This is a genomic window from Acidaminobacter hydrogenoformans DSM 2784 (assembly GCF_900103005.1).
Lineage (GTDB): Bacteria > Bacillota > Clostridia > Peptostreptococcales > Acidaminobacteraceae > Acidaminobacter > Acidaminobacter hydrogenoformans.
Genome location: NZ_FMWL01000007.1, coordinates 57,672 through 161,486 on the forward strand (window position 1 = coordinate 57,672; position 103,815 = coordinate 161,486).

At 45.4% G+C, this 103,815-nt stretch carries 92 protein-coding genes (1 of these 92 cut by a window edge); 64 read left to right on the top strand and 28 right to left on the bottom strand.

The window, feature by feature from the left end; all coding sequences use genetic code 11:
• Positions 1-1,289, top strand: the 3' portion of a protein-coding gene (locus BLP63_RS08520; RefSeq protein ID WP_242870854.1) for a tripartite tricarboxylate transporter permease. The gene continues 202 nt to the left of window position 1, outside the view; only the last 1,289 of its 1,491 coding nucleotides appear in the window; its start codon lies off the left edge, out of view; the stop codon is at positions 1,287-1,289.
• A 59-nt stretch (positions 1,290-1,348) separates the two neighbouring features.
• On the opposite strand, the gene BLP63_RS08525 is transcribed toward BLP63_RS08520, so the two are convergent.
• Both BLP63_RS08525 and BLP63_RS08530 read right to left on the bottom strand, forming a co-directional pair.
• On the bottom strand, positions 1,349-2,278 hold the full coding sequence (locus BLP63_RS08525; protein WP_092590541.1) for a LysR family transcriptional regulator: 930 nt from the start codon (positions 2,276-2,278) through the stop codon (positions 1,349-1,351).
• A 97-nt stretch (positions 2,279-2,375) separates the two neighbouring features.
• The gene (locus tag BLP63_RS08530) at positions 2,376-3,254 is read right to left on the bottom strand and encodes a LysR family transcriptional regulator (RefSeq protein ID WP_092590543.1); all 879 of its coding nucleotides are present in this window, start codon (positions 3,252-3,254) and stop codon (positions 2,376-2,378) included.
• Between the two features lie 136 nt (positions 3,255-3,390).
• Between BLP63_RS08530 and citD the strand changes: the two genes are divergently transcribed.
• The 9 genes from citD (at position 3,391) to BLP63_RS08575 (ending at position 12,776) form a co-directional block, all read left to right on the top strand.
• Complete coding sequence (gene citD, locus BLP63_RS08535; RefSeq protein ID WP_092590545.1) at positions 3,391-3,678, top strand: citrate lyase acyl carrier protein; 288 nt, start codon at positions 3,391-3,393, stop codon at positions 3,676-3,678.
• Position 3,679: 1 nt separating this feature from the next.
• On the top strand, positions 3,680-4,573 hold the full coding sequence (gene citE, locus BLP63_RS08540) for a citrate (pro-3S)-lyase subunit beta (protein ID WP_092590547.1): 894 nt from the start codon (positions 3,680-3,682) through the stop codon (positions 4,571-4,573).
• A 14-nt stretch (positions 4,574-4,587) separates the two neighbouring features.
• The gene (citF, locus tag BLP63_RS08545; RefSeq protein WP_092590549.1) at positions 4,588-6,138 is read left to right on the top strand and encodes a citrate lyase subunit alpha; all 1,551 of its coding nucleotides are present in this window, start codon (positions 4,588-4,590) and stop codon (positions 6,136-6,138) included.
• Between the two features lie 284 nt (positions 6,139-6,422).
• Positions 6,423-7,469, top strand: a complete 1,047-nt coding sequence (locus BLP63_RS08550; RefSeq protein WP_092590551.1) for an AbrB family transcriptional regulator — start codon at positions 6,423-6,425, stop codon at positions 7,467-7,469.
• A 4-nt stretch (positions 7,470-7,473) separates the two neighbouring features.
• On the top strand, positions 7,474-8,544 hold the full coding sequence (gene citC, locus BLP63_RS08555) for a [citrate (pro-3S)-lyase] ligase (RefSeq protein WP_092590553.1): 1,071 nt from the start codon (positions 7,474-7,476) through the stop codon (positions 8,542-8,544).
• Between the two features lie 174 nt (positions 8,545-8,718).
• Entirely contained in the window at positions 8,719-9,927 is a 1,209-nt protein-coding gene (locus BLP63_RS08560) for an NADP-dependent isocitrate dehydrogenase (RefSeq protein ID WP_170829371.1), read from the top strand.
• Positions 9,924-11,411 carry a triphosphoribosyl-dephospho-CoA synthase CitG gene (gene citG, locus BLP63_RS08565; protein ID WP_092590555.1) on the top strand — a complete coding sequence of 496 codons (1,488 nt, stop codon included), beginning with the start codon at positions 9,924-9,926 and terminating at the stop codon, positions 11,409-11,411. The genes BLP63_RS08560 and citG overlap by 4 nt, the downstream gene beginning before the upstream one ends.
• A gap of 38 nt (positions 11,412-11,449) precedes the next feature.
• Entirely contained in the window at positions 11,450-11,962 is a 513-nt protein-coding gene (locus BLP63_RS08570) for a ferritin-like domain-containing protein (protein WP_092590557.1), read from the top strand.
• A 34-nt stretch (positions 11,963-11,996) separates the two neighbouring features.
• Positions 11,997-12,776, top strand: a complete 780-nt coding sequence (locus tag BLP63_RS08575; RefSeq protein ID WP_092590559.1) for an NAD-dependent protein deacylase — start codon at positions 11,997-11,999, stop codon at positions 12,774-12,776.
• Between the two features lie 93 nt (positions 12,777-12,869).
• On the opposite strand, the gene BLP63_RS08580 is transcribed toward BLP63_RS08575, so the two are convergent.
• The 5 genes from BLP63_RS08580 to BLP63_RS08600 form a co-directional block, all read right to left on the bottom strand.
• Positions 12,870-13,763: a DMT family transporter gene (locus tag BLP63_RS08580; protein ID WP_092590561.1), complete on the bottom strand. Its 894-nt coding sequence runs from the start codon at positions 13,761-13,763 to the stop codon at positions 12,870-12,872.
• Positions 13,764-14,045: 282 nt separating this feature from the next.
• Positions 14,046-15,272, bottom strand: a complete 1,227-nt coding sequence (locus tag BLP63_RS08585; protein WP_092590563.1) for an FAD-dependent oxidoreductase — start codon at positions 15,270-15,272, stop codon at positions 14,046-14,048.
• 12 nt (positions 15,273-15,284) lie between these two features.
• Positions 15,285-15,842: a YeeE/YedE thiosulfate transporter family protein gene (locus tag BLP63_RS08590; protein WP_242870849.1), complete on the bottom strand. Its 558-nt coding sequence runs from the start codon at positions 15,840-15,842 to the stop codon at positions 15,285-15,287.
• 77 nt (positions 15,843-15,919) lie between these two features.
• Positions 15,920-16,147, bottom strand: a complete 228-nt coding sequence (locus tag BLP63_RS08595; RefSeq protein ID WP_092590565.1) for a sulfurtransferase TusA family protein — start codon at positions 16,145-16,147, stop codon at positions 15,920-15,922.
• A gap of 119 nt (positions 16,148-16,266) precedes the next feature.
• Positions 16,267-16,956, bottom strand: a complete 690-nt coding sequence (locus BLP63_RS08600) for a YeeE/YedE thiosulfate transporter family protein (RefSeq protein WP_092590567.1) — start codon at positions 16,954-16,956, stop codon at positions 16,267-16,269.
• A gap of 197 nt (positions 16,957-17,153) precedes the next feature.
• Here BLP63_RS08600 and BLP63_RS08605 point away from each other — a divergent pair, with 197 nt between their 5' ends.
• The gene (locus BLP63_RS08605; RefSeq protein ID WP_092590569.1) at positions 17,154-18,050 is read left to right on the top strand and encodes a LysR family transcriptional regulator; all 897 of its coding nucleotides are present in this window, start codon (positions 17,154-17,156) and stop codon (positions 18,048-18,050) included.
• A gap of 115 nt (positions 18,051-18,165) precedes the next feature.
• Here the strand turns inward: BLP63_RS08605 and BLP63_RS08610 are convergent, their stop codons facing one another.
• A complete protein-coding gene (locus BLP63_RS08610) occupies positions 18,166-18,402 on the bottom strand; it encodes a sulfurtransferase TusA family protein (protein WP_092590571.1) in 237 nt (78 codons plus the stop codon).
• Between the two features lie 155 nt (positions 18,403-18,557).
• Between BLP63_RS08610 and BLP63_RS08615 the strand changes: the two genes are divergently transcribed.
• Complete coding sequence (locus BLP63_RS08615) at positions 18,558-19,715, top strand: DegT/DnrJ/EryC1/StrS family aminotransferase (protein WP_092590573.1); 1,158 nt, start codon at positions 18,558-18,560, stop codon at positions 19,713-19,715.
• On the top strand, positions 19,684-21,765 hold the full coding sequence (locus BLP63_RS08620; protein ID WP_092590575.1) for a glycosyltransferase: 2,082 nt from the start codon (positions 19,684-19,686) through the stop codon (positions 21,763-21,765). Before BLP63_RS08615 ends, BLP63_RS08620 begins: the two co-directional genes overlap by 32 nt.
• A gap of 151 nt (positions 21,766-21,916) precedes the next feature.
• Here BLP63_RS08620 and BLP63_RS08625 read toward each other — a convergent pair whose 3' ends face one another.
• On the bottom strand, positions 21,917-23,461 hold the full coding sequence (locus BLP63_RS08625; RefSeq protein WP_092590577.1) for an ArnT family glycosyltransferase: 1,545 nt from the start codon (positions 23,459-23,461) through the stop codon (positions 21,917-21,919).
• 220 nt (positions 23,462-23,681) lie between these two features.
• Here BLP63_RS08625 and BLP63_RS08630 point away from each other — a divergent pair, with 220 nt between their 5' ends.
• The 6 genes from BLP63_RS08630 to mnmA all read left to right on the top strand — a co-directional run bounded on the left by BLP63_RS08630 (position 23,682) and on the right by mnmA (position 32,342).
• Positions 23,682-24,587: a sulfurtransferase gene (locus BLP63_RS08630; RefSeq protein WP_092590579.1), complete on the top strand. Its 906-nt coding sequence runs from the start codon at positions 23,682-23,684 to the stop codon at positions 24,585-24,587.
• A gap of 41 nt (positions 24,588-24,628) precedes the next feature.
• Positions 24,629-25,603, top strand: coding sequence for a rhodanese-like domain-containing protein (locus tag BLP63_RS08635; RefSeq protein WP_092590581.1), 975 nt, complete (start codon positions 24,629-24,631; stop codon positions 25,601-25,603).
• A 619-nt stretch (positions 25,604-26,222) separates the two neighbouring features.
• Positions 26,223-28,883: a calcium-translocating P-type ATPase, PMCA-type gene (locus BLP63_RS08640; RefSeq protein ID WP_170829372.1), complete on the top strand. Its 2,661-nt coding sequence runs from the start codon at positions 26,223-26,225 to the stop codon at positions 28,881-28,883.
• Positions 28,884-28,944: 61 nt separating this feature from the next.
• Complete coding sequence (locus tag BLP63_RS08645; RefSeq protein WP_092590583.1) at positions 28,945-29,805, top strand: CvfB family protein; 861 nt, start codon at positions 28,945-28,947, stop codon at positions 29,803-29,805.
• 106 nt (positions 29,806-29,911) lie between these two features.
• Positions 29,912-31,156, top strand: coding sequence for a histidine--tRNA ligase (hisS, locus tag BLP63_RS08650; protein ID WP_092590585.1), 1,245 nt, complete (start codon positions 29,912-29,914; stop codon positions 31,154-31,156).
• Between the two features lies 1 nt (position 31,157).
• Positions 31,158-32,342: a tRNA 2-thiouridine(34) synthase MnmA gene (gene mnmA, locus BLP63_RS08655; RefSeq protein WP_170829373.1), complete on the top strand. Its 1,185-nt coding sequence runs from the start codon at positions 31,158-31,160 to the stop codon at positions 32,340-32,342.
• 197 nt (positions 32,343-32,539) lie between these two features.
• Here mnmA and zupT read toward each other — a convergent pair whose 3' ends face one another.
• From zupT to pflB, 4 genes are all read right to left on the bottom strand, one after another.
• Positions 32,540-33,370: a zinc transporter ZupT gene (gene zupT, locus BLP63_RS08660; RefSeq protein WP_092590589.1), complete on the bottom strand. Its 831-nt coding sequence runs from the start codon at positions 33,368-33,370 to the stop codon at positions 32,540-32,542.
• A gap of 75 nt (positions 33,371-33,445) precedes the next feature.
• Entirely contained in the window at positions 33,446-34,093 is a 648-nt protein-coding gene (locus BLP63_RS08665) for a Crp/Fnr family transcriptional regulator (RefSeq protein ID WP_092590591.1), read from the bottom strand.
• Positions 34,094-34,197: 104 nt separating this feature from the next.
• Positions 34,198-34,953 carry a pyruvate formate-lyase-activating protein gene (gene pflA / locus BLP63_RS08670; RefSeq protein ID WP_092590593.1) on the bottom strand — a complete coding sequence of 252 codons (756 nt, stop codon included), beginning with the start codon at positions 34,951-34,953 and terminating at the stop codon, positions 34,198-34,200.
• A gap of 32 nt (positions 34,954-34,985) precedes the next feature.
• On the bottom strand, positions 34,986-37,244 hold the full coding sequence (pflB, locus tag BLP63_RS08675) for a formate C-acetyltransferase (protein ID WP_092590595.1): 2,259 nt from the start codon (positions 37,242-37,244) through the stop codon (positions 34,986-34,988).
• 348 nt (positions 37,245-37,592) lie between these two features.
• On the opposite strand from pflB, the gene BLP63_RS08680 reads away from it, so the two are divergent.
• A complete protein-coding gene (locus tag BLP63_RS08680; RefSeq protein WP_092590597.1) occupies positions 37,593-39,089 on the top strand; it encodes a Fic family protein in 1,497 nt (498 codons plus the stop codon).
• Between the two features lie 49 nt (positions 39,090-39,138).
• Here the strand turns inward: BLP63_RS08680 and BLP63_RS08685 are convergent, their stop codons facing one another.
• Together BLP63_RS08685 and BLP63_RS08690 are read right to left on the bottom strand one after the other, a co-directional pair.
• Positions 39,139-39,633 carry a pyridoxamine 5'-phosphate oxidase family protein gene (locus BLP63_RS08685; protein WP_092590599.1) on the bottom strand — a complete coding sequence of 165 codons (495 nt, stop codon included), beginning with the start codon at positions 39,631-39,633 and terminating at the stop codon, positions 39,139-39,141.
• Positions 39,634-39,637: 4 nt separating this feature from the next.
• Complete coding sequence (locus tag BLP63_RS08690; protein ID WP_092590601.1) at positions 39,638-41,731, bottom strand: sigma-54 interaction domain-containing protein; 2,094 nt, start codon at positions 41,729-41,731, stop codon at positions 39,638-39,640.
• A gap of 256 nt (positions 41,732-41,987) precedes the next feature.
• On the opposite strand from BLP63_RS08690, the gene BLP63_RS08695 reads away from it, so the two are divergent.
• Both BLP63_RS08695 and BLP63_RS08700 read left to right on the top strand, forming a co-directional pair.
• Positions 41,988-42,980, top strand: a complete 993-nt coding sequence (locus BLP63_RS08695) for a DMT family transporter (protein WP_170829374.1) — start codon at positions 41,988-41,990, stop codon at positions 42,978-42,980.
• Between the two features lie 12 nt (positions 42,981-42,992).
• Positions 42,993-43,709, top strand: coding sequence for a B3/B4 domain-containing protein (locus tag BLP63_RS08700; protein WP_092590602.1), 717 nt, complete (start codon positions 42,993-42,995; stop codon positions 43,707-43,709).
• A 138-nt stretch (positions 43,710-43,847) separates the two neighbouring features.
• Here BLP63_RS08700 and BLP63_RS08705 read toward each other — a convergent pair whose 3' ends face one another.
• Positions 43,848-44,747, bottom strand: a complete 900-nt coding sequence (locus tag BLP63_RS08705) for a leucine-rich repeat domain-containing protein (protein WP_092590604.1) — start codon at positions 44,745-44,747, stop codon at positions 43,848-43,850.
• Between the two features lie 68 nt (positions 44,748-44,815).
• Here BLP63_RS08705 and BLP63_RS16850 point away from each other — a divergent pair, with 68 nt between their 5' ends.
• Complete coding sequence (locus tag BLP63_RS16850; RefSeq protein ID WP_170829375.1) at positions 44,816-44,962, top strand: hypothetical protein; 147 nt, start codon at positions 44,816-44,818, stop codon at positions 44,960-44,962.
• Between the two features lie 101 nt (positions 44,963-45,063).
• On the opposite strand, the gene BLP63_RS08710 is transcribed toward BLP63_RS16850, so the two are convergent.
• From BLP63_RS08710 to BLP63_RS08730, 5 genes are all read right to left on the bottom strand, one after another.
• Positions 45,064-45,696 carry an HAD family hydrolase gene (locus BLP63_RS08710; protein WP_092590606.1) on the bottom strand — a complete coding sequence of 211 codons (633 nt, stop codon included), beginning with the start codon at positions 45,694-45,696 and terminating at the stop codon, positions 45,064-45,066.
• 75 nt (positions 45,697-45,771) lie between these two features.
• Complete coding sequence (gene queF / locus BLP63_RS08715; protein ID WP_092590608.1) at positions 45,772-46,269, bottom strand: preQ(1) synthase; 498 nt, start codon at positions 46,267-46,269, stop codon at positions 45,772-45,774.
• A gap of 86 nt (positions 46,270-46,355) precedes the next feature.
• On the bottom strand, positions 46,356-47,036 hold the full coding sequence (gene queC / locus BLP63_RS08720) for a 7-cyano-7-deazaguanine synthase QueC (RefSeq protein WP_092590717.1): 681 nt from the start codon (positions 47,034-47,036) through the stop codon (positions 46,356-46,358).
• 40 nt (positions 47,037-47,076) lie between these two features.
• Positions 47,077-47,745 (bottom strand): putative 7-carboxy-7-deazaguanine synthase QueE, encoded by a 669-nt coding sequence (gene queE / locus BLP63_RS08725; protein ID WP_092590610.1) that lies wholly within the window; start codon positions 47,743-47,745, stop codon positions 47,077-47,079.
• Positions 47,732-48,169: a 6-pyruvoyl trahydropterin synthase family protein gene (locus BLP63_RS08730; RefSeq protein WP_092590612.1), complete on the bottom strand. Its 438-nt coding sequence runs from the start codon at positions 48,167-48,169 to the stop codon at positions 47,732-47,734. Before BLP63_RS08730 ends, queE begins: the two co-directional genes overlap by 14 nt.
• Before the next feature lie 440 nt (positions 48,170-48,609).
• Between BLP63_RS08730 and BLP63_RS08735 the strand changes: the two genes are divergently transcribed.
• The 4 genes from BLP63_RS08735 to BLP63_RS08750 all read left to right on the top strand — a co-directional run bounded on the left by BLP63_RS08735 (position 48,610) and on the right by BLP63_RS08750 (position 51,448).
• On the top strand, positions 48,610-49,137 hold the full coding sequence (locus tag BLP63_RS08735) for a hypothetical protein (RefSeq protein WP_092590614.1): 528 nt from the start codon (positions 48,610-48,612) through the stop codon (positions 49,135-49,137).
• Positions 49,137-50,642 (top strand): hypothetical protein, encoded by a 1,506-nt coding sequence (locus tag BLP63_RS08740; RefSeq protein ID WP_092590616.1) that lies wholly within the window; start codon positions 49,137-49,139, stop codon positions 50,640-50,642. The genes BLP63_RS08735 and BLP63_RS08740 overlap by 1 nt, the downstream gene beginning before the upstream one ends.
• 178 nt (positions 50,643-50,820) lie before the next feature.
• On the top strand, positions 50,821-51,123 hold the full coding sequence (locus BLP63_RS08745) for a nucleotidyltransferase family protein (RefSeq protein WP_092590618.1): 303 nt from the start codon (positions 50,821-50,823) through the stop codon (positions 51,121-51,123).
• A complete protein-coding gene (locus tag BLP63_RS08750) occupies positions 51,107-51,448 on the top strand; it encodes a HepT-like ribonuclease domain-containing protein (protein WP_092590620.1) in 342 nt (113 codons plus the stop codon). The genes BLP63_RS08745 and BLP63_RS08750 overlap by 17 nt, the downstream gene beginning before the upstream one ends.
• Before the next feature lie 215 nt (positions 51,449-51,663).
• Here BLP63_RS08750 and BLP63_RS17190 read toward each other — a convergent pair whose 3' ends face one another.
• Complete coding sequence (locus BLP63_RS17190) at positions 51,664-53,142, bottom strand: peptidoglycan DD-metalloendopeptidase family protein (RefSeq protein ID WP_170829376.1); 1,479 nt, start codon at positions 53,140-53,142, stop codon at positions 51,664-51,666.
• A gap of 126 nt (positions 53,143-53,268) precedes the next feature.
• Complete coding sequence (locus BLP63_RS08760; protein ID WP_092590624.1) at positions 53,269-54,018, bottom strand: Crp/Fnr family transcriptional regulator; 750 nt, start codon at positions 54,016-54,018, stop codon at positions 53,269-53,271.
• Between the two features lie 134 nt (positions 54,019-54,152).
• On the opposite strand from BLP63_RS08760, the gene BLP63_RS08765 reads away from it, so the two are divergent.
• The 4 genes from BLP63_RS08765 to BLP63_RS08780 all read left to right on the top strand — a co-directional run bounded on the left by BLP63_RS08765 (position 54,153) and on the right by BLP63_RS08780 (position 57,557).
• Positions 54,153-55,217: an ABC transporter substrate-binding protein gene (locus tag BLP63_RS08765; RefSeq protein WP_092590626.1), complete on the top strand. Its 1,065-nt coding sequence runs from the start codon at positions 54,153-54,155 to the stop codon at positions 55,215-55,217.
• A gap of 22 nt (positions 55,218-55,239) precedes the next feature.
• On the top strand, positions 55,240-55,992 hold the full coding sequence (locus BLP63_RS08770) for an ABC transporter permease (protein ID WP_092590719.1): 753 nt from the start codon (positions 55,240-55,242) through the stop codon (positions 55,990-55,992).
• A 2-nt stretch (positions 55,993-55,994) separates the two neighbouring features.
• Positions 55,995-56,699: an ABC transporter ATP-binding protein gene (locus BLP63_RS08775; RefSeq protein WP_092590628.1), complete on the top strand. Its 705-nt coding sequence runs from the start codon at positions 55,995-55,997 to the stop codon at positions 56,697-56,699.
• 93 nt (positions 56,700-56,792) lie between these two features.
• The gene (locus tag BLP63_RS08780; protein ID WP_092590630.1) at positions 56,793-57,557 is read left to right on the top strand and encodes a Rossmann-like domain-containing protein; all 765 of its coding nucleotides are present in this window, start codon (positions 56,793-56,795) and stop codon (positions 57,555-57,557) included.
• Between the two features lie 287 nt (positions 57,558-57,844).
• Here BLP63_RS08780 and pdxT read toward each other — a convergent pair whose 3' ends face one another.
• Both pdxT and pdxS read right to left on the bottom strand, forming a co-directional pair.
• On the bottom strand, positions 57,845-58,426 hold the full coding sequence (pdxT, locus tag BLP63_RS08785; protein ID WP_092590632.1) for a pyridoxal 5'-phosphate synthase glutaminase subunit PdxT: 582 nt from the start codon (positions 58,424-58,426) through the stop codon (positions 57,845-57,847).
• Entirely contained in the window at positions 58,426-59,298 is an 873-nt protein-coding gene (pdxS, locus tag BLP63_RS08790) for a pyridoxal 5'-phosphate synthase lyase subunit PdxS (RefSeq protein ID WP_092590634.1), read from the bottom strand. The genes pdxT and pdxS overlap by 1 nt, the downstream gene beginning before the upstream one ends.
• Before the next feature lie 126 nt (positions 59,299-59,424).
• Between pdxS and pdxR the strand changes: the two genes are divergently transcribed.
• On the top strand, positions 59,425-60,825 hold the full coding sequence (gene pdxR, locus BLP63_RS08795; protein ID WP_242870851.1) for a MocR-like pyridoxine biosynthesis transcription factor PdxR: 1,401 nt from the start codon (positions 59,425-59,427) through the stop codon (positions 60,823-60,825).
• A gap of 113 nt (positions 60,826-60,938) precedes the next feature.
• On the opposite strand, the gene BLP63_RS08800 is transcribed toward pdxR, so the two are convergent.
• Positions 60,939-61,508 (bottom strand): PadR family transcriptional regulator, encoded by a 570-nt coding sequence (locus tag BLP63_RS08800; protein ID WP_092590636.1) that lies wholly within the window; start codon positions 61,506-61,508, stop codon positions 60,939-60,941.
• A 238-nt stretch (positions 61,509-61,746) separates the two neighbouring features.
• On the opposite strand from BLP63_RS08800, the gene BLP63_RS08805 reads away from it, so the two are divergent.
• The 12 genes from BLP63_RS08805 to BLP63_RS08860 all read left to right on the top strand — a co-directional run bounded on the left by BLP63_RS08805 (position 61,747) and on the right by BLP63_RS08860 (position 76,446).
• Positions 61,747-63,006: an L-lactate MFS transporter gene (locus BLP63_RS08805; protein ID WP_092590638.1), complete on the top strand. Its 1,260-nt coding sequence runs from the start codon at positions 61,747-61,749 to the stop codon at positions 63,004-63,006.
• Between the two features lie 25 nt (positions 63,007-63,031).
• Positions 63,032-64,981 (top strand): NAD(P)/FAD-dependent oxidoreductase, encoded by a 1,950-nt coding sequence (locus BLP63_RS08810; protein ID WP_092590640.1) that lies wholly within the window; start codon positions 63,032-63,034, stop codon positions 64,979-64,981.
• A gap of 247 nt (positions 64,982-65,228) precedes the next feature.
• Positions 65,229-67,160, top strand: a complete 1,932-nt coding sequence (locus BLP63_RS08815; protein ID WP_092590642.1) for a sigma-54-dependent Fis family transcriptional regulator — start codon at positions 65,229-65,231, stop codon at positions 67,158-67,160.
• 387 nt (positions 67,161-67,547) lie between these two features.
• On the top strand, positions 67,548-67,934 hold the full coding sequence (locus BLP63_RS08820; protein WP_092590644.1) for a Lin0512 family protein: 387 nt from the start codon (positions 67,548-67,550) through the stop codon (positions 67,932-67,934).
• The gene (locus BLP63_RS08825; RefSeq protein WP_330387123.1) at positions 67,931-68,917 is read left to right on the top strand and encodes a thiamine pyrophosphate-dependent dehydrogenase E1 component subunit alpha; all 987 of its coding nucleotides are present in this window, start codon (positions 67,931-67,933) and stop codon (positions 68,915-68,917) included. Before BLP63_RS08820 ends, BLP63_RS08825 begins: the two co-directional genes overlap by 4 nt.
• Positions 68,914-69,885 (top strand): alpha-ketoacid dehydrogenase subunit beta, encoded by a 972-nt coding sequence (locus BLP63_RS08830; protein ID WP_092590646.1) that lies wholly within the window; start codon positions 68,914-68,916, stop codon positions 69,883-69,885. Before BLP63_RS08825 ends, BLP63_RS08830 begins: the two co-directional genes overlap by 4 nt.
• 57 nt (positions 69,886-69,942) lie before the next feature.
• Positions 69,943-70,941 (top strand): ATP-NAD kinase family protein, encoded by a 999-nt coding sequence (locus BLP63_RS08835; protein WP_092590648.1) that lies wholly within the window; start codon positions 69,943-69,945, stop codon positions 70,939-70,941.
• A gap of 15 nt (positions 70,942-70,956) precedes the next feature.
• Entirely contained in the window at positions 70,957-72,252 is a 1,296-nt protein-coding gene (locus BLP63_RS08840; protein WP_092590650.1) for a dihydrolipoamide acetyltransferase family protein, read from the top strand.
• Positions 72,253-72,262: 10 nt separating this feature from the next.
• On the top strand, positions 72,263-73,648 hold the full coding sequence (gene lpdA, locus BLP63_RS08845; RefSeq protein WP_092590652.1) for a dihydrolipoyl dehydrogenase: 1,386 nt from the start codon (positions 72,263-72,265) through the stop codon (positions 73,646-73,648).
• A 156-nt stretch (positions 73,649-73,804) separates the two neighbouring features.
• Positions 73,805-74,485 (top strand): lipoyl(octanoyl) transferase LipB, encoded by a 681-nt coding sequence (gene lipB, locus BLP63_RS08850; protein ID WP_092590654.1) that lies wholly within the window; start codon positions 73,805-73,807, stop codon positions 74,483-74,485.
• Positions 74,482-75,342 carry a lipoyl synthase gene (gene lipA / locus BLP63_RS08855; protein WP_092590656.1) on the top strand — a complete coding sequence of 287 codons (861 nt, stop codon included), beginning with the start codon at positions 74,482-74,484 and terminating at the stop codon, positions 75,340-75,342. The genes lipB and lipA overlap by 4 nt, the downstream gene beginning before the upstream one ends.
• Positions 75,343-75,678: 336 nt before the next feature.
• Positions 75,679-76,446 carry an epoxyqueuosine reductase gene (locus BLP63_RS08860; RefSeq protein WP_092590658.1) on the top strand — a complete coding sequence of 256 codons (768 nt, stop codon included), beginning with the start codon at positions 75,679-75,681 and terminating at the stop codon, positions 76,444-76,446.
• A gap of 312 nt (positions 76,447-76,758) precedes the next feature.
• On the opposite strand, the gene BLP63_RS08865 is transcribed toward BLP63_RS08860, so the two are convergent.
• Complete coding sequence (locus tag BLP63_RS08865; protein ID WP_092590660.1) at positions 76,759-77,799, bottom strand: substrate-binding domain-containing protein; 1,041 nt, start codon at positions 77,797-77,799, stop codon at positions 76,759-76,761.
• A gap of 424 nt (positions 77,800-78,223) precedes the next feature.
• Here BLP63_RS08865 and BLP63_RS08870 point away from each other — a divergent pair, with 424 nt between their 5' ends.
• From BLP63_RS08870 to BLP63_RS08925, 12 genes are all read left to right on the top strand, one after another.
• On the top strand, positions 78,224-79,402 hold the full coding sequence (locus BLP63_RS08870) for a Gfo/Idh/MocA family protein (protein WP_242870852.1): 1,179 nt from the start codon (positions 78,224-78,226) through the stop codon (positions 79,400-79,402).
• A 21-nt stretch (positions 79,403-79,423) separates the two neighbouring features.
• Positions 79,424-79,591 carry a type II 3-dehydroquinate dehydratase gene (locus BLP63_RS08875; protein ID WP_242870853.1) on the top strand — a complete coding sequence of 56 codons (168 nt, stop codon included), beginning with the start codon at positions 79,424-79,426 and terminating at the stop codon, positions 79,589-79,591.
• Between the two features lie 101 nt (positions 79,592-79,692).
• Positions 79,693-80,172, top strand: a complete 480-nt coding sequence (locus tag BLP63_RS08880; protein ID WP_092590664.1) for a TRAP transporter small permease — start codon at positions 79,693-79,695, stop codon at positions 80,170-80,172.
• 38 nt (positions 80,173-80,210) lie between these two features.
• The gene (locus BLP63_RS08885) at positions 80,211-81,500 is read left to right on the top strand and encodes a TRAP transporter large permease (protein ID WP_092590666.1); all 1,290 of its coding nucleotides are present in this window, start codon (positions 80,211-80,213) and stop codon (positions 81,498-81,500) included.
• A gap of 851 nt (positions 81,501-82,351) precedes the next feature.
• Positions 82,352-84,343: a transporter substrate-binding domain-containing protein gene (locus tag BLP63_RS08890; RefSeq protein ID WP_092590668.1), complete on the top strand. Its 1,992-nt coding sequence runs from the start codon at positions 82,352-82,354 to the stop codon at positions 84,341-84,343.
• 24 nt (positions 84,344-84,367) lie between these two features.
• Positions 84,368-85,726, top strand: a complete 1,359-nt coding sequence (locus BLP63_RS08895; RefSeq protein ID WP_092590670.1) for a sigma-54-dependent transcriptional regulator — start codon at positions 84,368-84,370, stop codon at positions 85,724-85,726.
• Positions 85,727-85,741: 15 nt separating this feature from the next.
• Positions 85,742-86,746 carry a TAXI family TRAP transporter solute-binding subunit gene (locus BLP63_RS08900; RefSeq protein ID WP_092590672.1) on the top strand — a complete coding sequence of 335 codons (1,005 nt, stop codon included), beginning with the start codon at positions 85,742-85,744 and terminating at the stop codon, positions 86,744-86,746.
• Between the two features lie 86 nt (positions 86,747-86,832).
• Positions 86,833-87,252 (top strand): DUF1850 domain-containing protein, encoded by a 420-nt coding sequence (locus tag BLP63_RS08905; RefSeq protein ID WP_170829377.1) that lies wholly within the window; start codon positions 86,833-86,835, stop codon positions 87,250-87,252.
• 325 nt (positions 87,253-87,577) lie between these two features.
• On the top strand, positions 87,578-88,648 hold the full coding sequence (locus tag BLP63_RS08910) for an NAD/NADP-dependent octopine/nopaline dehydrogenase family protein (RefSeq protein WP_242870856.1): 1,071 nt from the start codon (positions 87,578-87,580) through the stop codon (positions 88,646-88,648).
• A gap of 58 nt (positions 88,649-88,706) precedes the next feature.
• Positions 88,707-89,693: a TAXI family TRAP transporter solute-binding subunit gene (locus BLP63_RS08915; RefSeq protein WP_092590678.1), complete on the top strand. Its 987-nt coding sequence runs from the start codon at positions 88,707-88,709 to the stop codon at positions 89,691-89,693.
• 199 nt (positions 89,694-89,892) lie between these two features.
• Entirely contained in the window at positions 89,893-91,830 is a 1,938-nt protein-coding gene (locus BLP63_RS08920) for a TRAP transporter permease (RefSeq protein ID WP_092590680.1), read from the top strand.
• A 4-nt stretch (positions 91,831-91,834) separates the two neighbouring features.
• On the top strand, positions 91,835-92,983 hold the full coding sequence (locus tag BLP63_RS08925; protein ID WP_170829378.1) for a mandelate racemase/muconate lactonizing enzyme family protein: 1,149 nt from the start codon (positions 91,835-91,837) through the stop codon (positions 92,981-92,983).
• Between the two features lie 116 nt (positions 92,984-93,099).
• Here BLP63_RS08925 and BLP63_RS08930 read toward each other — a convergent pair whose 3' ends face one another.
• Positions 93,100-93,780: a zinc ribbon domain-containing protein gene (locus tag BLP63_RS08930; protein WP_170829379.1), complete on the bottom strand. Its 681-nt coding sequence runs from the start codon at positions 93,778-93,780 to the stop codon at positions 93,100-93,102.
• Positions 93,781-94,359: 579 nt separating this feature from the next.
• On the opposite strand from BLP63_RS08930, the gene BLP63_RS08935 reads away from it, so the two are divergent.
• The 8 genes from BLP63_RS08935 to BLP63_RS08970 all read left to right on the top strand — a co-directional run bounded on the left by BLP63_RS08935 (position 94,360) and on the right by BLP63_RS08970 (position 103,550).
• A complete protein-coding gene (locus BLP63_RS08935) occupies positions 94,360-95,553 on the top strand; it encodes a recombinase family protein (RefSeq protein WP_092590686.1) in 1,194 nt (397 codons plus the stop codon).
• Positions 95,483-96,934: a recombinase family protein gene (locus BLP63_RS08940; RefSeq protein WP_092590688.1), complete on the top strand. Its 1,452-nt coding sequence runs from the start codon at positions 95,483-95,485 to the stop codon at positions 96,932-96,934. Before BLP63_RS08935 ends, BLP63_RS08940 begins: the two co-directional genes overlap by 71 nt.
• 422 nt (positions 96,935-97,356) lie before the next feature.
• Positions 97,357-99,384, top strand: coding sequence for a sigma 54-interacting transcriptional regulator (locus BLP63_RS08945; protein ID WP_092590690.1), 2,028 nt, complete (start codon positions 97,357-97,359; stop codon positions 99,382-99,384).
• A 242-nt stretch (positions 99,385-99,626) separates the two neighbouring features.
• Positions 99,627-100,604, top strand: a complete 978-nt coding sequence (locus tag BLP63_RS08950) for a 2-hydroxyacid dehydrogenase (RefSeq protein ID WP_092590691.1) — start codon at positions 99,627-99,629, stop codon at positions 100,602-100,604.
• Positions 100,605-101,306, top strand: coding sequence for an RraA family protein (locus tag BLP63_RS08955; protein ID WP_092590693.1), 702 nt, complete (start codon positions 100,605-100,607; stop codon positions 101,304-101,306).
• 145 nt (positions 101,307-101,451) lie between these two features.
• Positions 101,452-102,012: an HD domain-containing protein gene (locus BLP63_RS08960; RefSeq protein ID WP_092590695.1), complete on the top strand. Its 561-nt coding sequence runs from the start codon at positions 101,452-101,454 to the stop codon at positions 102,010-102,012.
• A gap of 30 nt (positions 102,013-102,042) precedes the next feature.
• The gene (locus BLP63_RS08965) at positions 102,043-103,065 is read left to right on the top strand and encodes a tripartite tricarboxylate transporter substrate binding protein (protein ID WP_092590697.1); all 1,023 of its coding nucleotides are present in this window, start codon (positions 102,043-102,045) and stop codon (positions 103,063-103,065) included.
• A 59-nt stretch (positions 103,066-103,124) separates the two neighbouring features.
• Positions 103,125-103,550 carry a tripartite tricarboxylate transporter TctB family protein gene (locus BLP63_RS08970; RefSeq protein WP_092590699.1) on the top strand — a complete coding sequence of 142 codons (426 nt, stop codon included), beginning with the start codon at positions 103,125-103,127 and terminating at the stop codon, positions 103,548-103,550.
• Positions 103,551-103,815: the final 265 nt, after the last annotated feature.

Below are 103,815 nucleotides of genomic sequence, written 5' to 3' on the forward strand. Positions count from 1 at the left end.
GAGGGTCAATCTCAGCCATTCTGCTCAAAACGCCGGGAACGCCTGAAGCCGTAGCGACAACTTTTGATGGATACCCTATGGCAATGAAAGGTGACGCAGGTCTGGCACTTGGACTAGCCGTTTCAGCATCATCGTTTGGAACCATTTTTTCTGCCTTTGTAATGTTGTTTACCGCCCCTTTGCTTGCGGTGCTTGCACTCAAATTCCAAAGTGCCGAATATTTTGCCCTGGGTCTTGTGGGTTTAAGCTGTATCACAAGCCTTGGAGCGAAAAATCAATTAAAAGCTATTGTTTCTGTTATCTTGGGACTTATGTTTGCCACCATTGGTATTGACCCAATCAATGGTGCTGAGCGGTTCACTTTTGGAGAACCGTTTTTAATGAATGGGATCAATTATATTGCTGTAATGATTGGTGCTTTTGCAGTTGCTGAAGTCTATAAGAATGTGGAAGAATTGTCGCATAGGGATACTTCAACAATAACAAACGCAAAAGTTTCGTTGGTTCTAATGAAATTTAAAGACATGTTAAAAATGTGGTCAACCTTTTTGAAGTCTTCAATCATAGGTACCATCATTGGAATAATTCCAGCTGCCGGCGGTTCCATAGCATCTCTTATTGCCTATGGTGAAGCTGTCCGGTCCAGCAAAGAACCTGAAGAATTCGGCAAAGGGAAGCCTGAAGGGATCATAGCACCTGAAGCTTCAAATAACGCTGCTGTCGGTGGGAGTATGGTACCTACCATGGTTCTGGGCATACCAGGCAGTCCAACCGCCGCTGTCATTATGGCTGCATTTATGATTTTGGGACTTCGACCAGGCCCGCTTTTAATTAGAGATCAGCCGCTTTTGTTAAATTCAATCTTCATTGGTCTAATAATCGCCTCAATTCTACTTTTTGTTGGTGGGCGTTTTGTAACGAGGGAGTTTGCAAGAATTTTAAAGCTGCCTTACCCTATGCTTGGCACTTTAATAGTAGCGCTTGGCGTTGTGGGCGCTTACTCACTGCAGAATAGCTTCTATGACGTCGTGATCATGTTTGCATTTGGTTTTGTAGGCTACTTCTTTCACAAGTTTCAATACTCAAGCTCCGCATTTATTTTGGGCTTGATCTTGGGTGGGATTATTGAAAATTCCTTGAGAAAGCAGATTGTCATTGGCAATGGCACATGGACCGGTTTCCTGAACAGACCTTTGGCTTTGCTGATTCTTGCCATTGCGTTAATTACATTTATGTCACCTCTGATTACCAATTTGAGAAGAAAAGCAAAATCAGCATTCCAAAATTGATTAAACAAAAGGGCGACCCGCATTAACACATTGAGGGTCGCCCTTAGCTTTATTGAGTTTTAAAATTGAAACAATTTTGGTAAGGTTGATTGCGCAATTTTGATGAATTCCTCAACGGATCTTGAGATGGGGATCGCTTCGGAATGGGCCACAATGAGTTGCCAGGTTGGCTTATGCTGCTCATCAATGAAGTAATAGTTGGGTGCGAATTCAGACCTGAAGAATTCACAATAGCTTTGAGGAATGAGCGAGACGCCCAAATTGTTTTTAACAAATCTTGAGGCTGTTTGAATACTCTTTGTTATAAACGCAACGTTAGGTGAAAAACCTGCCGATTTCAAAATCCTGTCTGATACTTGTCGTGTTCTTTGGCTGCTGTGCGTTAAAATAAACGGGTATTCACGAAGTGAATTCAAGTCAAGGTAATATTGTTCATCTTTTTGGCTTTTTACAGCGAAGCTGTTAATAGGATCATTAGGTGGCACTGCTAACATGAAATTTTCTTCAACTATAATAATTTGCGAAAGGCCTTGGTTGAGAACGGGGGTATGTAAGATCGCGACATCAATTTTGCCTTTAAGTAAATCTTCTTCAATATCAGTGGAAACACCTTCAACAATAGAGATCTCTATGTTGGGGAATTGTTTCTTAAATGTCGAGAGTGCAGTGGGTAATACGTAAGATCCTAAGTGGGTTGCTGTACCAATGACTAAGTGACCTGCTTTCATGTCATTAATCATGGAAAATTCAGTCTCAATACTTTTATATATTTTAAGAATTTCGTCAGCTTTTTCTATAAAACGCTCTCCTGCATAGGTGAGCTTTAACCCATCAGAGGTGCGTTTAAAAAGTGGCGCGCCCAAATCATTTTCAATTCTGTGAATGCAGCGACTCAAACTGGGTTGAGCAACAAAAAGATGTTCAGCGGCTTTGGATATGTTTCCGTATTCAGCAACTGTGATAATGTAGTGCAATTCTTTAAAATTCAAATTTATCCCTCTTTTTGATCAAATTTGGTTTAGTCATGAAAAGAGCTTCAAATAGAGGCACTTGAGTTTCTAATGAATATATCATAAAGCAATTTAATCAGCCATCATTTCTTCTGTGAGCATAGTAATCCATCACAAAATCCTTAAAGACCCGGACAACAGGAAGCATATTCGATTTTGTGCTGATATAAATATTGGTCTGACGCTTGAACTGTTCACCGTTTTGCCATTTTATTGGCTCAATAAAGCCTTTGAAATCCTGCAGACCTAAGCTTGGAATGATTGCGTAACCAACGCCGGCTTTCAGCAGCTCAATACACGTGCCGGTATTGCTGGTCTCTATTATGTTTCTGGACTCAACACTGTATCGCTCATTCCACCACTGATTGATCTGATGGTAGAGGATGGGATCCGTCACAAATTTAATTCTTGGCAGATCCGGCAGATCATTGATGAGAAAATTGTGGACCGAAGCAATGCAAATGGGCTCTGTGAACAGCTCATTTTTTTCTTCATACCATTTAAAATCTCCGCGAATGATCCCCACGTGAATTTCTTCATTATTAAGCTTGGTAAAAATATTGGAGCTGTGGCTTGAGGTAATATTGAACTTCACTTTAGGATAAAGGTCATTAAATTGTTTGATAATTTGTGGCAGCTCATACTGAGTGAAGACCAGTGAAGTCCCAAGATGTACGGTGCCCACAAGGGCTTCTGAATCTATGGCTTGAATCTCTTCTTTCATTCTCAAAATCTGCTCATACTGCTTAGAGGCAAACTCAACCAGATATTCCCCCTGAGGCGTCAAGTCTATGCCTGATTTGGACCTGAGAAACAGCGGCACCCCAAGCTCCTTTTCCAGAGCGCGGATTCTGTAGGAAAGTGCCGGCTGGGAAATGAAGAGCTTTTCTGCTGCTTTTGTAAGATTTCTTTCATGACTTAAGGTCGTCAGAAAATGAAGGTCATTTTCATTCAAGTGCTACGCACCTCCTGCTTGGATTATAAAACTTATTTATGAATTACAATAAAATATTACTATTAGTCGGGCTGAGAGTAAAGGTTTATAATAAATCTATAAAATGTCAATAATAATGTTTGAAAGGGTGGATCGAGTGGAAATCAAGAAAGCATCCACAGCGGGCACGCTTGAGTCGAGTGATATCATGATTGTGCTGGACAAGAGCAGTCAAGGTATCGAAATTGAACTCAAGAGCTCCGTACTGTATCAATTCGGTGATCAGATCAGAGCTGTGATCGAGCAGACACTGCTTGAAGCAGGCGTACATAACGCTAAAGTCGTGGCGACAGACAGAGGCGCTCTGGACTGCACTATCAGGGCAAGAGTGCTTGCGGCACTTCACCGGTCGGCTGAGTCGACAGATTATAAGTGGGGTGTATAAAATGGCAGTCATCAGAGATCGATTAAGAAGAACCATGATGTTCGTGCCAGGCAATAACCCTGGTTTGATCGCAGAGGCACATATTTACGGCGCGGATGCACTGATGTTTGACCTCGAGGACTCCGTCAAGCTGTCAGAGAAGGATTCTGCGAGATTCCTTGTTTACCAGGCGCTTAAGACAATAAATTACGGTGACATTGAGAAGGTCGTCAGGGTCAACCCCCTGAATACGCCTTATGGCAAGGCGGACATTGAAGCCATGATCTTCGCAGGTGCTGATATTATCAGGCTTCCCAAGTCGGAGACCGCTCAAGACGTCATAGACGTGGATGAGTGGATCACGGAATGTGAGAAGCGGGCAGGGCTTGAGCAGGGCACCATAGGCATGATGGCTGCCATTGAAAGCGGCCTTGGCATCCTCAACGCGCTGTCCATTGCGACGGCAAGTCCAAGACTGATTGGCATAGCCATTGGCGCAGAGGACTTTGTCACAGACCTGAAGACCACCCGTTCCACTGAAGGTTCAGAGCTCTTCACGGCGAGAAGCCTCCTGGTCTTTGCCGCCCGGGCAGCCGGTATAGCGGTGCTGGATACAGTATTCGCGGATGTCAACGACGACGAAGGCTTCAGACGGGAAGTCCAGACCATCAAACAGCTGGGCTTTGACGGCAAATCCGTCATCAATCCAAGACAGATTGGTCCTGTCGTTGAAATATTCACACCGACAGCCAAGGAAATCGATCACGCCGAGCGGGTCATTGAGGCGCTTAAAGAGGCCGAAGCAAAAGGCCTGGGGGTCATCAGCCTCGACGGTAAGATGATTGACAAACCCGTTGTCGACAGAGCTGAACGCGTCCTGAAAATGGCAGAAGCCGCGGGCGTCATCAAACGCTAGGAGGAGGGTCCACGTTGAACAAAAATATCCTGGGCGTTGAAGTGCCCGAATCCATAAACGGCCTTGGGAGCCTGAGGCCTTTCGACGGAAAGCGCTTCAGCGGCACCGAGCACGAGCAGGCCAAAATCAAAAATCCAGAGCTGCCAGAAAGCAAAATCGTCAAAGACCTCATCACCGCCATCCAGCTGTCCGGCCTTAAAGACGGCATGACAATCTCCTTCCACCATCACTTCAGGAATGGTGATTACATTGTCAACCTGGTCCTCGAGGCGGCAGCGGCGCTGGGCATCAAGAATCTGACCGTCGCAGCCAGTTCCCTCACAGACATTCACACGCCGATGGTCGATCACATAAAAAACGGCGTCGTCTACCGCATTGAAACCAGCGGACTCCGGGGCGAGCTGGCCAACCAGATTTCTCATGGTCTCATGGAGGTACCTATTGTCTTCAGATCCCATGGTGGCCGTGCTTATTCCATTGCTTCCGGTGAACTTAAAATAGATGTGGCTTTCCTGGGCGTCCCTTCAACGGACCTCTACGGAAACGCCAATGGCTTCAGCCGCGACGGCGACAACAGCTCAGCCTGCGGTGCCCTTGGTTATGCCATGGTGGATGCGAAATACGCTGAAAAAGTAATTTTGCTGTCCAACAACATTGTACCATTTCCAAACACCCCTTGCATGATCCCTCAGACAGAGGTGGATTATATTGTCGAGCTGGAGGCCATTGGTGATCCAAAGGGCATCATGTCCGGCGCGACGCGTTACAGTACAAATCCCAAGGAGCTCATGATTGCCAAGGCAGCCGCTGAGGTCATGGAAGCTTCCGGTTATTTTAAAGACGGCTTTTCTTTCCAAACGGGGACAGGCGGCTCTTCTCTGGCGGTTACGCGCTTCCTCAAGGAAAAGATGATCGCGAAAGGGATTAAAGCAAGCTTTGCCCTTGGCGGCATTACCAGCCAGATCGTCAAGCTTCACGAAGAAGGCTTTGTTAAAAAGATCCTCGACGTCCAGTGCTTTGACCTTGACGCCGTTGAAAGTACCCTGAGAAATGAATTCCACCATGTCGTCGACGCCCACTTCTACGCCGGACCAGGGATTGAAGGCGCGGCGGTGGATCAGCTGGATATGGTCGTCCTCAGTGCCTTGGAAATTGACGTCAACTTCAATGTCAATGTCCTCACCGGCTCTGACGGTGTCATCCGGGGCGCGGTTGGCGGTCACCCGGATACTTCAGCTGGCGCCAAGCTTGCCATTATTGTCGCGCCGCTGGTGAGAGGCAGAATACCAACTATTCTGGACCGGGTCAATACCATCTGTACACCGGGCATGACCGTAGACGTTCTGGTCACAGAGCAGGGGATCGCTGTCAATCCTGCCCGTCAGGACCTCATTGAGCGGTTGGCGGCTGCGGGCATTAAGATGGAAACCATCGAAGGTCTTAAGGCAAAAGCGGAAAAGATCGTGGGTCATCCTAATCCTATTGAGTATGGCGAAAAGGTGGTAGGCGTCGTCACTTACAGAGACGGCACCGTCATCGATTTGATCCATGAAGTGTCAAGATAATCTCCTGCAGCGGTCAAAGCGCATTAGAAGCTCTCGACCGTCAGCGCCAGACATATAATAAAAACTTTTGTGGGGCAACATTTTGTTGCCCCACTTCTGTAAATTTTTTGGAGCCAAGAAAAGGATCGCGGTTGAAAGAGATTATTCTTTTCATTCGGGATGTGTTAAAATATAAATGTTTATAATGCGTTTTTTATTTTTATGAAGTTTCGACAGCACAAAACCCCGCTTTTCACGGCTTACGCACCTGCGCCAGCCTGAAAGACGCTGACCGAGGTGCGCGAATGATTAATCTGATTATAACTTTGCTGGTTGGCGGAGCAGCAGGCTTCGCTTTGTATAAATTAAAATTTCCAGGTGGCATGATTGTAGGCAGTATTGTTGGGGTTTCTTTGCTTAACATCCTGACAGGCAACGCCTATATGCCTGCGAATGCAAGACTTGCTGCGCAGGTTGTGGCAGGGGCCTTTATAGGTGTTTCTGTCAGCAAGGAGGATCTGAAGCGGTTAAAGCACATTGCCGGGCCTGCAGCGGCCATGCTCATTGGGATGCTGGCACTCAACCTGACCTCCGGTTATCTCATATATCTGCTGAGTCCCTTGGATCTCCTGACGTCGTTAATGAGCGCAGTGCCCGGGGGAATGAGCGACACCCCAATCATCAGCGCAGAGATGGGCGCGGATGCCTCAAAGGTAGCTGTGCTGCAATTTGTCAGGCTTCTGGCGGGTATTGGTCTTTTTCCATTAATGATTGGCATCATTGCAAGAAAGCACCACGAAGATACGTCCCCCGTGCCCTATATCAAACCACAGCGGGCGGCGGGTCGGCGTTTAAACGGGGAAATTCTCCTGACAATGAGCGTGGCTTTGATTTTTGGCATTATTGGCAGAGAAACGGGCATTCCCGCCGGTGCATTGCTGTTTTCGCTTCTCAGTGTGCTGACGTTAAAACTCTCAACCTCCATAGGCTGGCTGCCCAGATGGATTAAACGGCTGGCGCAGATTTTATCCGGTGCCTATATAGGCAGCAGTGTCGAATATGCGGATGTCCTTGAAATCAGATACCTGGCAGTCCCGGCCATTATCCTGGTGGTGGGCTACGTCGTTCTCTGCATTTTTCTTGGGTATTTTATACATAAGAAATTCAACATGTCCTTCAGGGAGTCCATGCTGAGTGTGACGCCAGCGGGTGCTACTGACATGGCCCTGATCGCCTCAGATTTGGGTATACAGAGCTCTGATGTGATTGTGCTTCAGATTGTCAGACTGGTTGTAGTCATTTCTGTATTTCCCCAGCTGATCAACCTGATCGTGATATTTGCCGGGAGGTGACGTTTTGTTTGAAGAGCGCAGACTGAGAAGAATCGAACAAGCAGAAGTTCTGTTGAAAAAGTGCGGCTTGAAGGAACCTGTAGGCGTTGACTATACCATGGGCGTTTTTATGGCCCCAGAGGGACGTATGGTGGCGACAGGGTCTCTGAAAGGGGACATGATTCAGGGGCTTGCGGTGGACCCGGAGGTTCAGGGCGAAGACTTGTCTGCCAAGGTGCTGACTCATCTCATCAATTATGCTATCGATCAAGGGCGGCATACCTTATACCTGTTCACAAAGCCGGAGAGCGCGCAAAAACTATCGGCAGTAGGGTTTCGGATTATTGCTGAAGCGAAACCCTTCGCATCCCTCCTTGAATGGGGCACCACAGGGATTGATCAATACGTGGCGGGACTCCAAAAGCTGGCGTCAGAAGACCCTGGCGAAGCGGCCGCGGTCGTGGTCAACTGCAATCCCTTTACCCTGGGACATCAATATTTGATTGAGACCGCAGCTTCAAGGAGTCGAAAGGTATACGTCATAGTCGTGGAAGAGGACCAGTCGGTATTTCCGTTCGAAGACCGCATTGAACTGGTGCGAAAGGGGACAGCGCACCTTGAGAATGTAGCTGTGATTCCGGGGGGTCGCTACGTCGTGTCCTCCCTGACCTTTCCGTCCTACTTTACCCGTGACAGCGAGCTGGCAACTGCCCACAGCGCTATGGATGTGACGTTGTTTGTGAAGTACATAGCGCCGGCCCTTGGCATTACAAAGCGATTTGTAGGAACGGAGCCTTATTCGGAGGTGACGGAAGCCTACAATCTGGCTATGAAAGCCATTCTGATTCCTGCTGGTGTCGAGCTGGAGGTCATAGAGCGCAAGCAGCTTATGAAAGGCGAGGAGACTCATGCCATCAGCGCCTCCAGAGTACGGCGTTATATTGCTGAGGGACGTATGGAAGAGCTCGAAGATCACGTGCCGCCAAGCACCTTTGAGTATCTCATGTCAATACGGGCATTTGATGTGATCAAGAAGCTGAGAAGCAGCGATCATACTGGGAAGGGTTATTTGGAGGATGGCAGCGACAAGCAATAAGAAGCAATAAGAAACAACAAGAAACAATAAGAAACAATAAGAAACACGAATTCTCAATATTTACGTTAACGATATGTTGCGCAGCTTCTGAATATGACTTGCGTACAATGTATTTCACTTTCGCCTGCAACCAGCGTGACAACATATTGAAATATTTAAGAAGAGGTGAATATTATGTCAAAGATTCAAATGAAGACCCCTTTGGTAGAGATTGATGGGGACGAAATGACCAGAATCATCTGGGAAGAAGTTAAGAAGGAACTGATTGAACCGTTTGTGGACTTAAAAACGGAATACTTTGATCTGGGACTTGAAAACCGTGAGAAGACCAAGGATCAGGTAACCGTAGACGCAGCGAATGCTATCAAGCGCTTGGGCGTTGGTGTCAAGTGCGCAACGATTACGCCAAACGCAGACCGGGTTAAAGAATATAACCTCACGGAAATGTGGAAAAGCCCAAATGGTACCCTGAGAGCTATTCTGGATGGAACGGTCTTCAGAAAGCCTATCCTGATTGACGGCTTCACCTCTTTCGTTCCAAACTGGAAACAGCCTATCATCATTGCCCGCCACGCTTATGGGGATCTTTACAAAGGTGTGGAGTTCAAGGTGGAAGGTCCATGTACGGCGGAGCTGGTCATCAAAAAGCCGGACGGAACCCTGGAGACCCAAATCGTTCATGAGTTCAAAGGCGCAGGTGTCGTCCAAGGCATTCACAACACCAACGACTCCATCACCAGCTTTGCGCACGCTTGCTTCAAGTTTGCCCTGGATGAGAAAAAGGACCTCATGTTCTCTGCAAAGGACACCATCTCCAAGAAATATGACCATACGTTTAAAGATCTGTTCGCTGAGATCTACGAAGCAGAGTATAAAGCTGAGTTTGAAAAAGCTGGCATTCAATACACCTACACATTGATTGATGACGCCGTAGCGAGAATCATGCGCTCCGAGGGCGGTATGATCTGGGCATGCAAAAACTATGACGGCGACGTCATGTCGGACATGATCGCGTCTGCATTTGGCAGCCTGGCCATGATGACTTCCGTACTGGTTTCACCAACGGGTGAATTTGAATACGAAGCTGCCCATGGTACGGTCACGAGACACTATTATCAATATCTCAAAGGTGTTCAAACCTCAACGAATCCTGTCGCGACACTGTTCGCGTGGACTGGTGCCCTGCACAAGCGCGGCGAGCTGGACGAGATTCCGGAGCTGGCGCGTTTTGGTCAGCTGCTCGAGGAAGCGACCATTGAAACCCTGACCCATGGCGTCATGACAAAGGACTTGATTTCACTTTCCCAGCATCCAGACAAGCAGGAAGTGACAACCGTAGGTCTGATCGCGGCTATCAGAAAGGCGCTGGAAGCCAAGCTATGATTGAAAATACCCAGCCGGCAGTGACGCTGGAAATGGTGCTTGCCGCAAAGGACCGCAGGGCCGCTGTTCAGACAGAGATGAGGAATGACTATGGCGCAGTTGTCATCAGCATGACCCTCAACATGCCAGGGCCGGTTAAATACAAGCCGGCCTGGCTTGGCATGCTGTATGACGCGGCTGAGGCGCTGCGAAAGCGTTGCTCCGGTTACGGGATCCGGATTTTCGAAGAGCGGATGCTCCATGACACTGCAGGGGCAACGCTGTTTGTGGCGGCTTCACCTTCGCCCGAAGTCTCAGTCCCAACCTCAGCACCGGCCTCGGAAGCCGCAACACGCCTCAAGAAAGTCGCGGTCGAGCTTGAGGACAATAAGCCTTGGGGTCGTCTCCTGGACCTGGATGTCTTCAGCGAAACCGGAGAGCAAATCAACCGGACGTCTCTGGGCCTCCCGCCCAGAAAATGCCTGGTCTGTGAGGACGTCGCCGCCCTTTGCGTCAGAGCCATGCGCCACGACAGGAACGAGGTGATCGCAGCGGCTATGAGGCTTGCGGATACCTATGCAAAGAAGCGCCCATTGACACCTTCTGAAGCATCCATTGCCAGGCGGATCGGTCAGACCGCTCTTGAAGCCATGCTTATGGAGGTCGCGGCAACGCCGTCGCCCGGCCTGGTAGACCGTTTCAATTCCGGCGCCCACGACGACATGGACATCTCCACGTTCATACGCAGCAGCAGCGCGCTGGCTGGCCCTATGACCATGCTCGTGGAGGAAGGCCTCCGCCATGAAGGTACCCTGCCTGAGCTCCTCCCCAAGATCAGACGGATTGGCATTGACGCGGAGCACGAGATGTTTCAGGCGACTTATGGGATCAACACCCAAAAGGGTCTGCTGTTTTTACTTGGCATTCTGGCAGCGGCGGCAGGATACGCTTTAAAACCCCTGGCTGAGTGCTCTGCCGATGGTCTCGGGTTCAAAACCGAAGCCATTGCCAAATGTGCCGCAGGCATATGCGAGGGTTTGGTGTCCCGGGAACTGGAAAGCCTGCGTCACCACAAGCCAGACCGTCAGCTGACGGCGGGTGAACACTACTATATTGCCCACGGTTTTACCGGCGTTCGGGGTGAAATCGAGCATGGGCTGCCTACCGTTATGCGCGTTGGCCTTCCCGCCCTGGAAGCTGCCCTTGCAGAAGGTGCAACTGACAATGATGCCCTGGTGCACGCTTTGATCGCCTTAATGACCAGGACAGAGGATACCACGATTTTGCACCGCCATGACCTTGAAGTTCTGAAGGCGGTTCAGGCGGAGGCTGCGGCACTTTTTGAAGCGGGCGGCTACTTGACGGCAGAAGGCAAGCAGCAGGTCGCTGAAATGGATCAACGCTTCATTCAAAATCACATCAGCCCAGGGGGCTCCGCGGATCTTTTGGCGGTGACATGGTTTCTTTACAGGCTCAAAGATTTTTTTGGTTTCGAAGGGGTATAAACCCTGTGTAAATTCAAAATTATCTGGAGGTGCGTCACATGGGAAATAAAGCTATTGAAATCAGCAATCTGGATGTATCAGAACTTCTGACTATGCTCAATTCCGCCCTTGCGGAGGAGTGGCTCGCTTACTATCAATACTGGATTGGCGCCAGAATGCTGGAAGGGCCTATGAGAAGTGAAATAGAGCCGGAGCTGCTGCTGCATGCGACAGAAGAACTTGGCCATGCGGTGCTGGTCGTCGACAGAATCATTCAACTTGGCGGTACGCCTATTCTCGATCCTAAGAAATGGTATGACCATGCGGAGTGCGACTATGAAGCGCCTGAGGATCCTTATGTCGAAGTCATTCTCGAGCAGAATCTCAGGGGCGAGCGCTGCGCGATTCAGCGTTACAACGAAATTGCGAAGTTTACTTATGGCAAAGACCACGCGACTTATCAGATGGCGACCCAAATCCTCAACGACGAGCTCGAGCATGAGCATGACATTCAGGACTTCCTGAGGGATATTGAAAGACTGAAGGATGACATTAAGAAGCTCAGACTGTAAGGATTTCATACAAAAGGCAAGCAGGAGGCACGTCATGAAAATTGTACGTGACAGCAGTCACTTGGCCGGGGATGCGGCGCGTCTTGCTGAGTGGGTGATGGGCGCCAGGCATGTCGTATTCTTTGGGGGCGCTGGCGTCTCCACGGAAAGCGGCGTTCCGGACTTTAGAAGCGAAAAGGGCCTTTATCAAGCCGTGGAAGCTTATGGGTATCCCCCTGAAACCATTTTAAGCCGTTCCTTTTTTCTTCAGCAGCAAGAGGTCTTCTTTAAGTACTACTTTGAGCAGATTCTTTATCCGGACGCTTTGCCAAACCGCGCCCATACAGCTTTAGCTGAGCTGGAGGAGAGCGGTGTCGAGATCAAAGTCATCACTCAGAACATTGACGGACTGCATCAGGCGGGCGGGAGCAAAGCGGTGATCGAGCTTCACGGCTCCGTGCATGAGAATTACTGCGTGCGCTGCGGTGAGCTGTATGATCTCGGATTTATCTTAGCGACCCAGGGACGGATTCCAAAATGCCTGAAATGTGGTGGCACAGTGCGGCCAGATGTGGTGCTTTATGAGGAACCGCTTAAAGGCGAAGTGATTCAGGCGGCTTCTGAAGCCGTAGACCGGGCGGATCTGATGATTGTTGGCGGAACCTCGCTGGTAGTGTATCCTGCGGCGGGGCTGGTACGGGGCTATATGGGCGGCCGGCTGGCCCTGGTCAATAAGAGTACGACACCGCTGGATGGAAAAGCGGATCTGGTGATCCAAGATAATGTGGCTGAAGTTCTGGACGTTGTGGCTGCCCTTTGCTGTAAAGGTGAGTGATGGGTGGGGGTCTGGGGACCATCGGCATACAAAAAAGAAAGAAAGCGAAGCTTAAATTCAGGCTTCGCTTTTGCTTGTTTTTGGGTTATTGGATTAAGCTTCAGACAGACTTGCTGAAGACGGGCGCTGAACTATCAGCACACCAGCGGCGACGAGGAGAATGCCGGTGATTTTGAGGGCGCCCATGGGCTCATTAAAAACCAAATAGCCAAGAAGGGCTGCAACGACGGGTTCGAGGGTGGTGATCAGCGCTGCACGGCCGGCTTCTATGGACTGGACGGCCCGGGTGTAGAGCAGAAAAGGAACGACAGTGCTGATGAGGGACAGGGACATACCGGAAATCAAGAGGGATGGGGTCTGGAAAAGCTTAACAAAAAAGGTTGGTGGGACGAGGAACAGGATGCCCACGGAGGCCACAATAAAGGTGTAGGTGGTGACAGTGGCAGAGCTGGATCTGGCGAGGGCCATTTTGCTGAAGATGCTGTAAAGGGCAAAGGTCAGGCCGGATAAAAGGCCGGTGAGGATGCCTTTAAGCGGGACGCTGTCGAGGGGCTGGCCTATGAGACCAGTGACCAGGGCGCAGCCGAGCAGTGTCAGGAGCAGTGCCAGTCCTTTGGACCTTGTAAGGGGCTCTTTGAAAAACAGTCTCGAAAGCAGCACCACAAAGATGGGGCAGGTATAAAGCAGGGTAACGCTGACGGCAATACTGGTGAGCTGCATGGTGGTAAAGAAAAAATAATTGAAGACCAAGAAGCTCAGCAGGCCGGTGCCGGCGAAGTATTTCAGGTCGTTAGGCCTGATCTTCAGGACGCTGCGGTCTCTGACCATCCAGTAGAGGGTCAGGAACACCCCGGAAAAGACGGCGCGGATGGCGACGATTTCAAGTGAAGTTATGCCGGCGCGGCCGAGCAGTGTGCCAAACAGGCCAATCAGGCCCCACAGGAACGCGGCGGTGGCGACGAAGATGACAGGTTTATTCAAGGTCATGGAGGGTCCTCCCGTGTGGTGTGATGTGCTGACTGCGTTAGGGTTGAGAGTAGTTCAAGGAGCACTGGTTTAAGTATGTCAAATGCGGGGGGATTTGGCAAGGGGAAGGGGTGGAAGACGTTGAAATGATGGGGGGATCCATTGTGATGCCCTTTGTTGGATAGGGGTGGTGCTTTGGGTGACCATCGGCAAAAAAAAAACAAAACCGTGGAAGTTGGCGCTCATGACGCCAGTTTCCACGGTTTTGCAATTTAAAACAAGAGGGGACTTGTTTCCTGATAATTAGTATAAAGCTCTGATAGCGTCGTAGTTCAAATCGCCATGCAGAACTTGGGCGATCTTGCCATCCTTGGTGCTGACGATGGTTGGGAAGCTCTCAACGCCAAGTCGCTTCGCGATGCCATGGGACTTATAGCAGTCGACTTTAACAAGCTGGATCGAGCCGCCGAGCTCTTGCTCAACGCGTTCCACAACCGGGAGAAGCTCTCTGGATTCGTGGTCAATGGCGTTGTAAACGTAGATCAAGCTTGGCTTTTCCTTTTGCATGATATAGTTTTCGAAGGTTTCAGATTCCGCGATGTACTTCTCAGCTGCGACAGCTGCCACGGCACCATCTCCAACTGAAGTCGCGACCTGACGGAGCCATTTTTCCCTGACGTCACCGCAGGCGAAGACGCCTTCAATGTTGGTTTCCATCATTTCGTTGGTCGGGATGTAACCACGATGGGTTAATGTAATCTGACCCTTTAAAAATTCCGTGTTCGGGATGTAGCCAATAAACTCGAAGCAGTTGTCACACTCAATTGGAATGAGTTCATTCGTTTTGACATTTTTCAGAACGACGCGCTCGAGGTGGTCTTCGCCTTCAAAGGCATCCACAACTGTGTTCCAGACGAAATTCATCTTAGGATTTTTCAAAGCGGCTTCTTTGGCGATTTCGTTGCAGTCCATGATGTCTTCGTCGTGGAGGACGGAAACGGTGACTTTCTTCGCGAACTTGGTCAGGAACATGCCTTCCTCGATAGCCGCGTCGCCTGAGCCTATGACGACGACGTGCTTGCCTTCGTTGGCTGCGGCGTCACAAGTCGCGCAGAAGGAAATGCCTTTGTCATACAGATAATTTTCTTCATCTCTGGCACCAGTCGTGCGCGGTCGGCCGCCTGTGGCGAGGATGACAGATTTTGCAATAAATTTGTTTCTGAAAGTCTCTACGATTTTTTCTTCGCCTTCAAGATCAACGCTTTGAACCAGAACACCCTTGAACTTGACGCCAAGGTTTTGCGCCTGCTTCTTCATGAGATTTGTGATCTCTTCGCCTTTAGGCTTATCAGGGAAACCAGGGTAGTTTTCAATTTCATTGGTATAAGTTGCAAGACCACCAACGAGGCTTTTCTCGATCAACAGTGTATTGAGTCTTGCGCGGCCGGCGTAAATTGCGGCTGTCAGACCTGCAGGACCTGCACCGATAATAACGACGTCATAATGCTCTACTGCTTTTTCTCTAGCCAACGTGTTTCACCCCTACATAAAGAATTTGACAAGAAGCTTGCTGCCAATCACTGCGCCAAGGAACATAAAGACAGCAAAGACCCATCCTGACAGCGACAAGGATGCAATGCCGCCGTACAGGGCGCCAATGTTGCACCCAAAGGAAAGTCTTGCGCCGTAGCCCATAAGAAGACCGCCAAGGGTCGCTGCGACAATTTGCTTCTTGTTTTTAATTTTTTTAATTTTAAACTGAGATGCGAACAAGGTCGCGACCAGCGCGCCTACGATAATACCAATGTTCCTATAGGATCCCGGATCGTTGAGGATTCCGTTTGCCAGGGTATTTTGAGCGCCTTGGCTGCCAAAGTAATACCACTTGTCGACGCTGCCGCCAAAGGCTTCATAAATCCAGGCGCCCCAGTTTGCCATGACGCCGGAAACACCCCAAGGCTCCCCGGTGGTTGCCAAAGTCACGATCTGGAGAACCGAGAGCAGGACTGCGCCAGTGACATAGGAATAGGCGTTTTTGAACCACATTTGGTAAAATTCAGTTTTCGTAATGCTATCGAAAAACTTTTTGGAACCTTCCAATTAGATGACACCTCCTGGAGGAATGCAGGGGGTGGGACCCTTTTTGAAGCGTCACCACCCTGCTTTCACTGCTTCGATTACTTGTTTTTCTCGATGATAACTTCCCACTCGCCGTCATCTACTTCTTCGAGTTCGCAGTTGTAGCCTTCTTTGTTGGCCCACTCTGGAAGGTTTTTCATAGCGCAGGAGTGGTCGATCTGGACGATCAGGATGTCGCCAAGGTCCATCTCATTGATAGCGTTTTGAGCTTTTACGAGAGGGATCGGACAAGCTTCACCAAGGCAATCGAGCATAACTTCTTTCATAATAAAGACCTCCTAATATAATATGATTTTTATTGGTTTTTGGTTTACGGGTGTACAGGTGTTGAAATGGAGCAGTGCGTCATTTTCACGAGTGTGGCTCTTGGGGCCGTAAGTGGCTTTTAGTGGCCGCCACCGCCGCCGCGTCTTTTTTCGTAAACTGCGGCAACTATGTAGAGGACCGCGATCAGGGTCAGCTGAGCTGCGACTGCGCCGAACCATCCCAAATAATCCGGGAGGAACACCTTGACGCCGTTGCTGATAAAGTTCAGCTTCCACCAGCCAAAATGATTGGCACCAATCAAGGAGCCGACAATGAAAAAGAGCAGTGAGATCATATTCATGTGGAACATTTCGCCAACGCGCATCAGTGTGCCGGATGCGCAGCCGCCTGCGATGACCATGCCAGTACCGAACATGACCGCGCCAACCGCTGTTGTGAGGCTGATTGGAACGACGTAGCTCATTCCCGGAATAGCGAGTCCTTTGACCATATAGCCATATTTAATGGCTGTAAAGCCTACGGTGGTGATTGCGAATGCAATAAGTACAGCGCGCGTTAGTGAAGTGCCGCCTGTCAGATATGGATCCCGCATGGAAGCGGTGAAACAAAATCGCGCTTTCTGGAGAACGAATCCAAAAGCGATGCCGGTGATCCAGAAGATCGCGGCGTTGGCAGAGCGTGTTGAAGCGAAGATTCCGACCGCAATGATCAGAACGACGACTGCGAGCGCAATCGGCAACTGATTCTTTTTGGGCTTCCTTGAGGCAGCCCTGGATGAACTGCGGCGGATGCTGGTCCCTTCAGACATGAGCATTCCTCCTGTGTTGTTTGTGACGTGTTTAACAATCTCCCTTGACAAAATTGTATCACAGTATGCAAGGGTTTCGTGCATACCGAAAAATGATGCTACATTGAAAAAACTTATAGCGTTATCAGTATCACTGATGTTACTATGAGGATGATGATAGTATATTAATTGTCAAACTCATAAGGAGTCGATGAATCTTGCATATCGAAATGCTGCAGCATTTTCAACAAGTCGTGGATGCAAAAAGTATCTCAAAGGTCGCGAATGAGACGCATATTTCCCAATCTGCTCTCAGCCAGATGATTCAAAAGATGGAGGATTCGCTGGGCTATAAGCTTTTGGAGCGCAGCAACAGGGGGGTTGAGCCCACTGAGATGGGTAAAATTGTTTTAAAATATTCAAGTACGATCATTAAATCTTATGAAAAGATGCAGCGTGAGATGCGGGATTTGGAGCTTCGAACGCATACCATACGGATCAACGCTGATAAATCTCTGGTAAACTATTCTTTGCCCTGCGCGCTTTACAAGATCAAGCGGCGGTTTCCAAACAACAAGTACGAGCTTCACTCGAGCTCGACAGAGGATATTGTAAAAGAGGTTCGCAATGATTTGTGCGATATGGGGGTCACCAACGAGAGGCCGGTAGCGGAAGACCTTGAGATTCGAAAGATTGGCCGGGAAAAGGTGGTTCTGGTGGCCTCAAAGAGTTTTGCCATCCCGGATGCGATTGAAATAGAGCAGCTTTTGCAGTTTGATTTGATTGCGCTCGCGAATTCCCGTTATATCACAGGGCCTCTTAAATCAGAGCTGAAAAAGGGCGGGTTTTCTGAGAATGACCTGAATATTTTGTTTGAAGTCGACGCGGTCAGCGCGGTTAAATCCTCAATCCACAATCATTATGGCATTGCGTTTTTGCCTTACAGTGCCGTCAAAAAGGAGCTTTATACCGGGGATTATAAGATGGTGACCATTCAGAATGTTGAGCTTTATCATGACATCTATATCATCAACAAGCCTCAGGCGTTCATGTCCAGCGCCAGCTGCGAGACGGTGGACTGCTTCATGGAGATGGGTGAGGATTCGTTCTGTTAGGTGGTTTTTGGTGCGGGACTGGGCCGCGCCACAACTGCTCTGGCGCGGCCCAGTCCCGCACCAAAACTTCTTCATAAAAAAAGCACCCTGTTTAAGTCAGGATGCAGGTTAGCAGTTATTCTTGATGGCATTTGGTGACAGTGATTTCCCAAATGCCGTTCATGACTTCATCTGAATCGATCTGAAGACGCTGTTTTCCGAACTTGTCCATAACGGATTCGGGCACACAGGAATGGTCAGTGACTAAAGTGACTGAGTCGCCGGGGCCAATATTTTTCAGCGCGCGCTCAAGCTTGATGAGCGGCACGGGGCAGATGTCACCAAAGCAGTCGATTTTTCCATCTATCGGCATAGAATCACCTCTCAAGTTATTATATCAGAACACTGTTGGCTTGTCTCATCCATGTAAATCCATTTACAATAAATTTTCCGTTCCGTCAGAAAGCCCCGCAGAACTGCCTCGTAAGAACACCCCGGCGGAACACCCCAATAGAAAGGAAACTGCCCATGAACGTCCCATTTAATCGTGTGGAAGCAACGCCTCATATGGTCGAAGCCGTGACACGCAGTCTGTCCAGCGGGCACTGGTCCGGGGATGGTACGTTCACAGCCCAGGTTCTGGAGAAACTTCATCAGCTCATGCCTGAGCCGCTGCTGCTTTTGACCACCAGTGCCAGCCAGGCGCTGGAGATGGCTGTAGTATTGGCAGGCATCAAAGCCGGCGACGAGGTGATTCTGCCTTCTTACACGTACGCCTCCTGTGCCAACGCGGTGCTGAGTGCCGGTGGCCTGCCGGTTTTCGCGGCGGTGTCACAAGAGACCCTTTGTCTGGCTCCGGAAAGTGTTGAGAGGCTGATGTCGCCCAGTGTTAAGGCTATTATGCCAGTCCACTACGGCGGGGTGCCTGCGGAGATGGATCTCCTGATGACGCTCTGCCGCGAGCGGGGTCTGACCCTCATTGAGGATGCTGCCCAGGCTATTGGAAGCTCATGGAAGGGTCGAGCCCTGGGGACCCTTGGCGATTTTGGCGCCATATCTTTTCATGATACCAAAAACGTCACCTCTGGGGAGGGCGGGCTGCTGCTGGTGGGCGCTGACCGAAAAGACCTCTGGGAGCAGGCGCAGATCCTGCATCAGAAAGGTACGGACCGACTCCAGTTTTTGCAGGGTCACCGGGACCGCTACGAATGGGTTGGGCAAGGGGTGAGCGCAAGTCCTTCAGAGCTGCTGATGGCGCTGCTGTTGCCACAGCTGGAGGCGGTTGAAGCCATTAACCAAAGGCGGCTTGAAATCGTGGGGCGCTACGAGTCCGTCATGAAGCCCCTCGAGATTTCCAGGAATCTGATTCTGAGCCACAGCAAAGTCAGCAAAGGGGGCAACGGGCATTTGTTCTTCCTGCGGTTCAAGGATGCCGGAAATGCTGCAGCGTTCATGGCTTTTATGGCGGCGCGGGGCATTGACGTCCGGACCCACTATCAGCCGCTGCATGCTTCGCCCCAAGGCCGTGGATTCAGGCATGATCCTGTGCTTCACTCGGTGGGGGACAGGGACTTAATGAAATGCGTGGTTCGTCTGCCCATGTCGCACCATTTGAAAGACGAAGAAATTGATTATGTCTGTGAGGTTTTGAAGGATGCGCTTATCCATTGTCATACCCGTCTATAATTCAGCGGCTGTTTTGGAGCGACTCACGGACCAGATCTCAAAGACGTTTGAGCCGATGGTCACACGCCCAAGCACCGAGAAATTAATGCCAAGTGATAATTTTGATACCATCGGCATCACCTGTATCAACGCTGAAATATCAGATTTTGAAATTCTGCTGGTGGACGACGGCAGCACAGACAACAGCTATGAAGTCATCCGCGGTTTAAGTGACCGGGATCCCAGACTTCGCGGTTTTAGGCTGACGAAAAACTTCGGTCAGCAGAACGCCACCTTATGTGGGCTGCGCCATGCCACCGGCGACCTGATCGCCACCATGGATGACGACATGCAGCACCCTGCTTCGGCGCTGAAAGTCATGATTGAGCAGCTTTTCGCTGAGGACAGGGACATTGTTTACGGCATATATCCTTACCAGGGAGAACGGATCCGCACCATGGGTTCCTCCCTTAGGGACTGGCTGTTCAACACTCAGATTGGAAAGCCTTCAGATATTGAAATCAGTTCTTTTAGGGTAATGCGACGCTCGGTTCGGGACAGGGTCGCCCAGACAAGTTATCGCTTTGCTTATATTTCCGCCTTGGTGCTTCGTGAGACCTTGAATATTGGGAATTGTCAGGTAGAGCGTCAGCCCCGGGCGGCGGGGCGCTCAGGCTATACTTTTGCATCCCTTTGCAAGCTGTATCTCAGGACTTGGCTATATTACGGCCGTCGATCCATTGTGCCGGAGCGGCTAAAATCAGGGCCCGCCTACAAGCTGGCAGCCCAGACGCGGTTTCCTGAAATTCTGCGGACGGAATCCCGGCTTAGCCAGCCAAAGCTGTTGATGCTCCTTGGAGCGGGCAAGCTTCAGGTCAACGCGGTAAAGCGCGCCCAGGAACTTGGGTTTGAAGTGCTGGCAGTAGACTGGGAACCTGGCGCACCTGCTAAGAAGATTTCTGAAAAAGCGGGACTGGCGGATGTTTTCGACGCAGACGCCTGCCTGAAGCTTGCAGAGGCCCATTCGGCGGACGGCGTCATGACCACTGGAACGGACCAGCCAGTGCTGACTGCCGCAATGGTAGCACAGGGACTGGGATTACCTTCTTTGATCAGTGTCGATACGGCTTTGGGAGCAACCCATAAGGGCGTGATGAAACGAACCCTTGAAGCCCATGGAATCCCAACGGCGCCCTATAAGCTTTGGCAGCCGGAGGATGGACTTGAGGACCTCAAGGCGCTCATGCCGGGGGTTGTAAAACCCGTGGATTCACAGGGACAGCGGGGCATTTTCAGAGTGGAAACACCCCTGGAGGCAGCCGCGCGTTTTCCGGAGGTGCTCAAGTATTCCAGGGACGAGCGCATCCTTGTGGAGAAGTTTATTGATGGGGATGAGGTCACGTTTTCCGGGTGGGTTCGCAGCGGCAGGCTATACCCTCTGGCATTGACAGACCGGGTGACTTTTTCGGAGAAGGAGCGGATTGGGATTTGCACGGCTCACGAGTTTCCGACGAAGCATTTTGATACCCACGGGGATGAGGTGCTGGCGCTTTCCGAGAGGATTGTATCTGCCTTTGGCATTCAAGAGGGGCCGGTGTATATTCAATTTCTTCTGGGCAAAGCTCAGACTGTGGTCAATGAGCTGGCCTGCAGGATTGGCGGCGCATATGAAGAGATCTGGATACCGGTGGTGACCGGCTGCGACTGGCTAAGATGGATGATTGAGGGCGCTATGGGTGTCGAATCCGACTTCAGCGCCCTGGAGACCTATGACTGGAAAAAAGTCGACAAGCGACTGTCTGCGCAGCTGTTTTTCTCTGAGCCAGGGATTGTTGCGGGACTCAGCGCTTCGCCTTCAGAGAATTGTCTTGACTATGGCTTCCACTTTGAAGTGGGCGACAGGATTGGCGGCATAACCAACGCCACACAGCGTGCGGGCTATTTCCTCGTGACAGCGAAAGATGAGGCGGGACTGGGCCGGGCCGTTCAGGAAATGTACAGTCGGATAAGAATTCAGATGGAAGGCATGGACCGCAACGCTGTGATGGTACGGCCGCGGCGGGAAGCGTGACAGAAAGTGAAACCAGAGGACCAAGAATAATCTGACAAAAAATTGAAGAAGCTCAGCAGGTGCCAGTAAATACAACAGGCGCATGCTGAGCTTTTCTTTTGCTGGAGAAAACAATTGATTCGTGATTTGTGAAATCTTGAAGTAATCCGTTTTACCTCAATTCGTAAACAGTAGTATACCACTCCGGCGTGTGAATATAGCGGGCGATTCTTATGCTGTAAGTGTCGTCCCGGAACCGGAGCAGCTTTGATCCCCGCACTGCGAGGATCGCCTCGAGCTCAGGATACCATTTCGAAACATCTCCATAGAGGATGTTCCATTTTGGGTTGCGGGCAATGTAAGCCAGCTCGTCAGTCAGTATAATGTAATGGATGTCGTTGGCGTTTAGATAGTCTTCCAGAGACAGGCCATTTTCCGTTAAGAATTCAAGGTTTCTAAAGTCCAGCAGGGCTCCGGGCGGGAAGGCATATTCTGTGTTCAGATTGCCGAGCACCTTTGAATCTGCTGGGATGACGGATCTGATCTGTGATAAATAACCTTCGTAATCATCCCTGGAGGTTTCCAAAGCCTCCAAAGAAGTGCCGTATGCAGCGAGGGCTATGAGGAGGATTAGAAAGCTGTGGTGCCAGGAACATCCAAAAGGCTTTGAATTATTAAGTGCAGTAAGCTTACCTGCCCATTTTCCCCGTTCGGAGGCCTGCTTAAGTGCTTCGAGACCTCCCGCCAAAATCATGATGAGCCATGGAAAGGCGAAAAGGATCGAGGTGGGGTTGAAGCGACCTATTATGAATAAAGCTGCGTTCAGGACAACCAGAGCGGTCAGGCCTATGGCAGAAGCCCGCTGCCTGGGCGTCAGTGCGGCTATGAGGGCTGCAGCGGGCAGCGCGGTGAGCCATGCACGAACATCGGCATTATAATAAGTGGCACTGATTCGGTGGAAGAGCTTCAGGTAGAAATCCCTGAAGTTTTCGAGGCGGCCCGCGGCGTCCGCGGTCACTTCGAGGGTGTCGCCATAGCTGAGGTAGTTTGTAAAAAAATGAGGGTCCAGAGCGAGACTGGTGCCCACAAGAGCCAATAGCGAGATGATGTGGATTCCGGCGAAAATCAGCGTATCTTTTCTTTGGATCACAAGGAGGATGAAGAATAGGATAGCCGCCGCTATGAAACCGTTTGGATGGAGCCACAGACCGGCAGCGCTGAGGACTGCGCCAGTTATGAGCCGCCCGGCCAGGAGCCGCTCCAAGGCAGCAAGCATAAAAAACAGAACGACAATTTCCTGCCTGGCGGTATGGCTGGCATAGACAAATTGGGCGGAGGTACCAAGGAGTAAGGCGGTCAGGGAGGACGTGGTCCCGGAGAGTCCAATTCGGATCAGGAGCTTTCTGAAAGTGACCAGAGTGAGGACGCCAAAGAAAAGAGACATCAGCCGCACGGCGAATATGTTGTAGCCCAGTGTCAGCAACCAAGGCATCTGAAGGCTGTGAAACAGCAGTTTGATCGCGTGGGGATTGCGGGGGTAGAGGTCAAAGAAGGGTTCTGTGACTTGAAAGGACCCTTGAGTCATTATTTGCCGGGTAAGCCCACTAAGCCAGCTTTCGTCCGAATGGACAAAAGGGAAGCGCGTCAACCAAAAGAGGCTTAGGAGTGCGTAAGCTGCGAGCATAACGAAAAACCAATGTTTGCGGAGAAATTGCATTGTTTTGGCGTCCTCCCTTCAAAAAGATTGGTTATATTATAGCATAGTGACAAGATCTTAACGATCTATGACAATAAGAAATACTGTATTAGCAAATCTAATATCTAAATAGGCTGGCCTTAAGGTATAATGATATCAGATTCGTTTGTAAATTATTTAACAATCATTTGGCGTGTTTGACTTGTCTCCCTTAAAGGCACGACTCACGCAGGAGGGTATTATGCAGAAACAAACGAAAAAATGGCTCCTCAGTTTACTGTTGGTATTATTGATAGGCACTTTGGCCGCTTGCGCGGGCAGCACGGCCTATACAGATGCCCAAAACATTGTTGAAGCATCTGCGCTCGCCGACCTGATGGCTCAGGAGGGCGTTGTGGTCATTGACGCGCGTTCAAGTGAGGATTATGCCAAAGGGCACCTCAAAGGCGCAGTCAATCTTTCGCCGGATGAGCTCAATGGTCAGGGTACAATTCCAAGTATGCTTGGAACCCCGCAGCAATTCAACCGCGTTATGAGCAAAGGCGGCATTTTGCCGGACTCTACGGTCATCATTTATGATGCAAACGGCGGCGTTTCCTCTGGCAGATTATGGTGGGCCATGAAAGCTTTTGGTCATGAGAACGTCAAGGTTGTCAACGGCGGCGCATCAGCTATTGTCAATGCCGGACTTGAGATCAGCGGCGACGCGACACAAGTCACAAGTTCAGCTTACAGCTCTAAAGGGATGGACGCTTCTATTGTAGCGACTATTGATGACGTCAAAGACGCAGTAGCGAATGGCACTGCCACTATCATTGATGTCAGGACCCCGGCAGAGTTTGATGAGGGCGCGATCCCTACGTCGATCCTGTACCCTCATACCTCAAATCTTTACAGTGACGGTACATTTAAATCCGCAAGAGATATCTATTTGAACTACAAGGATCTCGGTTTAGAAAAAGAGACGCCAGTCATCCTTTACTGCAAGTCCTCTTACCGCGCGACACAGACCATGCTTCTTTTACAGGAAGCCGGCTTCAGCAACGTCAAGGTTTATGACGGCGCTTGGCTCGAGTGGAGTGTATCCGGTGAAGAGACGACCTCACCAGCAGGGCCTGTCGAAGCAACTGTACAAGATGCTTCTTAAGGATAGTTTAGAAACAATCATAATCAATTAGGGGGATTAAAATGAAAAATCGTTTTAAATGGCTGTCGCTGCTTATGATTTTAGTACTTGCGCTCAGCGCGGGCGCTTGCGCAAAACCAGCAGAAGCACAAGCACCAATGGAAGCCGCTCCAACTGAAACACCTGCTGAAACGCCTGCAGAAGCACCTGCTGAAGCAGATGTCGTTGGCGACTTAGTCAACAGCTACTTTGCCAATATGCCGGCTGATGTTTACAAGATTTCCGACAAGGACTTTGTAGCAGCAGTTGCTGCTGGTACAGACGCGTTTATCCTTGACATCCGTTCTGCTGCGGATTATGAAGCTGGTCACGTAAAAGGTGCCGTCAATGCGCCTTGGGGCCCTGCGATCGCAGAAAACCTTAAATTTATCCCAGCGGATAAAACGGTCTACGTTTACTGCTACACTGGCCAAACGGCTGGTCAAGCGGTCAATACGCTGAATGTCGCTGGCTTTGACGCGAAGAGCGTTCACCTTGGCTGGAACATGGGTATTTCTAAAGTTGAAGGCGTTGCGGATGTTACTGAAACAACGGCTAACGCGTTCCCGACTGCTGAAACGGCTATTGATCCTGCTGTTCAAGCGGCTATGGATGCTTACTACACTGGCCTTGCTGCTGTTAAAGAAACCAAGTATGCAAACTACAAGGTTTCTGAAGATGACCTCAAAGCTATGGTTGACGCTAACGACGACAGCATTTACATCCTGGATGTCCGTAAAGCTGAAGATTACGCGAAGGGCCACATTGCCGGCGCGGAGAATCTTCCTTTCGGCAAAGGCATGGAAGCTGGCTTCTCAGCGCTTCCTATGGATAAGACAGTAGTTGTCTACTGCTACACTGGCCAAACGGCAGGCCAAGCAGTTGCAGGCATGAGACTCGCAGGTATTGACGCAGTATCCCTCAACGGTGGTGCAGGCATGGAAGCCAACCAGCCAATGGGTTGGGTCAACAAAGGCTACGAGTTAGTTGTAGAATAGTACGAAACCAAACGTCCGCGAAAGCTAACATTCGTGAAAGCTAACAGACGTGCATAAACAAAAGCGACACCTCGCAGAAGAGAGCTTGCTCTCGGAAGCGAGGTGTCGCTTTTGTTTATATAGGGCGCAGCCCGCGACCGAAGCGCAGCACAGCGGAGCGAGGTGCACGTCTGGTGCTGTGAGGTGAAAGATATTCAAAAGGGCAGAAGAGAGCTTGCTCTCGGAAGCGAGGTTCTGTTTTTATATTTATATAAGGCGCAAGCTACAACCGAGCGAAGCAAGGGCGCGACCGCAACGGAATACACACTTGGTACCGTGACAGTCTGGTCGGGCCCAGTCCCGCACCATATGCCCCTGTCCCGCACCATATGCCCCTGTCCCGCACCACAAGCCCCTGTCCCTCCCCAAAATCTGGTGGGTTTGACTTTTAACAGGCGTGATGGTATATTAATTTTACAGTAGAAAAACCACAGAGGGAGTAACAACCTGCCCCAGTGCAGGTTCAAAGTCGTCATGACGGCGCAGGCCCGGCTTTGAATGTTGAATTGTGAGACTCTGCACCCGTGAACGGACGTGGTGGGGAGTTTTTTTGCGTTCAAAATTGACAGGAGGAATCGCAGTGCTTACAAAGGAAGAACTCAAGAATGGAAAGTTTCATACCCAGGACATTGGGGCGGTCATGGAGACGCTGGGAACAGCCCCAAGCGGCTTGACCCAGGCGGAGGCACAGGCCCGGCAGGCACAGTTCGGGAAAAATGTCCTTGATGAAGGCAAAAAGAAGAGCCTGCTCGTTAAATTTCTGGAGCAGTTCAAAGATCTGATGATCATAGTCCTGATTGCCGCATCCGTGGTGTCGGGGCTGGTGGGTGAGTGGACGGACACGGCTATCATAATGGCGGTGGTCCTCCTCAACGCCATTATGGGCGTGGTCCAGGAGAGCAAGGCGGAGCAGGCCCTTGAGGCCCTCAAGAAAATGTCCGCCCAGAGCATCCGCGTCAAGCGGGACGGGCAGATTAGCGAGGTGGCCACCTCAGAAGCGGTTCCCGGTGATCTCCTTTACCTGGAGGCAGGGGACCTGGTGCCTGCCGATGGTCGCTTGATCGAATCCGCCAGCCTAAAGTCCGAGGAATCCGCCCTAACCGGCGAATCCGTGCCTGTCGAAAAGCACATTGAGGCCCTGGAGGACACAGAGGCGGTCATAGGCGACCGAAAGAACATGATCTACTCCGGCTCCAGCATCACCTATGGCCGGGGGATCGCCATAGTCACGGCAACTGGCATGCAGACGGAGGTCGGAAAAATTGCCCAGCAGCTCACGGGGGACATGGACACGACTACACCCCTCCAGAAGAAAATGGCTGAGCTCAGTAAAATTTTGTCCGTTCTGGTCGTCTTTATAGCAGCTTTGATGTTCGTAGTCGGCATCTTGCGGGGACAGGACCGATTTGACATGTTTATGACGGCCATCAGCCTCGCGGTGGCAGCGATTCCGGAAGGTCTGCCGGCGGTCATCACCATTGTCCTCTCCATTGGCGTCCAGAAAATGTCCAAGAAAAACGCCATTATCCGCAAGCTGTCCGCGGTCGAAACCCTGGGTTCGACCCAAGTCATCTGCTCGGACAAGACGGGTACCCTGACGCAAAACAAAATGACCGTCAAAGAAATCTTCGCCGGCATGGCTTCGAGTACAGCAGAGGAAGCTGACCCGCAAAACGTTGACGTGAAGACCTTTATTGAAGCCATAGCCCTCTGCAACGATTCAAAGAAATCTGCCGATGGCAGCAACGAGCCCTACATGGGCGACCCAACCGAAACCGCACTTGTCATCTACGGTGACGAAAAGGGCTTTCAGAAGAAGGCACTGGACAAATCCTACCCACGTGTTGGAGAGCTGCCGTTTGACTCCGAGAGGAAGCTCATGTCTACCGTTCACAAGACTGAGGAAGGCCTCAGGATGACCACCAAGGGCGCGCCGGATGTACTCCTGGCCCGCTGTACCTATTACAGGGAAAATGGCGAAACTAAGCCTATGACTGAAGAAACTCGAAAAGCAATCGTTTCAGCCAACACCGCCATGGCCTCCAAGGCCCTGCGCGTTCTGGCCGCGGCGGAAAAATTCATTGAGAAGGATCCTTCCAAGCTGAAGGCTGATCAGGATGAGCAAGACATGATTTTCCTCGGGCTGGTGGGTATGATCGATCCACCGCGGGAAGAAGCGAAAGCGGCAGTGGCGACCTGTGTCAGAGCCGGTATTCAGCCTATTATGATCACTGGTGACCACAAGGAGACCGCCGCAGCGATCGCCAAAGAGCTCAACATTTTAAAAGAAGGTGACTTGATCATCACAGGTGCCGAACTGGCGGCCATTCCTGAGCCGGATTTCGAAAAAACCGTTCAGAAATATTCTGTCTATGCCAGGGTTTCTCCGGAGCACAAGGTGAGAATTGTCGACGCCTGGCAGAAGCAAGGCAAAATTGTGGCTATGACCGGTGACGGCGTCAACGACGCGCCGGCGATCCGCAGCGCGGATATAGGCATAGGCATGGGCATTACGGGCACAGATGTGTCCAAAGGCGTGGCCAACATGGTCCTGGCGGATGACAACTTCGCGACCATTGTCACGGCGGTGGAAGAGGGCCGCAAGATTTACGCGAATATCCGTAAAAGTGTACAGTTTCTCCTGACCTGTAACCTGGGTGAAATTGTAACCATATTTGTAGGCACCATGATGGGCTGGACAGTGCTGCTGCCTATTCACATCCTCTGGGTCAACCTGGTGACGGATTCTTTGCCAGCACTGGCACTTGGCGTTGAAAAGGCTGAGGATGACGTCATGGATCAGCCGCCAAGGGATCCTAAGGCAAGTTTCTTCAGTGATGGCGTTGGTATCAGCATTGCATTCAGAGGGGTGATTCAGGGCCTTATTACACTGTCCGCGTACTGGTATGGGGAGACCCATTACAACCACGAAATTGCCATGACCATGGCCTTTGCGACTCTGGGACTGATTCAGCTGGCCCACGCCATGAATACGAGAAGCAACGAGAAGTCAATCTTCAAAATAGGCTTCTTCAGCAACCGCTTCATGAATGGTGCGATCCTACTCACTTCCGTATTGCAGGTCGGCATCATTCTGATCCCTGGACTCAACAGCCTTTTCCGGGTGACGCACCTGAGCCTGAGCCAGTGGGGCGTTGTCCTGGCAGCGTCCTTGTCCATCATTCCAATCGTCGAGGTCATCAAGCTGATTACCAGAGCCATGGGCAAAAAACAAGGCTAAAATGTCAGTCAGACGTGGTATAATCAAACGAGATGAACCGTGAGCCTTTAGGAGGTTGCAAATGATCAGATTGGGAGAAATTCAGTCACTGAAAGTCATCAACAAAACGCCGCAGGGCGTTTACCTCAACGAGCCTGAACCGGGGCCGGAGGAAGCGGCAGACGTTCTGCTGCCAAAGAAATTTGTGCCTGAAGATCTTGAGGAAGGTCAGCTGATTGAGGTCTTCATTTACAGGGATTCCGAGGATCGAATGGTCGCTACGACTAAAACGCCACTCATTAAAATGGGCGAAATTGCCTGGCTGAGGGTTGTGGATCTTACGACGCGAGGCGCCTTTTTGGATTGGGGTCTGGAGCGGGATCTTTTCCTCCCCACCAAAGAATCTACCATGACCGTAAAAAAAGGGCAAAAATGCCTGGTGGGCCTATATGTAGACCGGACCGGCCGGCTTTGCGCCACCATGAACCTGTACAGGCTGCTGGACCACAACGCGCCTTATCAGCTTGAGGAATGGGTCGAGGGGACTATCTATGATATTAAGGATGGGTTTGGCGCCTTTGTTGCCGTGGATGACCGGTTCAGCGGTTTGATCCGCGAGCGGGAAATCATAGCGCCGCTCAAAGCCGGAGAGACAGTGAGGGCAAGGGTCATTGAGGTTCGTGAGGATGGGAAGCTTACCTTGAGCCTTAGGGACAAGGCTCACAAAATGATTGACGGCGACGCCGCGAAGCTCCACGAGGCGCTGATTAAGGCAGGCGGTACGCTGATGCTGGATGACCACTCGGATCCGGATGAGATAAAGCTGATCCTTGGGATGAGCAAGAAGGCCTTTAAACGGGCTGTGGGGAGACTGCTGCGGGACGGCGTTATAGAAAAGACAGAGCGGCATACGCAGCTTAAGAAAGAGGATGGGGAGAACTGAGACCATCGGCAAAACAATTAATGGTAAGTGTTTTCCCGAGAGCTCAAGTCGGCGCTAATCGCCGGAGCTCCCGGAGATTTGACATAATTTGAGGAGGCTTGCTACTATGAGCAGAAACCTGCTGCCATCCAAGGGGATGCGCGATTTTATGCCGGAGGAAAAACGCCTGAGAGAGCATGTGATGGGCATCATCCGGGACGAATATGCGAAAAATGGATTTTTGGAAATTGAAACGCCGGTCGTGGAGGACATTGAAAGGCTGATTGACAGTGACGGCGGCGAGAATACAAAGATGATCTTTAAAATTCTCAAGCGCGGCGAAAAGCTGGATTTGGATGCGGACACGCTTAAAGAGGACGATCTGATCGACCTGGGCCTGCGTTTCGACCTGACGCTGCCGCTGAGCCGGTTTTATTGTAACAACCACAATGACCTGCCCAAGGTCTTCAAGGCCATGCAGACGGGCTTCGTCTTCCGGGCTGAGCGACCTCAGCGCGGGCGTTTCAGGAGCTTCATGCAGTGCGACGTCGACATCATGGGCGACGAGACGAACTTCTCCGAGATGGAGCTCATTGATGTCGTGGGCAAAACATTGAATCGCCTGGATGTTGAAGGATTCAAGGTCAAGATCAACGACCGCCGGCTGCTGACAGACGCAATCGTGAAAAGCGGTTTTGAGGCAGAGGACGTCACGCGGGTCTGCATCAGCCTTGACAAAGCGGATAAGATTGGCATTGACGGGGTCCGAAAAGATTTGGTAAAGCAGGGCTTCTCTAATGAGGCCATTGAGAACCTCATTACAGTCATGGAGAACATTCAGTCCGGCGGCCTTGATGGCGCGGAGAAATCCGGCCTGAATCCTGATGCGGTGAACAGCCTCAGAGAGATCATGGCGGCGGTACTGTCCATTAACGGTGGGCGTTACGGCATAGAATTCGACTTTACGCTGGTCCGGGGCATGGGCTACTACACTGGCACTATTTTTGAAGTGGCTTATGGCGATCTGGGGTATTCCATTGCCGGCGGCGGACGCTATGACAACATGATTGGAAACTTCATGGGCAAGCAAGTCCCGGCGGTGGGCTTCTCCATTGGCTTCGAGCGCCTGGTCGAGATCCTGAAGGAGCGCGGTGACGGCGAGCGGGATGAAGACCATTTGGCGCTGATTTTCGAAGCTGAAACGCCAGCGGAGATCATTCGTGTGGGGGATGAGCTTAGAGCCACTTATACCAGCGTGTCCGCGTTCAGGCGTGAGAAGAAATTTGGAAGGCAGCTGGAGCGCCTCAAGAAATCTGGCTACAAGCACTTTGCCGTCATTGAGGATGGCAGCGCTGTCGTCAAGGAGATTTAATATGTGGCAGGCTTATAAAGCGCCCGCGGGAGCCAAGGTTGCCGTCGCCCTGAGCGGCGGCATCGACAGCGCCGCTGTGGCGCTTTTGCTGCGTCAGGCGGGCTATGAGGTCTTTGGCATTACCATGCGGCTGTTTGATGAAGGTGAGGGCGGCGGCGAATCAGGGTCACTGCAGGAAGCCTGGGCGGTGGCGCGGAGGCTTGATATGCCCCTGGTCGAGCTGGACCTGCGCCGGGACTTCAGCGACATTGTCATTTCACATTTCGAAACGTTTTATATAGCAGGTTTGACACCGAACCCATGTGTCATCTGCAACCGTGAAATCAAGTTTGGCAGGCTTTTGGATGCGGCACTTGCCCATGGCGCGGACTTCATGGCAACGGGCCATTACGCGAGGCTTGAGCGATTTGGGGAGGCTGGCCCATTTCGCTTGCTCAGGGGTCAGGCAGACCGCCGGGATCAGGCTTACTTTCTTCACGGTGTGGGACTGGGCCGGCTTGAACATTTGATGTTTCCACTGGGGGGCTTTGCCCACAAGGACGAGGTACGGGCTATTGCAGAGGGCTATTTTGGCGCGGACTTTTTTAGGGCCGGCGAGTCGCGAAGCATCTGCTTTTTGAAGGGCGCCGGTCATGTAGACTACTTCGTTGAGAAGGGCTTGATGGAGGCATGCGCAGGGCGGTTTGTCGACCAGACCGGGTCAGTGCTCGGGCCCCACGAGGGGTATGTACGGTACACACCTGGACAGAAGCGCGGGCTGAAGGTGGTCACTGAAGCGTCGGTAAGTGGCCCCACTGAGATCAAGCCTGTCAGGGGACTCACAGTACTGGACATCAAGGCCAAGACCGGCGACGTGATTCTTGGGCCGGACTCAGCGTGCTACAGCACTTCATTGGTGGCCAGCGCGCCGCGGTGGATAGGCCGTGTGCCGGTGGAAGGTGAGTCCCTCGAGGTCAAGATCTGTCATTGGGGCTACCTGCTGACAGCGCGAGTTGGTCCTTTAAGCGGGACCGACTATAGTGGTCAGGGCAGTATTTCAGTTTTCTTTGAGGAACCTGTCCGGGCCATAGCGCCAGGACAGCATGTGGTCTTCTTCTCAGGGGACGAAGTGCTGGGGGGCGCTATGATTGAGCGCAGTGAGGCGTTAAGCTTTGCTGAGAAAGCTGATGAAGCAACTATCAAATGAAGAGAAGCTAAGCATAGACAAGGGACCGTTATTAAGGATTGTCATGGAAAAGAGTCGTTGGGATCACTTTACTGAGTGATGACACCAACGGCTCTTTTTTACGCAATTTTACGCAAAAAAACAGAGCCCTTGTGATGTCAGGGCTCTGTGACTTTGTGGAACTTGAAATTTTCGAATTTACAGAGTTGTAGATTATGTTACAGAAAGAGCAGGAGACTCACCGCCATGACCATCATACCTGCGACCATGCCATAAATGGAAAGGTGCGCCTCGCCGTATTCACGGGCAGAAGGCAACAGCTCGTCAACCGAAATGAAGACCATGATGCCCGCAACGCTGGCGAATAAGATGCCAAAAACGGTGTCGTTCATGAACCTGTAAAGGAGCAAATAGCCAACCAAGGCCCCAACCGGTTCAGACAAACCTGAAAGGAAGGAGAGCTTGAAGGCTTTCAGCCGGCTGCCTGTCGCGAAATAAATTGGAACAGAAACGGCAATGCCTTCCGGTATGTTGTGGATGGCAATAGCGACCGCAATGGCGACACCCAAGCTTGGATCTGTCAGCGCTGCGGTGAAGGTAGCAAGCCCCTCAGGAAAGTTGTGGATGGCAATAGCGAGGGCTGTGAAGACCCCGGTTCTCATAAGCTTTTCATTGTGTTCATGGTGCGAGCTGACGTGATCTGTGCCCTCGTGGGTCATCTCTTCAACGGTATGTGCTTCGTGGGGATTTTCAGATTCCGGCAGCAATCGGTCTATGGCCGCAATAAAAAACATGCCGCCAAAAAAGCCAGCCACCGTGATCCAGGACCCGAGTTTAAGCCCGTGAGCCGCGGTCAGCGCATCCTTGGCCTTCACGAAGATTTCAACCATGGAGACATAAATCATGACGCCCGCGGAAAAACCCAGGGCTACGGAAAGAAATTTGGTGTTGGTCTTGTCAGTAAAAAACGCAAGCGCGCTGCCAATACCAGTAGCCAAGCCAGCAAAGAGCGTCAGGCCGAAGGCGAATAATACTGCGCCAATATCCATATGAAATCACCTCTATACTTGAAATCTTAACAGGAAGTTGTTGGAATTTCAATATGAATATGATTTCACCGTTCATCACACCATTGCCTTCAACCTGGCAAGGTCATGAATCAGAATTTTCTTCGCGCCCACAAGCTTAATCAGCCCCATCTCGTCAAACAGCTGCAACTTCCGGGACATGGTTTCCCGGGCAATGCCGGCATAGCTCCCCATCTCTTCACGGTTGATGGTGAGCTCCAGCATGATCCCGCCGCCCTTGGCGGGCTTTCCAAAGTCTGAGGTCAAATCGACGAGAAGTCCGACAACCTTCGCGTCCGGCGTGCTGCTGGACAGCCTTTCAACAAGGCTTTCCGCCTTAATGATGCGCTCATAAGCCTTCTCGAAAATTTTTAGCGTAATTTCCGGATTGCTGATCATGACCTGATCAAACGCGCTCTTATCCAGAGTGCTGATCTGTGTGGCTTCCAGCGCCACCGCACTGAAATCAAACCGATCCGCCTTCAACAAATTGAACGCGCCAATAAAGTCGCCCTCAGAGAGAATGTACAGAATTTGCTCCTTGCCTTCCACCAGGTTCTTGAAAATTTTGATTTTTCCCGAGCAGACTATATATAGCTTGCTGGCGCGCTCACCCTGTTGAAAAATAACTTCACCTTTTTTATACGTATGTGAAGAAACCCCTTCCGAGATCTTTTCGATTTCTGAATCGTCAAGACCTGACAAAAGGGGGATGTTGTGGATACAGAGCAGTTTTCCGCAGTGGATGCAGGACTTTCGGTTACAGGTTGCGGATAAGATAATATCACCATTCCGTTTCTAGAGTCGCGTTAGGCCGATTGTCTGTAAGCGCGCCTTTTAGATGCGCTTAAGGCCTCATTGACCGAACGTTCAAATGCTTTGGCGCGGTCGTGAGACATCTCGGGTATGGACGCCAACGCATAAGTTAAATTCAACTGAGAATATTTTTCAACTCCAGCTTTATGATACGGTAAAATATCGATTTTATCTACCTTTTTTTGAATGGGTTCTATCATGGCCAGGATCTCTGCCATGTATTCGTCGCTGTCTGTAGCACCTGGCACCATGACGTGCCTGATGGTGACTGTCCCATCAAAGCCTTGAAGCGACTTGATAAAATGCCGTATACCCGTCATGTCGCGCCCTGTCAGCGCCTTATGCGCGTCATTCCTCGTGTGTTTGAGGTCCAGAAGAATATGATCTGTATACCTGAAAACGTCATCATAGTATTGAGTTTGTCCATACCCTGAAGTATCGATGCAGGTTGAAAAGCCTTCCGCTTTTAATGCGGAAAGTGCTTCGATCAAAAACGCGCCCTGCATCAGAGGCTCGCCACCGGAAAAGGTGACGCCTCCGCCAGTTGCCTGATAATACTCTCTATAGCGCCTGGCAGTTTGTACCACATCCTCCACCGTGATTTCACTTGAACCCATAAAGCTTTGTGAATCAGGATTGTGGCAATATTGACATTTTAGTGGACAGCCTTGAAGAAAGAAGACCGTTCGGATGCCTGGTCCATCCACGAGGCCCATGGTTTCAATTGAATGCAGTTTGCCGTTTCGCATATTTCCACACGCCTTTCGTTGAAGTACTAGTGCTAAACCCGTTCGTGGAAGGTACGCATAATGACTTCTTCCTTCTGCTCCCGCGTCAGTCTATTGAAGTGAACCGCATATCCGGACACCCGAATGGTCAGTGTTGGGTATTTGGATGGATTCTCCATGGCGTCGATCAGCAGCGCTCTGGACATGACGTTGACGTTAAGATGGAAGGCACCTTTCGCGAAGTAGCCATCCAGCAGACCCGCGAGATTGGTGAGTCGGTCGCCTTCAGATCGCCCCAGCGCCGCGGGAACAATGGAGAAGGTGTTCGAGATCCCATCCTGACAGACGTTCTCAAAAGGGAGCTTGGCGACCGAATTCAGAGAGGCGAGGGCGCCCAGCTTGTCCCGTCCATGCATTGGGTTAGCACCCGGTGCGAACGGCTCGCCTTTGCCGCGGCCATCCGGTGTCGCGCCGGTCTTTTTACCGTAAACTACATTGGAAGTGATGGTGAGCACGGACAAAGTCTGCTCTGAGTTTCTATAGGTATCATGTTTTTTGAGCTGTTCAGAGAAATAAGTCACAACCTCGGCAGCAAGCTGATCCACCCGGTCGTCGTCATTGCCAAAGGCAGGGTAATCGCCTTCGATCACGAAATCCACCGCAATGCCTTGCGCGTCCCTGACGGGTCTGACCTTGGCGTATTTGATGGCGCTCAGTGAGTCGGCGACAATGGACAGCCCTGCGATCCCAAAGGCAATATAGCGGTGTACCTCAGAATCGTGAAGGGCCATCTGGCCGCTTTCATAAGCGTATTTATCGTGCATGAAGTGAATGGTGTTCATGGTGTTGACATAGAGACCGGCGAGCTTGTCCATGACGCGTTTGAAAGCGGGCAGGACTTCGTCGTAGGTCAGGATTTCATTGCCGTTTTCGTCACGTGAGGTGAGGGGCGGGATGTTGTTTAGGACGACCATCGGCAAATCATCCTTTTGGCGATTGAGTTCTTCGCGGCCTTCGTTAAGGCTATAGAGTAGCGCTTTGCCAAGGTTGGCACGGGCGCCAAAGAACTGCATGTCCTTGCCTATGCGCATAGGGGAGACGCAGCAGGCAATGCCGTAGTCGTCGCCGTAAATTGGCCGCATCAAGTCGTCGTTTTCGTACTGGATCGCCCCGGTGTCAATGGACATTTTGGCGCAGAAGCGCTTGAAGTTCTCCGGCAGCGCCTTTGACCACAGCACCGTCATGTTGGGCTCCGGCGCCGGGTCGAGGTTGATCAGGGTGTGCAGGAAGCGGAAGGCGGTTTTGGTGACCAGGGTCCTTCCATCCGACCCCATACCGCCGATGGATTCGGTAACCCACGTGGGATCTCCGGCAAACAGCGTATTGTAGTCCGGCGTCCGCAGGTGGCGCACCATCCTGAGCTTGATGACAAGCTGGTCGATGAGCTCCTGCGCCTCGGCCTCGGTGATCCGGCCTGCCTTGAGGTCGCGCTCCATATAGATATCCAGGAAGGTGGTATTGCGGCCCAGGGACATAGCGGCGCCGTTGTTTTCCTTGACGGCGGCCAGATAGCCGTAGTAGAAAAACTGAACGGCTTCTTTGGCTGTGCTTGCCGGCTTTGTGATGTCGTCGCCATAAGACTTTGCCATGTCGGTGATTTCTTTCAGAGCTTTGATCTGCATGGAAAGCTCTTCTCTGAGGCGAATGACCTGCTCTGTGGCAGGCCTTGCTTCGAGGGCTTTAAAATCTTTCTTTTTCTCCGCGATCAGACGGTCGGTGCCATAGAGGGCTATGCGTCTATAGTCGCCAATAATGCGGCCTCTGCCATAGGCGTCTGGGAGACCGGTCAACAGTCCGACGCTGCGGGCGGTTTTCATCTCAGTGGTATAGGCGTCAAAGACGCCTTCGTTATGGGTTTTTCTGTAGGTTTGAAAGTCTTTTGACATGTCGTCGCTGATCTCGTGGCTGTAGGCTTCCAGTGAGGCTTCAAGCATTCTGAAGCCGCCGTAGGGATTCATAATTCGTTTTAGGGGTTCGTCTGTCTGAAAACCGACTATGACTTCATCTTCTTTGCTCAGATAGCCCGGCTTGTAATTGCTGATGCCGGAGAACACTGTCGTGTCAATGCCCAGGATGCCTTTGTCAATTTCTTCTTCGATCAGCGCTTTCGACTTGTCCCAGACGTTTTCAGTCTTAGGGCTTTTGCCGACGAGAAAACGGTCATCACCCGTATAAGGATTGTAATTCTTCTGTATAAAATCGCGAACGTCTATAGCGTCGCACCAAGGACCTTGTGTGAAGTTTTGAGTCATTTTAAAACCTCCGTTTTTGGGTGTGGGATTGGCGTATTGAGTGATTGGGATGAGAAAGCATAACTTGTGTATGTTGTATACATTATACTCTGTGTGCTTTTACTATAGTCTTAGTCGGGGATAAATTCTGTGACTGGGCGCACATTTTGAAAAAAGAATAATAAATGGCACCTTGGGGAAAAGTCATTGGTAAGACATAGGAGAATAGATGCCGGAGTTCAATTTAGTAAATAAAGTTGTATAAATAAGTATTTTGCTATACAATTAAAGGAAAGTAAATGTTTTGAAAGATATATAGCTGTTGATAATCAAAATGCCATGAAAATATTCAATTTGTGAGGGAGTTCTATGAAAAAAGTAGTTTTCCAATCACGTCCTGCAGGGTACACCTATTTGCTGAGTAAATGTGATATAGCAGGCATGCCTCATTGGCACACCTCCATTGTTTCACCAGGTGCCCATAAGCTCAATGTTCACAATGGGATCGTAGAAGAAATTTATCCGATTAAATACTGGCCTGGAGAAGAAATAGGAAATCAACTTGAGTTTGCCTTAAAATATGATGGCACAAGTTTGGGTATATTAGCTCAGATTTTCAGCAAAGTTGTCATTGAAGATCTCACGGAGTATATCAAATCAAAACCAACTGGAAAATATACTCGAAGAATTTGGTTTTTCTATGAGTTCATCACCGGAGAAATTCTGCCCATTGAAGATCTTGCAACAGGTAACTATGTTGATGCGCTTGACCCACAGGAGTATTACACTATTAAGAACGGATACAAATCTCAGCGGCACCGCATCGTTAACAATTTGCTTGGAACGAGAAAATTCTGCCCAACTATCAGAAAAACTGAAGAACTGGCCAGGCATATAGAATCAGACCTTCGTAAGCGATATGAAGATGTTGTTGCTTTGTATTCTCCTGAGTTGATTCGTAGAGCTTTCAGCTATCTGTACAGTAAGGAGACGAAGTCATCTTTTGAAATAGAGCGTGTCACACCGAACGCCACTCGAATCGAAAAATTTATTTCCTCGTTGACGCTTGCTGAGAATGAAGACTTTTGTGAGAAAGAACGTTTAATTGAACTTCAAAATATGATTGTTGACTCACGTTTTAGAGAAAGTGACTATCGGCAAAATCAAAATTATGTAGGTCAAACCTTGACTTACCAAAAAGAGATCATCCATTATATAAGTCCAAAGCCTGAGGATCTTAAAGATCTTATGGAGGGTCTCATAGACTGCCATCAACTTATGAAGACTGGAGGCATTTCGCCTGTGATTCATGCGGCGGCAATTGCCTATGGTTTCGTATATCTGCATCCTTTTGAAGATGGTAATGGAAGAATCCACAGATTTCTGATCCACAATATTCTTTCAGTTCAGGGACTGACACCCAAAGGGCTTATCTTCCCAATTTCTGCTGTCATGTTAAAAAAACCAAAAGAATATGATGCATCCCTCGAGGCGTTTTCTAAGCCTTTGCTCAAACTCATTGACTATCAAATGGATGAATTGGGACAAATGACAGTCAAAAGTGACAGCGCTCATTGGTACCGATTTATGGACATGACCGCACAAGCGTTGGCATTATATAAGTTTCTGATTCAAACTGTTGAAGAGGAACTCGCCGAAGAGCTAAGTTTTCTGAAAAGCTATGACAGTGCTAAAAAGTCTGTTCAAAGCATTGTGGATCTCCCAGACAGACTGATTGACTTGTTTGTTCATCTCTGTCTGCAGAATAATGGAAAACTTTCAGCAAAAAAGAGATCCACATATTTTGAATTTTTGACGGATGACGAACTCACGGCTATGGAACAAGCGGTCAAGAATAGCTTTTGAAAATCAGCCACCAATATCCAAAAGATGAAAAAAGGACTTCAGCACAAGGCTAAAGTCCTTTTTTCTTGGCATTCACAAATTCAATGGCTTCCTTGCCGGTGAGGTGATCCACGTCAATGGCAAGGATTAAAGACTGTGTACACCCCGTAATTTCCTTGTGCTTGGCGTCCTCAGGCATGTCGCCGGAATACTTCTCCACCAAGGCTTTAAAGCCTTCCAGCCATTCCTCGCCTTCAACCAATCTGGCTTTTCCAAAGGCGACGACACTGCGAAAATAGATCGTATACTCGTTTCCCACAATGGTATCTTCGTCCACCACCGCGAAGGAGACCTTAGGGTTCTTCAGAATCGCGTCCACTTTGTGCCCAGCTTTGGCAGAGTGAAAATAAATCTTGTCCTTGTGGTAGACATAGCTGACAGGCACGGCGTAAGGATAGTCCTCATCTCCAAGGCAAGCCAATATGCCATTCGTGCAGCGGTTCAGAACAGCCGTGGTGTCCTCCGCGGACAGCAGCTGTTTTTTTCTTCTCATCTCTCTGAACATGACGTCAATCCTCCAATTGCTTAATATTGTATTTCTGTTTCTTGCGCATCAGCTTGGGCTGCGTCATGCCCAGAAACTCCGCGGCCTTCCTGGTCGAACCGTACTTTTTCAAAGCGTACTCAATCAGTTTGACCTCCTGCTGCGCTATGATGCGCTCAAAGTCCAGGACCGACGATGCCCGCAGGCTGTGCTTGAGATCCAGGACCAAGTCATCATAAAGGTTTTCGTTCAGGATCTCCTGAATGTCCTCCCCTGAGATGACATTGCGCTTGACCCGGATCACTGCTCTGTGAATCAAATTTTCAAGTTCCCGCACGTTCCCTGGCCAGTCGTAGCTTGCCAGACGCACCAGCGCGGAAGCGTCCAGCACCTTGTCGACGCCATACCTCTGGCAGTGCGCCTCCAGAAACGCATGCGCCAGCGCCGCGACATCCTCCCGGCGCTCCCGGAGCGGCGGCACCGTGATCGTACAAATGTTGAGGCGGTAATACAGGTCCTCCCTGAATTTCCCCCGCTCCACCAGCTGCCGCAGGGGAATGTTATTGGCGCAGATCACTCGCACATTGATACTGACTGGCGACGTGCCGCCTACCCTGTAAAACTGGCTTTCCTGAAGGACCCTGAGCAGCTTGGACTGCAGGTTCATGGACAAGGTGCCCACCTCGTCCAAAAACAATATACCACCATTTGCCAGCTCAAAATAACCTTTTTTGCCCGACGCCTGCGCCCCCGTAAACGCACCGGCCTCGTAGCCAAAAAATTCACTCTCTGCCAGGCTTTCCTGAATGGTCGCGCAGTTGATTTTGATGCAGGGCTTATTCTTGCGGATGCTGTTCTTGTGGATCATGTCCAGAATTTTCTCTTTGCCAACCCCGGTCTCCCCTTGGAGGATAAGGTTGCAGTCATACTGGGCAATGTTGAGGACCTCGTCCACCAAAGCTCTGGTCGCCGGGCTGCTGAACACAAAGTCATCAATTTTTCCAATTTTCTCAGAGGAAGTCGTCAGCGCTTTCTTCGACGCCTGCCGCAGCGCGATCGCCTGAGAGTCGTAGAGCGCGTTGATTCTGTCAAGCCCCCCGGCAATGGAGGCTAATAAATCAAGGGTAAAAGCTTCGTAGCCAATGGTGAACTGCCCCAGTACATGCGTCTCAAGCTCCTTGCTCATGCTCTCCGCAAACAGGAGAGAGTGCGAATAACTGTTTTTGAGGTTCGTATAATAGAGCTTCCCTTTCTGCCGCGTCAGCAACACACATAGAACCTCAGACCCCATCAAGTCTTCGCAGTTGATGGTCAGGTCATAAGCCTTTTTTTCAGCCGCGAGGATCACCTCTGAAGCCTGAACGGGGCGGGCGACATTGAGGATGTAGGCGGAATGCACCCACTGGGCCAGTTCCTGCCTGACCTCTTCGTGGGTCAGGGTGCCTATGCCGTCCTCATCCAGGATGGCCGTGATGTAGCAGTCCTGACCGGCAGCCCGCTTTACAGCGGAGGCATAAGTGACGCAGGAGGTCAGATCCTTTCCAATAATCAGGTATCTGAAGCCCGGCCGCGCCGCCTGATAGATGCTTGCGAGGCTCGCAGCCTCATCAAAGGTCGCCATGGTGTAATTCAGGGCAAGCCCCGGTGGAATGGCCGATAGTGGCGAATCCACAAACACAATGGCATAGCCCGTCACGGTAAGTTCTCCGTAATTGTAATCAATACTATGTATTCTCTCGAGATATAGCGGATGTGCCGTCATGGTGGTCAGGCAGAGAACCTTGTCGCCGGTTTTATAGCGTGAATGCTTAGCAAAGTCAGTTCCCATGGCCTCAATGGTGCCATAGAACTGACCGGCAGTGTCCGTAAAGGGATTGTGGAGCTTGCCGCGGCGTTTGACGAGGTCCATGATTTTCGCCTTGATTTTGGTCTCGTCAAAGCCACATTCATTGCAGAGCTGCTGGAAGCAGTCCCTTTCAAGGTGCATGAGCTCTATGGAGAGCCTGCATTCTGCCGGGGAGATGTCTTTGTTGTTATCAAGCTGCCAGGCGGTGACAGGGACAGACCAGCGAGGCTCAATAACCCGACTCAGTCCGAAGGTATCTTTGATTTGCGTCATAGGTGGTCACCCCCCTTTTTTTTCATTATAGCTTCGAAATTATATGCTGTATAGTGCTTGAGTCGATTTCGTATCGCATATTTCGATAATGATTCGAATTCGATTCTAAGACTATCAGCAAAACAAATCCATAAAAACCTCCAAAGTATGATAACATCAGAGTCCAGACTATAATTCAGATAGATCATGATTCTTGGCACGAAGCTTGCTTAATATAAGTGATGAGATTTTATTATTGTACTGGAGGAAACTTATTATGAAGAAAAAAATGAGCGGTGAACTGATGCTGATGCTGACAGCATTGATTTTTGGGGTATCTTTTGTGGCACAGAGGGCTGGCATGGCCCACGTTGGTCCTTTTACCTTCAACGGCATCCGGAGTTTGATTGGCACGGTGGTGTTGATCCCCGTCATGGTGTTGATGGACCGGCAGAAAAAAGCTGACGTGCCCGCAGAAGTCACGGACGCCAAAGCTTCCAAAAAAAATCTGCTTGTTGGCGGTTTATGGTGCGGCCTTGTCGTATTTATTTCAAGCTCCCTGCAGCAGGCAGGCATGATTTATACGACAGCAGGTAAGGCGGGCTTTATCACGGCGTTGTATATTGTCATTGTGCCCATCCTGGGACTGTTCCTGAAAAAGAAGGTTCGTCCAATTTTATGGGTCAGCGTGCTGCTCGCCACGGCTGGTCTATATCTGCTTAGTGTCAAAGAGGGCTTCTCCATAGGCTGGGGGGATTTTCTGATCCTCCTCAGCGCGGTGGGGCTATCCGTGCACATCATCCTGATTGATCACTTCTCCCCAAAGACGGATCCCGTGAAGCTTACCAGCCTGCAGTTCCTCGTGAGCGGCGTGATCTCGCTGCCCTTCATGTTCACCTTTGAGACAGTGAGCTGGGCGGGGATTATGGACAGCAAGATCCCTATTTTATACGCCGGCGTCCTGTCCTGCGGGGTTGCCTATACGCTGCAAACTATTGCGCAGAAGCGGACAGAGCCTACGGTGACGTCCCTGATCCTGAGTATGGAATCCGTTATTGCCCTCATCGCAGGGATTTTGATATTGGGTGAATCGATTTCGGTTCGGGAGACTATGGGCAGCATCATCTTATTCTCTGGGATTTTGCTGGCGCAGCTGCCTGGGGACTTAAAATTTTTGGAAGCGCGCATTCCGGGAACTTTGGGTTATAATAAGAAAAGACAAGAAGAGAGCCAATTTATTGAAGTCAACTATGTGAAAATTTCAGAATAAAGGAGTAGCGTGATGTCAAAATTTATAATCGAAAATCAATTCTGGGAAGTCTTCCCTGAAGCCGAAATTGCGGTGGTGCTTGCCAAGGGAATCAATAACACAAAGGCGCACGCGGAGCCGATGAGAGCTGAACTGGATGGGCTCCTCGAAAAGGGCAGTGAAGAGGCACAAAAATTCCTGACAGCGGAAGTGTTCAGCGACAATAAAGTGATTGCGGTCTGGCGAAAGGCCTATCAGCAGTTCAAGACCAAGAAGGGCGTCCGGTGTTCTATAGAAGCGCTACTGAAAAGAATTGACAAGGGAACCGGAGTAGGCCCCATCAATCCGCTGGTGGACATTTACAATTCCGTGTCCCTGACCTACGGCCTGCCATGCGGGGGAGAGGACATTGATACTTTTGTGGGCGACCTCCTGCTGACCAAAGCGGTGGGCGACGAACACTTTATGGCCCTTGGGGACGCGGACTTCGACAACGCCCTGCCAGGGGAGATCATCTATAAAGATGGGGAAGGCGCCGTCTGCCGGTGCTGGAACTGGCGGGACGGGCAGAGAACCATGCTGACGGAGGAGACGGTCAACGCGTTTTTGATCATTGAGTCTGTGGATCCGAGCCGGAAAGAGGACCTCGAAGCGGCGGCAAACGCGCTGGCAGCGCTGACGCAGAAGTATCTGGGCGGCTCCGCAGAGGTGCATTTGATGGATTCTGCGTACTGGGAGATTGTGTTATAGCCTTAGGCAGGAATACAAAAAGATAAGCTGTGTAAAGCTAAAGAAAGAATAAAGAATGAACAAAAGAATGAACAAAAGAACGAAAAAGCAGGCATCCCAGTGAGCATATCATTAAGCTCAGGGATGCCTGCTTTCGCGTTAAGGCTGAAGCACCAGATTCTCCATGTGTGACAAGACGTCTATGTTTTCGACGGGATTGCCGTCAAGGCGCAGGCTCTCAAGGTTTGTCAGGTCTTTCAGCGGACTGACATCCGTGACGTTATTGTCAATGAGTTCCAGCTCCTTGAGGCTTGTCAGACCGCTTAGCGGTGTCAGGTCTTCGACCTGGTTATCATAAAGCTCCAGGGTCTCAAGGGCCGTTAGTCCGGCAAGCGGCGTCAGGTCTTTGATCTGCCCGCTGTAAAGGCTGATGCTCTTGAGTTTTGAGAGGCCGGCAAGAGGCGTCAGATCTTTAATGGGATTGTCTCGGCCGGACAGATAGACAAGCTCCTTGCATTCTACAAGAGGTGACAGATCCTCAACTTCGCCAAAGGAAAGATTCAAGCTGAACATGGAGGTGGCACCTCTCAGAAATTCAATGCTTTTCAGCTGGCTTTGGGTAATGCTGACCATCCGCAGCTTGGACAGGACTTCCTGTGGGAGGGTGGAATAATCAATGCCAGGCTGCAGAGTGATCTGCAGTTTTTCCAGGTTTCTGAAATGCTTCAGGTCCTCCAGGGAGGTCATGGTGCCGTAGCCTTTGTAACGCACGCCTTCCAGTTCCACTTCGGTTCCAAAAAGCAGGACAATGCTCTTTTCAGGAATATCAGCGCCGGACAAACTGATGAAATGGTCGCCGCCTATGGTGATCCGCGTAAATTTGTCGAGATCCTCCGCAGTAATGGTATCTTTGTTCAGCTCTGCTTTAAGCAGCTCGCCAAACACAGGGTCGGAATATTCAATGGGCGCTCCGGCCTCAGTTTTTGAACAGCCCACAGCAGCGGCTACGAGGAGCAAAAGTACTAAAATGGTTTGGATGCGTTTTGTGTGTCGTTTCAAAGTGGAATCCCCCTATTTAATGTTTTTTGTCACTATCTGTGTCAGATTTTTAAAAATGTGAGTTCAACATGAGTTTACCACGTGGTGTAGACAGTGACAATGATGTGATTTCCAAAATTCTGCTGGTTCAAATTTCACAAATCTCTTATGCGGCTATAAATATGCAAAATGCAAAAAAAGATACAAAAAATATAGGTAAAATGAGTGAATGGTAATCAAAATGCTCAGCGGTACGTAAAAAAGACCATCGGCAAAAACCTTTGACTTTTAAAAGTCAAGGGCATGCCGATGGTCTCTTCACTCCCACCCTCTCACATCACTCAACCAGCGCCACCAAATCCATGGGGTGCTTGATCACGGCGTCCGCGCCAAAAGCGGCGTAGTGGTTTTCGTGAAACAAGGTCCAGTCCACCAGCACAGACCTGACGCCGGCACCTTTTGCTGCGGCAATATCGTTGAAGCTGTCCCCAACGAAGAGGGCTTCCTCCGGGGCGACGCCCAAATGGTCCAGGCTCATGAGGATCCCTTCCGGATCAGGCTTGCCGCTGACGACGTCATCCGCGGAGACGGAGGCAGTAAAATATTTTCCGAGGTCAAATTTTTCAAAAGCGTGGCGAACGCCCCTGGCGCCCTTGTTGGTTACAGTTGCCATTAAAATGCCTCTCGCTGCCAGCGCGTCGAGGAGCTCTATTACGCCCTCAAAGAGATGGGTTTTTTCATCCATGTGGGTTCTGTAATAGTTCTTGTAAGCTTCCACGAGCTCCTGGCGCCGCTCCTGTGAGAAATAGCCCATCTGCTCGTCGAGGACCTTGCCGTAGACGTGGTGGAGCTCCTCCTCCGTGGGCATACGGCCAAGACATTGGTGGACCGCATGATAAAACGTATCTATGATTAAATCGTTCGTGTCAATCAGGGTTCCATCGAGGTCGAAGATTACAGCTTTGATCATAATAGCACCTTCCTTTGTAGATACTTTACCAGTCAAATAGAAAAAAGAAAAGCATGCTATGGTTAAAACTGCATTTTATCTGTTGTCGACCTTTTCCGGATACAAGTCGTGATTCGCCATGCGGTTGAAAGCGACGTCCTGCCATTTGGTGTTCGGTTTACCATAATTGCAGTAAGGATCAATGGAAATGCCGCCCCTTGGGGTGAATTTTCCCCAAACCTCTATGTATTTGGGATCCATCAGGGCGATCAAATCCTTCATAATCTTGTTGATGCAGTCCTCGTGAAAGTCGCCATGGTTACGAAAGCTGAACAAGTATAGCTTCAGTGACTTGCTTTCCACCATGTTTAAATCAGGGACATAGGAGATTGTAATGGTGGCAAAATCCGGCTGGCCTGTGATGGGGCAGAGACTTGTGAATTCTGGACAATTGAACTTCACAAAATAATCGTTTTCCGGGTGCTTGTTGATAAATGTCTCCAGCACAGACGGATTGTAGTCCATGTCATATTTTGTCCCTTGGCTGCCTAAATGGGTGATGCCGTTCAGTTCTTCAGTGCTTCGGTTTGTCATGATACCGTGTCCTTTCAGTAGGTTCTGTTGGTGAGCCGTCTCAAGAAGCTGAAGCTTCGGGAATGCCCGGCCATAATATAAGAGTTTTAGTCCATAAGGGGATCGCGGACGCCATTTTTCTCAAAGGCCGCGATTCTGTCCAGGCATGTGCCGCACTGTCCGCATGGCTTGTCTGTCCCTTCGTAACAGCTCCATGTCAGCGCGTAAGGAACGTTTAAGTCAAGTCCTGTCTTAACCACTTGTGCCTTGGTCATCGCAATAAAAGGTGCTTCGACTTTGAGCTGTTCTCCGCTGCCTATAAAAATTGCCTGATTCATGGCTTCGTTGAAAGCATCACTGCAGTCCGGGTAGGCATTTCCGGCCGCGTCATCACGGTGCGGGCCGTAATAGATCAGGCTGCAGCCCTTTGACAAGGCAATGCTCGCTGCGCAGGACAGAAAGAGACCATTGCGAAAAGGCACATAAGTGGAAACCGGTTTCCCGTCGAGCTGCTCGAGCTGTTTTGCATAGGATTCTTTGGGAATTTCATTTTTCGAATGCGCCATGAGTGTAGAGTCACTGTATTCGAATATTTTTTTTAGATCCAGGTGCGTCCATTCAACCTTATAGTACTCGGTTATTTTTTGTGCTGCCTCTATTTCCTTCAGATGCTTCTGCCCATAGGCTATGGACAGTGCTGTAACATTTTCACTGCCATGTCGATCCACCGCCAGACCCAGGCAAGTGGTGCTGTCCACGCCGCCGCTCAGGAGTACAAGTGCTTTCATTTTTTTACCATCCTTTTTCATTTCAGCGTATCGCTGTTGATTAAACACCTTTCTCATTGGGATCCCATATGATTTTATGCATTTGAAGCTGGAGGTTTACGCCGTTCATGTGATGGTCCTTCATGAGTTCAACGATTTCTTCCAGCCTTATTTGCCCGAAGACCGCGCTGAGGTACACATTGCATTTTCCAACGAGTGCATGCCTGTGAATGATGTCCCTTGCAACATTAAAATCCTCCAGACTGCCAATGACAAATTTCAACGTATCCTTTTGGGTTAAACGTTCAAAATTTGAGACCAGCATGCTGGATTCCATTAAGCTCCCTGGAAGCTTGTAGTCCATGGTGAAGACGGGTGGGTTGTACATTAGTGTGTAAGGCGTTATGTCTATGCTCCCGTTTGTTTCAATTTCAACGTGGAGCGCTTCATCCGTGGCCAGCAGCTTCAGCAAATCGATTATGGCAGGCTGCAGCAGCGGTTCACCGCCTGTCAGCGTCACATTCTTGATCGCAGTTTCTTTAATGTAACGGTAAATGTCGTCTTCTGACATGCTGGTAAAGGCAGCATTTTCTGTGTTTGCCCATGCGGTGTCACAGTAGGAACAGGCGAGATTACAGCCTTTAAACCTGATAAAGACAGCCAGCTGACCGGCTGAAGGGCCTTCGCCGTTGATGCTCACAAAGCGTTCAACCACTTTATACTGTGCCATGAGGGTCCTCCTCATAGGAAGCGGCATTCGCAGGTGTTTCATAGACTGTAGCGGATTTGACCTGATAGCCCTTGAGCGTCATCCTGTCATAAAAATATTTCGAAAACCTTTCGGCGGTAGGGCGGAAATCGACTTCAACAACATGAAAAGCCTCGTCGATCAAAGCGGTTAACGTTGAGGGTTTTAAAGAACCCTTTTCAATAATGAGCGCGTGGTCAAAAAAATCGACCTCTGCTTTGATGTCCTTCTTGAGCTTTGAAAAATCGACGATCATGCCATCTAACGCCTCATCTGTGTTCAGGGTAGGGCTCATGATTTCAACGATCACGCGCCAGCGGTGCCCGTGGATATGGCGGCATTTGCCTTCGTAATTCGCCAGGAAATGGGCCGAATCAAAGCTGTGTTCTGATTTTAAATAATACACGGCGTACTTCATCCTTTCGATAATATTAAGTTTGGAGAACAAAAATGACTGCAGCACGCATTTCCCGGGCTAAACGCAAAAAAAGGAAGCATAAACTATGCCTCCTTAAATATCGTTTCCAAAAAAACAATATAAAGCTATGCCCTAGTTTTGTTTATAGACAGGATGGTGCCAATGAACTGTCTTTGTTCGATTCCTAAGAAGTATACCATCAGTGGCAGGGAGAGGGCAAGTGTTGTTTGGTGTGGGTGGTGATTTCATATTCGGGGATGTTGTATTGAAAAAATTCGTGATAGTTTTTGAAGCCGTGTAACAAAATGTGGGTTTCAAACGTTATATTGAACAAAAGAAGGGAATGTAGTAATTACGAGTGACATTGTCTTATGTTTTGAACGTTTTTTTATTTTCGTATTCAAAAAAATAGAATTGGAGGTCGAGAAATGCTGACAGACTATGCCTACACGCTCCCCATGATCTTTCTGGTAATTTTCGTCGAATATAAGAAAAAGCTATTCCTGCGAGAGGCGAGTATGAAGGATGTGACCGTCCGCAACATTAAACCAAATCTAATCCGCTTAAAAACCTATGCGTATTATGTTTTTGCTTTGTTATTCACTTTGCTATACAAAGACGCTGCTGTGGCAGTTCGAGAAAATGTCGATCCAAGGTTTATTGGACCGCTGATTTCGTCCTTTGTTCTGATCTTTATGGTGGTGTCGCTGTTCCTGCTTAGAATTAATAAGGACTTCTATATCAAAGAGAATGTGATCCATTTCTTTTACAAAGGTAATGTGCGCGTTCCTGAAGGGGTTAAAGCTGAAGAACTATCAACCGGAAAAGACTATACAACCGTTCGTCTGTTGGAAAATTCGGGGCTGGTTGAGAAGCAAGACAGAATAAAATTACATGTTTACAGCGAAAATAGAGCGCTGTTCTATCAATACATTTCACACACTGCGAGGTCATGATGGCAACCTTTTTTGAAAGATATCAGAAACTGAATATTGACGGCTCTAAAGTTGGCTTGGCCCGAGGTGATGGCGAAAGTCACTACTTCTGTACGCCCAAAGGCGCAAAAGTGATTGGCTGGGCGGGTGCCGATGGGATCCACTACTGCCTCGTGCGCGGTTTCGGCAACATGGTGTTTGCCGTCAACCCTATGAGTACTCCGGGAAACTATGTGCATCCGGTGGCGAAAAATTTTAAGGACTTCCTGCGGCTCTTATTGGCATGTGGCGATACAGCGGTATTGGATCAGGCCAGTTACATGGATCAGACACAGTTTGATGCCTTTTTGCAGGACAATCCTTTCACCGCTGAGCAGCTGGCGTTTCTGGATGTCATCAGGGATGATCTGCGGCTCGACCCTATGGACGAACCGTATGCCTATATAAAAGCCCTGCAAGCAAATTTTGATTACAGACGCATCAAATATTCGGAGAATTACTATGAGTGGGTTCCGGCAGAGCCAAAGCTCCCCGAATGGAAAGTCTACTTTGAAGGCAACTTTTGGGGGCATCATGGCCGCGAAAGAGCCGGCAAGGAAATTGCCCTGAATAAACAGTTTGTCTGGGGCGAAGAAGTTTGGCAGATCCCGGCAATGTACAGCTGCAGTAAGGGCATAGTCATTGACTTTTGTGCGCAGGTTCCGGCTGAGCGAATCCGTTCCTTTGTGGACAAGTATCAGCTCTCTGTTGAGAATGATGGCGCTGACTTTTCAGAGGTTCAGCGGATGCAAATTGACGCAGAAAACCCGCTGAGCATTCATGTGAACCCAAAAATTGTGCTGAACGGCACAGTCGTGTCAATGGCCCATGGCAGTGGCGTGTCGTGGAATCCCTGCTTTCCGGAGGATAGCGATCTTGTGGCAAAAAGTGTGATTCAGCATTACGGTTTAGATCCTGCTTGTGGCTGGGCTATCTGGCGCTATGCTTTTCCCTGGATGACGAAACGTAAGCCCTTGATCAAGGCGCTTGGCGCAAAACTCTCCCAGGAGCCTGCTACAATAATGGGGCCGCTTTTCAATGTATCAGAACCTGGTGAACGCCTTGTGTTCACACACCCGAGCACCGGTGTACTGCATACACTTACGGTCGAGGCCTATGAAAGACAGACTGTTGAACGTGAGCATTTTGGCTGCCAAAATCATGAATTTCCAACGCATTTTAACATTATGACTTACTCACTCACGCCTGCTTTAACTGAGAGTGCCTTCTCAGTTGCTGATTGCGACCGTTCCGACCGACCCAGGCAGAAGCGCGGAGGCCTCAACGAGCCACTGGCAGACAATAGCGCGTCTATAGGGATTATTGGCGGCGCAGATGGTCCTGCTGCCATTTGTTTAGGCAGCAGTTCCCAGAGTAAGTCACGCACAGCCTGCTCTGCGTTACGCTTTGAACCTGTAGACGAGGTGGCGTGGCAGTTGGTATTTTATGAAAAAAGGCGCGAGGATGTGATGGTGGCGTTGTTGTGAACTTAAAACTCAGAGGTAATGAGGATGACAGTTAGCTGCTAATCAGCAGTATTGACACTTAGACGTTTTGTAAGAGAATGAATTAGGTGATATAATATCCATGTAGAGAAACACTGAAGAATTCAATTCCTGGAGCGGAATGCAAAAGCAGTAAAAGTCTTAATTGAGGAGGTCAACAATGAATTCTATTGATGAAATAATGAATGCGTTGAACTCTAATATGAGCTCTATCAAGAAATTCCACGTGAAGAAAATCGGGGTATTCGGTTCATTTGTACGTGGCGAGCAGACTGATACCAGCGATATTGATATATTGGTCGAATTTGAAGATAACCAGGAAACACTTGATAATTACATGGATTTGAAATTTTATCTTGAGGATCTCTTTGCGAGACGCGTTGACGTAGTTATATCAAGCGTGATTAAAGAAGTGTTAAAAAAATCGATCGTGGAGAGTGTGAAATATGCAAAGGGAGCTTAAAGCATACTTTGAGGACACGTTAAACGCGATTGAAAAAATTGAGAGATACACATCAGGGATGAGCAAAGAAGATTTAAACCATAATGATATGGTTTTAGATGCTGTCGTAAGAAATTTAGAAATTATTGGTGAAGCGGTTAAGAAAATCCCAATTGAAGTTAGGGTGGAGTATTGTGATATTCCGTGGAGAAAAATTGCGGGGCTGAGGGACATACTCATTCATGAATATTTCGGAATTAACATCAATATAATTTGGGATGTTGTAGAAAATAAATTAAGTCCATTAAAGAAGACTATGACGGAATTGCTAAATGATTATTCATAAATAAGACTAAAAAAATCAATTTTGGTGAATTTGAATATTATCCAATGAAAAACCAAAAATTGTGTCCCCACCACCAGACCGTTCCGTAGTCGCGACCTTCGTAAGCGGCTCGCAAACGCAGGGCGTATGACAGGGAATAGTCTCATCCGATGAGTGAACTATCTAATGAAAAAAGACCATGACACCGTCATGATCTTTTTTTATGCCCAAACTTATCACTTCATCAGCCCCAAATAATTATCCTTGGTAATGCTTCTATCATACAGAACATAGCCCGGTTCAATATTAAACTGATAATAAGACATTGTGAAATGGAGGTGTGGTCCGGTGGAGAAGCCCGTTGATCCAACGGTTCCAATTAACTGCCCGCGTTCTGCAATGTCCCCTTCTGCAACATTTAATTTATCAAGATGAAAGTAAACGCTGAACAGCCCTTCACCGTGGTCAATGACAATGGTGTTGCCGGTTAAGATCAGCGGCATTGCCAGGGTTACCCTGCCTCTGTTGGTTGATAGGACTTCAGCGCCACGAGGCGCAGCAATGTCAATACCGGAGTGTCTGTAAGCCGTTAGAGCGCCGTTGACAGAACGCGACTCACCAAATTCAGTGGAAAGTCTGCCTATAGTTGGCAGGACAAAAGGCTCTGAATAATACTTTGTCGTTGATGACGATTCCCGCGAAGGGTTGAAATACTTGCTGTATTCGGCGTAAGCTTCATCGTTTCTTGTGCTGGATTCAATGCTGGGATCCACCGTCAGCTTTTGTACTCTGAAATCCCTTGAAACGATTTCAATAGTTTTTGTTGTAATGACGCCTGTTTCAGAATGAGTAAATTCAAGGCTGTGTTTGCCAGGTGCTGTACTGTAGTTGGTTGGGATAACCCCTTGGATCACGCTGTCATGATGATACCATTTGAAATCTGAATACAAGTCTTGAACCAGTGATAGTTCAGAAGGGCTGTCTGCATGATATACAGATAGCTTTAGTACATCCCCCTGTATGAGTTTGTTTTTTGAAAGCACAATATTCAGGGGGAGATTGTCATCTGTGATAATGCCCAGCTTTACGAGCAGTTTATAGGACAATACTGCAGCCTGTGCCCGGCTGGCATATTGTTTAGGTGCAAAGCTGCCATCCGGATAACCGGATATAAAATCCAGTGCAACGGACGCAGTGGCGTTCTCGTAATAACGGGGGGATACTGTCCCAAGGTCACTCAATCTCGAGCTTGCTGCATTGAGGACTATAGGATCCAGCAGTCTTCCGGAGTTAATGTAGGCATTGACGACAATACTGGCCATTTCTTCTCTTGATATGTTCATGTTAAAGGTGGCGTCATCCATATTCCCGTATTCATTCGGGAGGATGAGACCGCCTTCAAGAGCCGCTTCAATAAAGGGCTGTCCCCAGTACTCACCTTGTAATGGACTGCGTAAATTAATCCCTTGTGAATTGACAATGATTGCAATAAACTCAATTCTTTTAATAGTGTCATTGGGTTTGAAGGTGCCGTCCGGATAACCAGAAACCGCATTGTATTTTGAAACCATTTCGACATAGGACTTTGCCCAGTGGTTCTCAATGTCGCAAAAATTCGCCGCAATGGAGGATGCTCCGGCAGTTAAAGTGGATCCAGCAATAACCGCAATAGTCAGAATCAAAGTGAAGATTTGATTTTTATAGTTATATGACATTTGTTGTCCTCCTTTCATAGAGGTTCAGAATGTATTTTTCAACATATTCAGGATAACTTGATTAAATAGCCGCGCACACCCGTGACTTCAGTCGTGGGTGTGCGGTGTCTTATGTATACTTATGAATTATATGTATTTGGAAGTTGTTGGAGATTCGTAATGTGTGGTTTTTTTGCATACGGATACAGGGTTAAAAATCGCATCAAAAAATGGATCCTGAATAACAAGGGTAAATTGATTTTTCTTATAATCCAACAGCCCTTCACGTTTTAATTTACTTAATTCATTCGAAAGGGCACTGCGGTTAACACAGAGAAATGAAGCCATTTCTTCACGTGTGAACGGAATGGTAAAGCTAGGTGTGTTTTGTCTGCGAGCTTGCATTGAAAGATAGGTCATCAACCTGCCGCGCAAGCTATTTTGAGACAGTATAGCGTTTCTGTAATAATTTCGCATGTTAATTTGTGAGATATGCGTGAGTAAGTGGCTAACAATTTTACTCCGCTCTGATTCGATGATATTCCCGGGCTCTAAGAATAAAGAAGCAGGGAAAAAGATCACTTTTGACGCAGTTGCTGAGAGTACAGAATACGGAGCCTTCTTTGTTTTAGTACAAATGAGATCACATCCCAGAATATATGAAGGGAGCAGTTTGTCAACAAGGCTGATGCTACCATCGTAGAAGACTTGTATTGTGTGCAAATTGCCCTCCAAAATGATACCTATGCTATTTATTGGTTTTAAGAGCTCAATGACACATTCCTTAGGATTGAAACTTCTAATATTGGAATGCGGCATTAATGAGTGTTTTATAGTTGAAGATGATAGATCCTGAAAAAGTTTCGTTTGAGTTAAAATTGTAATAATATCTTCCAACGGTTCTTACCTCCTCCCCAAATCATTGAGCATGGTTTAATTAAATTTATCAGAAGTATGTTGTTTAAACAACATACTTTATTGTTTTTCTCCTGTATTGTTGAAACTGATGGGATGACAAGGAGGTTTTTTTTATGTTTAGTTCAAAAATATATAGTGTTTTTAAAAAAACTATATTTTTATCAATTTTCGTATTAATAGCCGGGAATGCTTTAACCGGATGCTCTCAAAGCACAGCACCAAAAGAAAGTGCTTCTGCACAAAATGCGACATCTGAAAAAGATATCAGCCTAGATGTTGCGGTAGAGTATACTGACCACGCAGCCGCTTTCTATTATGCCCAGGGCAAAAATCTTTTTTCTGGGACTGGAATAAAAATTAATGATGTCAAAGTATATGCCAGCGGCGTAGGAGTGGCAGCAGCCTTTACCAAAGGCGGATTTGATGTCAGTTATATGTGCTTGGTCCCTGCGATTTTTACTTATGCCAATGGGGGTGTTCCTATAAAAATTATTGCTGGTACCCATAAGAACGGTTATGGGCTGATAGTAAATAGTGCTAAAATCCAAGAACTAAGCGATCTTGAAAAGACAGGAATCAAAATAGCCAATGGTCCCGAGGGAACCTCGACAGATTTTTTGCAAAAGCTATTAATTGAAAATAAAAATATAGATTCTGAAAAAATTATGTCCAATACGGTACGGATGAATGCGGCTAAACAGCTTATGGCCCTGCGTAGCGGGAAAGTCGATGCCATCTTTGTTCCCGAACATTTTGCAACGTTGGCCGCTTCTTTCCCCAGCATGAAAATGCTCCTGAAAAGCACTGACATATGGCCAGATATGCAGGGAAGCGTACTTGTGGTGACTGAGGAGTTGTTAAAGAATCAGCCAGAGACTGTAGAAAAATTGAAAGAAATCAATAAAAATAGCATTCAGCTCATGAATGAAAATCCGCAGGCCGCGGCTGAGATAGTAGCCCAAAATTTAAATATTAACCAAATGATGGTCAAAGAAGAGACGCAAAGTCCGGAAGCAAACCTGGAAGTAACCTCAGAAATCGCTGCTGCTTCAATGAATAATTTAATAATGACACCGGAGATCAGCATAGAAGAGGTGCAAGCCGTTATAGACAAGATGTACGCTATGGGCTATTTAACGAAATCTTTTGACGCAAAAGAAATTATGGCAGTTGATTGAGGATAAGGGTGATCAGCTAGAGATGAAGCAAAATATATTAAAAAATAACTTATTACATCTTTTGCCCATTACATTATTTCTTGTCCTATGGGAAATAGCGGGACAGACTGCCCAAACACCTTTGTTTCCGCCATTGAGCAAAGTTATAGAAGCATTTGGTTCACTCTTGCGTAATGGTATGTTTCTTAAAGGTATAGTGGCAAGTTTTGGAAGAGTCCTTATCGGCTATATTCTTGGGAGCTCGGCCGGCTTGTTTGTTGGGATCATAATGGGTGTTAATAAAACGGCAGAGCGCAGTCTAAGACCGCTGATCAGCATTCTGTTTCCTATCCCGACTTTAGGATGGCTTCCGTTGTTAATGTTGTGGATTGGCATCAATGAGGCATTACCGGTTGCCCTTATCTTCATCTGTGCTTTCTTTCCGGTTTCCTACAATACTTTGACCGGAATAAAAGAGGTGAAAGAGGAATATATTAAAGCCGCTCGTACGCTTGGAGCATCTTCTTGGTATACCCTTTGGCATGTCATACTGCCAATGGCTTCTCCAAATATTTTTACAGGCTTGCGCCTGGAGTCGGGAATGGTATGGCGGACGGTCATTGCAGCGGAAATGTTTGCAATACCCACAGGAATTGGAGCCCTGCTGATGAACGCGGAAAGTTTGATCCGGGTAGATGTTATTATGGTCTGTTTAGTTGTGTTATCCATAATGTGTTCAACTTTTGAGCGTTTCTTCCTGTGGCTGGAACGCAGAACAACTGGTGCCTGGAGGTAAAAATGTCATATATTAGCCTTGAAAATATTACTACACCATACTGTTTGGAAAATGTAAATCTGAATATTGAAGCTGGTGAAATCATGGCGGTGCTGGGTTTTACCGGTGCGGGCAAGAGCACGCTGCTCAATGTGATTGCAGGTTTGACTGAATACAAGGGTGACGTTTATTTCAATCAAAATAACATGAACCACATACGTACAGAAAGGCGTAATGTAGGTTATCTGCTTCAGGATATTTATTTGTTTCCCCATCTCAATACATTCGATAATATAGCCTTTGGTTTGCGTGCCGGCGGTTATCCGGATGATGAAATAAAAGAAAAAATTGATTCAATCTTGCATCTTTTGAATATAACCCATTTGAAAAAACGTTATCCGAAGGATCTCAGCGGTGGCGAAAAACAACGGGTTGGATTAGCAAGATCCATCATCATAGAACCTAAGATTTTGCTTCTGGATGAACCGTTGTCAAGCCTAGACCCTTCTACTGCCAGAAGCATTCGAAAAGAATTAAAAGTACTACAAAAACGTTTGAATTTGACGATACTCTATGTTACTCATGATTTTGCTGAGGCTAAGGAACTTGCAGATAGAATTGTTGTGATAACAGAAGGCCAAATAAAGCAGTTGGGTTCTGTTCATGATATTTTTAATCTACCCGCTGAAGAGATAAGGGAGTTCATATCAGCTGCAATTTCAGTTTAATATTTGCAAATTTCTTTGCTGTTTTGCGTTTGATTCAATAGAAATTCAACAACAATTTGTTAGTTATACATCAAATAAAAAAGGAGCTTAAACATGAAAGAGAAAAATATTCAACCGTTTTTTAACCGTTTGCAAAAAGAGTTTGAAAAGTTAGTTGACGAATTTCAGCTCAGACAGACTGAGGTGAAGGTAAAGGCATCCTTATTGACTCCCGAAGAAGCCATAGGATCAACAAAACGCCAAGACTATGTACTTCTAAAAGGAAAAGAACGGTTGCTCGAAGCCACCGTAATGGGATGTAAGGGCCAGGCATTTACTAGCGCGCAAGGGAACTTTGAGTGCACTTTAGAAGATGTGTTAGCATTGCCATTAGCAGACGATTTTCAGCGGGCCATATATATTGCTGCACTCAATGCCATCGTCTGTTACGCAGGTAAAGCAGATCAGACTATTCACTGCAGGAACGAAGGGCTGGAATTATGTGCTCAGCAAACTGCGACTTATTTCAATGATAATTACAGCGGTTTACGTATTTTGATGATAGGCTATCAGCCTGCATTGGCTGAAGCCTTGTATAAAATTGGTAATTCGTTGATTGTACTTGATTTAGATCCTGAAAACATAGATAAAACCAAAAATGGGGTACTTATTAAGAATGGCGCTGAAGGATTGGAAGAATACATTGCAGACAGTGACGTTATCTTTGCTACCGGCAGTACAATTTGCAATGACACTATTGATAAGTTGTACAATGCTTCCATACCACTGGTGTTATTTGGCACAACTGGGGCCGGAGCCGCGGCGTTACTGGGGATAACCAGGTTTTGTCCAGAGGCGACCTGCGGAAAATGTAGCTAATTTAACTTTCTCACACCAATAAACCAAGCAAACGATTGATATGACTAGGCTACGAATGAAGCCAATTGACTGGTAGACGTGAAATAAGCTGTTTTGGACGTTCGAGGTACACTCTTTTTGGGAACATCTACAATAATTGATAAAATGCACCCTTCCCATCCAAATGTACAACGATTTGAAGGATGGGGAGGGTGCATTTTTGTGTGGGAGAGTGTAGGCTGCGAAATAATAACATGTGCAATTAACATTTATTCCCTATTGCATCATGATTATCCATCCAATTTATATCATTTAACACGATAGACCATATCAAGGAAAAAGCTATGCACGTTAGTGTCTGAGGTTAGCTCCGGATGAAAGGAGGTGACCACCATGTTGCCTTGTTTGGCGGCTACAATATGGTTGTCAACTTTGGCCAGTACCTCGACGTCTTTCGATGCCTGTGCGATATAGGGTGCCCGGATAAAAACCATAGGGACATCTTTCATGTCGCCAAATTCTCCGCGGATGCTGAAGCTGCCAAGCTGTCGGCCGTAAGCGTTTCGCCTGACCTCAATGTCCATGGTGCCCAGATGGACTTTTGAGTCGTTGTTGATGGATTTTGCCAGCAGAATCATGCCGGCGCAGGTCCCCATAACAGGCATGCCCTCCTTGATAAGCTGTTGTAAGTCGTCGAAGATGTCAAGTTCATGAAGCAGCTTACCCATGACCGTACTCTCCCCACCCGGCAAGATGATGCCATCAAGGTGATGGGCGGGCAAGTCGCTTTTCTTTCTGATTTCGATTCCGATTGCGCCTAGCCTCTGCACCATTTGGATGTGTTCAGCGAAGGCACCTTGAAGAGATAAGACACCAATAGTTTTTTTCATCAGGCACCTCGCTGGGCCATAAGCAATTCAATTTCCTGTTCGTTGATGCCGACCATGGCTTCGCCTAAATCCGCGGATAGATCCGCCAGCATTTTATGGTCGTTGAAGTTCGTGACGGCCTTTACAATGGCTTGGGCGCGTTTCTCAGGATTGCCGGATTTAAAGATTCCGGAGCCTACAAAGACACCCTCCGCGCCAAGCTGCATCATGAGTGCCGCATCTGCTGGAGTGGCCACGCCGCCTGCCGCGAAATTGACTACTGGAAGCTTTCCGTGATCGTGGACATATTTCGCCAAAGCATAAGGCACCTGCAATTCTTTTGCCGCATGAAAGAGTTCATCCTCAAGCATGCTTTGAAGCCTTCGGATTTGCTGCTGGATCAGTCTCATATGACGAACGGCTTGTACCACATCTCCAGTTCCGGGCTCGCCTTTGGTTCGGATCATGGCAGCGCCCTCGGCAATTCTTCTCAGGGCTTCTCCCAGGTCTTTGGCACCACAGACAAAGGGGACGCTAAATTTTGATTTATTGATATGATAAGTGTCATCTGCGGGTGAAAGGACTTCACTTTCATCAATAAAGTCAATTTCAATGGCCTGCAGGATTTGAGCTTCCGCGAAATGACCAATACGCACTTTGGCCATAACAGGAATAGAAACGGCTTGCTGGATGCTTCGAATCATCACAGGATCGCTCATTCTCGATACACCACCTGCGGCCCGAATGTCAGCGGGGATTCTTTCCAGAGCCATGACCGCGCAAGCGCCGGCTGCCTCGGCAATCCGTGCTTGTTCAGGTGTCGTAACATCCATAATGACGCCGCCCTTCAGCATCTGGGCCAGGTTTTTGTTGAGTTCATAGCGATTGTTCATAACTGTCATCTCCTCCTCGTGTGCTTGACAATGTAGTAGCATTGGCACTATTATAGGGGGAAACTGACCTTGTTATAAGGATCAGATATCGATATGTTGATGGTACCAGATGAGAGGGTGATAGCTTTGGATCTTTTAACGCTGACCTTTGAAGCGGGTGGCAAAGTCCCGCTGTATGAACAGCTTTATTCTTACATAAAATCAGAAATTCAGTCCGGTAAGATTATTCAAAACACGAAGCTTCCTTCCAAAAGAAAGCTCTCGACACATTTGAACGTCAGCCAAAATACCATTCAGGCAGCCTATGATCAGTTGATTGAAGAGGGCTATATTCTATCCAAAGAGAGGTATGGCTATTACGTCAGCAAGCTTGATCATATGCTCAATTTGCCGGGACAGGAAGGGTACCGCGCACCGAAGCAGATCCGTTCTCCCTATGAGGTCGAACATGACTTTTCATACCTCGGTGTGGATGAACAGAGTTTTCCATATGCAGCCTGGCGTAAACTCTCAAAAGATGCGATCAATGAGTATGACAAGACGCTGCTGAAGCTGGGGCACCCTCAGGGACAAAGCGATTTGCGTCAGTGTATTGCAGAATATCTGCATCAATCAAGAGGTGTCAACTGCACACCGGATCAAATCATCATCAGCGCAGGAACTGAGTTTCTGTTCAATATACTGATTCAATTGTTAGACAGAAACAGCATCTATGGTCTCGAGAATCCGGGTTATGAAAAATTGTTCATGGTATTTTCCAGTCATGGCGTGAAGTTTAGGCCTGTGAAGATTGATGAGGAGGGGATGATTCCAGGTGAGATCCAGAAGACTAAGGTCGATATTGCCTGCCTGACCCCAGCCCATCAGTTTCCTACCGGTGTCATCATGCCCATCAACAGGAGAATACAGCTGCTGAACTGGGCCAATGAAAGTCAGCAGCGTTATATCATTGAGGACGATTATGACAGTGAATTCAAATTTAGCGGCAAACCCATCCCAGCCATGCAAGGCCTCGACACCAATGAAAAGGTCATCTACATGGGGGCGTTTTCAAAATCCTTCTCTCCGGCGATACGCGTCAGCTATATGGTGCTGCCTTCACATCTTCTCAAAAAGTACCATGAACATCTGTCCTACTTTAATTGTCCTGTGCCGATAGTCGTTCAAAAAATGCTCTCCAGCTTCATACAAGACGGTTATTTTGAACGGCATCTGAATAAAATGCGGACGATCTACCGAAGGAAAAGAGAGCTGATCGTCCAGACGATTCAAGCGTCAGGTTATGATATTGAAGTGTTAGGCGCGGATGCCGGACTGCATCTGCTTCTCAGGGTAAATAACGGCATGACTGAAGCACAACTGGTCAACAATGCTTTAGAAAAAGGCTTCAAGGTCTACGGAATCTCTAAATACTACCGCGATGACAGCAATTTAAGTAAACGGCCGCTGGTTATTGTTGGTTATGCCGCTATGACGGAAGTTGAGTTATCAAAGGCAGTAAGGAAGCTGATCCAGGTTTGGTTTTAACAAGCATCATGGTCTTAAGGTGAATTGAGTACAAAAAGTAAAAACGCTCTGAACCATCAATATTGGTTTCGAGCGTTTTCTCTTTTGTGCCGATGGACGCGCAATGAATCTCTTTATTTCGTCTTACCTTGTTCCTTTTCCAGCGCAGCCTTACAATAACCCATACATTTTTTGATCCACTCAATGGCGTATTCTTCCCTCATAATAGCGCTCTCCAGCACGATAAAATCTCCGAAGCGGTCTGTATCATGAGGCGGGACACCCTCCGGGTATTGCTCCATGGTTTTGTTAAGAATTGACAAGCGTTTCTCGTGCTGGATCAGTTGGCTTTCCAACAGGTGAATCCGGGATTCCAGATCCAGGTTGTTGCTGAAGTACATGCGAAGACGAAAAATATCTTTTGGTGTTTTTTCCAAAGGCTCATCCTTATGAAGCCATTTGAGCAGTTCCAGCTGACCTTTTTCAGTGATGGTATAACGCTTTTTCTCCAGAATATCGCCGCTGATTTCAACGTCGAAGACGACGAGGCCTTCGTCCAGCAGCTTTTTCAGCTCGGGATAGATTTGACTGTGCTTGGCGTTCCAGAACTGGCCCAGCTCATAATCAAATTCCTTGCCAATTTCATATCCGGTCATGGGTCTGCGATTTAATAAACCCAGTACAGCAAATTTCAATGTTCTCATAGGGATCCCTCGATATCCATGAATTATTGATGCTCTTAAGTCGCTGCAGATCAGCAGCTTCAAGCTACAAGACTACCTTAACATAGTGCATTGATGTTGACAAGCAGACATGTTCTGCAATAGGGATAAAATAAAACAGGTATAACAAAACATATAAATGTTGACATGTTTGACGTTGCTGTGGTACAAATAACGCAGAGTGTGATAAAAATAACAAAATGTTTGAGGAGGATGTTTAATGAATTTCACAAGGAAAAGATGGGTCATTCTCATCGCAAGCTGCTTTATTAATCTGTGTGTGGGTTCTTTATACGCATGGAGTGTGTTTTCCGCGCCCATGGCGGAGTATTTGAATCAATTAAACGGTTCAGCGCTGACACCGGCGAACCTGGCGATCGTATTTGTCATAGCGAACTCAGTTGGCCCAATCACCATGATTTTTGGCGGACGCATCAATGACCTGTTTGGTCCAAAGAAAGTCATTTTCTTAGGGGGACTCATGTTTGGAGGCGGCATGATCCTGTCCGGTTTCGCTCAAAATGTTCAGCATTTGATCTACAGCTACAGCATCATTACCGGCCTTGGCCTGGGCATGGTGTACGGTTGCACGATCAGCAGCTCGGTGAAGTTTTTCCCTGACAAACGTGGCTTTGTTGGCGGCGTAACGACAGCCCTATTTGGACTCAGCTCAGTGATTATCCCACCTATTGCGGCTGCTATCATAGCGGCGGCGGGACCAACCTCCGCGTTTAAGATCATAGGGACAGCATTTTTAATTATTGTATGCAGCAGCGCTTTTTTCATGGAAAAGTGTCCGCCGGATTTTGTTCCGGAGGGTTGGACTCCACCAGTTGGAGTTAAAGGTACCTCTTTGAAAGTGAACAAGGATTGGAAAGCTATGATGCGCAGCCCTGAGTTTTATGTCATGATTTCACTGCTGATTTGCGGCGCCTTCGCGGGTTTAATGTGCATTTCTCAAGTCTCTCCGCTGGCGAAGAAAATGATAGGCATGTCAACTGCAGGCGCGACGGCGGCTATTTCGACATTAGCCCTGTTCAATGCCTTTGGCAGGATTGCGGCGGGCGTGATCTCTGACAGGATTGGCCGGGTGAACACCCTGGCAGCAGCCTGCGTCCTTTCCATGGGCGGCCTCAGTTTCCTTTACATATCAGGCAGTGGCAGCATCATGACGTTCTATGTGGGCATCTCCATCATTGGACTCAGCTTTGGCTCCTTCATGGGCGTGTTTCCGGGCTTCACGGCGGATCAGTTTGGCGCGAAAAACAACAGTGTGAATTATGGGATCATGTTTGTGGGCTTTGCCCTCGCCGGCTATTTTGGCCCAACCATCATGAACAGCATTTCAAAAGCAGACGGCAGCTATCAGCGGGCATTCCTGGTGGCCATAGGGTTCAGTCTGGCAGGGCTTGCGCTGACCTTGATCTATAAGCTCGTCACGAAGAAAGCCAGCGTTCAACCCAGCAGAATCACTGCATAATCAGGAAGATAGGAGGGCATTGACCATGATCAGAAAGTATCCAAATCTTAGTAAACCCATTCAAATTGGAAATGTACATTTTAGAAATCGCATGTTCGGAGCGCCTATGGGCGGAACAGATATCACAGCGGATTGTACGATTGGGCGCGCTTCCACAGCCTTTTATGAGCTCAGAGCCAAAGGCGGCGCGGCTTCCGTGACGGTGAGTGAGTTGGTGGTTCATCCGGAAACGGAAGGGTCACACATGTATCATTTGGATCTGCAGACGGTGGGCGCGCTGTCCAGCTTTACCTACACCGCGGACGCCATCAGACGTCACGGCGCCATTGCCAGTGTGGAGCTGTCCCACTCAGGCCAGTATGCGGGCACCTATCTGACAGATAAAGATAAGAAAAAGGGGCTCAATCAGTGGGGGCCAAGTGACGGGGTGCGGCCTGACGGGCTTGAAGTCAAGGCGCTTACGGAAGCTATGATCGCGGAGATTGTGGAAGCCTATGGCACCAGCGCCGCGCTGGCGAAACGGGCCGGCTTTGAAATGGTGATGGTCCACGGCGGCCATGGTTGGCTGATCAATCAGTTCCTGTCCCCTTATTTCAATAAGCGGACGGATCACTATGGCGGAAGCCTGGAAAACCGAGTCCGGTTTGCTCAGGAAGTTCTGGACAGCGTCCGAAAAGCTGTAGGTCCTGGCTTTCCCATTGAATTTCGAATGAGCGGTTCAGAACTGTTTGATGGCGGCTATGACCTCACTGAGGGGATTGAAATTGCCAAACTTCTGGAATCCAGGATTGACCTGCTTCATGTGTCGGCAGGCACCTACCAGCGGGGATTTGGCGTGACCCATCCGTCCATGTTCCTGCCACATGGGAGCAATGTGTATCTTGCAGCGGAGATTAAAAAGCATGTGAGTGTCCCTGTTGCGACCATCGGCGGGCTGAATGATCCGAAGATGATGGAAGAAATTATTGCTACCGGAAAAGCGGATATTGTTGAAATGGCAAGGGCGCTGCTGGCGGACCCTGAGCTGCCAAAGAAGGTTATGACCAACCGGGATGACCACATCATTCACTGCCTCCGCTGCTTCACCTGTATGGCGGAGCGGGCTATGACCGCGACGCGGCGTTGTGCGGTCAATCCGTTGATAGGCAGGGAACTGGACGGAATGGAAATCCTGCCTGCGGCAAAATCGAAGAAGGTGCTGGTGGTGGGCGCTGGCCCGGCCGGCCTTCAAGCGGCGCTGACAGCCGCGCGCAGAGGGCACAAGGTCGTGCTCTGTGAGAAGGGTGATGAGGTCGGCGGCATTCTGGTGGGTGAACAGGCGATCCCCTTCAAGCACGAGATGTACAAGCTGGGCGTCACCCTTGGAAAGCTGGCGGAAGAGGCTGGTGTGGAAATCAGGCTCAATACCGAAGTGACGAAGGCTTACGCGGATCAGGAAAACGCGGATGCCATCCTTTTGGCGCCCGGTTCTGCACCTATCCTGCCGCCAATTCCGGGGCTGGACGGAGAAAATGTCATTGTGGTGAATGACCTGCATCACCGGCAGGATCAAGTGAGCGATCAGGTTGTCGTTCTTGGTGGTGGCCTGGCGGGCTGCGAGGCGGCGATCCATTTTGCGCGTGAGGGCAAACAGGTGCATTTGGTGGAAATGCGGGCGGAGCTTGCGCCAGATGCCAATATTCGGCACCGTCCCATCCTGCTTGGTGAGATTGAGGCGCGCGGCATTAAGGTGCTTACCGGTCACAAGGCAGTACGTGTCCAGCCGGAGGGCCTGGCTTGCCTGGACGGTGAGGGCAGGGAGGTGCTGGTGCCGGGGACTTCTGTTATTTGCGCCGCAGGGCAGCGTCCACGCCGCGATGTCGTGAACGCACTTTGGGACAGCGCTCTGGAAGTGGCTCAAATTGGCGACTGCGTCAAGGCGTCGACCATTACAACGGCCATTTATCAAGGGCATCATGCGGCGATGGACTTGTAAGCTTTGCTTTACTGACGCGTCAAGAAGCTGCGAACGAAAGCGACAGGCATGACGGTACGTCAGCAAAAACGTTAAGGACAATTGGATGTGAATAGAGAAGACCATCGGCAAACTCAGTCACTTAAGCACTCAGAAAAAGCTTTAGGACGTTGCCGATGGTCTTTTATTGTCTTCAAAGATGGCAGGTTTGCAGCTGTATTTTTGACCTAATTTAGTATAAGATATAAACATAACCAGGAGGTGGCCTATGAATTCCAAAATAGAAAGATTAAAAAAAAATTGGGAATCGTATGTTTTAAACGGAGAATTATCTGGAGACACACGGCCATGTGTAAAGGAAGCCTGGGACCGCTGCATCGCTTTGGATGTTGATTACAATGATGGTTTTGGACAAATTATATCCAATGAAGAACTTAAAGAGCGGCTCGTTAAGAATGAAAATCTCATTAAGATAGCAGCTCCAATAATGGAAAATATCTATACAATCATCAAAAATACAAGTTTCAGTATTGTCTTGTCAGATGGCGAGGGTGTGCTCATCCATGTCATTGAGAATGAAAGTATTCATAATAAACACAGCAACTTAAAATTTTTTCTTGGGACACACTGGGATGAGGCGAATGTGGGTTCTAATGCTATTGGAACCGCACTCGCTAGAAAAGAAGCTATTCATATGAAAGGCGCAGAACATTATTGTCTCTCACATCATCCTTGGACATGCTCAGCCGCAATAATCAGAGACCCGTTTGGGAAAATCATAGGATGTCTCGACATATCAGGGAGTGTTGAAGACGAACATATTCATACTTTTGGTATTGTTACTACTGCTGCTGCAATAATTGAAAAGCAATTAAATTTAATGGCTTCTTATCAGTTGATAAATACAGCAATCAACTCTGTCATGGATGGTTTTTTTGTTATAGACAATTCTTTTAAAATACTTCACATAAATGATAAAATGGCAGAACTCTTGGGGATCAAAAGGGAAGATCTAATGGGCTTAGATCTGAGGGATATATTCAAGGATATCAATATTCAAAATGAAGTTTTGAACTTAGGAAAAAATATAAAGTTGAATGATTATACAATCAATTTTAAACGAACAAAATTGGAATGCATGATCATCATTTCGCCTACAATTATTGATAATCAAGTGAGTGGCGCAGTATTTCTGATTAAGGAAGCTGCCAATGTGAGACGAGAGGTATCAAAACTTGCGGGTTTTAGTTCTGGATACACCTTTGATGATTTGATTACCTGTGATGACAATATGCAAGCAGTCAAAAATTTTGCCAAAAAAATTGCAGAATATGATTGTACGGTACTTATTCAAGGCGAGAGTGGAACAGGAAAAGAAATTTTTGCGCACGCAATACATCATCATAGTTCTCGAAGCGAAGGACCTTTCATCGCAATTAATTGTGCAGCTTTGCCAAAGGATCTTGCTGAGAGTGAGCTTTTCGGTTATGAAAAGGGTGCCTTTACAGGTGCGTCTAACGAAGGTAAGCCAGGTAAATTTGAACTGGCGAACGGTGGTACGATTTTTCTTGATGAAATCGGTGAGCTGCCATTAGAAATTCAATCTAAGTTTCTGAGGATCCTCGATGATCAGAAAGTAAGCCGAATTGGCAGTCGCTATGAACGGGATTTGAATGTTCGAATCATAGCCGCGACTAATAGAAATCTTGAAAGAGAGATTGAAGTTAAGGGATTTCGGGAAGATCTATATTTCAGGCTCAATGTAGTAAAAATATCACTAATACCACTCAGGGATCGGAAGAATGACATTCTGCTGCTGGCAGATAAATTCATCAAGCGTCTGAATCTTGAGAATAACTGTAGTGAAAAACAATTCAGCGAAAAGTTCAAAGACGCCTTAATGAAAAAGCCGTGGAAAGGTAATGTAAGAGAACTGCGGAATTATATTCAGAAGGAGTATTACCTGTGTGATGGAGATACCATCAATGGCAGCTATAATCATAATATGGAACTGTCGTCCAAGATAGATTTCAAAAACGATAATCTACAGAATGTCGAGAAATTCTGTATAATTGAAGCGCTTCGTGCAGCGAATGGAAATGCGGTTGAAGCTGCAGAGCAGCTGAAAATTGGCAAGTCAACAATCTATAGAAAGATTTTGTCCTATCAGATTGATGTAAAATCTTTCAAAGAGCAATAAAAAAATACATAGTTCAGTCTATCTAAGTAAAGTAATTAGGTGATGGCTGCACTAAATTATTAACCGTTTCGGACTGGGTTTTAATGCCCATTTTGAGACGGTTATTTTTATGCCGTTTCCCAATTTGGGAATTTCAAAATGGGAAAAAGACATAATGGGAAAACGGATTAAAGTTGGAGAGCCAGCAATAAAGCTATTGTGAGCACTTATTATTTTGGCATGTTAATTGCTTAAGTAATAGATGACACATTACATGTCATTGGTAGTTTGATTCAAAAAGATTCTGAAGGGAGGGACGATCATAAACGGCTTTGTTCGTTGCAGTAACAGATCGGCTAAATTAACAGTGAGTCCAAGTATTTAAAAAATGGAAAACGGTAAGAGGTGATGCGTATCAAACGGTTTATCATCGAATTTGGTCTGGGACTGGACTTTCACGGCCAATCAGTCACGGATGCAGCCGGAAAAGCTGTCCGGGAAGCTATATCCAGAAGTTGCCTTTCTGGATTGCAGGAGGTGTTGGGCTACTCGTTGAAAGAGATGAATGAAAAAATTCTCATAAAAATGACGATTGCCGTTTCACGACCGGATGAAGTGGATTCAGAATCAATCAAAATGTATCTGCCGATCGGGCAAAAAGAGGTGCTGGTTGTGAGTGGTGGCTTGAAGGTGCGAGGGATCAATATCCCAGAATTCGGCGACCGTGACGACAGCATCGAAGCTGCAGTGGCCTGCATTGAAGTATGCATAATTGAAAAGGAGGAATCACTTTGAAGCTAAGTAACGAGAAGATATTGAGCATGTACGAAAATATGTTGAAAATCAGAAAGTTTGAAGAAAGAGCAATGATACTGTTCTCAGAAGGACAGATTCCGGGGTTTGTTCATCTTTATATCGGTGAAGAAGCTGTTGCAACAGGTGCTTGTGCCAATCTGAATGAAGATGATTTTATCACCAGCACACATCGCGGCCATGGTCATATCGTTTCGAAGGGCGGGGATCTTAATCTGATGATGGCTGAGCTGTTTGGGAAAGAAACCGGCTACTGTAAAGGCAAAGGCGGATCCATGCATATCGCGGATGCGACGAAAGGAATTCTCGGCGCCAATGGTATTGTCGGCGCTGGACATAACATTGCAGCAGGTGCGGGACTCAGTGCAAAATACAGAGGGACTGAACAAGTTTGTGTTTGTTTTTTTGGTGACGCTTCGACCAACCAGAGTACATTCCATGAATCGATGAACCTTGCCAGCATATGGAAATTGCCAGTTGTTTATGTTTGTGAGAACAACGGATATGGTATTTCCATGAGCCAGGAACGACATATGGCTATAAAGAATATTTCCGATCGCGCCACTGGATATAATATTCCAGGCGTTACAGTCGACGGTAATGATGTGTTTGCAGTATACGAAGCGGTAGAGGAGGCTGTTAAACGCGCAAGAAAGCAACAGGGGCCAACCTTGGTGGAGTGTAAGACCTATCGACATCGTGGTCATTTCGAAGGAGATCCTACAATTTACCGTGCTGCCTCAGAGCTTCAGGAATGGATAGAAAAAGATCCCGTCAAGCGCATGGAGTCGTTCCTCGTTGAGAACAAAGTCGTAACTTTGGAAGAGATTGAAGCATTAAATAACAAGATAGAAACGGAAGTCAGTAATGCCGTTAAATTCGCTCAAGATAGTCCTTACCCTGCAGTTGAACAAGCAGTTCAAGATATATTTTCTGATATCGTTGAGGAGGTAAAAATCCGATGAGAACTCTAACTTACGCTGAAGGTATTCGAGAAGGCATGAGAATTAAAATGTTGGAGGATCCGAATGTCTTGATTTTTGGAGAAGATGTCGGCCAATTTGGTGGGTGTTTCGGGGTTACAGCGGGCATGGTAGATGAGTTTACCGATAAGCGTGTTATTGATACTCCGATTTCTGAAGGTGTCATTATTGGTGCTGCGGTAGGCGCAGCAGCAGCGGGCCTAAAACCGATTGCCGAGTTGATGTTTGTAGATTTTTTGACAGTTGGTATGGATCAGCTGGTTAACCAAGCTGCGAAAATGCGGTATATGTTCGGTGGCAAGGTTTCAATGCCAATGGTTGTACGTTTGCCAAGCGGAGGCGGTGTGAGAGCTGCTGCACAGCATTCACAGTCTCTGGAGAGCTGGTTGACCCATGTTCCTGGTCTTAAGGTGATTTATCCATCCAATGCTGCAGACGCGGCAGGCATGATGTTGACAGCAATCGAGGATGATAATCCAGTGATGTACTTAGAAAACAAATCCATGTACGCAATGAAGGGCGAAGTACCGGACACGATTGTGCCTATTCCTCTTGGGAAGGCAGCGGTCAAGCGTGAAGGCTCTCAAGTAACTGTAATCACATATGGCAAGCAGGTATACGATGCGCTCAGCGCTGCGGAAACACTTAGTAAAGACGGCGTTGATGTGGAAGTCATTGACCTGAGGTCACTCTATCCTTTGGATAAAGAGACAATCAAAACATCTGTCGAGAAGACCGGGAAAGTTGTTTTGGTATCTGAAGAAGTGAAAAGAGGGGGATTTATCGGAGAGATCGCAGCTGTGATCGCTGAAGAATTCTTTTTCTCACTGGATGCTCCCATTCTACGAGTTGGAGCCCTCAATACACCCATTCCTTTCTCACCAGGATTGGAAGACTATGTGCTTCCCGATCAGCTAGATATCGTCCATGCAATCAAAAAAATAGTGTGATATAGAGCATGCACATGATGTCTTAGGATATCATGTGCATGCTGACTGAGGTGAAAAATGTCATCAATAGGAATAATTGCAAATCCCGCATCGGGAAAGGATATCAGAAGATTAGTATCTCATGCTACCGTAATCGATAACAATGAGAAAGTTAATATTGTTGAGCGAATTATCCTGGGCGCACAAAAATTCGGGGTTGAAAAAGTTTTCATCATGCCGGATTCTTCAATGATGGGCTATAAAGTTCAAGACAAGCTGCAGTTATCAGGTGAATTAAGCGCAGATATAGAAATCCTGAATTTTTATATCAAGGATGCTCCAAGCGATACAGAGGTTGCGGCTGAGATGCTCGAGTCTCTTGGCGTGGATTGTGTGGTTGTACTGGGCGGTGATGGCACCCATCGTCTTGTAGCAAAAAAACTAAAAACGGTCCCGTTGATAGGCGTTTCTACAGGAACAAACAATGCATACCCGGAAATGATCGAGGGAACGGTTGTAGGCATGGCAGCTGCAGCAGTTGCGTCAGGGAAAATTGACCTGAGCCATTCATGCGACCGGGATAAAATCATTGAAATTTATATAAATAACAATTTTGTAGATATTGCTTTAATGGACGCGGTCATATCTGATGAAATCTTTATAGGTGCTAAAGCAATATGGGATATTGAGCATTTCAAGCAGCTTATTGTCTCGAAGTGCCATCCTGCGTCAATTGGTTTTTCGTCCATTGTCGGGGCAAACTGTCGAATTGATTCAACGGACGATTTTGGAGGACTATTGAAAATAGGTGGTGGATCAAATCATTTCTATGCCCCTATCTCGGCGGGAACAATCATCAAAATTGAAGCGGAGAATCCAGAAATAATCAAACTGAATAGTTCTGTTTGCTGGAAGTCTGATTTCAGTGGGATCGTTGCCGTGGATGGTGAAAGAGAGATACGTTTTTTCGAAGGCGATCAGCTTGAATTCAAAATTACTCGGAACGGTCCATGGCACGTCGATGTTAAAAAAACCTTGGAAACCGCTCTAAAATCTGGATTCTTCATAGCAAAATAACTTCAGGAGGAAATTATGGGACAATTGATAGTTATGCCGAAATTAGGTCTTACCATGACTGAAGGAAAAATTGTCAAATGGTATAAGCAGGAAGGTGATGTGGTTCAAAAAGGAGATGCTATTTTTGGCGTTGAAACTGATAAACTCACTAATGATATTGATGCCACTGTCGGCGGCGTTTTAAGAAAAATAATTCACGCAGACGGCATTGTGCAGGTTCTTAAACCTGTGGGGATCATAGCTGAAGCAGATGAAGATATCTCCGGCCTGCTTGCCCAAACGGAATCAGTACCTGTGAATGTTGTCGAAGCCGAAAAGCCCACACAACTGAAGGAAAAAAACGTCGAGAAAGCCGGGAATCGAATCATGGCATCGCCTAAAGCGAAAAAGCTTGCCAAGGAACTGGGCATTAATTTGGAGAACATAACGGGAACAGGTATGTCGGGTTCGATAACAGAACAGGATGTCCTTGATTATGACAACTCTCCTCAATCAAAAGTAAAGTCTTCACCTGCGGCAGAAAAACTGGCAGCAGGACTTGGGATCGAGATAGAAAAAATTCAAAAAAACGATAGAATCATGAAAGATGATGTCGTTGAGTACTGGAATTTTAAACGACTGCAGGAAATGGCACAGCCTGAAGAGTATCGTGAGGGCATGAGCGCCATGAGACGGGTGATTTCTGAGCGGATGTCTTATAGTCAGAATACATCAGCGACTGTCAACTACAGTCTTAGCGTTGATACCCGAGAAATGCAGCGGCTGAGGGAGAATCTCAAACCCATATTTAAAGTAACGTATACTGATATCATCGTGAAGATTCTTTCAAGAGTTTTACTTGAATTTCCATTGCTTAACGCATCAGTAGATGATGATGAAATCATCACTCGCAACTTTGTAAATATGGGTGTCGCAGTGGCGCTGAATGAGGGATTGATTGTTCCGGTCATTAAATATGCCAATGTGAAGGGGATTGAGGCAATCTCTGAGGAGATCAAAAGTCTTGCAGAAAAAGCCAGGACAAATACGCTTCAACCCGATGAAATGACTGGTGGAACATTTACAGTCACAAATCTGGGTATGTTCGGGATTGAATCATTCACTCCAATAATCAATCAGCCTGAAGTTGCTATAATGGGGATTAACACTATCAAGGAAGTGGCAACCAACGTTAATGGACAGCTCCAGTTCATTCCAATGATGAACTTGAGTCTGACCGCGGACCATCGCGTGGTGGATGGGTCTGTTGCAGCACAGTTTATGAACAGGGTGAAAGAATACATGGAAAATCCAAGTATCTTGATGTTGTAGGAGGTTATCAATGAAATTACTTATACTGGGAGGCGGCCCCGGAGGCTATGTTGCAGCAATCAGAGCGGCTCAGTTGGGGGCAGACGTCACGATCGTTGAAAAGAAGTATTTTGGTGGGACCTGTATGAATGTTGGCTGTATTCCCACAAAAGTACTTCTTCACACTACGGATTTGTATCATGAGCTGCTGAAAAGCGGAAAAAAACTTGGCATTAAAACGCAGGGGACCGAAGTAGACTGGAACAGGCTTATGGATCGTAAAGCAGAAGTCATTAGAGCTTTGGTCAATAGTGTTGAAGCCTTGCTGATAAGCAATAAGGTGACAATCCTGTTCGGGGAAGGACGGTTTTTATCAGCCAATCAGGTGGAAGTCATTTCTGAAAGTGGTGACAGACAATTGTCTGATTTTGATTATGCTATAGTTGCCACAGGGTCAGAACCCGCTGTGCCACCCATTTCGGGAATTATGTCGGAAGGCATCATGACCAGCAATGAAATCCTCTCCATGGAAACACTCCCTAAAAGCCTGTCTATTATCGGTGGCGGCGTTATCGGATCCGAATTTGCCAGTCTGTTCTCCAGACTGGGTGTCGAGGTTTCAATTATTGAGATGCTTCCAAGAATCGTTCAGACGATGGATGAAGAAATCGTCAACTATCTTGATTTTGAATTGAGAAACCAAGGGGTTAAAATACTTACAAAATCTAAGGTTGAAAGCTTTGAAGCATTTGCAGGAGGCGTCAGGGTTCAGGTTTCCTCAATAGAAGGCAATCAGGTGATAGAGTCTGAAAAAGTATTGCTGTCAATAGGCAGAAGACCTGTTATAAGTAATCTGGGACTTGAAAAAATAGGCGTCAAAGTCGACAAAGGAATCTCTGTCAATAAGGATATGCAGACCAATGTCAGCAATGTCTATGCAATAGGGGACTGTACCGGGGGCATCATGCTGGCCCACGTGGCGTCGGCTCAGGGAATTGTCGCAGTTGAGGCAATTATGAATAAGAAATCCAAGATGGATTTCAGAACGATACCTTATTGCATCTATACGAAACCCGAAATCGCATCCGTGGGTATGACTGAAGATCAGGTGAGACAAGCAGGCATTAACTATACTGTCGGACGGTTTCCGCTCATGTCAAATGGTAAGGCGTTTATTCTGGGTGAGACTGAAGGACTGGTTAAATTCATTATCGACGCGAAGACGGATGAGGTGTTGGGAATGCATATGGCAGGACCGAAGGCGACTGAATTGATCGTTGAAGGTGCTATGGCCCTGCGACTTGAAGCAACTGTGGATGAAATCATTACAACGATTCATGCACATCCCACAGTAGCGGAAGCTATTCAAGAATCAGCGCATGCAGTTCACGGCAATGCAATCCATTTGCCGAAATGATCTGTTTTCCACATACATTTGTATAAATGAAAGCAGCTGAAATAAAAATATATTTAATACGGCACGGGCAGACTCAGGATAGCATTGAGGGCGGGGTACATGGGTGGCCAACTCGTACCCATTGGCTGCAAATCTATTATTCTAAGGAGTGAATCCATGAGAACCTGTTACGTAATTCAGTTTGATAATCCTGTCACTTACGCAAATGGTTTGAAATTGCAGAAACAAGCCTTCGACATAGTTAGAAGTGGGAGGGCTGACGGAATTCTATTAATGCTTCAGCATTCCCCAGTTTTTACTATAGGAAGTAACGGAGGTGTGGAGAATCTTCTGGTTCAACCGGATGTCCTATCCAGTATGGGCATTGAAATCTGCTATACAAGTCGAGGTGGTAATATCACCTATCATGGACCTGGGCAGTTAGTTGTTTATCCCATCATGAACCTGAACAGCTTCGTGAAAGATACCCACTGGTACCTGAGGCAACTGGAAACGGCTGTGATAAAATCACTTGAAGCGTTCGGGCTTGAAGGAAAGCGTAAGGAGAAGTATACCGGCGTCTGGATAGGAGATAACAAAATTGCAGCCATTGGCGTCCATGTTAAAAAGTGGATCACCATGCATGGCCTTTCTCTCAATCTACATGTTAATAAGGAACATTTCGGTTTGATCAATCCCTGTGGTATTGTAGAATTCGGAGTGGCGTCCCTCAATGAATATTGTGAGACAGTAGAAGATCAAATGATAATCAATAAGGTCAGGGACACATTCGGTGACATTTTTGACATGAGACTGATACAGAAAGATGCATTTTTTTTAGGGGAGCAGATACTATGATACCAAGACCAGAATGGTTGAAACAAAAGGCACCCAATCAAGAGGTGTTTGAAGAAATGGGAAGAATGTTGGAATTGTTATCACTGCATACCGTTTGTGAAAGCGCCAATTGCCCCAATATTGGTAAATGCTTTGAAAATAAGACGGCAACCTTTATGATCATGGGGGATATCTGCACACGGAACTGCCGCTTTTGCGCAGTACCCAAAGGAATAGCCGGACCCTTGGATTTTCAGGAACCGCTCAATGTGGCCAAAGCGTGCAGGCAGTTGGAGCTGAAGCACGCCGTTATTACTTCTGTTACCCGTGACGATTTAGAGGATGGGGGGGCGGGATGTTTTGCCAGGACAGTTGAGGCTATTCGCTTGCTGAATGCGGATTCTACCATTGAACTGCTCATTCCGGATCTTTGTGGGAATTGGAGTGCTTTAGCTGAAATTGTCATTGCTAAGCCAGACATAATCAATCATAACGTTGAAACTGTCCCTGAACTTTACGAAAAAGTCCGGCCCCAAGCTGACTACGGCAGATCAGTAGAACTGCTCCGGCGCGTTAAGGAAATGGATGGTCAGATTTACACTAAATCCGGACTAATGCTGGGTCTGGGGGAAACCGATGAGCAGATAATCCAGGTGATGAGAGATCTGCTGTTAGCAGGCTGTGATATATTGACTTTAGGGCAGTATCTCAGACCTTCTGAAGAACACATACCAATTTTTGAATACGTAACCCCCAATAAGTTCGATGAACTGCGGGACATCGCAATAGATTTGGGATTCAAATATGTGGCTTCCGGGCCTTTCGTAAGAAGCTCTTATAAAGCATTCGTTGCGATGGAGGAACTCAGGAAAGGTTAAACTGAGTTAGTGATGCGGTTAATTATTAACCATATATTTCCAATTTAGATGGAGCTGAGAAATTCTAAATATAGATTATAAACTTCCGAATTATATCAGCATGAAGAGGTTGAAATTGAGAAGACCATCGGCATCAGAGTCTTAAAGCGTTCTCAAAAGAAGCTTAAGGACCTTTGCCGATGGTCTCCTGTTTTTACAATAGGATCGTTATGAAAAGCTAAAAAGATGGCATTCTGATAATCCGGAGGCGGGCATTCGACCATTTACTTCATGTTAATGTTGTTGTATTATGTATTTAACAAAAATACAATGAGTACTGCGGAAGGGATTTGTCTTATGCGAGCGAATGATATCCTGGAAAATAGTATAGAACAAAAGATTATTGACAGCTTAAACGAACTTAATCGTCCGGATTTATTCAGAAGCCCTGTCGTCGCCTTTTCATCAGCAGAAGATGAGCGATATTCAAAACTCAAAGAGATCATAGGAGATTGGCACTTAAACCCTACAGAATTGCTGCCGGATGCCAAAAGCGTGATCAGCTATTTTGTGCCTTTCACAAAAGAGGTTGCCATGGAACCCAATACGGTGGAGCATGGTTCTTTTCTATGGTCGGAAGCCTATCAGGAAATAAACCGTCATTTCGATAAGATGAATCAAGCGGTGGCGGACTATTTGACAATGCTTGGCTACTCAACGAAAACGATTCAGGCAACGCATACCTATGATCCGAAGGATTTGAAGTCTATGTGGTCACACCGAAGCGCAGCTGCTATTGCAGGTTTGGGTGCCTTTGGTCTGAACCGATTGCTGATCACTGAAAAGGGCTCCGCCGGACGCTTTTGCACTGTGATCACTTCTGCGCCGTTACAGGCAAATTCTAAGCCACTCGATAATAAATGTTTATATGTGAAAAACGGGTCCTGTTCACTTTGTCTTAAAATTTGTCCAGTTCAAGCGCTGGAAACTGAATCCTTCAAGAAGTTTGACTGTCAGGATGAGCTCAACAAAAATGAGTCGCTGATGACGGCGAGCACACCTTTGGAAATAGCAGATACCTGCGGGAAATGCATCAGTGTTTGCCCAGTGGCATACATAGAATAAGGTTTGAGAAAGACATAGGATCCTGAGTTGACGCTTACCTACATTTTCAAGGCAAACCACTACCAATAAAAAACGGACCATGACACATAGTCATGATCCGTTTTTTATTGGAAACACCCACAAAAATTGATAAAATGCACCCTCCCATCCTAATGTTCAACGATTTGAAGGAAGGGGAGTGTGCATTTTTGTTTTGGAGGGTACAAAATGGGAATTGTGCCCATCTGGGCTTATTTTTGATTTTTATGGCCTATCTTCTTGCTTAAGTCGATGATTCGCGTCTCAACGTCAAGCAATGAGCAACATTGCGTTTTATCTTTGAATTAAAATGGAGGACTCTCTTATGATCAGTTCGGTTGGCAGGATGATGTTTTCGACGGGCATTTCGGGATTGGCGATGCGCTCGTGCAGCAGCTCGATGGCTTTGGCGCCCAGCTGTCTCGGATAAGCTGAAACCGTTGTCAAGGATGGACTGAATGATATGCCTTCAGGAATATCATCGAAACCGACAATGGAGATGTCCCGGCCCGGCTGGATGCCTTCGGCCTTCAGCGCCATCATGGCACCTATAGCAATGGTATCGTTGTAGCAGAAGATCGCGTTCGGCGGGTTTGGCAAAGCCAGCAGTTTCTGTATCAGGCTTTTGCCTTCTTCCCGTTCGCAAAGGCTTTCCAGAATGAGGTCCGGATCAGCGGTAAGTCCCGCCTTTTCCAGGGCTTGCTTATACCCCTCGAGCCGCCCGTGCCAGGTGAAAAGCTGATGATTGCCGCCAATGAAGGCAATACGTCGATGTCCCTGGTCCAGCAAGTGTCTTGTGGCCACATAACCGCCATGGACGTTGTCGACACCAATGTAATCACAGGAAAGCTCGGGAAACATACGGTTTATCAGCACGACTGGAATGCCAAAGCTTCGGATACGATGGATCACTTCGCTCTTTGTACCCGGCGCAGCGAACAGGAGAATGCCGCTGACCCGGTATTCCAGCATCATGGAGATCAGCCGGTCCTGGACCTTGCAAGAGTCGAAGGTCGTGCCCAGGAGAGAGGTCTGCTCGGTTTCGTTCAGTTTTTGCTGAATCCCGATCAGAAGCTCTGTATAGAAAGGATTGACCAGGTCGGTGACGATAATGCCGGTGGCTGAAGCTGAGGATGAGCCGGAGCGCAAACTTGCGGCGCCGCGGTCATAGACGTAGCCAAGGGCTTCAATGGCGTCAAAAACCTTTCGGGTGGTCACTTCTGGAATGCTTGGGTTGCCGTTGAGGGCCATAGAGGCCGTTGTCAGGGAGACGCCGGCATGGGCGGCCACCTGCTTGAGCGTCACGCGGTGTTTTCTTTTTCCTTCTGGTTTCATAGCAGGTCACCTGTTTCTTTTGAGGTGTTTAGTCATCAAGTATTAACTCATTATACCCAGGGGTGCGAAAGCGTGTCAATGAGAACCACAGAATCGATTCAGCAAAGGAATGCCGCATCTTAAACCCTGGCATCCGGGTACGACATTCAGGAACCGAAGTGAAATGATGGAACGCAGGACCCATGCGGGAAAGAGGCAAGAAACACGACAGGAGCGAAAAAAATAAAAATAACTCCAAACAGAATAACCATAAATATTTGTACAAATATTGAAACAGGGATTGACAGAAAGAAAATTCGGGATTACAATGCTGTTAAAACGATTCAGTGAAACGATTCAGCGAAACAATTCAACAGAAAACATCAACGACCATCGGCAGAAAAGAAATCACTTAAGATGTGAAGAAATGGAGCGGAGGATGACTATGGCAAAGAAGGAAATTACCATTGCGCTGATTGGCGGCGGGTATGGCGCGATATTGCATCTCAACGGCTATGAGAAAATCCATGGGGTGGAAGTCCGGCTGAAGGCACTGGTGGATGTGGACGTGGAAAAGGCGAATGCGCTTAAGGAAAAATATGGGATTGAACAGGTGCTGACGGATTATCAAGAGGTGCTCAGGGATCCTGAGATCGACATTGTGGACATCGTGACGCCACCGTCGCTGCATCCTAAAATGGTTTACGAAGCCATGAAGGCAGGTAAGCATGTGATCTGCGAGAAACCATTCACCGGATATTTTGGCGAGGCAGGGGATCCGGAGCTGATTGGGAAAAATGTTTCCAAACGGCAGATGTTTGAGGCGATCTGCAGGGAGCTGGACAAGGGCAAAAAGATTGTCGAAGCCAGCGGCAGACTGTTTATGTACGCTGAGAATTTTGTGTACGCGCCTAATCTGAGAAAGGCTGCGGAATTAATAGCGGTAAAGGGCAGCAGGATTCTCTTTATGAAAGGTGAAGCGAGCCTGAGGGGTTCAAGTTCACCGGTTGCCGGACAATGGTCTAAAACCGGTGGTGGACCGCTGATGCGCAACGCGATCCATCCCCTGACGGGCATGCTTTGGCTGAAGCGGACGGAAGCGGCTTCAAAGGGCGAGGAAATCAAGGTAGTCAGCGTGACGGCAGATGCGAGCTATGTAGTTCAGCGACTGACGGAGGCGGAACGGCGCCACTTGAACGCGAATCCCGTGGATGTAGAGGACAATATCACGGTAACCATGACCTTCTCGGATGGGACCAAGGCGCTGGTGATCGGTTCGGACACATATCTGGGCGGGACAAAGACCTATGTGGATGTTTATGCCAATGACGCGACCTTTAACTGCAACGTCGCGCCGACGGATTACCTCCAGACGTATTTCCTGGACGAAGCGGGGATTGAAGACGTATATCTCGCTGAGATGCTGCCGAACAAGCTGGGATGGAACCGTTCCTTTGTATCGGACGAGGTTCTCAGAGGCTATACTGGCGAGCTCCAGGATTTCGTGGAGTGCGTGGCCTTCGGCAGGAAGCCGGTCAGTGACTATGAATTGGCAGCAGAATCTGTGAAGTTGATTTATGCGGCGTATCTGTCCGCGGAAGAGGGGCGCAGGATTGATCTGTAAGGTAATCAATGAAAAATACGATTGCTGGCAAAGGAACTTGGCGCTGAAGTCGTGGCGTTTCAGACAAATTGCGAAGGTGTGATGTGCCACTGGATTCACGACGCGTTTCTCGAAGGCATCGTATTCAACGCAAGGGCCTGGCCCCACTATAGCTATGGCATCCGGGACGCGGTGGTGAATATCAAGTAAAAGACACCACATTTTTATCGGAGACTATCGGAGGAAAGGCTTTTATCGATGGTTTTCACCTCAATGCCTTTCATACTTTAAAATCGGAAAGGAAGGGAATTATGCGTATAATACGTTGGTTGGACGCTCATTTTGAAGAAGTGATTCTGACATTTTTTCTCTATATTATGGTGGCGGTGATGGGCTATCAGGTCGTCATGCGCTATCTGTTCAACAACTCAGTGGTATGGTCCGAGGAGCTGACTCGATATTTGTTCGTATGGTCGGCCTTTGTAAGTATTGGTTACTGCATTAAAAAGAGAAGCTCCATCAAAATCGACCAGATTGTCCATCTGATGCCAAAAGTTGTCCAAAAGGTCATACTGCTGCTCACGAAGGTTGTCTCGCTTTTTTTCTTTGTTTATTTACTCCGATATTCCTTCAATGTGGTCCAGGCAACCATCAAGAGCGGGCAGCTCAGCCCGGCGCTTCAAATGCCGATGGTTTTTGTTCATCTGGCGTCCATTGTCGGTTTTGCAATGGCGATTGTAAGGATACTGGAAAGCTTTGTATTTACCGCAGCAAAAAATGTTGAGGAATAATTGACGACGCAGATCGAATATGATGAGGAGGGTTTGATTTGTCTCCAGGACTTTTGTTTATCTTTTTCGTTATCAGTATATTTTTGGCTATACCTGTTTCGACAACACTGGGCATATCGTCAATACTGCCGCGCCTAATGGATCCCGGGTTTCCGGCATCGCCAGAAATGGTTATCCGCGCCATGCTTGGCGGTGTGGACAGTTTCCCGATCTTGGCCGTGCCAATGTTCATTTTGTCAGGAATCATTATGGCAAGAGGCGGCATCTCCAAAAAATTATTTGATGTTTTTACGTACTTCATAGGCAATAAAACGGCAGGCCTTCCCATTGCAGTGGTCTTGACCTGTCTTTTTTACGGGGCAATTTCAGGCTCCGGTCCAGCAACGGCAGCCGCTGTAGGGTCCATGACCATACCGCTTCTGGTCGAGCTTGGCTATGACAAAATCTTTTCCACGGCGCTTGTGGCGGTCGCAGGCGGCCTTGGCGTCATCATACCTCCGAGTATTCCCTTCATCTTTTACGGTATGGCTTCAGGTACTTCGGTTGGGGCGCTCTTCCTGGCCGGCGTACTGCCAGGCTTGCTGATTGGGGGATGTTTAATGGGTTACGCGTATTATTACTGCAAAAAGAACGGCGAAGACAAGGAGAAGATTCACGCGAACTATAACGCGCTGCGGGCGCGAGGCTTTATAGGCGTTTTTAGGGAAAGCTTCTGGGCCCTTCTCGCACCGGTGATCATTCTCGGGTCCATCTATTCAGGTGTCGCGTCGCCCACGGAAGCGGCGGTCATTTCCGTCTATTATGCGCTTTTTATAAGCCTTTTTGTCTACAAGACCATGAAATTCAATCAGATCAACAAAATTTTCGCAGAAGGCGTGGCGACCTATGCGCCGCTGCTGTTCATCATTGCCGCTGCACTGGCCTTTGCAAGAGTCCTGACGCTGATGAACGTACCGCAGCTGATCGCGACGAGCATTACCTCGGTCTTCACGACCAAGCTCTCCGTCCTGATTGTCATCAACATCTTCCTTCTGTTTGTCGGCATGGTGATGGACACAGGCCCGGCCATCCTGATTCTGACCCCGATCCTCGTTCCGATTACAAACGCCTTTGGCATCAATCCGGTACACTTTGGCATCATCATGGTAGTCAACCTGGCCATCGGCTTTGTCACCCCGCCGATCGGCATCAATCTCTTTGTGACCAGCGCCTTCACCGGTGTGCCTGTGATGCACATCGCCAAGGCGGCGGCGCCGTTCATCATCATGTTCTTCATCGCATTGTTATTCATAACGTTTGTGCCAGCGATATCACTAGCACTGCTGTAGCGCTCATGGGGATGAGCGTCAAGTGACGGAGCGGAGAAACGGTATGTGAATCAGAAATTGAAGTATACGCGACATCGGGAGGGCACTAAGCTGTTTAAAGCTTCAGGGTCCTCCCGATGGTTGTTGTATCAGCGATTGTGCCAGAAAGAATGGGTTTAACAATTTAATTACGCATTATCAAGTGAAATATTTGACCATTGGCGGAGGAAGACTTAGTTCTGGTATTATCCAAAAGGTAGACAAATCCACAAAATCAGGCGAGTTGGCAGTATGTGTGTGGATGGGTGTCTATAGAATTGAAGTACACCGCCGCATTTAGCACTACAGTACAGGGTTGTGTCATTAGCTTTATCCTAATTATCGATGTTACATATCAATTTATGATATTGGAACGTACAAGCATGCGTGAACCCTCTTATTGCATCTCTTGAAAATGCCCAGGGCTTCCCCTAATAACCTGGATTCCGCACCATACATAACGATGGGGCGGAATCCAGGTTGCAAAACAAAAAAAGCACCGCTATGTATTGATCTATCCTTTAGAGAGAGATCGCACAGCGGTGCTTTTCTATTTTGCTGAAGTGCCAGTCAATAATACCTAACTTTGTATCATTGACAAAACTAGAAAGCAAAAGTGGTTGATCCTGGACATTGTCCATGTACATGGCATAGTAATGTGAATTTGGATTATCATTATCACTCATGGCTATGCTATGATAGTGGTGTAAATGTGTAATATTTTAATGACATAAGAATTATTTAGAATTACAAACAAAAATCATTCGTAAATAAACCAATTAGTTAATTAAGTTTTTTGAAATGAAGATTATGTTTGTTGAGGAGAATGAAAGATGAATAGGAAGTTATTAATAATAATATTGATATATATGGCAATTAGTATCTTTCAAGCGAATGCTTATGCCGATAACCTACATAGTACTACACTAAAGATTGGAACTGATAATCATCAACCGCCATATTCATATGTAAATGACAATGGAACAATAAAAGGATTTTACTTGGATGTTATTCAAGCGATTGCGATAGATACCGGTATTGATATTGAAATTTCTCCTACACCATGGTATCAGATCATGGATGATTTATTAATTAGCGAGGAAATCGATGCAATTTTAGGAATAAATGCTGCGCAGTCAGGGCATGACTTAATTTTGACAAATCAGATTTTAATGAGTTCAGAGGCAATTTTCGTTCGCAATGACAATCGTTTTATTGTGAACCTTGAAGACTTGATCAATAATGACGTAGCAGTACAGAAGGAAAGTCCCACAGTTTCTTTTTTAGAAAAATATGTGGATTCAGAACACCTTGTACTAGTTGAAAATCAGCAGCAGGGAATACAAATGATCATGATGGGACAGGTTGACGCTTTTGTAGGAGATCGATTGACAGGTCTTTATACAATTCAAAAATGGAAACAGGAAAATTTTATTAAAATTGTTGGTGAACCAATTAATGAAACTAAGTACGCTATTGCTTTTCGAACAGGAAATGAAGAATATGTAAGCCTGTTTAATATGGGTTTGAAGGATATTGAGGAAAATGGTACCTACGAAAAAATTTACAAAAAATGGTTTGGTGATACATTACCGGCTAATTACAGATGGACAAAAAGTATCTTAACACTACTTGGTGTAATTATCGCTTTTGGTGCTGTTTTTCTCGCGATTACATTAAGGTGGAATTCTGCACTGAAGATTGAAGTGGAAAAACGCACAAAAGACCTGAACCAAGCAAATAACCAATTAGTTGAGCAGAAGAAAATATTAGAAGGAAATAATAAATTCAAAGAAGAAATTCTAGAAAGTATGCTATCAGGGATTTTGACATTGAACAAGGAAGGAATTGTCACTTTCTTAAATTCTAAGAGCGTTGAATTTGCTAATAATAACAAGGAAGAAATTGTTGGTAATTTAATAGAGAAGACAATTTTTAATGAGTTTTTCATTGGAATGGAACTTGAAAAAACACTAAAAGAAGGTCATTATTATCGTTCCATAGAAGCTAATATTGAACATGATGATCGTATTCGAGTTTATAATTGTAATTTGTATCCTTTGAAAAATTCTGAGAATACTGTAATGGGGGCGATATTAAATTTCCGAGATATTACCGAAGAAAGAGAAATAAGAAAGGAGTTAATGAGAAAAGATAAGATGCAATCGTTAGGCTTAATGTTGGCGGGAATGGCACATGAAATCAGAAATCCACTAATGTCAATTAAGACGTTGGTTGATTTATTACCGACTAAATTTGCCAATCAAAAATATCGTGAAAAGTTCATCTCCATAGTGCCTGAAGAAGTCGATAGATTGAATAATTTAATTTCTGATTTACTCGAATATACAAAACCTAGACAACCAAAGATGGTATATTTTAATTTAGAAAAGCTTATAAACGGAATTGTACCAATGTTTTCTGATAAGATTAGCGAGAATAGCATTAAATTTAAAACTATGATCGATAAAAATTTGATGGTTTATGCTGATATGAATCAACTTAAGCAAGTAATGATAAACTTAATTTTAAATTCAATTGAAGCTAGTGAAGTAGATGGTGAAATTAAGATATCCGCTTATGAAAATAATGAGCAAATATTAATTGAAGTTAAAGATAATGGTAAAGGTATCTCGGCGAGAGACTTAGAATATATTTTTGAACCTTTTTATACGACAAAAATCAATGGTGTTGGTCTTGGGTTATTCACATGTTATCAGATTATTAAAGAGAATAATGGTGCGCTGTCCATTTCGAGCAAAGAAAATTTTGGCACAGTTGCGACCATTAAATTGACTGGAAAAATTCTGACAACCATTGAATAATTTATCAGCCTGGAGGTGTTCATATTGAATAAATTGATGATTATAGATGATGAAGAAAACATCTTAACGTCTTTAGAATTTGCATTAGAAGATTATTATGAGGTCTATACATGTCCAGATCCAATTAAGGGACTGGAAATGATCTCTCAAAATGACATTGAAATTGTTCTGTTAGATCTTCGAATAGGTGAATATAATGGAATTTCGGTTCTGGAAAAGATTAAGTCAAAATACCCTGAAGTTGCAGTAATTATTTTAACATCATTTGGGAGTATAAAATCATCTGTAGATGCTATTCGCGCAGGTGCCTTTTACTATTTAACAAAACCAGTCGATATTGAAGAGCTTAAATTGCTTCTTGAAAAAGTCGTAGATTATCAACAGTTAAACCAAAAGATTGTACATCTGAATGATCAACTGTACGAAAAATTTAGTTTTGCAGGGATAATTGGTTGTTCTGAAGCTATTCGGAATGTTTTTTCAATAATTGATAAAGTTAAAGATATAGATACTAACGTATTGTTAAGTGGTGAAAGTGGAACGGGAAAGGAACTTATTGCTAAGGCTATTCATTACCAAGGTATTAGAAAAGGTGAACGATTTGAAGCAATTAATTGTGCGGCAATCCCTGGTCAATTATTGGAAAGTGAGTTGTTTGGATTTGAAAAAGGCGCATTTACAGGAGCAATGAAGAGCAAATTGGGAAAGTTGTCAATTGCTAATCGTGGGACAATATTTCTTGATGAAATTGGTGAAATGGATTTAGCTATGCAATCAAAACTTCTTAGGGTGTTGCAGGAGAAGGAAATTACACCTCTTGGCTCGAACACTCCCCAAAAAGTTGATATTAGGGTTATTGCAGCAACAAACAGGCAGCTCCTTAATGAGGTTAGCGAAGGGCGATTTAGAGAAGACTTATATTATAGGCTTAATGTCATTTCAATTGAAATTCCTCCATTGAGGAAGAGAAAAGAGGATATTCCACTTCTTGTTGAATATTTTATTCAGAAATACAATAATAAAATGTGCAAATCAATTGAAGGAATCGATTCTGAGGCGCTTCAATTAATTGAGTCTTACAAATTTCCCGGTAATGTTAGAGAATTGGAGAACGTTGTTCAGAGGGCAATTGCTCTTACCGAAAGCAATAAACTACGCGTGATAGATTTTCCAAGATTGGATCAAATTAATTTGGATGAAGATGATAAAACTTTTAATATTCGTATCGGAGACAATTTGAAATCTCTCGAAAGAGAAATCATATTAAAAACTTTGGAGGTTTATCAGAACAACCGTCAAAAAGCTGCTAAAGTCCTTGGAATAACAGTAAGAACTTTGAGAAATAAATTGAATGAATATCGTGAAGATGGCCATAATATATAGTTTCGGAGGATTATTATGAACTTGAAATGCCTATTGTCTTGTTTTCTAATAATTTTTATTTTCTTATCTGGCTGTAGCATAGATGATATTTCAAAATATCCTCAGGTAGATATGGAATCGCATACTGGAGTGAAGAAAGTAACTATTGCGACAGGTGGCGTTTCAGGAACCTATTTTTCGATTGGTTCAGGTATATCAGCAATAATGACAAAATATGTAGATAATTTAGATGCGATTGCGGAGTCTACGGGTGCTTCAGTAGCCAATAGTAAGTTGTTGAGGGATGGGTTTGTTGACTTTATGCTAGCTTCGGCAAGTACAATCGATTCTGCATATTATGGGAAAGATGTATTTGAAGGGAACCCAGCGAAAAACATAGTTGGAATCGCATCATTATATCCAGAGGTTTTTCAGTTTATTGTTTTGAAATCATCGAATATGAGGAGTGTTAGTGACCTTGTTGGAAAACGTGTAGTAGTTGGATCTGTTGACAGTGGAACTGAAAGAATTTCAAAAATTATTCTCAGCGCGCATGGAATTTCATATAATGATATTGATGAGCAATTTCTTGGATTTAGCGAGGCAGTAGATGCACTAAAAGATGGTAAAACAGATTGTATCATTGTCGCCTCAGGACTTCCAACATCAGCAGTTGTGGATATTTCAGCAGTTGTAGAGATTGCACTACTTGATGTTGATAAGTTGATGGTAAGTGAGGTTTTGCCTATGTATCCATTTCTTAAGTTTGAAACAATTGAGGAAGGAATATATAGCAGTGTCAATAGGGACACGCTCTCGATATCGACACCAGCATTATTAGCAACTTCAATCACAATGGAAGAAGATATTGTTTACAATATCACAAAGGCGATTTTTGAACATGTCGATGAACTTGAAAGTATTCATTCGCAGGCAAAGAATATACGACTTAATACTGCAATCAGTGCTATGCCTGTACCGCTGCATCCTGGCGCAGAAAGATATTATCGAGAAGTTGGAATTTTGGATACACCAGATTAGGGGTGAATTTAATAAATTTTCGAAAGATGATTATAGCTATTATATTATTGTTAATTTGTTTGAGCTTATGGCCGGTTATAGTACTTGTGATTTACAACGATTCAGCTGATGATTTGCTTTACTTTCAAAGAATAGAAACACCATACATTTTCAAGACGGAGATCATCCATTCAGTTCATTTAACAAAAGTTTATGAGACATTTGAAATCAACTCAAATGGAATAATTAGTGTTGTTAATACATCATTCTACGATATTGGATGGGGAAGTCCTGGAATGGATGGAGAGATAATCCATCAAACTGATAATGTTTTATACATCAACGAAATTGATAAGGAGATCAATTTCATTCCGTTGAGAGTAAGTTATTTTACACAACCCAAGTTGATATTAAACAATGAACACGAAATTCCGATATATAAATACGTTCGCGATAATGATAGGGTTGATATATTTTCTTTGAAGATGAAATTCGTAGAGTATTTGTATAGGTTGATATTAAAATAATCAAAAATATAGAAAAAGCCGAAGATTATATTTTAATCATCGGTTTTTTTTTATGGATGGAAAAACTTTCGTAAGAAAGGGGAAGATATTTCCCAGGTAAAAAATGTTAGGAAAAAATAACTTCCGCCTATGAGAAAATCATTCCGGTTTTTGTGTGAAAATCTGCATTATTTACACATAAATCAATCAAATAAAATATAGTTTAAATCAGATGAAATTGGCACAAAATTTGCAAAATAATATGGCATCTAGATAGAAACCGTTGCTAAAGTAAGCAAATGAACAATCTAGAAAAATGAAATGGGATGGGGTGATTAGTTTGAAAGTGGCTATTATTGGGGCAGGAAACGGTGGTGTTTCAATGGGGGCATACATGGCTCTTCGTGGGGCACAGGTAAATCTCTATGATAAATTTGAGAGCGCTGTCGAATCGATTAAAGAGAGGGGCGGTATTGATTTAAAAGGAATTTCGTTGGAAGGATATGCAAAATTTGAGGTTGTTTCTACATCAATTGGTGAAGTCATTAAAGACTGCTCATTAATCATGGTAGTGACACCGGCGTTTGCACATTTAAGTCTTGCTAAAGAATGCGCCGAATTCATAGAGGATGGTCAGGTAATAGTATTGCATCCTGGAAGGACCGGTGGAGCATTAGAGTTTTATAATGCGGTTAAGCAAATTAATCCAGAAGTAAATTTCGTCATCGCTGAGGCACAAACTTTAATATATGCATGTAGACGAACGGGACCTACAGAAGCCAGAATCATGGGCATAAAAAACAAAGTTTCCGTAGCTGCTATACCCGGTAAGGATACAGAGAAAGCTGTAAAATATTTGAATGAATATTACCCACAATTTGTACCAGCAAAAAGCATTATTGAAACCAGTTTAATGAACATAGGTGCAATTTTTCATCCGTTACCAACATTGCTTAACATTGCAAGGATAGAGGCGAGTGAGGATTTTGAGTATTACCATGAAGGTATATCAAAATCGGTATCAATGATAATGACTGAAATGGATAAAGAACGGCAACTTGTTGCGAAAGCCTTTGGTGTAGAAACAGTTTCAGCAGTTGAATGGATGAAGATGGTCTATGATACAGATTGTGAAAACCTATATGATTGCATTCAGGCTAATAAAGCATATACAGGTATTTCAGCTCCTAAATCTGCGGATACCCGATACTTATCAGAAGATGTACCAATGAGTCTAACACCGATCTCAGAGCTTGGACGTCTATCAGGTGTTAGCACGCCATATATTGATATGGTTATTGAAATGGTGTCAATTATCCATAAAATTGATTACCGGAAGAATGGAAGAACGCTTGAAAGACTCGGAATTGAAGGATTAACACCAGCTGAAGTTATTGCTTTTGTTGATCATCCCTAATATGTTTCAGAAGAATATATACTTAAAAATTTTGTGATAAATACGAGGAGGAAAGATTATGAAAAAAAAATTGGTTGCGCTTATTCTATCAACCTTTATGGTTCTATCATTAGTTGGATGTTCAAATCCTACACAACAAGAGGTATCTCAAACACCGAGCAAAACAGTTGAGAGATTCTCCTTAGCAACAGGTGGTACTGGAGGAACTTATTATCCAATCGGTTCTGGTATTGCCGCAACGGTCACAAAATATGCTGCAAATATTGAGATGAATGCGGAAGCAACAGGTGGTTCAGTAGCTAACATACAAATGGCTCAGGATAAAGGCGTAGATTTTCTACTGTCATCTGCAAGCACTGCATTTGCAGGATTTGATGGTCAAGATCCATTTGAAAAGCCCGTTGATACGCTTAGGGGCATTACAGCTCTTTACCCTGAGACATTTCAGTTTGTTGTATTGGACAATTCTGGTATAAAAACTATCAGTGATCTTAAAGGAAAAAAAGTCGCTGTAGGTGCACCTGGTAGTGGTACCGAAAGATCAGCAAAGAGAATCCTTGAATATCATGGTTTGACATACGACGACATTGAAGTTCAGTATCTTGGATTTGGTGAAGCAGTTACATCACTAAAAGATAGACTTACTGATTGTGCGATTGTAGGGTCTGGAATTCCAACTTCATCAGTTGTTGATGCTGCAGCTACGCTTGAAATTGATTTGCTGGATATTGATCCGAATGTTGTTGATAAACTTGTTAAAGATAATCCATATTATACTGTTGATATGATTCCAGCTGGTGTCTATAAAGGTGTGGAAAAGGATGTAGTAGCAATTGCAACCCCTGCTTTATTAATTGTTAGAGATGAAGTGAGTAATGAAGCAGTATATGAAACAGTCAAAGCAATTTACGAAAATATTGAAGAAATTCGAAGCGTACACACACAGGGAAATAGTATCAAGCTCGAAAATGCACTTAATGGTATGTCGGTCCCACTACATCCTGGTGCGGAAATTTATTATAAAGAGGTTGGCATTATTAAATAGTATAAAATTCGACCCTTTGCGTATGGCTGATATCATAAGATGATCCAATGCTGAGTTCAGTAATTATGTAAAGCTGCAAAAAGTACGGCGGCAGCTATAGTGGTATTGCCCTTGGTATTATTATGGCTGCTGCCCTATTGTGTTTTGGAAATAAATGTATATTTCAAAAACATATTTATTGTGAAAGGAGGTTTTTTAAATGAATAAAAAAAGTGATGATTTGGAACAACAATCTGACGTTTCAAACCTCAAGGAAAAATCTGATGCTAAAAGAAATCTTACAGGTTGGGTTGCGAGAATATGCAGTGTAATTGCTATTGCTATGTCTCTGTATCATTTATACTCATCTGGAATTAGTATGCTTAGTTCTATCCAACACAAAGCAATTCACGTTGCATTTGCTATGGTGCTGACTTTCTTCATTTATCCGGCTGGTAAGAAAAATGAACATAAGGTACCGTGGTATGATTTTATTATTATTGGCATCGCGATATTTACTGGTTCTTATCTTGTAATTAACTACCTAGATATTGTTGCGATGGCGGGTAAACCTTCCAATATGTCCTTGGTATTGGGTGGAATTACCATTTTGATGATTCTTGAAGCGACAAGAAGGACAATGGGCTGGCCGCTTGTCATAGTGGCAGTAGTCGCTCTATTGTATGCTGGTTACGGCCATTTAATTCCTGGTGCATTGGGTCATAGGGAGTATACTTGGGCGCGAATTATTGAACATATGTTTTTGACTGGTGAAGGAATATACGGTGTTGCAATTTATGTCACATCAACATATGTATTCATTTTCATATTAATGGGGGCATTACTTGGTGAAACCGGTGGAGCTCAATCATTTATTGATATGGCATTTTCAATGACCGGAAAATATCGAGGGGGCCCTGCAAAAGCAGCAGTTGTAGGAAGCGGTTTAATGGGTACAATTTCTGGAAGCTCTTTTGCAAATGTAGCAGGTACTGGCACTTTCACAATACCTCTTATGAAAAGCATTGGGTATAAGCCAGAATTCGCTGGTGGTGTTGAAGCGGCTGCGTCATCAGGCGGACAAATTATGCCTCCAATCATGGGTGCGGCTGCTTTTATCATGGCTGAAATGACAGGTACGCCATATGGGAAATTGATATATCATGCCATGATTCCGGCAGTACTATATTATATTTCTGTTTTCTTGATGGTAGACCTTAGAGCAGCTAAGCTGAATCTAAGAGGACTGACAAAGGCAGAGCTACCGGTGATAAGAGATATTCTAAGACGTGGCGGTTTACTCCTTCTTGCGCCTTTGAGTATTTTTGTAATGCTCATTATTGGCTACTCACCAATCAAGGCATCTTTCTCAGCTGTTGTCATTGTATTTATTGTGAGTATGTTGCGAAAAGAGACACGTTTATCTTGGAAAGGTTGGGCTATCGCACTTGAGAAAGGAGCATATGGTTCGCTCGGTGTAATTGCAGCATGTGGTGTTGCTGGTCTTATAGTTGGTAGCGTAACACTAACAGGATTGGGGTTGAAATTTGCAGATTTAATTGTAACTATGTCTGCAGGAAATCTTTATCTTGCATTGTTCTTGACTATGATTGCTGCAATTATAATGGGTATGGGGATGCCAACTACTGCTCTATATATCATTTTAGGATCAATGGTTGCACCTGCCTTAATTAAGCTAAATGTCCCTGTCATAGCAGCCCACTTGTTTATATTCTATTATGGTTGTATGGCTTCTGTCACGCCTCCTGTTGCTCTGAGTTCTTATCTCGCTGCAGCAATAGCTAAAGCTGATGCAACCAAGACTGCTATAAATGGATTGAAGCTTGCTTCAGCTGCGTTTATTCTTCCATTTATATTTGCTATATCACCCGAACTATTGTTAATTGACACAACACCAATTAATGCCATATTTATTTTCATCACTGCTCTAATCGGAATTTTTGGAATGGCTTCAGCTTTGGAAGGCTATATTTTTGTTCGAATTAATATGTCTACGCGACTGGTCCTCGCAGCCTTGTCAATATGTTTATTACTCCCTGGGTATTGGACTGATATATTTGGGATGATCGGAATTGCTAGCATATCGATTTATGAATTCAGAAAGGCTCGAATGAGACCAGTAATGGATGGTGAGTAGTAAAGTGAAGATTGATAGCAGTAAAGTAATAATTGAAAGAATTGAAGTCATGGCATGTGAAATTCCACTTGTTAAACCATATAAACTTTCAAAAAACAATGGTGTGCAAAAAACAACACATAGTATCATTGTAAAAATCCATACTAATAAGGGCATTGTTGGCATTGGAGAAACTAACCCACAACGACGCTTTTCTGAAGAATTACCTGAGACGGTAATTCTCGCACTTCAGAAGTATTTAATCCCTGATTTAATAGGTGTAAGTCCGATAAATATTGCAATGATTCACCAGCTCATGGATGAAAGTCTAAAGGGCTTTGTCATGGCAAAGGCAGCCATAGACATGGCTTGTTATGATATTTTAGGGAAATACTCAAATCTTCCTGTAAGTGAATTGCTGGGTGGACGTATAAATGAAAAGTTAGAAGTACTTTGGGCAATAGGCAATGATGCGCCAGATGACAGTGGCAAACAAGCTGATAAGATTTGTCGTGATAATTATAAAACAATCATGATAAAAGTTGGCAGTGGAGATTTCAATGAAGATGTGGCGAGGGTATTCGCTGTGAGAGAGAATGTTGGAGCAGATACTGCACTCATTGTAGATGCTAATCAAGGGTTCAAAGTTGAAGAAGCTATAAAGTTTGCATATGAGATAAGATCTGCGAATGTTGCTCTCTTTGAACAACCGGTAGCATATTATGATTTGGATGGTATGAAACAAGTAAAAGATGCAATTGACATTACGGTTTCTGCTGATGAAAGTGTTTTCACATTTCAAGATGCCAAAAGGGTAATAGAAAAAAACGCAGCAGATGTTTTAAGTATTAAGATGGCAAAAAATGGTGGCATTTTTTGGGCTCGAGAAATTGTAAAACTGGCAGAATACTCTGGAAAAAAAGTGATGTTCAATTCTATGTTAGAGGAAGGCGTCGTTCAGGCAGCTAGCATGCAACTGGCTCTTACTACAAAAAATCTTTGGGGAAGAGGACACTCATATTTCTCACCACTTCGCTTAGAAGAGGATATTACTGATTTTACTTCACAAATTAGAAATGGGTTTGTATTTCCAAATGAAAGTACAGGTTTGGGGGTATCGTTAGAAATGGATAAAATAGAAAAGTACAAATATCATCACAACATAATAGAATGATGAAATAATTTTAGAGGTATGCATAACCCCGTGATGCCTTGAATCACTTTCATATTATAATCCCCCTTTATAAGCCATTAGCCAGTCATCTTGACAAAATTAGTGGCTTTTTTTCTTTACTCCTCAACCTCCGTCCCATCCTTAAAACAAAAAACAATCTCTCCATCCTCCTTTACCACCACCTTATCGATCGTCAGAGTCCAGATCCTTTCATCAAATTCATCAAGTACCCGGCCACAGCCTTCAATATCCCTAATAAAGCCTTTTAGCGTATGGCTCCGGCTCTGCCTCTCGCTTTTCATTTCTTCAAGCGCCTTAACCTTCTCAGTTGCTTTCTCATGCCGCGCCACGTAAGCCTCATGCTGCTTTTCCCACTCGTCTTGACTCATGGCTTTATGGGCATTTTCGTAAATCGCTTTTTTCGATTCTTCGACGACTACCGCAATTTCATCATGTAGTTTATCGATTTCCTCGTCGATCTTACTGTGGTCGGCAAGGTGTTTAGTGGCGATTTCACAGTTCTTGATGAGCTCTTCCTTAACTCCGAAGAGGGTGTTAAAGGCTATAATAAATTTTTCTTTAACTTCATCTTCTGTGACATACGGGGTAGAGCATCTGTCTACCTCTTTATATTTGTCGTTACACTGCCAGATGACCTTACGGTGCTTGGTATTGGAGGCCCAGACCTTAGGGCCATAGTATCCACCGCATTCACTGCAGACTAGCTTAGCTGAGAGCGGGTTTTGACAGCCGTTTGGTCGGCCTAGCTTTTTTCGCCTCTGGAGCTCAACCTGCACTGCTTCAAACTCATCTGGTGAGATGATGGCAGGGTGGCTGTTCTGGACGTCATATAAAGTCAGCTCCTTATAATAGCGGGTAAAAAAATGGACAGATTCTTGGTAGAATACAAAATCATTCTACCAGAAATCTGTCCACTTATCTTGGTGGACCCTTCGCGCATCTGCGCTCAGGGCTCGCAAACGCAGGGCGTTTGCTATGGGCAAGCCTCCACCGATAAAAAACGGACCATGACATAGTCATGATCCGTTTTTTATTGGAAACACCCACAACAATTGATAAAATGCACCCTCCCATCCTAATGTTCAACGATTTGAAGGAAGGGGAGGGTGCATTTTTGTTTTGAGGGGTGCAAAATGGGAAATGTGCCCAGTTGGGCTAATTTTTGATTTTTATGTCCGATATCTTGTCATAAGTCGATGATTCGTGTCCTAACTAATTACATTATTCTATATCATGCTCGAAATCTGGACGATTATGGGCTTAAATTCCATATAACTTGACTTATTACCTTACCTGAGCGATTACTACGTGTAGCGGTATGGTAATTTTTTATGCTTACAAGGAGGTGAAATGTCGTGAAGAAACCTGTCGTCACAGAGATAACTAAAAAGAAAATACCTATGCCGTTTCCGAGCCTGACTAGGGTTTGTGCTTATGTACGAGTTTCGACACCATGCGAAGAACAGCTAGATTCTTTACGCAATCAGACAGAATACTACCATCGGAGGTTTTCTAATTCCCCGTTGTATTCATTTGTTGGCGTGTTTTCTGATGCAGGCATTTCAGGAGGAAATGTCAATCGACCTGGTTTTCAGGAAATGCTTTCTTGTGCGAGATCTGGAGAGATCGATCTCATTTTCACGAAATCCATATCGCGGTTTGCGCGAAATACACTGGTGCTGCTTGAGGCCGTTCGTGAGCTTAAAGACATCGGCGTTGGTGTGATTTTCGAAGAACAAAACATCAACACCCTCAGTTCAGAAGGGGAGATGATGTTAACTATCATTGGCGCATTTGCTGAAGAAGAGCTCAGATCGACAGCTCAGAACAATAAATTGTCATGGAGAAATAGATTTAAGCGCGGAAATGTAAAAATAAGTGCAAATCAACTCGTGGGGTATCGCAATAATGATAAAGGTCAGCTCGAAATTGATGAACATCAAGCATGGATAATCCGTGAAGTGTATGAAAGATATTTATGTGGTAAATCAATTAACGACATTGTGAGAGAATTTCGCGAAGATGGGATTCCTTCCTTTAGTAAAAACATTTGGGGGAAAGACAAAATTAAAAGAATACTATCCAATGAAAAGTATTGTGGTGATCTTTTAATGCAAAAGTCATTCATTAATGAGAATGGAAAGGAAGTAAAGAATAAAGGACAACTCCCCAAGTACTTTGTGAAGGACCATCATCCAGCAATCATATCCAGGGAGGACTGGGAAAAGGTTCAGGAGATGAGAAAAGCGCGAAGCAACCGGTATCCATTCTCAAAACTCCTCAAATGCCCGCATTGTGGGTCTTCTCTCTACCATACGACAAATAACAGGGGATTAGTTTACTGGAGCTGTGGCAGGTTTAGAGATTATACAAAATCCGCTTGTATTGGTATTAATGTGCCAGAGAAAAAAATCATGGAGCTTCACAAGGTAAAACCAATCACAGAACCCATGGTTATTATGGAGGTAAAATCACAAGATGGTTCAAAAGGTAAATCCAAAAAAAATTACAGTCTTATACCCGTTAACGAATATAGAAAGGAAGAATGAGAGCGTTAAGAAACGCGTTGCTGCATATTGTAGAGTTTCGTCACATAGTGACGAACAACTAGATAGCTACTTCGCTCAGATATCTTATTACGAGTCTATGATAAAAAGTAATTCGGCATACGACTTTGCAGGGATTTATGCCGATGAGGGGATTTCCGGCACGAGCATCAAGAATAGAGATTCTTTTATGCGGATGCTCCAGGATTCAAGAGATGGTCAAATTGACATGATCATTACCAAAAACATTTCGAGGTTTGGAAGAAATACACTAGACTGTTTAAAGTGTATAAGGGAGCTAAGAAGTCTCAATGTGGATGTCTATTTCGAGAAAGAGAATCTACATTCTTTAGCAAAAGAAGGTGAACTGCTCCTTTCGCTTCTGGCGGCACTCGCGCAGCAGGAAATCATTTCTCACTCAGAGAACGTGAAATGGGGTAAACGTAGAAAGTTTGAAAAGGGGGATATCGGATCAATTGCATGGGACAATATAACTGGATATTCAAAGAATAAAAAGGGTGAAGTTGTTATTATTGAAGATCAAGCGGCCATTATACGAAGGATTTATAAAGAATTTTTAGCGGGAAATGGCGCCAATAGAATTGCTGATCAGCTTAATGAAGAGAAAATACCACTGATACGAGGTAAAAAATGGATAACGGCACACGTTCAAGCGCTGCTGACCCATGAGAAGTATTCGGGTGATACTTTATTTCAGCGCCAAATAACACCTGATCCTATGAAAAAAAAGCAAGTGAAGAATCAGGGCCAGGTACCTCAATATTATTGTAAATACAGTCATCCCGCTATTATCGATAGGGAAATTTGGGATTGTGTACAATTAGAAATTGAATTACGGAAAAGATATTGTGAAGAGCATTCTGTGAACCGATATCAAAGTTTCAAATACAAAGATACACTACCGCTTACAGGGAAAATAATATGTGGACATTGCAATCATTCATTTGTAATCAAGGTTTCAAATCGATTGATAGATAAAGGAACATCTTATTATGAGTGTTCAATGAATAGAACCGGATATCGTCAGCCGAAGAAAGCAGAGTGTGACTGTATCAATCAAACTAGAATAAACCGTGATGATCCTATATACGCTTTCATAGACGCATGGAAACATCTCGTAGAGAATAAGGAGCAGTATGAAGCCGAGTGGTTTTGGACCATTGAAGGGCAAGATGTGTTGAAGGCTTACCGAACCAAAGAGCTGATGAGGTTAGTAGGAGAAGTCGGTTTTATTGATGAGCTACCATATGAATTAATGATCCAGACCTTAAGTCATATTGAGGTTGGCTTAGATGGACAGGTCAGAGTGATTTTTCTCTCTGGAACGGAATATTTGGTAACTACTCCTTTGAGGTCGATTTAGTGAATAGTTGAGAATTCTATAAAAGTCGATATTTGTGAATAACACATAAAGATGGATTTTAACTATCAACATTTTTATTGTATTATAATTATTACTATGATATTTACTCAAAGAAGTAATCAATTTTAAACAAGAAATCATATTTCATAGATTCCAAATTATGCGCAACAAAAAATCGTAAGTCGTAATCCAAGAAAGATCCTAATTTGTCACAGAGAAAAGCGAAGCATTAGGTAGTGATGGTGATAAAGGTAAACTGGCATTAATTTGAAGAAAATTTGTTTGTTGATAAATTTATATCAAACGTTGTTGTGATATAGTTAGAATAAGTTAGATAATGAAATTGAAAAAATTCAAAAAATCAATATTTTATTATTGCCTTATACAACTTAATTTTAAGGTTTTTTTAAGGGGTGAAGTACTTGAGAAATGATATCATCTTAATATCAACATCTTCGTCATTAAGCGAGAGAATAAAAGAAGTTCTTAAACATAGAAACTTAGATTTTCCAGTATTTGAAGCTACTATGGATACTGCATATGAAATAGCAACAAAATCTATTCGTTTAGGTACTAAGGTAATCGTTTGCCGAGGCGGAACTGCATCATATTTGAGGGATAAGGTTGATGTTCCAGTAGTAGATATAAGGCATGGATTTATTGACATACATATGTCAATGGAAAAAGCATTGAAAGTATCTCCAAGAGTTGGAGTGATCGGATATAGCAATTTATGTGAAGCCGCATCAGATTACAAAAAAATTATGAATAGTAATTTTCCTATAGCTGAAGTCTCGAATGATACAGATATAGAAAGGAAATTGGTGGAGTTTATTGAACTTGGCATAGAAGTAGTTATAGGAGGTCTGCAACTTTCAGAAGCAGCTAAAAAATATAATATATGCCAAATTATGGGCGAGGCAGATCCTGCAGCAATTAATCAGTCTCTTAATGAAGCTTTGCATGATTTGAAAATTGAAAATGAACGAAAAGAGAAATTTGAAACAATAAATTCTATATTGAATTGTACCTCAGAAGGAATAGTTGGAATAGAGAAAAATGGTCGTATAATGCATATAAATGATATAGCAAAAAAAATGCTGAAATATACAAACCAAGATTATATTAAAGAAATAATACCTACCTCGCTTTTATTTGATACACTGAAAACAGGTGTACCTCATTTTAATGAACTTACAAATGTTGGTGACAATTCAGTAGTAATTTGCAGTGTTCCTATAGCGGTAGAAGGTAATACAATAGGGGTTGTTGTTACAATACAAGAAGAAAATAAGATTCAAACTCTTGATAGAGAAATTAGAAAAAAACATCTTAGTACTGGCCATATAGCAAAGAAAACATTTAAAGATATAGTTGGAAATTCAAAAAAAATTAACGAAGTAGTAGATAGGGCTGTAAAATATTCAAAAACTGATAGTACAATTTTAATATTAGGTGAAACTGGTGTAGGGAAAGAAGTATTTGCACAAAGTATACACAATCATAGTGTGCGTAAAAATCAGCCATTTGTTGCTATAAACTGTGCGGCACTTCCTGAAAATATTTTGGAAAGTGAACTCTTCGGGTATGTAAAAGGAGCTTTTACTGGAGCAAGAAATGAAGGTAAAGCTGGCATATTTGAACTCGCACATATGGGAACGGTTTTTTTGGATGAAATCGGTGAAATTTCAACAAATGTTCAGGTGAAATTGTTGCGAGTATTACAAGAAAAGGAAGTTTCGCGTATTGGTGACGATAAAATTTTTCCAATTGATGTAAGAGTTCTTGCTGCAAGCAATAAAAATTTGATTGAGGAAATACGTAGAGGAAATTTTAGAGAAGATTTATATTATCGACTTTGTGTTTTGGAATTGGAAATTCCACCATTACGCGAAAGAAAAGATGATATAAGTGATTTGTTAAATTTTTTTATTAGCAATAACAAAAAAAGAAAAATCGAAATTAGCCAAGATGCAATTGCATTATTATGTAATTATGAATGGCCAGGAAATGTGAGACAACTTTCAAATATTGTTGAAAGGCTGTTGGTTAATTACGATGGAGGAGCAATTAATAAGGATCAAGTTGCTGAATTATTAAAAAATATTGATTACAAGAAAGAGCATTTTCAGTATGTTGATGTCAATTCACCATCTAAAACAGAAGAAAAATTAATATCTTTAATTGAAAAAATAATTATCATAAACGATGAAAGACAAAAGGATGGGAAACAAAGCAAATATGTGAAGATTGAGAATAATCAACCTAAAATAGATAGTGTAGTTATTGATGAGGCCGTAAATAAAACAAAATATGAGCATTGGGAAATCGAAATTATAAAAGATGCATTAAGAGAATCCATGGGGAAGCGTGAACAAGCTGCAGAGTTGTTGGGAATCAGTACAACAACATTATGGAGAAAAATGAAAAAACTAAATATTAGGCTATAAAGAAAAGAAAAAGCCGAATTTTAAAATCTCCAACATAAAATTAATGTTGGAGATTTTTATGCAATAAATCATTTCAGTATGAAATAAAATATTTTAATAGTGAAAGTATATTGATTTGAAATGATAATAATTTCACTAAAAATCCCTAAAATACTGATTATAACTAGCAAAATTAATATTTGATTTGTTGGCACGCATATTGCATTATATGAATTTATCAAAATCGTAAAGGGGTGATATGTATGAAAGTAGCTCTTGTTGGGATTTTCCCAAACGGCACGATCGAAATGTTTAAAGAGAGACTTAGACCAGAAAGATTTGAAATTGAAATAATCGATACACAAGAAAAATATGATAACTTGATAGATGCAGAGGTAATAGTTTTAAGGCTATTTAAAGTAACTAGGGGTGATATTGAAAGAAATAAGAATTTAAAGCTGATACAGAAATGGGGTGCCGGATTTGACACAATTGATATTGAAGCTGCTGGTGAAAATAACGTATTTGTGTCAAATGCGCCAGGTGCAAACGCTTTTGCAGTGTCAGAACTAGCTATTCTTCAAATTTTAGCCGTTTATAGGAATTTAGTTGTTCAACATGAGGCAATGAAAAATGGAGAATGGACAAAAACGTCATATACTGACAGATCTTATATTATACACAATAAAGTTGTTGGACTAATTGGTTGTGGTAATATTGGAAAAGATGTTGCTAAAAAGGTACAGGCATTCGGAGCAAAAGTAATATATTATGACGCAATAAGAATGAGTGAAGAAGATGAACATAGACTACAAATGGAATATTGTGAACTTGATGACATTTTAAGATTAGCTGATATTATCAGTCTACATTTACCTTTAAATGATAAAACAAGAAACTTGATAAATAAGGATAAAATTGAACTAATGAAACCTACTGCGATTATTGTAAACACATCAAGGGGGGGGATAGTAAACGAAGCAGATTTAATACAAGCTTTAGAAAATAAGAGGTTATTAGGTGCTGGGCTTGACTGTATAGAAAATGAGCCTGTTAGAACTGATGATCCAATACTAAAAGCACCAAATGTAACATTAACTCCACACATTGGAGGAACATCTGCTGATATTGCCATTTACATGGTTCCACTTATGGTGGAAAATATTATCTCTTTTGCTGAAGGTAAAGGTGTTAAACATGTAGTAAACGGAGAGCATCTAAATAAACGGGAGGCTGTATAAATGGCAATAGGTAATCGTGTGTTTTTAAAAAGAGAAATGCCTGATCAAGCAATTATTGAAGGTTTCAAATTAATTCCAGCTGCAAATGTTTGTGACTGTATGAATAGAGTTTACGCACTGAATCCTGAAATTAAGTTAATGTCAAGTCCAACTGGAGAAATCATGGCAGGTGTTGCTCTAACGGTTAAAGTGAGACCAGGCGACAATTTAATGATACATCAAGCTTTAGAAATGGCTGGAGAAGGCGATGTTATCATTGTTTCAAATGAAGGAGATAGAAGCAGGGCCTTGGTCGGCGAAATAATTGTTGCATATGCTCAATATACAAAAAAAATCTCTGGCCTCGTATTTGATGGACCTATCAGAGATGTGGATGCAATATCGAAAATGGAAATTCCTGTTTATGCGACGGGAAGTACACCTGGAGGACCATTTAAAGAAGGACCTGGAGAAGTGAATGTACCTATAGCTATTGGTGGTGTCTCAGTGAATCCGGGGGACATAATATTGGGTGATAAAGACGGGTTAGTAGTTATTCCAAGATGTGATGCACATGAGCTTCTTGAAGAAGCTATGATTTTATCAGATAGCGATAGCTCAAAAGTTGAGGCTGCGAAAAATGGAACTTCAAATAAAAAATGGGTGGCCGAAAAGTTATCAGACAAGGACTGTAAAATTATTGATGATTATTATAAGTACTAATATATATTAGTATAAGCAGCCTTAATAATTCAGTAAATTGAGAATCTGTACTGACCAAAATTTTCGAATGTTTTTATGAATATAAAAGTGTCAAAATATATGTACCGGAACAAATGTATGATCTTAACAACAGTGAGGTAGTAAAATGGGAAAAAAAATGATTAGTAATCAAAACATTGAAGTCTTATTACCTGAAATAAATTTAATTTCAAGTGAAAAATTAAGACATCAATGTATAAATGCATTATTAGATGCTTTTGAAACAGGCGGTTGGAATTGGGATAATATCTATTTATGCCCAGTGTCGATTAATAAAGTCTCTAATAGAGACATGAATCACCAAATTGACCATGTTAGAATTGTTATTAAAATAGCTATTAGTATGTATGATTTGTTGGAGGAAAATTACAAACAAAACTCTGATTTAAGAGATACTATCATCGCAGGTGCATTGTTGCATGATATAGGGAAATTTATTGAATTCACATTGAAAGGTGATACTGTGAGTTATTCAGATTCTGCTAAATTAATAAGGCACCCATTAGGTGGTGCTATAATTGCCTCAAGAAATGGCATATGTGATGAAATTCTTCACATTATAGCTACACATTCTTTCGAAGGAAGAGAATCTAGTGAGACATTAGCTTCAATGATCGTAAAGGCAGCAGATGAAATTGCATTTAAATACATTAAAGAATTTGAATAGAAATTGTAAATAAATTTTGAGGAGGATAATATGAAAAAGCACATTAGTTTTATGATTATCTTGTTGATTTTTGTATCTTCGATTGCAGGTTGTGGTTCTACTGATCAAGTAAATAATGAACAACCAAGTAATTCAGAGAATCAAGGTAGTGTCAAAAAAGTTGATTATCCAGGAACTAATCAAGTTAACATTCTTGTTGGATATGGCGCAGGTGGAAGCTCTGACATAGGAGTTAGAATGCTACAACCATATTTAGAGAAAGAGCTCGACACGACTGTGAATGTAATTAACAAACCAGGTGCAAATGGTTGGATTGCATGGACTGATTTATCAAAAGCTAAACCAGACGGATTGACAATTGCTTTAGTAAATATCCCAGGATTTTATTCTGGGTACTTAGACAAACAACAAAACCGTTCAGAAAATCTTGAGTCTTTCGATTTTATTGCAAACCATGTCACTGATTGGGGTGTATTGGTAGCTAAAAAAGGTCAGTTTGAAAATATGGAAGATTTTATGAAAAATGCAAAATCAAGTGAAGTGACAATAGGCGATGTTGGAATGGGTGGAAATAAACATATTCAAATAGAGGAACTTAAGAATGCCAATCCTGATGCAAAACTAACACCAATTCATATGAAAGGATTCGCTGAAAATTACGCTGGATTATTGGGCGGACATATTGATGCCGTAAGCGCTACTATGGGTGATATTATCAGTCAAATGTCGGAAGGTGAATTAGAAGTATTATGTGTTTTTGCACCTGAAAGATCTGAGATGTTGCCCGATGTCCAAACTTGTGAGGAATTAGGCTTTGGACAAGTTTATGGCCCATCATCAAGAGGCTATATGCTTCCAAAAGGTGTGGATCAAGAAGTTGTTTCAATTATTGAGGAGGCTTTCAAAAAAGCCATTAACGATCCTGAGCAAATATCAAAAATGAGAGAATTAGGTTTGGCAGTGGATTATTTCGACGGCGAAGAATACGATGCATTTTTAAAAGAAAATGAAACAAAATTAAGAAGTATGACAAAGTTACTTGGCTGGGAGTAAAATTCAGAGGGCTGCAGTCAAAAAAACTGTGGCCCCTGTTTTTTAAACGAGGAGGCATTATGAATATAAGATTGATAGATAGAGATGTTCTGATAGGTCTGTGTGCAACAATTATTGGATTGTTTATGTATAACGAAGCAGATAAGTTGAATGCTCAAGCATCAATATTTCCAAAAGTAATATTAGGAATATTTATCATTCTGTCAGTTTTACTTTTGTTTCAAGGAATAAGAAAAAGTATAAAGAACAAATATGTTCAATCTTCAAATACAAAAATGAGTATAAGTGATTTAAAAATCCCATTTATAATGTTCTTGTTTATTCTTCTTTATGTAATTCTGTTAGATAAATTAGGATTCTACATATCTACAGCAATTTTCATTCCAATAGTGATGTTGTTTTATAAGGATAATAATATGATAAAAATAATCACGACAACTTTTGGGACAATTCTATTTATTGTCAACTTCCATAAAAAAATGTGACTAACCCGAAAATAATCAGTCAAAGCCCGTATTTCTGAGGATTTGCTTGCAAAGATACGGGCTTAATGTTATACTGTATTTAGTCACATATGTTACTAAAAAGGAGGACGAATATGTACCTCGATTTTCTAGTCAAAATACCAGAAGCAGCAGGTAAAATTACCTACAGAAAACGAGACGACTCCTGTTATGTTTACTATGAGTACGATAGGATCTATGATCCTACGCGAAAATTTACGAACGTAAAGAGAGCGATGATTGGTAA

Coding starts and splice junctions, on each gene's coding strand:
- BLP63_RS08810 (WP_092590640.1), top strand. CDS start 63,032: ATGATCAGAAAGTATCCAAATCTTAGTAAACCCATTCAAATTGGAAAT.
- BLP63_RS08835 (WP_092590648.1), top strand. CDS start 69,943: ATGTCATCAATAGGAATAATTGCAAATCCCGCATCGGGAAAGGATATC.
- queF (WP_092590608.1), bottom strand. CDS start 46,269: ATGACAAACCGAAGCACTGAAGAACTGAACGGCATCACCCATTTAGGC.
- BLP63_RS08680 (WP_092590597.1), top strand. CDS start 37,593: ATGAAAAAAGTAGTTTTCCAATCACGTCCTGCAGGGTACACCTATTTG.
- BLP63_RS08635 (WP_092590581.1), top strand. CDS start 24,629: ATGAAAAATCGTTTTAAATGGCTGTCGCTGCTTATGATTTTAGTACTT.
- BLP63_RS08610 (WP_092590571.1), bottom strand. CDS start 18,402: ATGCCGATAGATGGAAAAATCGACTGCTTTGGTGACATCTGCCCCGTG.
- BLP63_RS17190 (WP_170829376.1), bottom strand. CDS start 53,142: ATGTCATATAACTATAAAAATCAAATCTTCACTTTGATTCTGACTATT.
- BLP63_RS08970 (WP_092590699.1), top strand. CDS start 103,125: ATGAATATAAGATTGATAGATAGAGATGTTCTGATAGGTCTGTGTGCA.
- BLP63_RS08750 (WP_092590620.1), top strand. CDS start 51,107: ATGCAAAGGGAGCTTAAAGCATACTTTGAGGACACGTTAAACGCGATT.
- BLP63_RS08965 (WP_092590697.1), top strand. CDS start 102,043: ATGAAAAAGCACATTAGTTTTATGATTATCTTGTTGATTTTTGTATCT.
- BLP63_RS08830 (WP_092590646.1), top strand. CDS start 68,914: ATGAGAACTCTAACTTACGCTGAAGGTATTCGAGAAGGCATGAGAATT.
- lipA (WP_092590656.1), top strand. CDS start 74,482: ATGATACCAAGACCAGAATGGTTGAAACAAAAGGCACCCAATCAAGAG.
- BLP63_RS08775 (WP_092590628.1), top strand. CDS start 55,995: ATGTCATATATTAGCCTTGAAAATATTACTACACCATACTGTTTGGAA.
- BLP63_RS08880 (WP_092590664.1), top strand. CDS start 79,693: ATGCGTATAATACGTTGGTTGGACGCTCATTTTGAAGAAGTGATTCTG.
- pflB (WP_092590595.1), bottom strand. CDS start 37,244: ATGACTCAAAACTTCACACAAGGTCCTTGGTGCGACGCTATAGACGTT.
- BLP63_RS08645 (WP_092590583.1), top strand. CDS start 28,945: ATGATCAGATTGGGAGAAATTCAGTCACTGAAAGTCATCAACAAAACG.
- BLP63_RS16850 (WP_170829375.1), top strand. CDS start 44,816: ATGAGTTTACCACGTGGTGTAGACAGTGACAATGATGTGATTTCCAAA.
- BLP63_RS08685 (WP_092590599.1), bottom strand. CDS start 39,633: ATGTTCAGAGAGATGAGAAGAAAAAAACAGCTGCTGTCCGCGGAGGAC.
- BLP63_RS08960 (WP_092590695.1), top strand. CDS start 101,452: ATGGGAAAAAAAATGATTAGTAATCAAAACATTGAAGTCTTATTACCT.
- BLP63_RS08840 (WP_092590650.1), top strand. CDS start 70,957: ATGGGACAATTGATAGTTATGCCGAAATTAGGTCTTACCATGACTGAA.
- queC (WP_092590717.1), bottom strand. CDS start 47,036: ATGAAAGCACTTGTACTCCTGAGCGGCGGCGTGGACAGCACCACTTGC.
- BLP63_RS08900 (WP_092590672.1), top strand. CDS start 85,742: ATGAACTTGAAATGCCTATTGTCTTGTTTTCTAATAATTTTTATTTTC.
- BLP63_RS08690 (WP_092590601.1), bottom strand. CDS start 41,731: ATGACGCAAATCAAAGATACCTTCGGACTGAGTCGGGTTATTGAGCCT.
- BLP63_RS08800 (WP_092590636.1), bottom strand. CDS start 61,508: ATGAGAACATTGAAATTTGCTGTACTGGGTTTATTAAATCGCAGACCC.
- BLP63_RS08870 (WP_242870852.1), top strand. CDS start 78,224: ATGGCAAAGAAGGAAATTACCATTGCGCTGATTGGCGGCGGGTATGGC.
- BLP63_RS08575 (WP_092590559.1), top strand. CDS start 11,997: ATGAAAATTGTACGTGACAGCAGTCACTTGGCCGGGGATGCGGCGCGT.
- BLP63_RS08560 (WP_170829371.1), top strand. CDS start 8,719: ATGTCAAAGATTCAAATGAAGACCCCTTTGGTAGAGATTGATGGGGAC.
- BLP63_RS08615 (WP_092590573.1), top strand. CDS start 18,558: ATGAACGTCCCATTTAATCGTGTGGAAGCAACGCCTCATATGGTCGAA.
- BLP63_RS08595 (WP_092590565.1), bottom strand. CDS start 16,147: ATGAAAGAAGTTATGCTCGATTGCCTTGGTGAAGCTTGTCCGATCCCT.
- BLP63_RS08625 (WP_092590577.1), bottom strand. CDS start 23,461: ATGCAATTTCTCCGCAAACATTGGTTTTTCGTTATGCTCGCAGCTTAC.
- BLP63_RS08700 (WP_092590602.1), top strand. CDS start 42,993: ATGTCAAAATTTATAATCGAAAATCAATTCTGGGAAGTCTTCCCTGAA.
- BLP63_RS08745 (WP_092590618.1), top strand. CDS start 50,821: ATGAATTCTATTGATGAAATAATGAATGCGTTGAACTCTAATATGAGC.
- pflA (WP_092590593.1), bottom strand. CDS start 34,953: ATGCGAAACGGCAAACTGCATTCAATTGAAACCATGGGCCTCGTGGAT.
- BLP63_RS08600 (WP_092590567.1), bottom strand. CDS start 16,956: ATGTCTGAAGGGACCAGCATCCGCCGCAGTTCATCCAGGGCTGCCTCA.
- BLP63_RS08570 (WP_092590557.1), top strand. CDS start 11,450: ATGGGAAATAAAGCTATTGAAATCAGCAATCTGGATGTATCAGAACTT.
- lpdA (WP_092590652.1), top strand. CDS start 72,263: ATGAAATTACTTATACTGGGAGGCGGCCCCGGAGGCTATGTTGCAGCA.
- BLP63_RS08915 (WP_092590678.1), top strand. CDS start 88,707: ATGAAAAAAAAATTGGTTGCGCTTATTCTATCAACCTTTATGGTTCTA.
- BLP63_RS08550 (WP_092590551.1), top strand. CDS start 6,423: ATGATTAATCTGATTATAACTTTGCTGGTTGGCGGAGCAGCAGGCTTC.
- BLP63_RS08940 (WP_092590688.1), top strand. CDS start 95,483: ATGGTTCAAAAGGTAAATCCAAAAAAAATTACAGTCTTATACCCGTTA.
- BLP63_RS08620 (WP_092590575.1), top strand. CDS start 19,684: ATGCGCTTATCCATTGTCATACCCGTCTATAATTCAGCGGCTGTTTTG.
- pdxS (WP_092590634.1), bottom strand. CDS start 59,298: ATGAACAATCGCTATGAACTCAACAAAAACCTGGCCCAGATGCTGAAG.
- BLP63_RS08780 (WP_092590630.1), top strand. CDS start 56,793: ATGAAAGAGAAAAATATTCAACCGTTTTTTAACCGTTTGCAAAAAGAG.
- BLP63_RS08695 (WP_170829374.1), top strand. CDS start 41,988: ATGAAGAAAAAAATGAGCGGTGAACTGATGCTGATGCTGACAGCATTG.
- BLP63_RS08630 (WP_092590579.1), top strand. CDS start 23,682: ATGCAGAAACAAACGAAAAAATGGCTCCTCAGTTTACTGTTGGTATTA.
- BLP63_RS08710 (WP_092590606.1), bottom strand. CDS start 45,696: ATGATCAAAGCTGTAATCTTCGACCTCGATGGAACCCTGATTGACACG.
- BLP63_RS08765 (WP_092590626.1), top strand. CDS start 54,153: ATGTTTAGTTCAAAAATATATAGTGTTTTTAAAAAAACTATATTTTTA.
- BLP63_RS08805 (WP_092590638.1), top strand. CDS start 61,747: ATGAATTTCACAAGGAAAAGATGGGTCATTCTCATCGCAAGCTGCTTT.
- BLP63_RS08735 (WP_092590614.1), top strand. CDS start 48,610: ATGCTGACAGACTATGCCTACACGCTCCCCATGATCTTTCTGGTAATT.
- queE (WP_092590610.1), bottom strand. CDS start 47,745: ATGGCACAGTATAAAGTGGTTGAACGCTTTGTGAGCATCAACGGCGAA.
- BLP63_RS08580 (WP_092590561.1), bottom strand. CDS start 13,763: ATGACCTTGAATAAACCTGTCATCTTCGTCGCCACCGCCGCGTTCCTG.
- BLP63_RS08865 (WP_092590660.1), bottom strand. CDS start 77,799: ATGAAACCAGAAGGAAAAAGAAAACACCGCGTGACGCTCAAGCAGGTG.
- citG (WP_092590555.1), top strand. CDS start 9,924: ATGATTGAAAATACCCAGCCGGCAGTGACGCTGGAAATGGTGCTTGCC.
- BLP63_RS08860 (WP_092590658.1), top strand. CDS start 75,679: ATGCGAGCGAATGATATCCTGGAAAATAGTATAGAACAAAAGATTATT.
- BLP63_RS08815 (WP_092590642.1), top strand. CDS start 65,229: ATGAATTCCAAAATAGAAAGATTAAAAAAAAATTGGGAATCGTATGTT.
- BLP63_RS08770 (WP_092590719.1), top strand. CDS start 55,240: ATGAAGCAAAATATATTAAAAAATAACTTATTACATCTTTTGCCCATT.
- zupT (WP_092590589.1), bottom strand. CDS start 33,370: ATGGATATTGGCGCAGTATTATTCGCCTTCGGCCTGACGCTCTTTGCT.
- BLP63_RS08890 (WP_092590668.1), top strand. CDS start 82,352: ATGAATAGGAAGTTATTAATAATAATATTGATATATATGGCAATTAGT.
- mnmA (WP_170829373.1), top strand. CDS start 31,158: ATGTGGCAGGCTTATAAAGCGCCCGCGGGAGCCAAGGTTGCCGTCGCC.
- lipB (WP_092590654.1), top strand. CDS start 73,805: ATGAGAACCTGTTACGTAATTCAGTTTGATAATCCTGTCACTTACGCA.
- BLP63_RS08920 (WP_092590680.1), top strand. CDS start 89,893: ATGAATAAAAAAAGTGATGATTTGGAACAACAATCTGACGTTTCAAAC.
- pdxT (WP_092590632.1), bottom strand. CDS start 58,426: ATGAAAAAAACTATTGGTGTCTTATCTCTTCAAGGTGCCTTCGCTGAA.
- citE (WP_092590547.1), top strand. CDS start 3,680: ATGGCAGTCATCAGAGATCGATTAAGAAGAACCATGATGTTCGTGCCA.
- BLP63_RS08740 (WP_092590616.1), top strand. CDS start 49,137: ATGGCAACCTTTTTTGAAAGATATCAGAAACTGAATATTGACGGCTCT.
- hisS (WP_092590585.1), top strand. CDS start 29,912: ATGAGCAGAAACCTGCTGCCATCCAAGGGGATGCGCGATTTTATGCCG.
- BLP63_RS08955 (WP_092590693.1), top strand. CDS start 100,605: ATGGCAATAGGTAATCGTGTGTTTTTAAAAAGAGAAATGCCTGATCAA.
- BLP63_RS08820 (WP_092590644.1), top strand. CDS start 67,548: ATGCGTATCAAACGGTTTATCATCGAATTTGGTCTGGGACTGGACTTT.
- BLP63_RS08950 (WP_092590691.1), top strand. CDS start 99,627: ATGAAAGTAGCTCTTGTTGGGATTTTCCCAAACGGCACGATCGAAATG.